The 114,736-nt window shown below is 58.4% G+C and carries 107 protein-coding genes and 3 pseudogenes (2 of these 110 only partly in view); 43 read left to right on the plus strand and 67 right to left on the minus strand.

Annotated features, from left to right (window positions below):
- Positions 1-1,128: the 5' portion of a cytochrome c oxidase subunit I gene (ctaD, locus tag KGD89_RS00280; protein ID WP_025257827.1), read on the minus strand. 456 nt of this gene lie to the left of the window's left edge; 1,128 of the gene's 1,584 nt are visible here — the first part of the coding sequence; it begins with the start codon at positions 1,126-1,128; the stop codon falls past the left edge of the window.
- A gap of 19 nt (positions 1,129-1,147) precedes the next feature.
- Positions 1,148-2,272, minus strand: a complete 1,125-nt coding sequence (gene coxB, locus KGD89_RS00285) for a cytochrome c oxidase subunit II (RefSeq protein WP_025257828.1) — start codon at positions 2,270-2,272, stop codon at positions 1,148-1,150.
- Positions 2,273-2,629: 357 nt separating this feature from the next.
- Between coxB and KGD89_RS00290 the strand changes: the two genes are divergently transcribed.
- Positions 2,630-3,280: a hypothetical protein gene (locus tag KGD89_RS00290; protein WP_025257829.1), complete on the plus strand. Its 651-nt coding sequence runs from the start codon at positions 2,630-2,632 to the stop codon at positions 3,278-3,280.
- Positions 3,281-3,375: 95 nt separating this feature from the next.
- Here the strand turns inward: KGD89_RS00290 and KGD89_RS00295 are convergent, their stop codons facing one another.
- From KGD89_RS00295 to KGD89_RS00305, 3 genes are all read right to left on the minus strand, one after another.
- Positions 3,376-4,908, minus strand: coding sequence for a SulP family inorganic anion transporter (locus KGD89_RS00295; RefSeq protein ID WP_025257830.1), 1,533 nt, complete (start codon positions 4,906-4,908; stop codon positions 3,376-3,378).
- Positions 4,909-5,021: 113 nt separating this feature from the next.
- Positions 5,022-5,753, minus strand: a complete 732-nt coding sequence (locus tag KGD89_RS00300) for a carbonic anhydrase (RefSeq protein ID WP_025257831.1) — start codon at positions 5,751-5,753, stop codon at positions 5,022-5,024.
- 191 nt (positions 5,754-5,944) lie between these two features.
- Positions 5,945-7,003, minus strand: a complete 1,059-nt coding sequence (locus tag KGD89_RS00305; RefSeq protein WP_025257832.1) for a PA0069 family radical SAM protein — start codon at positions 7,001-7,003, stop codon at positions 5,945-5,947.
- Between the two features lie 243 nt (positions 7,004-7,246).
- Here KGD89_RS00305 and KGD89_RS25885 point away from each other — a divergent pair, with 243 nt between their 5' ends.
- Positions 7,247-8,884, plus strand: a complete 1,638-nt coding sequence (locus tag KGD89_RS25885) for a PI-PLC domain-containing protein (RefSeq protein WP_025257833.1) — start codon at positions 7,247-7,249, stop codon at positions 8,882-8,884.
- Positions 8,885-8,949: 65 nt separating this feature from the next.
- Here the strand turns inward: KGD89_RS25885 and KGD89_RS00315 are convergent, their stop codons facing one another.
- Both KGD89_RS00315 and prlC read right to left on the minus strand, forming a co-directional pair.
- Positions 8,950-9,237 carry a YheV family putative zinc ribbon protein gene (locus KGD89_RS00315; protein ID WP_025257834.1) on the minus strand — a complete coding sequence of 96 codons (288 nt, stop codon included), beginning with the start codon at positions 9,235-9,237 and terminating at the stop codon, positions 8,950-8,952.
- Positions 9,234-11,285, minus strand: coding sequence for an oligopeptidase A (gene prlC, locus KGD89_RS00320; protein ID WP_025257835.1), 2,052 nt, complete (start codon positions 11,283-11,285; stop codon positions 9,234-9,236). The genes KGD89_RS00315 and prlC overlap by 4 nt, the downstream gene beginning before the upstream one ends.
- 112 nt (positions 11,286-11,397) lie before the next feature.
- On the opposite strand from prlC, the gene KGD89_RS00325 reads away from it, so the two are divergent.
- Positions 11,398-11,943: a gamma carbonic anhydrase family protein gene (locus KGD89_RS00325; RefSeq protein WP_025257836.1), complete on the plus strand. Its 546-nt coding sequence runs from the start codon at positions 11,398-11,400 to the stop codon at positions 11,941-11,943.
- Between the two features lie 40 nt (positions 11,944-11,983).
- A complete protein-coding gene (locus tag KGD89_RS00330) occupies positions 11,984-12,631 on the plus strand; it encodes an HAD family hydrolase (protein ID WP_025257837.1) in 648 nt (215 codons plus the stop codon).
- 27 nt (positions 12,632-12,658) lie between these two features.
- On the opposite strand, the gene KGD89_RS00335 is transcribed toward KGD89_RS00330, so the two are convergent.
- A complete protein-coding gene (locus tag KGD89_RS00335) occupies positions 12,659-13,723 on the minus strand; it encodes an aminopeptidase (protein WP_025257838.1) in 1,065 nt (354 codons plus the stop codon).
- A 94-nt stretch (positions 13,724-13,817) separates the two neighbouring features.
- Here KGD89_RS00335 and KGD89_RS00340 point away from each other — a divergent pair, with 94 nt between their 5' ends.
- Complete coding sequence (locus KGD89_RS00340) at positions 13,818-14,231, plus strand: PA0061/PA0062 family lipoprotein (protein ID WP_025257839.1); 414 nt, start codon at positions 13,818-13,820, stop codon at positions 14,229-14,231.
- On the opposite strand, the gene KGD89_RS00345 is transcribed toward KGD89_RS00340, so the two are convergent.
- Both KGD89_RS00345 and KGD89_RS00350 read right to left on the minus strand, forming a co-directional pair.
- On the minus strand, positions 14,232-14,465 hold the full coding sequence (locus KGD89_RS00345) for a DUF1161 domain-containing protein (protein ID WP_025257840.1): 234 nt from the start codon (positions 14,463-14,465) through the stop codon (positions 14,232-14,234).
- Positions 14,466-14,608: 143 nt separating this feature from the next.
- On the minus strand, positions 14,609-15,040 hold the full coding sequence (locus KGD89_RS00350; RefSeq protein ID WP_025257841.1) for an OsmC family protein: 432 nt from the start codon (positions 15,038-15,040) through the stop codon (positions 14,609-14,611).
- Positions 15,041-15,238: 198 nt separating this feature from the next.
- Here KGD89_RS00350 and KGD89_RS00355 point away from each other — a divergent pair, with 198 nt between their 5' ends.
- Positions 15,239-16,240, plus strand: a complete 1,002-nt coding sequence (locus tag KGD89_RS00355; protein WP_025257842.1) for an LLM class flavin-dependent oxidoreductase — start codon at positions 15,239-15,241, stop codon at positions 16,238-16,240.
- A gap of 115 nt (positions 16,241-16,355) precedes the next feature.
- Here the strand turns inward: KGD89_RS00355 and KGD89_RS00360 are convergent, their stop codons facing one another.
- Together KGD89_RS00360 and KGD89_RS00365 are read right to left on the minus strand one after the other, a co-directional pair.
- The gene (locus KGD89_RS00360) at positions 16,356-16,580 is read right to left on the minus strand and encodes a DUF1161 domain-containing protein (protein WP_025257843.1); all 225 of its coding nucleotides are present in this window, start codon (positions 16,578-16,580) and stop codon (positions 16,356-16,358) included.
- A gap of 143 nt (positions 16,581-16,723) precedes the next feature.
- The gene (locus tag KGD89_RS00365) at positions 16,724-16,939 is read right to left on the minus strand and encodes a dodecin (RefSeq protein ID WP_025257844.1); all 216 of its coding nucleotides are present in this window, start codon (positions 16,937-16,939) and stop codon (positions 16,724-16,726) included.
- Between the two features lie 166 nt (positions 16,940-17,105).
- On the opposite strand from KGD89_RS00365, the gene KGD89_RS00370 reads away from it, so the two are divergent.
- Positions 17,106-17,432 (plus strand): DUF883 family protein, encoded by a 327-nt coding sequence (locus tag KGD89_RS00370; protein ID WP_025257845.1) that lies wholly within the window; start codon positions 17,106-17,108, stop codon positions 17,430-17,432.
- Here KGD89_RS00370 and KGD89_RS00375 read toward each other — a convergent pair whose 3' ends face one another.
- A complete protein-coding gene (locus tag KGD89_RS00375; protein ID WP_038399719.1) occupies positions 17,433-18,341 on the minus strand; it encodes a LysR family transcriptional regulator in 909 nt (302 codons plus the stop codon). It abuts the gene before it with no gap.
- A 128-nt stretch (positions 18,342-18,469) separates the two neighbouring features.
- Between KGD89_RS00375 and trpB the strand changes: the two genes are divergently transcribed.
- The 6 genes from trpB to KGD89_RS00405 all read left to right on the plus strand — a co-directional run bounded on the left by trpB (position 18,470) and on the right by KGD89_RS00405 (position 22,938).
- Positions 18,470-19,699, plus strand: coding sequence for a tryptophan synthase subunit beta (gene trpB, locus KGD89_RS00380; RefSeq protein WP_025257846.1), 1,230 nt, complete (start codon positions 18,470-18,472; stop codon positions 19,697-19,699).
- Positions 19,696-20,508, plus strand: coding sequence for a tryptophan synthase subunit alpha (gene trpA, locus KGD89_RS00385; RefSeq protein ID WP_025257847.1), 813 nt, complete (start codon positions 19,696-19,698; stop codon positions 20,506-20,508). Before trpB ends, trpA begins: the two co-directional genes overlap by 4 nt.
- Positions 20,509-20,743: 235 nt before the next feature.
- Positions 20,744-21,490, plus strand: coding sequence for a 2OG-Fe dioxygenase family protein (locus tag KGD89_RS00390; RefSeq protein ID WP_025257848.1), 747 nt, complete (start codon positions 20,744-20,746; stop codon positions 21,488-21,490).
- Positions 21,491-21,551: 61 nt separating this feature from the next.
- Positions 21,552-21,929, plus strand: coding sequence for a GNAT family N-acetyltransferase (locus tag KGD89_RS00395; protein ID WP_025257849.1), 378 nt, complete (start codon positions 21,552-21,554; stop codon positions 21,927-21,929).
- 23 nt (positions 21,930-21,952) lie between these two features.
- The gene (locus tag KGD89_RS00400) at positions 21,953-22,642 is read left to right on the plus strand and encodes an AzlC family ABC transporter permease (protein ID WP_038400123.1); all 690 of its coding nucleotides are present in this window, start codon (positions 21,953-21,955) and stop codon (positions 22,640-22,642) included.
- Positions 22,621-22,938, plus strand: coding sequence for an AzlD domain-containing protein (locus KGD89_RS00405; protein ID WP_074569063.1), 318 nt, complete (start codon positions 22,621-22,623; stop codon positions 22,936-22,938). Before KGD89_RS00400 ends, KGD89_RS00405 begins: the two co-directional genes overlap by 22 nt.
- Here KGD89_RS00405 and KGD89_RS00410 read toward each other — a convergent pair.
- The 3 genes from KGD89_RS00410 to KGD89_RS00420 all read right to left on the minus strand — a co-directional run bounded on the left by KGD89_RS00410 (position 22,855) and on the right by KGD89_RS00420 (position 25,280).
- The gene (locus KGD89_RS00410) at positions 22,855-23,778 is read right to left on the minus strand and encodes a LysR family transcriptional regulator (RefSeq protein ID WP_025257852.1); all 924 of its coding nucleotides are present in this window, start codon (positions 23,776-23,778) and stop codon (positions 22,855-22,857) included. The genes KGD89_RS00405 and KGD89_RS00410 overlap by 84 nt on opposite strands.
- A gap of 167 nt (positions 23,779-23,945) precedes the next feature.
- A complete protein-coding gene (locus tag KGD89_RS00415) occupies positions 23,946-24,278 on the minus strand; it encodes a DOPA 4,5-dioxygenase family protein (RefSeq protein WP_025257853.1) in 333 nt (110 codons plus the stop codon).
- A gap of 51 nt (positions 24,279-24,329) precedes the next feature.
- Complete coding sequence (locus tag KGD89_RS00420) at positions 24,330-25,280, minus strand: choline sulfate utilization transcriptional regulator (protein WP_025257854.1); 951 nt, start codon at positions 25,278-25,280, stop codon at positions 24,330-24,332.
- A gap of 114 nt (positions 25,281-25,394) precedes the next feature.
- Here KGD89_RS00420 and betC point away from each other — a divergent pair, with 114 nt between their 5' ends.
- Entirely contained in the window at positions 25,395-26,900 is a 1,506-nt protein-coding gene (gene betC, locus KGD89_RS00425; RefSeq protein WP_025257855.1) for a choline-sulfatase, read from the plus strand.
- Between the two features lie 38 nt (positions 26,901-26,938).
- Positions 26,939-27,865 carry a choline ABC transporter substrate-binding protein gene (locus KGD89_RS00430; protein ID WP_025257856.1) on the plus strand — a complete coding sequence of 309 codons (927 nt, stop codon included), beginning with the start codon at positions 26,939-26,941 and terminating at the stop codon, positions 27,863-27,865.
- A 47-nt stretch (positions 27,866-27,912) separates the two neighbouring features.
- Here KGD89_RS00430 and KGD89_RS00435 read toward each other — a convergent pair whose 3' ends face one another.
- From KGD89_RS00435 to KGD89_RS00470, 8 genes are all read right to left on the minus strand, one after another.
- The gene (locus KGD89_RS00435; RefSeq protein WP_025257857.1) at positions 27,913-28,176 is read right to left on the minus strand and encodes a PAAR domain-containing protein; all 264 of its coding nucleotides are present in this window, start codon (positions 28,174-28,176) and stop codon (positions 27,913-27,915) included.
- A 98-nt stretch (positions 28,177-28,274) separates the two neighbouring features.
- Positions 28,275-28,790 carry a hypothetical protein gene (locus tag KGD89_RS00440; RefSeq protein WP_025257858.1) on the minus strand — a complete coding sequence of 172 codons (516 nt, stop codon included), beginning with the start codon at positions 28,788-28,790 and terminating at the stop codon, positions 28,275-28,277.
- Between the two features lie 11 nt (positions 28,791-28,801).
- Complete coding sequence (locus tag KGD89_RS26555) at positions 28,802-29,947, minus strand: RHS repeat domain-containing protein (RefSeq protein ID WP_025257859.1); 1,146 nt, start codon at positions 29,945-29,947, stop codon at positions 28,802-28,804.
- A gap of 109 nt (positions 29,948-30,056) precedes the next feature.
- A complete protein-coding gene (locus KGD89_RS00450; protein WP_025257860.1) occupies positions 30,057-30,320 on the minus strand; it encodes a PAAR domain-containing protein in 264 nt (87 codons plus the stop codon).
- Positions 30,321-30,601: 281 nt separating this feature from the next.
- Positions 30,602-31,039 (minus strand): SMI1/KNR4 family protein, encoded by a 438-nt coding sequence (locus KGD89_RS00455; protein WP_081741905.1) that lies wholly within the window; start codon positions 31,037-31,039, stop codon positions 30,602-30,604.
- 3 nt (positions 31,040-31,042) lie between these two features.
- On the minus strand, positions 31,043-35,725 hold the full coding sequence (locus KGD89_RS00460; protein ID WP_025257862.1) for an RHS repeat-associated core domain-containing protein: 4,683 nt from the start codon (positions 35,723-35,725) through the stop codon (positions 31,043-31,045).
- Complete coding sequence (locus tag KGD89_RS00465) at positions 35,722-38,706, minus strand: type VI secretion system Vgr family protein (RefSeq protein ID WP_025257863.1); 2,985 nt, start codon at positions 38,704-38,706, stop codon at positions 35,722-35,724. Before KGD89_RS00465 ends, KGD89_RS00460 begins: the two co-directional genes overlap by 4 nt.
- Before the next feature lie 81 nt (positions 38,707-38,787).
- On the minus strand, positions 38,788-39,003 hold the full coding sequence (locus KGD89_RS00470; protein WP_143008711.1) for a hypothetical protein: 216 nt from the start codon (positions 39,001-39,003) through the stop codon (positions 38,788-38,790).
- A 410-nt stretch (positions 39,004-39,413) separates the two neighbouring features.
- Here KGD89_RS00470 and gltP point away from each other — a divergent pair, with 410 nt between their 5' ends.
- Both gltP and KGD89_RS00480 read left to right on the plus strand, forming a co-directional pair.
- The gene (gltP, locus tag KGD89_RS00475) at positions 39,414-40,745 is read left to right on the plus strand and encodes a glutamate/aspartate:proton symporter GltP (protein ID WP_025257864.1); all 1,332 of its coding nucleotides are present in this window, start codon (positions 39,414-39,416) and stop codon (positions 40,743-40,745) included.
- A 101-nt stretch (positions 40,746-40,846) separates the two neighbouring features.
- Entirely contained in the window at positions 40,847-42,088 is a 1,242-nt protein-coding gene (locus KGD89_RS00480) for a nucleoside recognition domain-containing protein (protein WP_025257865.1), read from the plus strand.
- Positions 42,089-42,092: 4 nt separating this feature from the next.
- On the opposite strand, the gene KGD89_RS00485 is transcribed toward KGD89_RS00480, so the two are convergent.
- From KGD89_RS00485 to exbB, 10 genes are all read right to left on the minus strand, one after another.
- Positions 42,093-43,274, minus strand: a complete 1,182-nt coding sequence (locus tag KGD89_RS00485; RefSeq protein WP_025257866.1) for a DUF5924 family protein — start codon at positions 43,272-43,274, stop codon at positions 42,093-42,095.
- An 81-nt stretch (positions 43,275-43,355) separates the two neighbouring features.
- On the minus strand, positions 43,356-44,735 hold the full coding sequence (locus KGD89_RS00490) for a M16 family metallopeptidase (RefSeq protein WP_025257867.1): 1,380 nt from the start codon (positions 44,733-44,735) through the stop codon (positions 43,356-43,358).
- A gap of 57 nt (positions 44,736-44,792) precedes the next feature.
- Positions 44,793-46,445 carry a Na/Pi cotransporter family protein gene (locus tag KGD89_RS00495; RefSeq protein ID WP_025257868.1) on the minus strand — a complete coding sequence of 551 codons (1,653 nt, stop codon included), beginning with the start codon at positions 46,443-46,445 and terminating at the stop codon, positions 44,793-44,795.
- 267 nt (positions 46,446-46,712) lie between these two features.
- Positions 46,713-48,020 carry a CitMHS family transporter gene (locus KGD89_RS00500; RefSeq protein ID WP_025257869.1) on the minus strand — a complete coding sequence of 436 codons (1,308 nt, stop codon included), beginning with the start codon at positions 48,018-48,020 and terminating at the stop codon, positions 46,713-46,715.
- Positions 48,021-48,334: 314 nt separating this feature from the next.
- Positions 48,335-49,732: an aminoacyl-tRNA deacylase and HDOD domain-containing protein gene (locus KGD89_RS00505; RefSeq protein WP_025257870.1), complete on the minus strand. Its 1,398-nt coding sequence runs from the start codon at positions 49,730-49,732 to the stop codon at positions 48,335-48,337.
- 86 nt (positions 49,733-49,818) lie between these two features.
- A complete protein-coding gene (recG, locus tag KGD89_RS00510; RefSeq protein ID WP_025257871.1) occupies positions 49,819-51,894 on the minus strand; it encodes an ATP-dependent DNA helicase RecG in 2,076 nt (691 codons plus the stop codon).
- A gap of 9 nt (positions 51,895-51,903) precedes the next feature.
- Complete coding sequence (locus KGD89_RS00515) at positions 51,904-52,827, minus strand: hydrogen peroxide-inducible genes activator (RefSeq protein WP_025257872.1); 924 nt, start codon at positions 52,825-52,827, stop codon at positions 51,904-51,906.
- Between the two features lie 92 nt (positions 52,828-52,919).
- A complete protein-coding gene (locus KGD89_RS00520) occupies positions 52,920-53,669 on the minus strand; it encodes an energy transducer TonB (RefSeq protein WP_025257873.1) in 750 nt (249 codons plus the stop codon).
- On the minus strand, positions 53,666-54,091 hold the full coding sequence (gene exbD / locus KGD89_RS00525) for a TonB system transport protein ExbD (RefSeq protein ID WP_003377967.1): 426 nt from the start codon (positions 54,089-54,091) through the stop codon (positions 53,666-53,668). The genes KGD89_RS00520 and exbD overlap by 4 nt, the downstream gene beginning before the upstream one ends.
- 3 nt (positions 54,092-54,094) lie before the next feature.
- Positions 54,095-55,051: a tonB-system energizer ExbB gene (gene exbB / locus KGD89_RS00530; protein WP_025257874.1), complete on the minus strand. Its 957-nt coding sequence runs from the start codon at positions 55,049-55,051 to the stop codon at positions 54,095-54,097.
- Positions 55,052-55,258: 207 nt separating this feature from the next.
- On the opposite strand from exbB, the gene KGD89_RS00535 reads away from it, so the two are divergent.
- Positions 55,259-56,107 (plus strand): SDR family oxidoreductase, encoded by an 849-nt coding sequence (locus KGD89_RS00535; protein WP_025257875.1) that lies wholly within the window; start codon positions 55,259-55,261, stop codon positions 56,105-56,107.
- 51 nt (positions 56,108-56,158) lie between these two features.
- On the opposite strand, the gene KGD89_RS00540 is transcribed toward KGD89_RS00535, so the two are convergent.
- The 6 genes from KGD89_RS00540 to KGD89_RS00565 all read right to left on the minus strand — a co-directional run bounded on the left by KGD89_RS00540 (position 56,159) and on the right by KGD89_RS00565 (position 61,445).
- Entirely contained in the window at positions 56,159-56,896 is a 738-nt protein-coding gene (locus tag KGD89_RS00540) for a hypothetical protein (protein WP_025257876.1), read from the minus strand.
- A gap of 54 nt (positions 56,897-56,950) precedes the next feature.
- Entirely contained in the window at positions 56,951-57,331 is a 381-nt protein-coding gene (locus tag KGD89_RS00545) for a RidA family protein (RefSeq protein ID WP_025257877.1), read from the minus strand.
- 24 nt (positions 57,332-57,355) lie between these two features.
- Positions 57,356-59,461 carry a bifunctional GTP diphosphokinase/guanosine-3',5'-bis pyrophosphate 3'-pyrophosphohydrolase gene (spoT, locus tag KGD89_RS00550; RefSeq protein ID WP_025257878.1) on the minus strand — a complete coding sequence of 702 codons (2,106 nt, stop codon included), beginning with the start codon at positions 59,459-59,461 and terminating at the stop codon, positions 57,356-57,358.
- Between the two features lie 60 nt (positions 59,462-59,521).
- The gene (rpoZ, locus tag KGD89_RS00555) at positions 59,522-59,785 is read right to left on the minus strand and encodes a DNA-directed RNA polymerase subunit omega (protein WP_025257879.1); all 264 of its coding nucleotides are present in this window, start codon (positions 59,783-59,785) and stop codon (positions 59,522-59,524) included.
- A 147-nt stretch (positions 59,786-59,932) separates the two neighbouring features.
- Positions 59,933-60,568: a guanylate kinase gene (gene gmk, locus KGD89_RS00560; RefSeq protein ID WP_025257880.1), complete on the minus strand. Its 636-nt coding sequence runs from the start codon at positions 60,566-60,568 to the stop codon at positions 59,933-59,935.
- Between the two features lie 13 nt (positions 60,569-60,581).
- On the minus strand, positions 60,582-61,445 hold the full coding sequence (locus KGD89_RS00565; protein ID WP_025257881.1) for a YicC/YloC family endoribonuclease: 864 nt from the start codon (positions 61,443-61,445) through the stop codon (positions 60,582-60,584).
- A 293-nt stretch (positions 61,446-61,738) separates the two neighbouring features.
- Between KGD89_RS00565 and rph the strand changes: the two genes are divergently transcribed.
- Positions 61,739-62,461: a ribonuclease PH gene (rph, locus tag KGD89_RS00570; protein ID WP_025257882.1), complete on the plus strand. Its 723-nt coding sequence runs from the start codon at positions 61,739-61,741 to the stop codon at positions 62,459-62,461.
- A gap of 25 nt (positions 62,462-62,486) precedes the next feature.
- Positions 62,487-62,849, plus strand: coding sequence for a DUF4870 domain-containing protein (locus KGD89_RS00575; RefSeq protein ID WP_025257883.1), 363 nt, complete (start codon positions 62,487-62,489; stop codon positions 62,847-62,849).
- A gap of 63 nt (positions 62,850-62,912) precedes the next feature.
- Here the strand turns inward: KGD89_RS00575 and KGD89_RS00580 are convergent, their stop codons facing one another.
- On the minus strand, positions 62,913-64,793 hold the full coding sequence (locus KGD89_RS00580) for a methyl-accepting chemotaxis protein (protein ID WP_025257884.1): 1,881 nt from the start codon (positions 64,791-64,793) through the stop codon (positions 62,913-62,915).
- 516 nt (positions 64,794-65,309) lie between these two features.
- Here KGD89_RS00580 and KGD89_RS26255 point away from each other — a divergent pair.
- The 3 genes and pseudogenes from KGD89_RS26255 to KGD89_RS00590 form a co-directional block, all read left to right on the plus strand.
- Positions 65,310-66,191 (plus strand): annotated as a pseudogene (locus KGD89_RS26255) (methyl-accepting chemotaxis protein); the annotation flags it as partial.
- Positions 66,192-66,392: 201 nt separating this feature from the next.
- A complete protein-coding gene (locus KGD89_RS26260; RefSeq protein ID WP_397430453.1) occupies positions 66,393-67,097 on the plus strand; it encodes a methyl-accepting chemotaxis protein in 705 nt (234 codons plus the stop codon).
- Between the two features lie 251 nt (positions 67,098-67,348).
- The gene (locus tag KGD89_RS00590) at positions 67,349-69,271 is read left to right on the plus strand and encodes a methyl-accepting chemotaxis protein (protein WP_025257886.1); all 1,923 of its coding nucleotides are present in this window, start codon (positions 67,349-67,351) and stop codon (positions 69,269-69,271) included.
- Between the two features lie 36 nt (positions 69,272-69,307).
- Here KGD89_RS00590 and KGD89_RS00595 read toward each other — a convergent pair whose 3' ends face one another.
- Positions 69,308-69,934, minus strand: coding sequence for a hypothetical protein (locus KGD89_RS00595; RefSeq protein WP_025257887.1), 627 nt, complete (start codon positions 69,932-69,934; stop codon positions 69,308-69,310).
- Between the two features lie 231 nt (positions 69,935-70,165).
- Here KGD89_RS00595 and KGD89_RS00600 point away from each other — a divergent pair.
- A pseudogene (locus KGD89_RS00600) lies at positions 70,166-71,091 on the plus strand (glycosyltransferase family 2 protein).
- A complete protein-coding gene (locus KGD89_RS00605) occupies positions 71,060-71,203 on the plus strand; it encodes a hypothetical protein (protein WP_162883715.1) in 144 nt (47 codons plus the stop codon). The pseudogene KGD89_RS00600 and the gene KGD89_RS00605 overlap by 32 nt, the downstream one beginning before the upstream one ends.
- On the opposite strand, the gene KGD89_RS00610 is transcribed toward KGD89_RS00605, so the two are convergent.
- The 5 genes from KGD89_RS00610 to KGD89_RS00630 form a co-directional block, all read right to left on the minus strand.
- Positions 71,169-75,542 carry a glycosyltransferase gene (locus KGD89_RS00610; RefSeq protein WP_025257890.1) on the minus strand — a complete coding sequence of 1,458 codons (4,374 nt, stop codon included), beginning with the start codon at positions 75,540-75,542 and terminating at the stop codon, positions 71,169-71,171. The genes KGD89_RS00605 and KGD89_RS00610 overlap by 35 nt on opposite strands.
- On the minus strand, positions 75,539-76,888 hold the full coding sequence (locus KGD89_RS00615; protein ID WP_025257891.1) for an ABC transporter ATP-binding protein: 1,350 nt from the start codon (positions 76,886-76,888) through the stop codon (positions 75,539-75,541). The genes KGD89_RS00610 and KGD89_RS00615 overlap by 4 nt, the downstream gene beginning before the upstream one ends.
- Positions 76,878-77,708: an ABC transporter permease gene (locus KGD89_RS00620; protein ID WP_038399720.1), complete on the minus strand. Its 831-nt coding sequence runs from the start codon at positions 77,706-77,708 to the stop codon at positions 76,878-76,880. The genes KGD89_RS00615 and KGD89_RS00620 overlap by 11 nt, the downstream gene beginning before the upstream one ends.
- 82 nt (positions 77,709-77,790) lie before the next feature.
- On the minus strand, positions 77,791-78,834 hold the full coding sequence (locus KGD89_RS00625) for a glycosyltransferase (RefSeq protein WP_236249428.1): 1,044 nt from the start codon (positions 78,832-78,834) through the stop codon (positions 77,791-77,793).
- Positions 78,835-79,096: 262 nt separating this feature from the next.
- Positions 79,097-79,798: a metallophosphoesterase gene (locus KGD89_RS00630; protein WP_025257894.1), complete on the minus strand. Its 702-nt coding sequence runs from the start codon at positions 79,796-79,798 to the stop codon at positions 79,097-79,099.
- Between the two features lie 174 nt (positions 79,799-79,972).
- Between KGD89_RS00630 and KGD89_RS00635 the strand changes: the two genes are divergently transcribed.
- From KGD89_RS00635 to KGD89_RS00655, 5 genes are all read left to right on the plus strand, one after another.
- Entirely contained in the window at positions 79,973-80,800 is an 828-nt protein-coding gene (locus KGD89_RS00635; RefSeq protein ID WP_025257895.1) for an NAD-dependent epimerase/dehydratase family protein, read from the plus strand.
- Between the two features lie 45 nt (positions 80,801-80,845).
- On the plus strand, positions 80,846-81,730 hold the full coding sequence (locus tag KGD89_RS00640) for a glucurono-1,5-lactonase (protein ID WP_025257896.1): 885 nt from the start codon (positions 80,846-80,848) through the stop codon (positions 81,728-81,730).
- A 59-nt stretch (positions 81,731-81,789) separates the two neighbouring features.
- Positions 81,790-82,800, plus strand: coding sequence for a TRAP transporter substrate-binding protein (locus tag KGD89_RS00645; RefSeq protein WP_025257897.1), 1,011 nt, complete (start codon positions 81,790-81,792; stop codon positions 82,798-82,800).
- A gap of 61 nt (positions 82,801-82,861) precedes the next feature.
- A complete protein-coding gene (locus KGD89_RS00650; protein WP_025257898.1) occupies positions 82,862-83,389 on the plus strand; it encodes a TRAP transporter small permease in 528 nt (175 codons plus the stop codon).
- Positions 83,390-84,670, plus strand: a complete 1,281-nt coding sequence (locus KGD89_RS00655; RefSeq protein ID WP_025257899.1) for a TRAP transporter large permease — start codon at positions 83,390-83,392, stop codon at positions 84,668-84,670.
- Positions 84,671-84,737: 67 nt separating this feature from the next.
- Here the strand turns inward: KGD89_RS00655 and KGD89_RS00660 are convergent, their stop codons facing one another.
- Positions 84,738-85,301, minus strand: a complete 564-nt coding sequence (locus tag KGD89_RS00660) for a hypothetical protein (RefSeq protein WP_025257900.1) — start codon at positions 85,299-85,301, stop codon at positions 84,738-84,740.
- A gap of 405 nt (positions 85,302-85,706) precedes the next feature.
- Between KGD89_RS00660 and KGD89_RS00665 the strand changes: the two genes are divergently transcribed.
- Positions 85,707-86,219: a sigma-70 family RNA polymerase sigma factor gene (locus KGD89_RS00665; RefSeq protein ID WP_025257901.1), complete on the plus strand. Its 513-nt coding sequence runs from the start codon at positions 85,707-85,709 to the stop codon at positions 86,217-86,219.
- The gene (locus KGD89_RS00670) at positions 86,219-86,869 is read left to right on the plus strand and encodes a ChrR family anti-sigma-E factor (protein WP_025257902.1); all 651 of its coding nucleotides are present in this window, start codon (positions 86,219-86,221) and stop codon (positions 86,867-86,869) included. Before KGD89_RS00665 ends, KGD89_RS00670 begins: the two co-directional genes overlap by 1 nt.
- A 56-nt stretch (positions 86,870-86,925) precedes the next feature.
- Here the strand turns inward: KGD89_RS00670 and KGD89_RS00675 are convergent, their stop codons facing one another.
- The 3 genes from KGD89_RS00675 to KGD89_RS00685 form a co-directional block, all read right to left on the minus strand.
- Positions 86,926-88,182 (minus strand): 3-phosphoshikimate 1-carboxyvinyltransferase, encoded by a 1,257-nt coding sequence (locus tag KGD89_RS00675; protein ID WP_025257903.1) that lies wholly within the window; start codon positions 88,180-88,182, stop codon positions 86,926-86,928.
- A 90-nt stretch (positions 88,183-88,272) separates the two neighbouring features.
- A complete protein-coding gene (locus KGD89_RS00680; RefSeq protein ID WP_025257904.1) occupies positions 88,273-88,749 on the minus strand; it encodes a PAS domain-containing protein in 477 nt (158 codons plus the stop codon).
- Positions 88,750-88,753: 4 nt separating this feature from the next.
- The gene (locus tag KGD89_RS00685) at positions 88,754-89,752 is read right to left on the minus strand and encodes a response regulator (protein WP_025257905.1); all 999 of its coding nucleotides are present in this window, start codon (positions 89,750-89,752) and stop codon (positions 88,754-88,756) included.
- 459 nt (positions 89,753-90,211) lie between these two features.
- Between KGD89_RS00685 and parS the strand changes: the two genes are divergently transcribed.
- Both parS and KGD89_RS00695 read left to right on the plus strand, forming a co-directional pair.
- Entirely contained in the window at positions 90,212-90,661 is a 450-nt protein-coding gene (gene parS / locus KGD89_RS00690; protein ID WP_025257906.1) for a type II RES/Xre toxin-antitoxin system antitoxin, read from the plus strand.
- Positions 90,658-91,119: an RES family NAD+ phosphorylase gene (locus tag KGD89_RS00695; protein WP_025257907.1), complete on the plus strand. Its 462-nt coding sequence runs from the start codon at positions 90,658-90,660 to the stop codon at positions 91,117-91,119. Before parS ends, KGD89_RS00695 begins: the two co-directional genes overlap by 4 nt.
- A 39-nt stretch (positions 91,120-91,158) precedes the next feature.
- On the opposite strand, the gene mltA is transcribed toward KGD89_RS00695, so the two are convergent.
- The 3 genes and pseudogenes from mltA to KGD89_RS26270 form a co-directional block, all read right to left on the minus strand.
- Positions 91,159-92,334, minus strand: a complete 1,176-nt coding sequence (gene mltA, locus KGD89_RS00700) for a murein transglycosylase A (RefSeq protein WP_025257908.1) — start codon at positions 92,332-92,334, stop codon at positions 91,159-91,161.
- A 113-nt stretch (positions 92,335-92,447) separates the two neighbouring features.
- Positions 92,448-93,020 (minus strand): methyl-accepting chemotaxis protein, encoded by a 573-nt coding sequence (locus tag KGD89_RS26265; protein WP_404940699.1) that lies wholly within the window; start codon positions 93,018-93,020, stop codon positions 92,448-92,450.
- A 12-nt stretch (positions 93,021-93,032) separates the two neighbouring features.
- Positions 93,033-93,914, minus strand: a pseudogene (locus KGD89_RS26270) (PAS domain-containing protein); the annotation flags it as partial.
- Between the two features lie 97 nt (positions 93,915-94,011).
- On the opposite strand from KGD89_RS26270, the gene KGD89_RS00710 reads away from it, so the two are divergent.
- Positions 94,012-94,968 carry a GDP-mannose 4,6-dehydratase gene (locus KGD89_RS00710; protein ID WP_025257910.1) on the plus strand — a complete coding sequence of 319 codons (957 nt, stop codon included), beginning with the start codon at positions 94,012-94,014 and terminating at the stop codon, positions 94,966-94,968.
- A gap of 46 nt (positions 94,969-95,014) precedes the next feature.
- On the opposite strand, the gene gmd is transcribed toward KGD89_RS00710, so the two are convergent.
- Positions 95,015-96,061, minus strand: coding sequence for a GDP-mannose 4,6-dehydratase (gmd, locus tag KGD89_RS00715; RefSeq protein ID WP_025257911.1), 1,047 nt, complete (start codon positions 96,059-96,061; stop codon positions 95,015-95,017).
- Between the two features lie 257 nt (positions 96,062-96,318).
- A complete protein-coding gene (locus tag KGD89_RS00720; protein ID WP_025257912.1) occupies positions 96,319-97,098 on the minus strand; it encodes an exodeoxyribonuclease III in 780 nt (259 codons plus the stop codon).
- 82 nt (positions 97,099-97,180) lie between these two features.
- Between KGD89_RS00720 and pyrE the strand changes: the two genes are divergently transcribed.
- Positions 97,181-97,822: an orotate phosphoribosyltransferase gene (gene pyrE / locus KGD89_RS00725; protein ID WP_025257913.1), complete on the plus strand. Its 642-nt coding sequence runs from the start codon at positions 97,181-97,183 to the stop codon at positions 97,820-97,822.
- A 33-nt stretch (positions 97,823-97,855) separates the two neighbouring features.
- A complete protein-coding gene (locus KGD89_RS00730; RefSeq protein ID WP_081741962.1) occupies positions 97,856-98,452 on the plus strand; it encodes a DUF4124 domain-containing protein in 597 nt (198 codons plus the stop codon).
- A 140-nt stretch (positions 98,453-98,592) separates the two neighbouring features.
- On the opposite strand, the gene argB is transcribed toward KGD89_RS00730, so the two are convergent.
- Genes argB through coaBC form a run of 4 tightly spaced genes read right to left on the minus strand, consistent with a single transcriptional unit; the run spans position 98,593 to position 103,825 of the window.
- Positions 98,593-99,498, minus strand: a complete 906-nt coding sequence (gene argB / locus KGD89_RS00735) for an acetylglutamate kinase (protein ID WP_025257915.1) — start codon at positions 99,496-99,498, stop codon at positions 98,593-98,595.
- Positions 99,499-99,527: 29 nt separating this feature from the next.
- Entirely contained in the window at positions 99,528-102,098 is a 2,571-nt protein-coding gene (locus KGD89_RS26200; protein ID WP_025257916.1) for a phosphomannomutase/phosphoglucomutase, read from the minus strand.
- Positions 102,099-102,154: 56 nt separating this feature from the next.
- Positions 102,155-102,610, minus strand: a complete 456-nt coding sequence (gene dut / locus KGD89_RS00745; RefSeq protein ID WP_025257917.1) for a dUTP diphosphatase — start codon at positions 102,608-102,610, stop codon at positions 102,155-102,157.
- Between the two features lie 6 nt (positions 102,611-102,616).
- Positions 102,617-103,825 (minus strand): bifunctional phosphopantothenoylcysteine decarboxylase/phosphopantothenate--cysteine ligase CoaBC, encoded by a 1,209-nt coding sequence (gene coaBC, locus KGD89_RS00750; protein ID WP_025257918.1) that lies wholly within the window; start codon positions 103,823-103,825, stop codon positions 102,617-102,619.
- A gap of 134 nt (positions 103,826-103,959) precedes the next feature.
- Between coaBC and radC the strand changes: the two genes are divergently transcribed.
- Positions 103,960-104,634 (plus strand): RadC family protein, encoded by a 675-nt coding sequence (gene radC, locus KGD89_RS00755; protein WP_025257919.1) that lies wholly within the window; start codon positions 103,960-103,962, stop codon positions 104,632-104,634.
- 65 nt (positions 104,635-104,699) lie between these two features.
- On the opposite strand, the gene KGD89_RS00760 is transcribed toward radC, so the two are convergent.
- Complete coding sequence (locus KGD89_RS00760; protein WP_025257920.1) at positions 104,700-106,286, minus strand: ABC transporter substrate-binding protein; 1,587 nt, start codon at positions 106,284-106,286, stop codon at positions 104,700-104,702.
- Positions 106,287-106,357: 71 nt separating this feature from the next.
- Entirely contained in the window at positions 106,358-106,492 is a 135-nt protein-coding gene (locus tag KGD89_RS26115; protein WP_264302369.1) for a hypothetical protein, read from the minus strand.
- 168 nt (positions 106,493-106,660) lie between these two features.
- Between KGD89_RS26115 and rpmB the strand changes: the two genes are divergently transcribed.
- Positions 106,661-106,894, plus strand: coding sequence for a 50S ribosomal protein L28 (gene rpmB, locus KGD89_RS00765; RefSeq protein WP_025257921.1), 234 nt, complete (start codon positions 106,661-106,663; stop codon positions 106,892-106,894).
- A 10-nt stretch (positions 106,895-106,904) separates the two neighbouring features.
- Complete coding sequence (gene rpmG, locus KGD89_RS00770; RefSeq protein ID WP_007894709.1) at positions 106,905-107,060, plus strand: 50S ribosomal protein L33; 156 nt, start codon at positions 106,905-106,907, stop codon at positions 107,058-107,060.
- A gap of 184 nt (positions 107,061-107,244) precedes the next feature.
- On the opposite strand, the gene KGD89_RS00775 is transcribed toward rpmG, so the two are convergent.
- Together KGD89_RS00775 and KGD89_RS00780 are read right to left on the minus strand one after the other, a co-directional pair.
- Complete coding sequence (locus KGD89_RS00775; RefSeq protein WP_025257922.1) at positions 107,245-107,448, minus strand: hypothetical protein; 204 nt, start codon at positions 107,446-107,448, stop codon at positions 107,245-107,247.
- Positions 107,449-107,520: 72 nt separating this feature from the next.
- Positions 107,521-107,892 carry a cupin domain-containing protein gene (locus KGD89_RS00780; RefSeq protein ID WP_025257923.1) on the minus strand — a complete coding sequence of 124 codons (372 nt, stop codon included), beginning with the start codon at positions 107,890-107,892 and terminating at the stop codon, positions 107,521-107,523.
- Between the two features lie 249 nt (positions 107,893-108,141).
- Here KGD89_RS00780 and KGD89_RS00785 point away from each other — a divergent pair, with 249 nt between their 5' ends.
- Together KGD89_RS00785 and KGD89_RS00790 are read left to right on the plus strand one after the other, a co-directional pair.
- Positions 108,142-109,635 (plus strand): aldehyde dehydrogenase, encoded by a 1,494-nt coding sequence (locus KGD89_RS00785; protein ID WP_025257924.1) that lies wholly within the window; start codon positions 108,142-108,144, stop codon positions 109,633-109,635.
- Positions 109,636-109,738: 103 nt separating this feature from the next.
- Positions 109,739-110,887 carry an MFS transporter gene (locus KGD89_RS00790; RefSeq protein WP_025257925.1) on the plus strand — a complete coding sequence of 383 codons (1,149 nt, stop codon included), beginning with the start codon at positions 109,739-109,741 and terminating at the stop codon, positions 110,885-110,887.
- On the opposite strand, the gene KGD89_RS00795 is transcribed toward KGD89_RS00790, so the two are convergent.
- Positions 110,884-112,461 (minus strand): phospholipase D family protein, encoded by a 1,578-nt coding sequence (locus tag KGD89_RS00795; RefSeq protein WP_038399721.1) that lies wholly within the window; start codon positions 112,459-112,461, stop codon positions 110,884-110,886. The two genes, KGD89_RS00790 and KGD89_RS00795, sit on opposite strands and share 4 nt — an antisense overlap.
- 67 nt (positions 112,462-112,528) lie before the next feature.
- Complete coding sequence (locus tag KGD89_RS00800; protein WP_025257927.1) at positions 112,529-113,950, minus strand: aminotransferase-like domain-containing protein; 1,422 nt, start codon at positions 113,948-113,950, stop codon at positions 112,529-112,531.
- 174 nt (positions 113,951-114,124) lie between these two features.
- Here KGD89_RS00800 and KGD89_RS00805 point away from each other — a divergent pair, with 174 nt between their 5' ends.
- Positions 114,125-114,361 carry a DUF1127 domain-containing protein gene (locus KGD89_RS00805; RefSeq protein WP_025257928.1) on the plus strand — a complete coding sequence of 79 codons (237 nt, stop codon included), beginning with the start codon at positions 114,125-114,127 and terminating at the stop codon, positions 114,359-114,361.
- 1 nt (position 114,362) lies between these two features.
- On the opposite strand, the gene KGD89_RS00810 is transcribed toward KGD89_RS00805, so the two are convergent.
- Positions 114,363-114,736, minus strand: the 3' portion of a protein-coding gene (locus KGD89_RS00810; protein ID WP_025257929.1) for an NAD(P)/FAD-dependent oxidoreductase. 928 nt of this gene lie beyond the right edge of the window; 374 of the gene's 1,302 nt are visible here — the last part of the coding sequence; its start codon lies off the right edge, out of view; the stop codon is at positions 114,363-114,365.

Consider the following 114,736-nt stretch of genomic DNA (forward strand, 5'->3'; position numbering starts at 1 on the left):
GGGCGCGATGGACAGCATCAGCCCCGAAAACCCGCCAATGGAAAACAGGATCACGAACGCCACGGCGAACAGCATGGGCGTCTCGAACGTCAACGAACCCTGCCACATGGTACTGACCCAGTTGAACACCTTGACCCCCGTCGGTACGGCGATAAGCATCGTTGCGTACATGAAGAACAGTTCGCCCACCAGAGGAATGCCCACCACGAACATGTGGTGCGCCCACACGATGAACGACAGAAAGGCGATGCTCGCCACGGCGTAGACCATTGAGGTATAGCCGAATAACGGCTTGCGCGAGAACGCGGGAATGATCGAGCTGACCGCCCCGAAGGCCGGCAGGATCATGATGTACACCTCGGGATGACCGAAAAACCAGAACACATGTTGGAACAGCAACGGATCACCGCCGCCTGCAGCATTGAAGAAGCTGGTCCCGAAATGGATATCCATCAGCATCATGGTCACGCAGCCGGCCAGCACCGGCATGACCGCGATCAGCAGAAACGCCGTGATCAGCCAGGTCCAGACGAACAGCGGCATCTTCATCAGGGTCATGCCCGGTGCCCGCAGATTGAGGATGGTTGCGACGACATTGATCGCGCCCATGATTGAGCTAATGCCCATCATATGGATAGCAAGTATGAAAAATGTCACGCTTTCGGGTGCATAGGTCGTCGAAAGAGGCGCGTAGAAGGTCCAGCCAAAGTTGGGGCCGCCGCCCGGATGAAAGAGTGTTGAAACCAGGAGCAGGAAGGCAGCAGGCAGCAGCCAGAAGCTGAAGTTGTTCAGGCGCGGCAAGGCCATGTCCGGCGCGCCGATCATCAGCGGAATCATCCAGTTGGCCAGGCCGACAAAGGCCGGCATCACGGCCCCGAAGACCATGATCAGGCCATGCATGGTGGTCATCTGATTGAAAAAGGCCGGCTCGACGATCTGCAGGCCCGGCTGGAACAGTTCGGCGCGAATCACCATGGCGAACGAACCGCCCAGCAGGAACATCGTGAAACTGAACCACAGGTACATCGTGCCGATGTCCTTGTGATTGGTGGTCAGTACCCAGCGCATCAGGCCTTTGGCGGGACCATGCGCGTGGTCATGGCCATGGTCATCGATTACTGCACTCATGTTTCAGTCTCCTGCGCGCTCATTTCTGTGACTGCTTGAAGGCCAGCACATCCTTGGGGCTCAGCATGTCGCCCTTGTCGTTACCCCACGCATTGCGCTCGTAGGTCACGACCGCTGCGATATCCACTTCTGAAAGCTGTTTGCCGAAGGCTGCCATGGAGGTTCCGGGCTTGCCGTTGAACACGATGTTCAGATGCCCTTCGAGGGGACCGGTGGCGATCGGCGAACCCTTGAGCGCCGGGAACAGGGGCGGCATGCCCTGCCCTTCAGGCTGGTGACAGGCGGCACAGACGGTGTGATAGACCTTGTCGCCGTGGGCGATGAGTTCTTCCCGTGTCCAGTTCTTGTCGGTCAGTTCCTTGAGTCGGGCGCCTTCTTCCTTGCGCTCGGCCAGCCAGGCCTGGTAATCCGCCGTGGACTTGGCCTCTACCACGATGGGCATGAAGGCGTGGTCCTTGCCGCACAGTTCGGTGCATTGGCCGCGGTAGATGCCGGGCTTTTCGATGCGGGTCCAGGCTTCATTGACGAACCCTGGAATCGCGTCGCGCTTGACCGCAAAAGCAGGCACCCACCAGGAGTGGATCACGTCGGCCCCCGTCACCAGAAAGCGGATCTTCTCGCCAACCGGCAGCACCAGCGGCTGATCGACTTCCAGCAGGTAGTGTTCGCCCTTGGTATCGCGGTTCTGGATCTGGCCGGTGGAGGTCGCCAGGTTGCTGAAGAACTCCACATCCTGCCCCAGGTACTTGTAGTGCCACTTCCATTGATAGCCGGTGATCTGAATATCCACATCCGATTCGGTGGCGTCATACATGCTGATCAGGGTGCGGGTCGCCGGGATCGCCATGGCGACCAGAATCAGAAAGGGAACGAGGGTCCAGAGAATTTCGACGGTCGTGTTTTCGTGAAAGTGGGCGGCTTTCTGCCCGAGGGAGCGTCGATGCATGATCATCGACCAGAACATGGCGGCGAACACGACAAGACCGATCACGACACATATCCAGAAGATGGTCATGTGCAGATCGAACACCGCGTTGCTGACGACAGAGGCGCCAGGCGCCATATTCGTTGTCCAGGCTGCTTGCGCCTGGCCAAATATTTGCCACAACACGAGCCCCATCCAAACGTATGGACGTCGCTTCATCGCGGGGTCCCCCAGCTTGTTATCCGGCAGACGTTGTCTGCGGCCAAGGAGCGGCTTGCGAATTCACTGACATCATGCCCGGATGACCCAGGTCTACAGCGTTGCGGCCTTCAGCCAACTTCTCTCACAGCCGAGTATAGACATCGCCAGAGAGTGCGCAACGCGATGGGCGAACCATCCATATAGATGTATGGGGTTTTATTAAGATCGTAAGATAAAGGTCTAGAAAGAGTCTTTTAATAACGAATACATATAAATGTTACTTAGTTATGAAAAATGCGTCTTAGGGAGGCAGCCAATCAGGCTAACGTATGACTTCCCTAATAACTACCTGGTTTTAAGCCCTCAGGAGCCTTCATGAACACCGCCGCATTGCGCGAGCAGATTCAGCGTGCACATCAACACGAAGCCGAAACAGGCCAATTGCTACAACAACTGGAACTCCAACTCCCCCACCTGCATCCCGCCATTGATCTTCCGGATGTCGACGCAAAAGGTGTACTGACGCGCTTTGTTTCTGCCTATATCGAGTTGGTACCGGACCTGCTGGACGCTGCTCACGAAGTTGCAGTTCAGGCGGGTATAGAAGGACAGATAGAGCCTGTCCTGAAAATTGCCGAGCAGTTTTTCGTTAGTCCGCCAGCCATCATGGCCGGTCATGAAGGGCTCGACAGTCTGTTGGATGAAGCGTATCTGGCACATCGCCTTGTAGAAGAGGTGAATGACCTCTACATCAAGCATTTCGGCCGACCATTGATCCCTTCAAACACGGTTGTTGCCAGTGTGATTGCCCACCAGTTGATCGGTGAAGAGTTCGCCAATCAGCTCGATGAAGCCGTACATCATGCAGTTGACCAGTTACTCGATGATGAGAGCTTTGCACTGGAATCGGTCGAAACCTACCGTGAGCGCCTTGATAGCCCCGACACTGAAGAAGCATGGAAACGCTGGCCGTGCCTGTCACGTCAACTGGGCATCGGCCTGGAGCTGGGTCGCCCCGAGGCCTGATGCAGTCGGTCGTTGTAATAATGTCTTTGCGAGCAAAGGAAGGAGAGTCGGCAGGCGCTCCGCTGCTTCGCGAAGACGCCCACCGCTGACGCGAGCTACCTGGCAGCAGCTCCGATACCGGTTGTCGTATAGATCCGACCTTCCAGACGACGCTTCAAGCCACGCGACTCGATAAGCAGTTTCGTCCCCTGAGCGGCATTGGTCCGCCCCCACTCTTCCAGCAATTCCAGGCAAGAGTGATCGATATAGGTCAGGTTGTTCAACGGCACGTGCACGGTGCTGCCTTGAGGGATGCTGCCCAGCACTTTGGTCAGTGCCGGAACCTTGAGGAAGGTAGCCGCACCCACCAGACGCAACTCCATTTCACCCTCATCCTCCAGTTGAACCAGGCTGATCTTCAGGCGCGAAGCCTTGAGTGCCAGCTTGGCCAGAGTCAGACCGAAACCAACCAGTACACCGGTCAGCAGGTCAGTGAGGATGATCGACGAAGCCGTGGCGGCATAGATGAACATCGGCGTGCGTCCATAACGGCCCAGACCGCGAAATGCCTTGAGATCCACCAGCTTGAGGCCCGTGTATACAAGCACACCCGCCAGACTTGCCACCGGAATGCTTTGCAGTACGCTCGACAGAATCAGTACGAAAGCCAGCAGCCAGAGGCCATGGAAAATCGTCGAGAGTCGGGTCGTCGCACCTGCCTGAACGTTTGCCGAGCTGCGCACGATAACGCCGGTCATTGGCAGCGCACCCACCAGGCCGCACAGCATGTTACCTATGCCTTGTGCACTCAATTCCTTGTCGAAGTCAGAGCGCGTGCCGTTGTGCATGCGGTCGACGGCAGCGGCCGAAAGCAGCGTTTCGGCACTGGCGATGAAGGCCAGGGCGATGGCAGCAATCAGGATCGCAGGATCGGCGAGGTTCATGAGGTCCGCAGGGCGTAGCCAGTCGATGGCGTCGGCCAGATTGTCAGGGACCTCCACGCGCTTGACCTCCAGCGCCATGATGAGGCTTATGCCTGTTGCAAGACCGACACCCAGCAGTGCTCCCGGAACGAAACGCAGTGATTGTGGACGGATTTTGTCCCAGGACCACATCACTAGCATGGTTCCCAGACCCAGCAGGCCTGCCTGCATGGCCGGTCCAGTCCCGATGGCCTGGACCAGAGTTGCAGGGAATGCCAACAGATTATCCAGCCCGGACGGTTTCGGGCCGCTATCAAACATCACATGCACTTGTGAAAGGACGATCAGCACACCGATGCCGGCCAGCATGCCATACACCACAGCCGGTGCCGTTACCCGGAACCAGCAGCCGAGCTTGAAGCGTCCGGCCAGTAGTTGAAGCAGGCCGGCCAGCAGAAGAATCGGGCCAAGCATGGCCATTCCATGCTCACGTACCAGCTCGAATACCAATACGGCCAGACCTGCGGCAGGGCCACTGACCTGCAAGGGCGACCCCGCGATCCAGCCGACGATCAGGCCACCGATGATGCCAGTAATCAATCCCTTGGCCGGAGGCATGCCTGAAGCAATTGCAATCCCCATGCACAGCGGCAGGGCAACCAGGAACACCACCACGGAAGCGAGGAGCTCCCGTGGTAAGACGGATTTCAGTTCTGTAGTACCCATGATGCTTCTCCGGGATCTCTTCAGACGTAACAAAGCCTGGCGGCGCGCATCCTGCGCAACCGCCATAGGCTCAAAGAGGGGGTTTACCGCCAGTCGTGAATCAAATCATGCGACTAGAAGCGTGGCTTCGGGGTAGCCATGGGTGTCGGACCCTCGCCATCGAGTGGCAGGAATGCATCCCGGTCCGCGTCGTAAGCCAGAATTTCACTGGTTTCGATGTTGTAGACCCAGCCGTGGATGAACAACTGACCGTTGGCCAGTTTGGATGCAACCGAAGGGTGGGTACGCAGGTGCTGAAGCTGAGCGATCACGTTTTCCTGAGTCAGGACGTGCATGGTTTCCTTTTCGCTGCCGCAACTGCAATTGTTCTCGACAACCGTACGGGCAACCTCTGCATGACGCAGCCAGGCTTTGACCGTAGGCATTTTATCGAGGCTCTGTGGGTTGAGTACGGCACGCATTGCGCCGCAATCGGAGTGCCCGCAGATGATGATGTGTTGCACGCCCAGGGCTGAAACCGCGTACTCGAGGGCTGTTGAAACACCGCCGTTCATCTGGCCATAAGGCGGAACGACGTTACCGACGTTACGGGTGACGAAAAGATCGCCTGGAGAGCTCTGGGTAATGAGTTCAGGCACGATGCGCGAGTCTGCGCAGGTGATGAACATGGCGCGAGGCGATTGTGCCGTGGCCAGTTTCTTGAACAACTCTTCCTGCTGTGGGAAGACCTCATGACGAAAGTGCACGAAGCCACTCACGATTTGCTGCAGCGCTACCTCAGCACTATTCAATGCAGGCTGCTCACTGGCTGAGGTAGCCGACTGCTGTTTATCCATGTCTCTCATGTCTTCATCCCCTGACGGATTGATGTGGATTATTCATGCTTTCTCTAACCGGAATCGGACCTTAGCCCTTTTGTCTGGCATAGCGAACAAGTCCATTGAACGCTATCGCGGGCATCACTCCGATTTACAGATTAGCGACTCAAGCTTAAGTGAAACTGAATGCGACAGCTCTAGAACGCCATTTCCTGCATTTAAAGGAGTGACATCTGCCCACCCGGTGGGCAAAAAGCGTTGCAGTCCAGATGAAAACTCTCACGACGATTGAGGCCTAAACGTGCAGTTGCTATCGCGTAACGCCTTGCCAGGAGATCGGCAAAAGGCCCTTCGCCCCGCATGCGTGACCCGAACTCGCTGTTATAGACCTCACCGCCTCGGCTTTGACGTATCAGACTCATCACATGTTCCGCACGTTGCGGATAATGTGTCTTGAGCCATTCATCGAACAGTGGCGCCACCTCCAGGGGCAGGCGCAGCATTACATAGCTCGCACTTTGTGCACCGGCCGCCTTGGCCTCACTGAGCAGGGCTTCAAGCTCGCTGTCGTTGATCATTGGAATCATCGGCGCGCACAACACACCTACCGGTACGCCCGCCTGGCGCAATACCCGAATGGCTCGCAAACGAGCCTTGGGTGCAGCAGCCCTGGGCTCAAGAATGCATTTGAGTTCGTCATCCAGCGTAGTCAGGCTGATGAATACCGACACCAGATTCAGTTTTGCCATTTCGGCCAGCAAATCGAGGTCGCGCAGAATCAGCGAGCCTTTAGTGATGATGGACACGGGATGGCGATAGCGCAGCAAAACCTCAAGGGTCGCGCGGGTGATCCGGTGTTCGCGCTCGATAGGCTGATACGGATCGGTATTGGCGCCCAGCGTGATTGGCGCGCAACGGTAGCCGGGTTTGGAAAGCTGCTGCTCCAGCAAGGCTGCTGCATTGGTCTTGGCGATCAGCCTGGTCTCGAAATCCAGCCCTGGCGACATGTCCCAATAGGCATGGCTGGGTCTTGCGAAGCAATAGATGCAGCCGTGCTCACACCCGCGATAAGGGTTGATGGAGCGATCGAAGGGAATGTCCGGCGACGTGTTGCGGGTAATGATGGTCTTGGCCGTTTCGTTGATGACCTGAGTACCCTGAGTCAGCGGAACCTCCTGATACCAGCCATCGTCCTCGGCGACGGACCGGCTGGGAGCAAAGCGATTGTGCGGGTTGGTGGCGGTACCGCGGCCGCGAATCGGGGGTGTGCTGACCATGAGGAATGACTCGAATACTGTTTATGCATACAGTACATCAAAATTCACATCGCCCAGGAAAAAATGCTTCCCACCTGACCGGTGGTTCTGCCTGCCGAGAAACGCTTCTTAAAGCGTTGTAACAATAAGCCGGTTCCACTGAACATCGTATTAATTTATTAATTGTCGCCAGCCACACTCATGGATGAGTACTTGGGCCGTTCCTGTTATAGAAACTGACAACTATTGAAAAGGATTTCAATCGTGAGCACGAAATATGCATTTAATACCCTGGTTGGGGCATCGCTCCTGACACTTGCACTGACAACTGCGCAAGCGTCCGGCTTCGCGGACAAGAATAAACCCTTTGACCAGTATCACTGGGTCACCACCCATAATTCCTACGAGAAGATCAATCAGAATCTGGCGGAACTGCCCAGGCAACTGAAAGACGGTGTTCGGGGTTTCATGCTGGATCTCTATACCGACAAAAAGTCAGGCTTCAACCGTATCAAGGTCTGCCATAAAACCATTGCTTGCTACGGCCCGCTGGGCAATCAGCTAAAGAATGAGTTCATTCCTTTTCTGAAAAACAACACGTCGGAAGTGGTGACTCTGTTTTTCGAGACGTATGTCAGCCGTGACGATTTGCAGGAAGTCTTCAATGCGATACCCGAGCTTGCAGACTACTCGTTCAACCCGGCGAATTTTGAGACCTCGGGTTGGCCAACCCTGGCAGCCATGGCCCAGAAAAATAACCGCCTTATCATGATGACCGATAAGCGTGAAGTCAGTGGGCAGTACCGGGTCGGATCAAAGACCATTACCGTCTTGTTCGATAAGGACTGGTTGACGCAGAACAAGTGGGACACCTTGGGTGGTGCGGCTTCCAATCTTTATGCCGCCCACAATTTTTCCTGCCCCACACGCTGGCCAGATGTACCTCTGGATACCAGAAAAGTCGCCAGATCTACAGGCAAGCAATGGAATCGCCTGTTCCTGATGAACCAGTTTCATACCGCCACTTCTACCATTCCTGATTCTGCCAAGTACGACAATAACCTGACCTACCTGATGCGGCGTACGGCCAACTGCGGGAATGAGCCGAATTTCATCGGTATCAATAATTACCAGAACGGCGATGCCTTTTCCTACGCACGCACCTTGAGCCAGGGTGGCATTTATTTATGGGAAGGCTCTGATGCCGACAGGAAAAAAGACACCGTCTGCGCCATTCCCAGCGGTTCCCGGACTCTTCTTCTGCCGACCCAAGGCTGTGAAAACGATGAGGCTCAATCCATGTCGTTATCCGGCATTACCAAAGGCACCCGAATCACGGTATTCGACAATGGCGGTGGTAGCCGCGAAGATGATTACGCCATTATCGACGTGAAGCGAGACATCGGGATCAAAGAGCATGTTGTGGTTTCAGGTTTTGAACAGAATCGCAATAACGCAGACTATCAAATCATCCATGTTCGCAATAATGGTTTGAACGGGAAAATTTCCCGTATTGAAGTAGGTCGAACACCGGGTAACTTCTCTGATGCGGCCATTGCATTCTATGAGGGAAACAACCTCGACAAAAATCTCGACTGTACGGTTCCTTTCAACCGTGCCCATAACGTCAAGATGAAAAATAACAGTTTTGGCTGCTCAAACGATGAAATTCGTTCTGCCCGAATTCTCAAGGCCGGCGCGGGTACATCGTTTACTCTGGTCGGACATCCTTATGGCGATTTTTCACAAGGCCGAACAATCGTCACCATCAAGCGTGATATTCGATGGCCGGTCACGATTCCAAGTTTCAATGCCTCTTATGAAAACAGTGATGTAAAAGTCGAGGCCAGCCAATCGATTGATGGCAAGATCTCGTTTGGTTATTTCAAGGGTAAACAATAAGGCGGTTGTTTCTTGAGGGTATAAAAAAGGGCGCTCAGTCGAGCGCCCTTTTCATCATCAGGCATTCAACTCGGATCCACCGGCTTTTTCAGCTTCGGATTCGGGAAAAACTGCACGCCCTGAACCTTTGGATCAGCCGGTTTTGGCGTCGCCTTGTTGACCCGTGTTCCCAGCTCTTTGGGAACTGACAGGCCCTGTTCATTGAGCGTATCGCTGTAGCCGCAACCCACGCATTCACGATGGGGAACGTCGTCTTCGCTCCACATCTTCAGCTTGTCGGGCTCACTGCACGCCGGGCAGACAGCCCCGGCGATGAAGCGCTTCTTGGTAATGACTACCGGTGTATCGGTCATGCTGCCGCTTCCTCACTCAAGCCACTGTGACGCAAGAGTGCGTCAATCGAAGGCTCGCGTCCGCGGAAATCGACGAACAACACCATCGGCGCCTGGGAGCCGCCACGGGCCAGGATGGCTTCGCGGAAGGCACGGCCAGTCTCGGCGTTGAGTACACCGTCTTCCTCGAATCGGGAGAACGCATCGGCGGACAGCACTTCAGCCCACTTGTAGCTGTAGTAACCGGCTGCATAACCGCCCGCGAAGATATGCGCGAAGCTGTTCGGGAAGCGGTTATAGGCTGGCGGTCGCATGACCGAGACTTCATCGCGGATGCCTTCAAGCACGTCCAGTACGCCCCGACCGTCGCCATGGGTAGCATGCAGCTCGAAGTCGAACAGCGAGAACTCCAACTGACGGACCATCATCAGGCCTGACTGGAAGTTCTTGGCAGCGAGCATTTTTTCCAGCAGGTCCTGAGGCAGCGCTTCGCCGCTCTCGTAGTGGCCGGAAATCAGGGCCAGGCCTTCAGGCTCCCAGCACCAGTTTTCCATGAACTGGCTTGGCAGTTCGACGGCATCCCACGCCACGCCGTTGATCCCGGAAACACCGGCATGCTCGACGCGGGTCAGCAGGTGATGCAGGCCATGACCGAATTCGTGGAACAGGGTGGTGACTTCATCGTGGGTCAGCAAGGCAGGCTTGCCGCCCACGGCTGGCGTGAAGTTGCATACCAGATTCGCCACCGGGTTTTGCAGGCGGCCTTCGGCGGTGCGGCGACGGTCGCGAGCGCCATCCATCCAGGCGCCGCCACGCTTGTTGGCGCGGGCATACAGGTCGAAGAAGAAACGCCCGACGTGCTGGCCGTTTTCCTTGATCTCGAAGAGGCGAACATCCGGGTGCCAGGTGTCGAAGCCTTTCTGTTCGGCGATTTCAATGCCGTACAGGCGCTGGACGATTGCGAACAGGCCGCTCAGCACTTTATCGATAGGGAAATAGGCGCGCAGGATTTCCTGGGAAACGCTGTAGCGCTGCTCGCGCAGTTTTTCGCCGTAGAAACCGCTGTCCCAGCTTTGCAGGTCCGGGCAACCCTGTTCGGCGGCATACGCCTTGAGCTGCTTGAGGTCCTGTTCGGCAAAAGGTTTGCTGCGCTTGGCCAGATCCCGCAGGAAGCTCAGCACCTGATCGCTGGACTCGGCCATCTTGGTCGCCAGGCTCAGTTCGGAGAAGCTGGCGAAGCCCAACAGTTGTGCCAGTTCCTGACGCAGGTCGAGGATCTGCGCCATGACCGGACCGTTGTCGTTCTTGCCGGCATTCGGGCCTTGATCCGAGGCGCGTGTGCAGTAGGCCGCGTAGACTTCTTCGCGCAGGGCGCGGTCTTCGGCGTAGGTCATTACCGCGTAATAGCTCGGGAATTCCAGGGTAATCAGGAAACCTTCCAGATCCTTGGCCTTGGCGGCGGCCGCCATCTGTTGCTTGGCCGAATCGGTCAGACCCGCGAGGGCGGATTCGTCAGTGACCAGTTTGGTCCAGGCCTGGGTCGCGTCGAGCAACTGGTTGGAGAACTGGCTGCCCAGCTCCGACAGCTTGCTTTGCACTTCGGCATAACGCTTCTGCTGCTCGGGCGGCAGGTCGATACCCGAAAGGCGGAAGTCGCGCAGCGATTGCTCCAGAATAGTCTTCTGGCCGACGTCGAAGTCGGCCGCTTCCGGGCTGTTGGCCAGGGCTTCATAGGCCTGGAACAGCTCGCGGTTCTGGCCCATTTCGGTGGAGTAAGCGCTCAATGCAGGCAGGCACGACTCGTAGGCTTCGCGCAGTTCGGCGCTGTTGCAGACGGCATTCAGGTGGCTGACCGGGCTCCAGGCGGCTCCCAGGCGGTCATTCAATTCATCCATCGCCAGTATCAGACCGGCCCAGGTGGGGGTCGAACCCTGCCTGGCAAGAATGTCGGCAATCGCGGCGCGGTTATCGGCCAGGATCTGCTCGATGGCAGGTTTTACGTGCTCGGCACGGATCGCCGAGAAAGGAGGCAGGTCGTACGATTGCAGAAGAGGGTTGTTCGCGCTCACGGTTTTGCACCTTGGCTGGAAGAAACACTCACGCATCTTAATTACAATCGACGCCGACCGCAGCACTCAAACCTGCATCGCGCCTCTATCACCCGTAAAGAAGGAGTCTATCGTGGCCATTCGCAAGTTCCAGGACCACACCCCAGCCCTTGGCGAGCGAGCGTTCGTCGATCATTCGGCCGTGGTGATCGGCGATGTCGAGATCGGTGCTGACAGCTCCGTCTGGCCACTGACCGTGATTCGTGGTGACATGCATCGCATCCGCATCGGTGCCCGCACCAGCGTGCAGGACGGCAGTGTGTTGCACATTACCCATGCGGGACCGTTCAACCCTGACGGCTTTCCATTACTGATTGGTGACGAAGTGACCATCGGCCACAAGGCGATGCTGCATGGCTGCACCATCGGCAACCGTATTCTGATCGGCATGGGTACGACCATCATGGATGGTGCGGTGGTCGAGGATGAGGTCATCATCGGCGCTGGCAGCCTGGTGCCGCCCGGTAAAGTGCTGGAAAGCGGGTTTCTGTATGTGGGGCGTCCAGTCAAACAGGCCCGTCCTCTGACTGAAAAGGAAATTGCCTTTTTCCCTTATAGTGCGAGCAATTACGTGAAGCTCAAGGATCAGCATCTGGCCGAAGGTTATGACCAGCCCTGAGTTATCCACAAGCCCTTTTACGCATTACTGGCGAGACTTCATGCATTACCAGAATATTCTGTTCGACCTCGACGGCACACTGACCGACCCGCGCCTGGGGATAACCCGTTCTATCCAGTTTGCCCTGGCGAAGCTGGGGATCGACGAACCGGACATCACCCGGCTCGAACATTTCATCGGCCCTCCATTGCTGCAGGCGTTCATGCAGTTTTATGAGATGGACGAAGCCCGTGCCTGGGAAGCCGTAGGTTTCTACCGCGAGCGCTTCAAGGTGACCGGGCTTTATGAAAACCAGGTATTCGATGGCGTGCCCGAGCTGCTTGAAACCTTGGGTGGTCAAGGTCGAACGCTGTATATCGCGACGTCAAAGCCTTGGGTTTTCGCCCATGAAATCGCCCGGCACTTTGACTTTGCCAAGTATTTCAAAGTGATTTACGGCAGTGAGCTGGATGGCACCCGCACCGATAAAGTGGAACTGATCGCTCATCTGCTGGAGCAGGAGCGTCTGGACCCCAAGCAGACATTGATGATCGGCGACCGCAAGCACGACCTTATCGGCGGCCTGCGCAACGGTCTGGATGTGGCGGCTGTGGGTTATGGTTTTGGCAGTCATGAGGAACTGACAGCGCAATCACCGACCTATCATTTTGTGACGATGGCCCAGATGCATGAAGCTTTTCGCGAATGAATTCGCTTCTACGGGCGGTGTGGGAATTCATTCGCGAAAGCCGCTGAGCTGCTGCAATTTCGCCTTGCGCTGCACCACAGGCAAATCCCCCAGCTTTTCCACGGCATCGAAGAACGCCACCCAGTCACCCTTCACGTGCTTGAACAACGCCTCAAACGCTGGCACCCACTGGTCATAAAGCCCGAAGGGCAGCAGCTTGGCGTTGTTCATCGGTGAGTTGATCCACCCGTCGAAGCGTTTGTCGCCGCTCCATTGCTGGTCACGCAATTGCCGGTACTCACGGCGCAAGCGCTCGAACTCGGCGGCTTTGCGCTCACGCATCAGTTCGGCTGTCAGCGGCTGGCGATACAAGGCCTTGAGCCGCTCCCGGGTATCGAGCACCAATCGAATGAACTGATCCCGGCGTGTGGATTGTGAGACGTTTTCCGGTGACAGGCCTCGTGCAGCCCGCCATTGGCGAGTGCCTTCCTGTTCCACGAAGCTGGCGTAGGATTCGTTGAACTCGGTGTCGTCCTTCACATAAAAGCGCTGATGCGCCAGTTCGTGAAAGATCAGCGTTGCCAGTCGTTCATCGCCCCAGCCCAGCATGGAGCTGAGGATCGGATCATTGAACCAGCCAAGGGTCGAATACGCCTCGACGCCGCTCATGTACACATCCTTGCCGGCCTGACGCTGCAAGGCGGCCTCGCCACGTGCTCCGCCCTGACTGTAATAACCGCGATAGGCCACGCAGCCGGCAATCGGAAAACAGTGGGTGACGGGGTCCAGAGAGAACTCATCGGTGGCGAATACGTTCCATACCACATAAGGGCGGCCCAGATCGGCGTACAGGCGATAGCTCTTGTTGTCCGGCAGATGCAGGTGTGCGCTGGCGAAGGTGCGGGCCTGCTGGGCGTATGCCAGGCGCTGACGCAGTTTCGGGTCGCGGCCGGGGTCGGCGATGATGTCCTCGACGGGCTCTCGCGCCTGCAAGAGATGCAACTGACCACCGGCCAGCTGGCCGTAGTACGAGAGGCTGGAGCATCCACAGAGCAAAACCATCGTCGCTATCGGCAAGCTGCGCCAGAGACGTAAAACATCGAGTCGTGGCATACACGGCCTTCAATACAGGGATAGAGCGCGTTATGCAGGACAGCCAGGGTGTTACGCAACTATCATCGTCATCCGTCCATCTGCGGAGCCTGACATGCGCCCGATAGTCTTGATGCTCGCCTTCGGCACCCTTGTCGGATGCACCACGCCTTTACCCGCCGTCGATCCCGCCATGGCCTGGGTCGATATGCGCACCATGACCGGCAGGCTGGTGATGGCGGACAAGCTCGATGGCAAGAATACCGAGGATGGCCGCTACTTTCAGGTTACTCCCGGCCGTCATGAGCTACAGATCCGCTTCGACTATGAATATCGCTCCGGCGGGCTAGGCATGATCAGTGACGATTACACCGATATCACCTGTTTCATCGATATCGAGTACGACCACTTTGCCGCCGGGCAGCGTTACATGATCGAAGCACGCACCCTGGCCAACGACATTACGGCCAGGCTTTTCGACGCCGAGCGCAAAGTTGTTGCCGAGCAGGGTGATATCCACTGCATCTGATCAGCTGTCGTTTCTCTGGTAGATGATCTTCTGGGTGCCGTTGTCGCAGCTACCCACCACCATGTTCTGGTCGTGGACTTCAGCGTTGGGGACAATTTCCAGCGTGTAGGACGTGACGTTGTTGGCCTGGATCTTGGCCTCGATCTCGTCCTTGAGTTCTTCGCAGGATTTTGGCGCAGCCAGTGCGCTGGTCGTCAGCAGGATGCAGCTGATAGTCAAAGCAAAACGTTTCATGGCCGATTCCTTCGATAAGACGCACAGAACCTTGCCTGTGCTGTAGTCCTTCATACGACCTTCCGGCCCCGCATCTGGTTCTGAGGGACAAAAAAATGACCCGCACAACCGGGTTGTGCGGGCCTGCGGGGTCACGCTATCGATCAGCCGAGCAGCGTGGCATCCAGAGTGATCTTGGCATTCAGCACCTTGGAAACCGGGCAGCCTTCTTTGGCTTGCTTGGTCAACTCATCAAACTGCTGCTGGCTTGCACCTGGGACCTTGGCCTTGAGCACGAGATGAACGGCTGTGATCGAAAATCCGCCGCTGTCCTGATCCAGTGTCACTTCAGCCTGAGTATCGATGCTTTCAGCGGTGAAGCCCGCGTTCCCGAGGATCATCGACAGGGCCATGGAGAAGCAGCCAGCATGGGCTGCGCCGATCAGTTCTTCCGGGTTGGTGCCTTTGCCGCCCTCGAAGCGGGCCTTGAAACCGTAAGGCGCTTCGCGCAGTACGCCCGTTTCAGTGGAGATACTGCCAATGCCACTCTTCAGATCACCTTCCCAATGGGCTGATGCTTTCTTGACGATGCTCATGGTGCCTCCTGATTAAATCGGTAATGTTCCGGCCGTAACCAAGTTTCTGAGGATAGACGGTCTTGGAAAGTTCAACCTATAAGTCCTAGTGTTTTGGTAGGTCTTTTTTGGGGTTGCCATTGAAAAGCAGCGCTTGCGCCCGCACTGCTGTTTCATCATGGGCTCAGCCCAACACATTTCGAGGAGAAGCAGCGGCCTATGAAACGTTTGACGGATGTAAAGATTTCCACCCTTGATCTGGTGCCTGTGCGCCAGGACAAAGGTCCCGCAGAATCACTGCGTAATTCCCTGAACCTGGCTCAGCACGTCGAGAAGCTGGGTTACAACCGCTTCTGGGTGGCAGAGCACCACAACATGGATGGCATCGCGAGTTCGGCGACCTCTGTGCTGCTGGCCTATCTGGCTGGCGGTACTTCGACGATTCGCGTAGGCGCTGGTGGCGTCATGCTGCCCAATCATGCGCCATTGGTCATTGCCGAGCAGTTCGGCACCCTGGCCAGTCTTTATCCCGGTCGTATCGATCTGGGCCTGGGGCGTGCGCCGGGTTCGGACCAGATGACGGCCCGGGCACTGCGTCGCGAGCGTTCCGGCAGCGCCGATGATTTCCCTGACGATGTCACCGAGTTGATGGGCTACCTCGGGCCACGCACGCCTGATCAGAAAGTGATCGCCGTGCCGGGCTCAGGCACCAATGTGCCGATCTGGTTGCTGGGATCGAGCCTGTTCAGCGCGCAACTGGCCGGGATGCGCGGGCTGCCTTATGCCTTTGCCTCGCATTTCGCGCCGCGCTACATGCATGAGGCGATTCGCGTCTATCGCAATCATTTCCAGCCTTCCGAAGTGCTCGACAAGCCTTATGTGATGCTGGGTGTGCCGTTGTCTGCCGCCGACACCGACGAGCGTGCCGAGTACCTGGCGACGTCGGTCTACCAGCGCATTCTGGCGCTGATGCGCGGGCACAGCCTGGTGCAGCGCCCGCCGGTCGAGTCCATGGACAAACTGTGGTTGCCTCACGAGCGAGAGGCCGTTGCGAGCTTTCTGGGGCTGGCGATGGTGGGCGGTCCGGAAAAGATCCGCGCCAAGCTGGATGTGCTGCTGGAACAAACCGATGCCGATGAATTGATCTTCACCTGCGACATGTACGAGCACGAGGATCGTTTACGCTCGTATGAAATCCTGGCGCAGGTTGCGCAGGGATAAAGACACCGCACAGTGTAGGACCGGATTTATCCGGGAAGGCGGCATACCTGACGGTAAAGATCGCCAGCCTTTCGCGAATGAATTCGCCCCTACACGGCGGTGGAGGTGTGCCGGATCAGTTGCGGGTGTAGATGATCTTGTGTCTGCCCCAATCGCAGGAACCGACGATTTTCTGATCTTTCACATCGTCTGTCGGGATGATTTCCAGCGTGTAGGACGAAACCTTGAGCGACTGGAGTTTTGCGTCAATCTCCGCTTTCAGCTCTTCGCAATTCTTGCCCGCCGCCATGGTGGTTCCTGCAAAGCTCAGCAAGGCTGCTACCAATAGAAACTTCTTCATCAATGACACTCCCTCGTGTTGACAAATTCCAGGCACTCCAAAATGAAGCGCGCAATGGCAACTGCCACGCAGTGGTGCGCGGCAGCGGTTTCTATCTGTAGCGGAATTTATGGCAAACGGCCAGTTAAAAGCGTCAGAACCTGTCAGCTATCGGCAATGCGAAAGCCCACTTTGAGGGTGACCTGATAGTGCGCAACCTTTCCGTTTTCGATGTGCCCGCGGGTTTCGGTCACTTCAAACCACTCCAGGTACTGAAGGCTCTTGCTGGCTTCTGCAATCGCATTGTTGATGGCATCTTCAATACTGATGGTAGACGAGCCAACCAGCTCGATCTTCTTGTAGGTATGGTGATCACTCATGGCAGTTCTCCTTGGTAGCCTTCAGAGGCGCGGCAATGGCGGCGCTTAAAGGTTCTGTCAGGAAAAGGCAGAGAAAAGTTCAGCACTTTGCACAAATACCATCGCACTTTCCAAAAAGCCTGGAGTCGGAAACAACACACCTACTCACCACAGCAGGAGAAATACCATGGCTAGCAATTCACTTCGTAAAGCCTCGTTGCAAAGCATGGAAGCGGAGATCGAGAGCCTTCTCAAGTCTTTGGAAAGCCTCAAAGGTGATGCTTCCGAGGAATCGCGCAAGACGCTGAAAAGCCTCAAGGCCAATGCTGAAAATGCGTTGAGCCATTCGCGTCATCTGCTCAGCGATCTCTATGAGGACGTGAAGGTCAAGACTCGTGAAAACGCAATTGCCACGCGTGACTATGCCCAGGAACATCCCTGGACGACCGCGGGTGTTGCAGTCGGGGCTATCGGCCTGCTTGCTGCCTACCTGTTGATCAAACGCGGCGAATGATCATTTTCTGATCGGCTCGATGGAGCGCTCCAGCTCGTTTTTCAACCATTGAGCCAACTGCTGCGCCCGACCGTCTGCAGCGCGTCGGGGCACCCAGAGTGCAAGTCGTGCCGGGGTTTCGCTGAAACCCCAGGGTGCTGCCAGGCGCCCGGCCCGCAGGTCATCCGTGACCAGCGGCTCGGGCGCAATGGCAATGCCCAGTCCTGCCACTGCTGCCTCCAGCAAATAATACAAATGCTCGAAACCCTGACCGTAACGCAGCGCCTGCGGATCGATCCCGTTGTGCTGCGCCCAGCTTGGCCAGGCTTGCGGGCGTGATGTGGTCTGCAACAAGGTTTCGCTCGACAGCGCTTGAGCCGGAGCCTGTCGCAATGCTTCGAAGCGTGTGAAACGAGGGCTCAGCACCGGGCCGATACGCTCGCTGGCCAGCTCGAAAACCTGCATGTCTGCCGGCCATGGCGGCTCGGCAAAGACCAGCAATGCATCCAGACCGGGTCGACGCGGGTCCAGATCGCCCTCACCTGCCGAAAGGTGCAAGCGCAGGTCCGGCAACTCGGCATTCAGACGCCCCAGTCGCGGGATAAACCAGCGCGCCAGCAGGCTGCCGGAACAGCCCAGCACGAACGGAGCATCCGCGCTGCCCTGGCTCAGCTCGGCGCATACATCGCGCAGGCGGTCGAAAGCCTCACCGCTGACTTCGCGCAAACGTACACCGGCATCTGTGAGTTTCAGGCCACGCCCGTCCTTGCTGAACAGGCTGACGCCCAAGTGTTCCTCCAGCGCTTTCAACTGGCGGCTGACCGCGCCGTGGGTCACGTGCAGCTGTTCCGCTGCCTGACTGACGCTGCCCAGGCGGGCGGTGGCTTCAAAAGCGCGCAAGGCATTGAGGGGAGGAAGGTCGCGGCTCATGGTATATGTGAGTTTTCCTGACAGGTTGTGGCGATCTTATCGGTTTTCATCCTGGCGTGCGCTGGTTAAAGTGAGCTCATTGCCGATCCGGCTCAACCCATTCGCCCAAGACTGCAACTGGAGCCCCCATGACCCAGACCAACTATCGCAGCGGCCCTGATGCCAACGGCCTGTTCGGCTCATTTGGTGGCCGCTACGTGGCTGAAACCCTCATGCCGCTGGTGCTTGACCTGAACCGCGAGTACGAAGCCGCCAAGGCCGACCCTGAGTTCGCCGAGCAACTGGCCTACTTCCAGCGCGACTATGTCGGCCGCCCGAACCCGCTGTATTTCGCCGAGCGCCTGACCGAAGCCTGCGGTGGCGCCAAGATCTACTTCAAGCGTGAAGAGCTGAACCACACCGGCGCGCACAAGATCAACAACTGCATTGGCCAGATCCTGCTGGCCAAGCGCATGGGCAAGAAGCGTCTGATCGCTGAAACTGGCGCAGGCATGCACGGCGTTGCCACGGCCACAGTCGCCGCCCGCTTCGGCCTGCCTTGCGTGATCTACATGGGCGCAACCGACATCGAGCGCCAACAGGCCAACGTGTTCCGCATGAAGCTGCTGGGGGCCGAGATCGTGCCTGTCACTTCCGGCACCGGCACCCTGAAAGACGCCATGAACGAAGCCCTGCGCGACTGGGTGACCAACGTCGAAGACACTTTCTACCTGATCGGCACCGTGGCAGGTCCACACCCGTACCCGGCGATGGTCCGTGATTTCCAGTCGATCATCGGCAAGGAAACAAAGGCTCAGATGCAGGAGAAGGAAGGGCGTCTGCCGGACAGTCTGGTGGCGTGCGTGGGCGGTGGTTCCAACGCCATGGGCCTGTTCCATCCGTTCCTCGATGATGCCAGCGTACAAATCATTGGCGTCGAGGCCGGTGGTCACGGCATCGACACCGACAAGCACGCAGCCAGCCTCAACGGCGGCGTCCCTGGCGTATTGCACGGCAACCGTACTTACCTGTTGCAGAACGACGACGGCCAGATCGCTGACGCCCACTCGATTTCCGCCGGCCTGGACTACCCGGGCATCGGCCCCGAGCACGCTTACCTGCATGAAGTGAAGCGCGCCGAGTACGTCAACATCACCGACGAAGAGGCCCTGCAGGCTTTCCATCAATGCTGCCGACTCGAAGGCATCATTCCGGCACTGGAAACCGCCCACGCCCTGGCCGAAGCCATCAAGCGTGCCCCTACCCTGAGCAGTGACCATCTGATGGTCGTGTGCTTCTCCGGTCGCGGTGACAAAGACATGCAAACCGTAATGAGCCACATGGCCGCTGCTGAACAGAACCAGGAGAAGTCGGTATGAGCCGTCTTGAGCAACGTTTCGCCCAGCTGAAAACCGAAGGCCGTGCGGCACTGGTGACTTTCATCACCGCTGGCGATCCTGGCTATGACACTTCCCTGAAAGTCCTCAAAGGGCTGCCCGCGGCTGGCGCTGACGTGATCGAGCTGGGCATGCCCTTCACCGATCCGATGGCTGACGGTGTCGCGATTCAACTGGCGACCCTGCGTGCCCTGGACGCTGGCCAGACCCTGTTGAAAACCCTGCAGATGGTCAGCGAGTTCCGTGCCGAAGACCAGACCACACCTATCGTGCTGATGGGTTACTACAACCCGATTCATCGCTTTGGTGTGGACGCTTTTGTTGCGGCATCCAAGGATGCCGGTGTGGACGGGCTGATCATCGTCGACCTGCCACCTGAGCATGACGCCGAGCTGGCCACGCCTGCCCAGGCTTCTGGCATCGACTTCATTCGCCTGACCACGCCGACCACCGATGACGCACGTCTGCCACGTGTTCTGGAACGCAGTTCCGGTTTCGTCTACTACGTGTCCGTGGCCGGTGTGACCGGTGCCGGTTCGGCCACCACTGAGCACGTCACCGAGGCCATCGCCCGCCTGCGTCGCCATACGTCTCTGCCCATCAGTGTCGGTTTCGGCATTCGTACGCCTGAGCAGGCTGCCGCTATCGCGCGTCTGGCCGATGGTGTGGTGGTCGGTTCTGCGCTGGTGGACAAGATCGCTACAGCCAAATCCCCCGAAGAGGCTGTGGATGGCGTGCTGAGTCTGTGTGCCGCCCTGGCCGATGGCGTACGCAATGCCCGTAATGGCTGAAGATGAAGTTTCTGATGTACAGAGGCTCTTGATCGCAGCGGGTGCAGGCATCGTCTACGCTATCTTCGATGGCGTACTGAATTGATTCAGTATCACATGCGAAACGGGCTGCCTGCTGGTGACGGCAGCCCTTCAGGGGCATCAATCAGGGCTTGATATGCCTGAAATTCTTTTTCATGGAACTATCTGCCGTGACGTCTAAATTAGGCGCTCACCGTAGAAAAGGACCCTGAAAATGCTTGTCTTGAACAAGGAAGTTGGCCACTCGCTACAACGTGACAAGTTTGCAAATGTTCTAGGCAGCGATTTTAGTCTGTACGGTCATTTCGCCGATTTCATCCGGCTCACCAAGAGCTGGGAGAACATGGAGGAGGACAAGTACTACGGGCAGGCCGATTCAGGCATGCGGTTTCGCCGCTATAGCGACTTTGAATACAACCCAGTCACTCGCGACCTGCGCCAACTCGAACATCGAGCTTATGTCCAGTCCACTGCCCATAACCGCTACGTTGGCGGCATGGAGCGGCATTTTCAGGACTTTTCCGAAGAAGTCATCGCTTCGCCGGTCGTGCGCAGCCTTATAGACCTGGATTTTGAAGTCTATAAGCATGTGCTTCCGCCAGATCTGCACAACAAGGTCTGGCAATGCCAGATCCATCAGATCCGTATCGAGATCAAACCGGGCAAGACGCTGGAAATCACGCCCGAAGGCATCCATTGCGATGGTTACCCTTTCAGCGGCGTGCATTTCTGGGGCAAGCAGAACGTCGAGGGCGCCCAGAGCCGGCTGTACAACACCCAGGAAGAACAACTGGCGGCACTCACCTACGATGAAGTGCTGGACACTACTTTCTTCCTGGACCGGGAAATGCGCCATTACGTAACGCCTGCGAGCAATCGCGACCCGCACAAAATCGCCTATCGTCAGATCATGGCTATTTCATTTTCCTTGCCGGGGACGCCTTTTGACATTGTTCGCTGAAAATCTCGAACCCGCAGAAATAGCCCTTCTCAAGCGAGCGACTTATCAGGATGCCGCGTTGCTGGAGAGCTTCTTCCGCTCTTTCAAGGAAGTCGCGTTCTGCCAGTGGCAGGACACCAAATGCCTGCAGAGGATCCTGACTCGCGAAACCACCATCGCCTATCTGGCCAAGGATGCCAAAGGTGATGTCGTTGGTGCGGTTCTGGGTGGGGTACTGGGGACTCGCGGGACCATCAATCATCTGGCGGTCAGCCCCGAGTATCGTGGTCAGGGCGTCGGGCAGTGTCTGGTGGATGCTGCCACCGCAGATATGAAGCGCCTCAATGTGCGACGCATGTTCCTGTTCGTCGACGGCGACAATCTGGTGGGGCGCAATTTCTGGAATAGCCTGGGTTTTCATGAACCCAAAGGCGAAATCACTTGCGAGAAAGACCTTTGAGCAAGCTATCGATCGATCAAACCATGCCGGTTCCCAAGCAGAAATCCAGTGCGTTCGCCGAAGCCAGCCCGGTCGTGGCCGGCTACTTTGCCGTGGCCTTCGTGTTCGGGCTCATGGCGATCAATGCGGGCTTTCCGCTCTGGCTGCCGGTCGCGATGTGTCTGTTCGTGTATGCCGGTGCTTCGCAGTTCGCCGCCCTGGCGCTGATGAGCGCGGGAGCTTCGCTGCCGACCATCATCCTCACGACGTTCCTGATCAATGCCCGGCACATGCTGATGTCGGTGTACATGGCCAAGGCCTTGCGCGCCCTGAAGCTGAGTCGCCTGGAGCGCTTCTGCTATGGCGCGCAACTGACCGACGAGTCGTTTGCCTTCCATAGTGTGCGGCTCGGCAAGGACAAGCCGGTCACGGCCCGCTACCTGATCGGTTTCAACCTCTACTGCCACACCGCGTGGGTGGCCGGCGGCCTGATCGGTGCGCTGTGCGCGCAATATGCGGCGCATCTGGTGAGCTACAAACTCGACTACGCCCTGAGCGCCATGATGCTGTATGTGCTGGTTTCGCTGTGCGATACCCGCAAGAAGCTCATTGCGGCACTGGTTGCCGTGGTTGCCATGGGCGGGCTCAGCCTGCTGGGCGATTCTGCCTTCAACGTATTTATCGCCACACTTCTGGGTTGCGGAGCCGGACTATGCCTGAACAAACGTTCCTGATTCTGGCGGTGGCGGCGATGGTCGCTGTCACGCTGCTGCCACGCACACTGCCGTTGCAGGTCAATACCGAGCACTGGCCGGACTTTATCGCCAAGGCGCTGGAGTACCTGCCTGTGGCAATCGTTGCCGCCATTACCGTAACGCCGCTGCTGATCAAGAACCAGCAACTGCAACTGGATCGTCCCGAGTTTCTTGCCGCGATCCCGACGCTGTTATGCGCATACCTGAGCAGGAATCTGTTTCTCAGTGTGGCGCTGGGTGTGGCGGCCTACATTGCTATCAGCGCTGTCCTGTAATGCTGTGTGGACCACGTAATTCAGGGCCTGGCATGACAGGCTCGAATTGTTCACCACCAGATGCACTTCCAGCGAGTCTTCAAAGCCGGGCACGATGGTCAGGCCGCTGTGTTCGGCAACGCTCCTGGAAACCAGGCCAATGCCGTCCAGCTGCCTGATCAGGGAGAGCGTCAGCGTTTCGCTGCCCGAGTACACAATGCTGGGCGGCTTGCCTTTCTTGGGCGTGCCACCGGCAATGAAGCGCTGGAAGCTGTCGGAGTACGGGCAACTGCTGCTGGGGCGAACCTGGAGCTTTTCGTTGAGCGAAGACAGCGGCGTATCTTTCGGCCCGCAATGCACGCCCACCACCTGGACTTGCACGAAGGGCAGCAGAACGCTGGGTCTGATGGATTGCGGCCCGATCAGCACGGCCATGTCGAAGCTCTCGTGATTGAGCTTGCTCAGGTTCTCCACCGACTCGGCGTAGCTGAATTCCAGCTGGCAATCGTCGAAGGCCTCGATCATGCGCGCCACGATGCAGCGGTTGACCTCGCTCGACAAGGTGCTGTTGAGCGCAACCCGCAGGATCTGCGAGGACGACACATTGAGCGCGGCAACCTTGTTGTCCAGTTGCCGGGAAGCCTCCAGCACCTGTTCCATGTAGGGTTCAAGTTCCTGACCCGCACTGGTCAGGGTCAGGCCCTTGTTGGAGCGCTTGAAAAGCTTGAAGCCAAACTGCGCTTCGACCTTGTTCAACTGCGCGGCCAGTGCCTGGACACTGAGGCAGCAGATTTCGGACGCGGCGGTCAGGGAGCCGCACTGGGCGACTTGCATGAGATTTTTCAGAGTGCGAATGTCCATGTGATGACATCTCCACGGGATAGCGCTATTGGATTCAAACATTACCGACAAACCACTGCTGAAGCCATTTGCATGAAGTGGAAGTCACCCTTCCATGACCTGGAACATCTTCACTGCTTATAGCGGAGCAGGTTATACACAGCTCCGTGTCTCCATGAGCATGCGGTTCAGGTCTTGAATATGGAGACATCAAGAGGTCGGATTTCTCCCATCCAGATGGCGTGTTCGGTGTGATCCTTCAACTCATCGCCCGTGAGCGGGTGTACAAAGACCACCAGATCGTTTCGATTGAGCGCCAGCCACAACATTACATCGGCAAACTGCGAGTGCCCGAACCCCAGTTGGCAGCTCCAGTCCGGATGCGGGCCTACCAGTCGCTCGTGAACCCTCCCCATCTGCACATCAAACTTCGCCGTGGCGGCTTCGCACAAGGCCCGCGCCTGCCCGATGGTCCGGGCATCGAAATAAATGTGGGCGTGATAGCCCTGGACATCCTGCATTGCCAAGTCCTCCCTGATTCAAGATTGTTCCCAGTTATCCACAGATAAGGATCAAACCGCAATCGATGGTAGCGGTTTGCCAGTTAATGAGTCTCCACTAAGTGCCTGTTCACTGGCCAGCCAGTCGACAAACTGCTGCACGACCTGCAGCCGCCGCTTGCGCTGGGGCAAGACCACGTAATAGCCGCAGGCAGAAATTGCCGTGGCCGCGATGGGGCGGCACAACAGGCCCTGATCCAGCAGATCATCCACCAGATGTCGCCAGCCAATGGCAACGCCCTGCCCGGCGATGGCGGCCTGGATCAGCAGTGTGTAATTGTCGAAGCGCAGTTGGCCAGGCGCCGGTGCCTGGGGAATATTGAGTGCCCGAAACACGCCAGCCCAGTCGAACCAGTTATTGTTGCCTTCACTGCGTAAATGCAGCAGCGCAAACTCGCGCAGAGCTTCATTGGGCAAAGGGGTTGTCCGAGCGGCAAGCAGTTTCGGGCTGCACACCGGAAACACCTCTTCGCTGAACAGCCAGCGGCTTTCACCCTGCTTGAAACGCCCGTCCCCGAACAGCACCGCCACATCGATATCCGCGCTGAGCATGCTGTGGCTACGTTCGCTGGTCACCAGACTGACGTCCACATCCGGGTGGTGCTTGTGAAAACGATGCAGACGCGGCATCAGCCAATAGGCCGCAAATGCAAAGTCAGTCGCGACCTGCAGCACCTCGTTCTGATGTTGCTCGGTAATGGCAACCAGGCCGCTGTCCATGGTCTGCAACCCGCTCTGCACATGGCTGAACAGGATTTCTCCGGCCTCGGTCAGCTCGATCCCCCTATAGACCCGGTCGAACAGACGGGTCGCCAATTGTTCTTCCAGGCGCTTTATCTGCTGGCTGATCGCAGGTTGTGTCGTGCCCAGTTCCATGGCCGCTGCTGTGAAACTGCGCAGACGAGCGGCTGCCTCAAAGGCCCGCAACAGATCCAGCGACATGTCACCGAGGGTTTCAAACATAAGCTGTGCTTATCCTAGGCATTGTTTTGTGTGGGCTTTACCTTAAAACCGGAGATCTTCATCCTCGAAGACAGCACTTTCGCATAACTGCTGACAATGGGATGCCGAGATTACATGAAGCGCAAAAATATTCTGTTCATCATGGCCGATCAAATGGCCGCGCCCATGTTGCCGTTCTACGCAGCGTCTCCCGTCAAAATGCCAAACCTGAGTCGCTTGGCTGCCGAGGGCGTGGTGTTCGACTCCGCTTACTGCAACAGCCCGCTGTGTGCACCTTCGCGTTTTACTCTGGTCAGCGGCCAGCTCCCGAGTCGGATCGGTGCCTATGACAATGCCGCGGATTTTCCGGCGGACATCCCGACCTATGCCCACTACCTGCGCGGCCTGGGCTACAAGACCGCGCTGTCGGGCAAGATGCACTTCTGTGGCCCGGACCAGTTGCACGGTTACGAAGAGCGACTGACCAGCGATATCTACCCGGCCGATTATGGCTGGGCGGTGAACTGGGACGAACCGAATGTGCGCCCAAGCTGGTACCACAACATGTCGTCGGTGCTTCAGGCCGGGCCGTGCGTGCGCACCAACCAGCTGGATTTCGATGAAGAAGTGGTGTTCAAGGCTCGCCAATACCTGTTTGATCATGTCCGCCAGGATGGCGACGCGCCGTTTTGCCTGACCGTTTCCATGACCCATCCTCACGACCCGTACACCATCCCCAAGCGCTATTGGGATCTGTACCGCGACGAAGACATCCCGCTGCCGATGGCTCACGCCGATCAGGATGAACTGGACCCGCACTCGCAACGTTTGCTCAAGGTGTATGACCTGTGGGACAAGCCGTTGCCTGTGGACAAGATTCGCGATGCCCGCCGTGCCTACTTCGGTGCTTGCAGCTATATCGACGACAACGTCGGCAAACTGCTGCAAACCCTCGAAGAAACGGGCTTGGCCGAAGACACCATCATCGTGTTCTCGGGCGATCACGGCGACATGCTGGGCGAGCGTGGTCTCTGGTACAAAATGCACTGGTTCGAGATGTCGGCGCGGGTGCCGCTGCTGGTCTACGCGCCGGGCCACTTCAAGGCGGGCCGCGTGAGTGCTTCGGTGTCCACCGCCGATCTGCTGCCGACCTTCGTCGATCTGGCTGAAGGACAACTGGACAGCGGCCTGCCGCTGGATGGCCGCTCGCTGCTGCCGCACCTGCAAGGCGAAGACGGCCACGACGAGGTATTCGGCGAATACATGGCCGAAGGCACCACCAGTCCCTTGATGATGATTCGTCGGGGCGCCTACAAATTCATCTACTCGGAACAGGACCCGTGCCTATTGTTCGATGTGGACAACGATCCAAAGGAACAGGAAGAACTGAGCCAGTCGCCTGTCCATCAACAGATATTCAATGATTTTCTGGCCGAAGCCCGTGCCAGATGGGACATACCGGCGATACACCACCAGGTGCTCGCCAGCCAGCGTCGTCGGCGTTTCGTCGCCAGCACACTGGCCATCGGCAAGCTGAAGAGTTGGGATCACCAGCCACTGGTCGACGCCAGTCAGCAGTACATGCGCAACCATATTGATCTGGACGATCTGGAGCGCAAGGCACGTTATCCACAACCTTGAACCCTGCCATCACCGAGAAAACCAAAAGGGTCATATCCATGAATAAGTTATCCACAGCGCTGGCAGTCGGTGTCATGACGTTATGCAGCCTGGCGGCGCATGCCGCTGACCAGAGTTGCAGCACGGTAAGAATGGCCGATCCTGGCTGGAGCGACATTGCCGCCACCAACGCCATTACCGGGTTGCTGCTCGATGGCCTGGGTTACAAGGCCAAGGTCGACACGTTGGCAGTGCCGATTGCCTTCGGCGGCCTCAAGGACGGCCAGCTTGATGTGTTTCTGGGTAACTGGATGCCTGCGCAACAAGGCTTCTACGACAAGTTCGTGGCCACCGGCGATGTGACCCAACTGGCCAAAAACCTGCAAGGCACCGAATTCACTCTGGCTGTGCCCGATTATGTGTGGGAAGCCGGTGTGCATGACTTCGCCGATCTGAACAAATTCGCCGACAAGTTCAGCAAGAAAATATACGGCATCGGCTCCGGCGCGCCAGCCAACCTGTCGCTGCAGGAGATCATCAAGAAAAACGAATTCGAGCTGGGCGACTGGAAACTGGTGGAGTCCAGCGAACAGGCCATGCTGGCCGAAGTGAACCGCAACGTGAAGAGAAAAGCCTTCGTCGTCTTCCTGGGCTGGACGCCGCACCCCATGAACGTACAGATCAAAGGCATGCGCTACCTCAAGGGCGGCGAGAAATACTTCGGTGAAACCGGTTCGGTCTACACCCTGACCCGCAAAGGCTACGCCGAAGCCTGCCCGAATGTGGGCAAACTGCTGACCAACCTGAGCTTCACCCTGGAAATGGAAAACAGCATCATGGCCGAGGTGGCGAATAAAAAAGTCAGCAATGCCGAGGCTGCCAAAGCCTGGATCAAGGCCAACCCGGCTGTCCTCGAGAAATGGCTCGACGGCGTGAAGACCATCGACGACAAGGATGCATTGGCGGCGGTGAAGGCGAAGTTGTAAAAACGGACTTCTCTCGCAGAGTCAGACCGGGTCTGTGGGAGTCTCGCCTAACCGATCACCGCGCCCTTCGGCCCACTGGCAATCAGGCTGGCACCACAGGCGGTTTTCATGCCATCCAGGGCAACGGGCGTTCCATCCACCGCATAAGTACTGCTGCCCTCGGCGATGGGGAAAATCCCTTTGCACAGAGGGCAACTGACTTTATGGCCCACACCGGCAATGGGCTTGCCGTTGAGGCTGGTTTGAGAGAAGGCTTCGAGGACGACGCCGCCGTGAGTGGTGGAGTCGCCCAGGCGGATGATGTCTTTCACTAAGTACTCCTTTTAATACCTACTTGACGGCATCAATGCGCATCGTATTTATCCTGAATATAAAAACACCTCCACTTATGCCAACCGTGTCAGGGAATTCATCGAAACTCTAATACTCTCTCCCACTCGCCAATTTTTTCAGCAAACTCCCTATCTACTCGTAAAGCATCAAGCTCTTTCATATAAATAGGGTCGTTTTTGATTTTCCTTTCGTCATCTTCACTCAACGCCATAGCCTTTCCACCCTTTTCATTGAGTAAGAAATTTTGAGCCGCGATATAATCATAAGCATCTACAATAGAGCTTTCCGCTGCACTTAAGCTTTCCTCTCCCTCCGAGAAAAACATAAGTAAATCAGAAAGTGCGTACATGTAGAGATTTTTAAATACCTCTTCAGTACTTGCGTCCTGCTCATCTACAACAGCAGAATCGATAATTTTAACAGTGGGTTTGATATTTATTTTATTGGAGTCTGAAGCAAGACATGCCCAAAGCTTATCCAGAAACAAGATGATATCTTTCGGAATATCGACCTTCATCTCCTTAAGCAAGCCACCAAATCGATCAAATGATCTCAGCAGTACAAAAAAAGAAACCTTCTCTGAGTTATTCATTTAAAACCCCACTATCTTTTACGTTTAACAGGTGAAACTGGGTTTGCACCATGATTAAGGATTGCTCCCTCACAAGAGCAACATATAGGGCGACTTGCAGCAATATCAACGACCTTCATGTCATTCTGCGCGGCATATCGGTTGATGATATTAACTTCAGCATGCCCCTCTGGGCCTGAGACATTAGGCACTGAAATAGGTGTGACCCCCAACAGACCGGCCTTTGCCCTCTGAGCCCCTGTCATTCTTCCACGACTGGATGCAGCCACAGTCTGAGTCTCCCCATTGGGGCTAGCCAGAACAGCTACAGCAATTGTTTCACTGTTGAACGCCCTCGGCGATCCACCGGGTTTTATAGATTCGCCATGTATACTGTGAGCCATTTTCTCTAATGGATTCATATTTGAGTCATATCGGCAGCGTGGGCTGAGACCTAACCTGTCAACCCACTCCACCGGATTCGGCGCATACGCATACAGGTTCAACCCACCCGCATACCCAATCGGATCCTTACTAATAAACCGCCCCACCCTCGGATCATAGTACCGATACCGGTTGTAATGCAGCCCAGTCTCGTGATCGTGGTACTGGCCCTGGAAGCGGATCGGGTTGGTCAGGCCGAGCTGTTGGGCTGAGGCCGAGCGTTGTTCCTTGATTTCTCCCCATGCCTTGTATTGCGCGCTCCAGGCGATGTTGCCGTCCTGGTCGGTGAGTTCCTGTGGCGTGCCCAGGTGGTCGCACTGGTACCAGGCCAGGGCGTCGAAGGGTTGGGCTTTTGGCCTGTGGTGCCACAGTGGGTCTTCGTCGAAGTTGTAGGGGCCGCTGTAGTCGGGCTGGTCGAGCAGGTTGATCGGGCTTTGGCGCAGGGCCTGGGCCACGGGCACGAAGCTGCCGGGTTCGTACAGGTAGTGCACGGTGCGGCCGGTGCCGCTTTCGTGCTGTGCCGGGCTGCTTTCCCAGGCGAGGGTGTCGCCGTCCCAGCCGTAGAGGGTGAAACCGCAGCCCAGTTCGCGTTGCTTGCGGGCGTGTTCGTTGCGGTTCCATTGCGAGCCCGCTTCGGGGCGGTGTTGGGTGTGCGCAGTCGAGTGCTTGTACAGACGGCGACCCAGGGCGTCGTAGGCGTAGTCCACTGCCAGGCGCGCATCGTCGAAATGCACCAGCCGGTCGAACAGGTCCCAGGTCAGGCGGCTGTCGGGGGTTATCGGCGAGGATCAGGTTGCCGTTGCCATCGTAGGCAAAGGTTTCGGTCTGGGTCTTTTCGCCCAGTTAACTGGCTACAGCCCCCTTCGGCCCGCTGGCAATCAAACTGGCCCCGCAGGCGGTTTTCATACCGTCGAGGGCCACGGGCGTTCCATCCACCGCATAAGTACTGCTGCCCTCGGCGATGGGGAAAATTCCTTTGCACAGAGGGCAACTGACTTTATGGCCAACACCGGCGATGGGCTTGCCGTTGAGGTCGGTTTGGGAGAAGGCTTCGAGGACGACGCCTCCATGGGTGGTGGAGTCACCCAGGCGGATGATGTCTTTCATAACGTATCTGTCCTCCCTCAACCTATTCCTACTTCAGAGCTTCCCTAAACCATTTAGGTGCCACATTGCCGCCAGCGCAGGTGGCTCGTAACCCAATTCGGTGTAGCGAAATCACAACCCGTGCTCCACCCTGTGGCAGCAACACTCATGAATCTCCAGTTGATGAACTCTCATTCTGAGTGTTATGTCAAATACTTCGGTTTTTCTTGGATCGAACTGTCGGCAAGCAAAGCCTTTTGCGCATCAATCCAATTTTGAAAAACGCAATCCCATGAAAGCGTTTAAAGATCATCACCTACTATTTTCCCCAAAATCGCTAACTCGATCGCCGCCTCGAATGAGGGTGCAATCTCTTTAATTTCCTCAGGGTCAAGATCACCGAAATTCACACAAGAAAATCTTGGCTCCTTTGAAAAGCGATAATCTAATAAAAAGCAAATTGGTCCTCCATCAGACCCAATAGCAAGGACCTCACCACCTAAATAACTATTAATTTTATAACTATCATTCAATTCCAGAATCTGTATTGACGGCCACATCGACAAATAAACACTTTTAATCTTACCCTCGCCACCATCAGACCACTTCATAAACTCTTTATAGTCAGCAGGCAAAGCCAGCCCCACTTTACTTTCTATACCACGTAAAACCGATTCAGAAGCTCCTGTACGAACATGCCAACTAGGAGCAAGAGAAGAAATACATTGAAAAATATTCATTTTTTATCCATAAAAATGTTTGTATGCCTGTTTAATTGCCTTCCGTTTACATTTCTCACTCACTCCGGCAGCCCCAAGATCTCTATAGGAATTTCTAAACTCTTCCTGCATTGATGTCCCCCATTTAGATTGCCCGTTAGCAAGTCGCTCATCTCTTCGAGCATTTTGCAATGCCGTAACGGTTGAGTGCTGTGGAGAGGCGGGCAGCAAAATTGCAGGTGCGCTTCCTCGTGAGTAATCTGAAACATTAGTCTTAGCCCATGCATCCTGGATTATATGATGCGATTGCATTCCCGAAGGTCTTGGAGAAGGCTGCTCAGCATGGGCTGCAATACCACAAGGATCACAACTGCACTTTGCCAGCCCAAGCGGATCCATCCAGCCAACAGGATTCGGCGCATACGCATACAGGTTCAACCCACCCGCATACCCAATCGGATCCTTACTAACAAACCGCCCTACCCTCGGATCATAGTACCGGTATCGGTTGTAATGCAGCCCCGTCTCATGATCGTGGTACTGGCCCTGGAAGCGGATCGGGTTGGTCAGGCCGAGCTGTTGGGCTGAGGCCGAGCGTTGTTCCTTGATTTCACCCCATGCCTTGTACTGTGCGCTCCAGGCGATGTTGCCGTTCTGGTCGGTCAGCTCCTGTGGCGTGCCCAGGTGGTCGCACTGGTACCAGGCCAGGGCGTCGAAGGGTTGGGCTTTTGGCCTGTGGTGCCACAGTGGGTCTTCGTCGAAGTTGTAGGGGCCGCTGTAGTCGGGCTGGTCGAGCAGGTTGATCGGGCTTTGGCGCAGGGCCTGGGCCACGGGCACGAAGCTGCCGGGTTCGTACAGGTAGTGCACGGTGCGGCCGGTGCCGCTTTCGTGCTGTGCCGGGCTGCTTTCCCAGGCGAGGGTGTCGCCGTCCCAGCCGTAGAGGGTGAAACCGCAGCCCAGTTCGCGTTGCTTGCGGGCGTGTTCGTTGCAGTTCCATTGCGAGCCCGCTTCGGGGCGGTGTTGGGTGTGCGCAGTCGAGTGCTTGTACAGACGGCGACCCAGGGCGTCGTAGGCGTAGTCCACTGCCAGGCGCGCATCGTCGAAATGCACCAGCCGGTCGAACAGGTCCCAGGTCAGGCGGCTGTAGGCACCGTTGTGCCAGCGCAGTACCTGATTGCCGCGCTCGTCGTAGTCGTAATGAGTGCCGGCGTATTCGCGCAGCAGGTTATCCAGCAACTGGCTGCGCTTGGGGTCCTGGTCCAGCGGGCGGCGGATTTCGTTGACGGTGTCGTCCAGCAGGTTGCCTGCCGGGTCGAAGGCAAAGGTTTCCACGCCCAACCGGCTGGTGGCGCTGAGCAGACGGCCTACCGGGTCGTAACGATAGGCCAGCGGGCCACGGCGGCTGTCGTTGATATCGGTCAACTGGCCGGCGGCGTCGTATTGATACTCGCGCTTGAGCAGGGTGGATTTGTCGTCGGGACGGCCCAGCAGTTGTTCCTGCAAGCGTCCGGCCGGGTCCCAGCTCTGGGTTTGCAGCAGGCGGTTGCCTTGGTGACGGGCGATCTCGCGGTGCAGGTCGTCGCGTTCGTAGCCGATCAGGTCATGGTCGTCCAGACGCATTCCCAGCAAGTGACCGCTGCCATAGGTCAGCCAACTGACGCGATGCCCATCCGGGCGGGTGGTGGCGATGCGTTGGTTGAGCACATCGTATTCATGCTGCCAGACCGCGACCTGAGGTTTATCCAGGCCCAGATAGTGCTGATGCTCGCGCAGCAGGTTGCCCGCCGGGTCGTGGAACCATTGCAGGCGGCTGTCGGGGTTATCGGCGAGGATCAGGTTGCCGTTGCCGTCGTAGGCAAAGGTTTCGGTCTGGGTCTTTTCGCCTAGGCGCGCCGTGCGTTCGATCAGGCGGCCTACGGGGTCGAAGCTCAGGTCGATGGCCCGTTCGCCATTGACGGTGCGAGCCAGACGGCCGGTGTCCGTGTCGTACTGATAGCGGGTGACCCGGCCATCGAAACCGGACTCGTCCAGCAAACGGCCTACAGGGTCGTAGTGGAAGTGGGCGCGGCGCTCGTTTTCGTTTTCCAGGGTGGTCAGGCGACCCAGCAGGTCCCAGCGGTAGCGCAGGGTCTGTTCGGCAGCATCGATGCGTTCGGCAATCAGGCCCGCTGCGCTGTAACTCCAGGTGGTGCAGCGTTCCAGGGCATCGGTGTGGGCCAGCAGTCTGCCTTCGGCATCGCGCTCGAAACGCTCTTCGGTCTTGTCCGGGTGAATGATCAGCGCCAGGTGTCCGGCCTTGTACTGGTACTCGGTGGTGTTACCCGCGGCATCGGTGAAGCTGACCATCTGCCCCAGGTCGTTGTATTTCCAGGCGCTGCTCTTGCCGGAGCAGTCGGTGTATTCGACGAGTTGCCCGGCGTCGTTGTAGGCCAGAACCTTTTCATTGCCGTGGGCGTCCTTGATGGCCGTGGGCAGACCTGCGTCGTTGTAGGCGTACTCGGTGGTGTTGCCCAGCGGGTCGATGGCTTCGACCAGATTGCCGTGATCATCGTAACCGCGCTGCCATTGCCCGCCTTCGGCGTCGCTGATCTTGATCAACTGGTCCTGATCGTCGTAGGCGTAATGCACCACGGTGTCGTCGGCGCGGATATGTTGCAGCAGGTTGCTGCGCTCGTCGTAGCGATAGCGGTCGGTGCTGCCGTCAGCGTGCACATGGCGCACGACGTTCTTGGCCTCGTCACGGAACAGCCATTCCGAGCGCCCGTCGGCGTGGCGGATGCGGTAGGTGTAGCCCTTGATGTCGTAGTAGTGCCAGGTTTCATGGCCCAAGGCATCGGTGACGTAGGTCAGGCGGATGTTTTCGTCCCACTCCAGGCGGGTGTCGAAACTGCCGTCGTCGGCCCATTCGCGCACGGCTCGGGCGTCGGCACCGCTGCCGTCCCATTGCAGGTTCATGCCGCGGCCGGTGCGGTCGGTGTAGCGGATGATCAGGTGCGATTGGTAGTGATACTGCCAGGCGGCACCGTTTTCATCCTGCGCCTGAACCAGATCGCCATCAGCGTCGTACTGGTAGCGACACAGCTGGCGCAGCGGCGTGCCGTCCTTGATTTCCCACAACCCGATCAGGCGGCCATGCTCGTCGAGCATTGTGCCGACGTGCAAGTGCACCTTGCTGATGTCACCACCCTGATAGGTCAGGATGTCGGACAGCACGCTGGAGTCGCCATGGCGATGCTCGTAATGCAGCATCACCCCGGCACCGTTGCGCAACTCGATACCGGTCAGGCGATAGTGCTGGCCGTGGCGCAGGTAGGTTTCCTTGCGTTCCAAGCCGCGACACAGCACCAGTTGCTCTTCACTGGCGCGCACCAGGGTGACGTTTTCGATGGCGTCGTAATGGAACAAGCCCACCGCAGGCAGCGGGCAGGCATGGCTGCGGCCATCGGCGTCGTGGAACATCAGCCCGTCATCGACCCGGTCGAAGCGGGTGGTGAGTTCGCTGATCCAGCGTGCGCCCATGACGCCTTGATCGTAGGCCGACAAACGCGAGTTATAGAGACGCGCCCAGTGAATAGGGAAAGGACCGGGCAGGCTGAAGTCGGTGTGGCTGAAGGTTTCGGAGCCGAGGGCGAAGCTGATGCTGTTGCCTGTAACGGCGCAGACCCCGTTTTTCGGGCACTGGGGATCGCCGGTGGCGGGTGCCTGTTTTTCCTGCGCCCCCATCTCCCCTTCGCCCGCTTGCTTTGTTGCCTGGCTGGTGGTGCCCGATTTGACGCTGGCGCTCTGGCCACGCAACTGACGCTTGCGCCAGGAAGCAACCGAGGTCGCCAGCATTTGCAGCAGCCAGCCAATGGAGTGCAAGGCTCGGGGATCGCTCAGGCGGCTTAGTTGGGCGCTCAGCTCCGGGCCCATGGCTTTGAGGCCGGCGGTTTCGGTCAGTACCCGTTTCTTCGCTTCGTCGGGCAGCAGGTTTTTTGCCGCACTGTTGGCGACACCCTTGCCTGCCGCCTTGTAGGCACTGAACAGCCCGCCGAAGATATTGCCGATGGCGGCCTTGGGGTCATTGAGCAGTTGGTCGCCTGCCTTGCTGAGCTGGGCGTTGGCAGCCTTGAGGTCGCCCTTGGCATCAAGGGTGCCGTTGGCCACGGCTTCCAGGCCCTTGGCGATTTCGCTGATCACGTCTTCGCCCAGCTTGCCTGCGTCCTTGAGGATCGCTGCCAGCTTGGGTTCTGCCTGTTTGACGAAGTCATCGATGGTGCCGACGATGGTGGCGTTCAGGTGCCCGATCAGAATCTCGATCAGGGCATCGCCCATCACCAGCTTGGCGCTGTGGCGCAGTTCCTGGCGCACCAGAAACAGTGTCGGGCGCAGGCTCATGCGCGCCGCAGCCATGGTGGGTGGCGCTGGCAACACGCCGATCAGGTTGATGCCCAGGCTCACCCAGTCGAGCATTTCGCGTTTCTGGCTCTTGGTCAGAGTGACGATATCGCTCAGCGCATCGACCAGCGCCATGATGTTGCCCACCACCGGCAAGGCCCCGGCGGTGTTCTTGATCCGCTCCAGGGTCACGATGCCGCCGCTGACTTCCTGCAACCAGGCATCGAAGACCGCTGCCCCGCGTCCCACGTCTTGCAGGTCGAGGGTATTGAGCGGCGCGACTGCCACCTGTGCTTCACGTTTTGCTACCGCAGTAGTCTCAGTCGTCATGACAGCATCTCACCCGCCAGAAGATCGGGCGTTTTCAGGGGAATCGAGGGAGGCGTGAGGGGCGGCAGGCTCGGCAGCTTGGGCATGCTCGGTAGTGTGGGCAATTGCGCCAACTTGCTCGCGTTGCCCAGTACCGACGCCGCACTCGGCACGACGGTGCCGGCCAGGTTGGCCAGTTGCGGAAGGCCTGATGCGCCAGCCTGCAATGCACTTTTGGCTTGCTGGGCGGTCTGCACGGCTCCTTGTGCGGATTGCACCACGCCCATGCCTTTCTGGACGGCGGCCATTCCGTTACTGGCCATCTCCATCCCGCCCTTGGCCAGCGCCTTGCCGCTGTCCAGCAGCTCGGCAGCCTTGCCTTCGCTCGGCAGTACACTGGCTACCATCGCCTCGATGGACGACGGCGCGCTGTCACTCTCCGGCTGTTCCGCTGGCCACTCAGGTTTGCCGATGTAGCTGCCGTCGCTCCAGGTATCCGCCGGGTCTGGCCCGAACTTCACCTGCGCGGGTCCTGGTGCTGCGCCCGAAACCGTGGCAAAGCCCTTGGCATCAAGGCTGCCCTTGAGGCTCTTGCCCAACGCATCGATAACCTCGAAGTCTCCCCCTTTGATGCCCTGTAATCCCGCGTACTGGTTGAACAGCTCCAGCGTGCCTTGGCCCGGTTTTGGCGGTTCGGGGAAGACGCCCGCCAGACTCTTGGCCCCGGTGTAGGCAAAGTTCGCTGCGTGTGCGGTGTAGGGGCCGGGTGTGGCGTGGGTAATGCCGCCCGCGTTGTAGGTGGTAGCGCTGCCGCCGCCCTGTATCACCAGTTCGGTCTTGGCGGTGATGGTGATGCGGTCGGCATTGGCGGTGATATTGAGCTTGGCCAGCAGGTTGATGCTGTCCTTGAGGGCTTTGACGTCGATGTCGCCGGAGACGGCCACCAGCCGCCAGCCCAGGTTCTGCACGAACAGCCGCATGCCCTGACTGGCGCTGGCCAGCAGGCGTTTGCCGATGGACAGGCTGGTGTGCCCGGTGCTGCTCAGGGCCAGGTGTTCGCCGGTGGCGATATGGCTGGAGCGCGGTGTGGACAAGGCGATGCCGGCCGGGCTCGCCAGCACCAGATGCGGTTCGGTGAATTCCGGAAACTCATTGGCGCTCATGTTTGCCGGACCGCTGCCCAGAATGCCCTGATGCTGGGCGTGCAGCGCTTTGGCCACATCGTCCTGATCGCCAGTTTCCTGAGCCTGCACTTCGCGAGCCTGGGCGCCCAGGCCGTCCTGTTGCTCGCTGGCGGTGGCCAGTCGTTCGGCCGTTTCGGGCAGGTCCTTGTGGTGTTTCGATTCGTTGGGGCGTGGTTCGGTTGTGATCAGCAACCCTGCCGCCGCCCGCACCGCGCCATGGCGGTCGGTGCGCAGCTCGAAGCCTTCACCGCGGGGTTTGCCGCCGGAAGGGCGTGGATGGGTCAGGTAGCCGAGGTTGATCGCACTGGCACCATGGTCGCTGCGCAGCGCGATGCTGATCTCGCTGGTGGTGTCGTCGATGCGCAGTTCGTTGGCGCGGCTGCCCTTGTATTCCTTGCTCTTGACCGTGGCCAGGGTCTTGAAGTCCGGCAGTTTGTAGGGCGGCAGGTTGACGCCGTGGTACAGGCAGCCGGTGAGCAGCGGCTGATCGGGGTCGCCTTCCAGAAAGCTGATCAGCACTTCCATGCCGATGCGAGGCAGGTTGATCGAGCCGAAGTTCTGGCTGGCCCAGTTTGACGCCACGCGCATCCAGCAACTGGTCTTGTCGTCGTGCTCGCCTTCGCGATCCCAGAAGAACTGCACCTTCACCCGACCGTACTGGTCGCAGAAAATCTCCTCGCCTTCGGGGCCGGTGACCACCGCCCGCTGAGTGCCCAGCACCTGTGGCTTGGGGTGATCCAGTGGCGGGCGGTATGGCACGTCCCATGGGGTGGCCGTGAAGCGGTTGCGGTAGCCCTGGTGAAAATCGTCCTTGAGGTCTGTGGTGTCGCTGGTCACCGACTCTTCCAGAACCTGCGGCTGCTTGCCCTCATGGAAAATCTCGGTGAGCAGCCACAGATCGTTCCAGGCCGCGTTGGTATGTTCGGTCAGCGACAGGAAGTGTCCACTCACCAGCAACGGCTGGTCACTGCGGCCTTCTGCCAGGCGGTAATCACTGCGATGGCGCTCCAGCGCCCGGTTGGCCAGGTGTTTGCCGCGCTGGCGATCGGTGAAACGGCCTGGGTAGTCGTAATCCTCCAGGTCTGGCTGGGCTTCGCTTTTGGCGTCGCTTTCCAGCTCGATACGCGGCTTGGTGAAGTCGTAGTCGCGCCGTGTCGTGCGGCTGGTGCGGGTCGTCAGGCGCAACTCGAAGCGCTTGATGACCGGCGTGTCGGCGACCAGGCCGTTGTCCTGCTGGTAAGCCACCGGGGCCAGCTTGGGGAACACTGTCTGGTCGTCGCCGAACACCAGCGTGTGGGCACTGCTGCTGTGCTGGAAGTGGTAGTGAATCCCCTCTTCTTCGCACAAGCGCTGGATGAATTGCAGGTCGGACTCGTCGTATTGCACGCAGTACACCCGCTCGGGGTATTCCGTACTCAGATGAAACTGGTGATCGCTGGCCAGAATGCCGTGCTCTTCCAGTACCTGGGTGATGATCTGTGGCACCGTCATTTGCTGGAAGATGCGCTGATTGATGCGGTGCGCCAGATAAGCCAGCTTCGGGCGCAGACTGATCCGGTAGCGGGTCAGGCGCTTGCCGGCCTCGCCCTGAGCGATGCTGTACACCAGGCCATGAATGCCGGTGCCCGAGGGCGACAGTTGCAGGAACGCGAGCTTGTGCAGCAGCCCTTCGAGGTCCAGCGAGGCTTTTTCGCTGACCAGTTCCAGTTCAAAGGCGAAGGGTGTGTTGAGCGCTTCACGGCCTTCAAAGGCCAGAACCTGAAAGTCTGCGCCTTCAAGGGTCAGCGTGAAATGGGGCTGGTTGGCCGATGAGAACATCCCTTGTTCCTCGTGCATGGCTGCACGGGCACGAATTGCTTTTCTGGCTATCCATGCCCGCAAAAGTAGTCGGTGTATCTCCTATTCCCGGTAGGGCAAAAAACCGGCCGGGATGAATGGCGCAAAAAGTTGCTCACGGCTGTGCAATTTCTTGCGCAGTCGTCTGTAAGAGTTGAAGTAAAAAGTCTGCATTAAAATATGCACAGGATTATCAATAATCAAGTGTGCAACTTCTTGCGCACTTTTCCCCGTTGCCAAATATGTTGCTGAATGTATGCCGCCAAGCGGTGGATTCATGGGGCAAATCAGCCTGTTCCACCGCGCCAGAATGACCGTCGATCCAATATTTCTTCGTAAGGGTACTGGCCGGTTGGCTCTCTGCCACGCAGCCGTTGCCAATTTCTCTTGCCAGGCTGGAGGCGACGTTCTAGCCACTTTGGGAGGCAATAGGGACAACTTTTTTGTGTCGCTATTAGATACGAAATTTCATTTTGTTATGCCGATTCGGCATGAGGTAGTCGTTTATGGCATTAGACGTGCCTGTGTGCCATGGGAATAGTTGCGCCTTTTTTCACCTGCAATAGAGCATGAACGCTCGTTTGCAGGGGCCTTTTCTGGGTGTTTCCGGTTTCGACACTGCCTCTGTAAAAGCAGTTTCAGCATGTCGGTTATGGATATGTCCAGCCACTAAAAACAAGGGTAAATGAATGAAGAAGGCAAAGCTGAGTCTGGCCTGGCAGATTCTGATTGGACTGGTACTGGGGATTGCCCTCGGTGCGTTGCTCAACCACTTCAGTGCCGAGAAGGCCTGGTGGATCAGTAATATCCTGCAACCAGCAGGCGATATCTTCATTCGTCTTATCAAAATGATCGTGATCCCGATCGTGATTGCCTCGCTGATCGTCGGTATTGCCGGTGTGGGCGACGCGAAGAAGCTGGGTCGCATCGGTCTCAAGACCATCATTTACTTTGAAGTCGTCACCACCATCGCGATCCTTGTCGGTCTGGTTCTGGCCAACGTGTTCCAGCCGGGCGCGGGCATCGACATGAGCACCCTGGGCACGGTCGATATCTCGAAGTATCAGCAGACCACTGCCGAGGTTCAGCACGATCACGCCTTTATCGCGACGATCCTCAACCTGATCCCTTCCAATATCTTCGCTGCCATGGCGCGTGGCGAAATGTTGCCGATCATCTTCTTCTCGGTGCTGTTCGGTCTGGGCCTTTCCAGCCTGCAAGCCGAAGTGCGTGATCCGCTGGTGAAGATGTTCCAGGGCGTCTCGGAAACCATGTTCAAAGTCACCCACATGATCATGAACTACGCCCCGATCGGCGTATTCGCGCTGATCTCGGTGACAGTCGCCAACTTCGGTTTCGCTTCCCTGCTGCCGCTGGCCAAGCTGGTGATCCTGGTCTACGTGGCCATCGCTTTCTTTGCCTTCGTGGTGCTGGGCCTGATCGCCCGCATGTTCGGCTTCTCGATCATGAAGCTGATCCGCATCTTCAAGGACGAGCTGATCCTGGCTTACTCCACCGCCAGCTCCGAAACGGTCCTGCCGCGTGTGATCCAGAAGATGGAAGCCTACGGCGCGCCGAAAGCCATTTGCAGCTTCGTGGTACCGACCGGCTACTCGTTCAACCTCGACGGTTCGACCCTGTACCAGAGCATCGCGGCCATCTTCATTGCCCAGTTGTACGGCATCGATCTGTCGGTCGGCGCGCAGATGATGCTGGTGCTGACCCTGATGGTCACCTCCAAAGGCATCGCGGGCGTTCCGGGCGTTTCCTTCGTGGTACTGCTGGCCACTCTGGGCAGCGCGGGTATCCCGCTGGAAGGCCTGGCATTCATCGCCGGTGTCGACCGCATCATGGACATGGCGCGTACCGCACTGAACGTGATCGGCAACGCCCTGGCGGTATTGGTTATCGCTCGTTGGGAAGGCATGTACGACGAGGCCAAGGGCCAGCGCTACTGGAATTCCCTGCCGCACTGGCGCAGCAAGGACCCGGTTCCTGCTGCCACTCCGCTCGCTGACTGATCGCTGATCGGTTGCACCGACAAACCCCGGACTTTCCGGGGTTTGTCGTATCTGCTGCTCCCGATTGTTATCATCGCCGCATCTTGTGAGGGACATATCCGATGCTCAATGGCTTGTGGCTTGGTTTTTTTGTCGTTGCGTGCGTATCTGCCATGGGGCAATGGCTGATTGGGGGCAACGCCGGTATTTTTGCCGCGATGGTCGAAAGCATCTTTGCGATGGCCAAGCTGTCGGTCGAAGTGATGGTGCTGCTGTTCGGCACGCTCACGCTCTGGCTGGGCTTTCTGCGCATTGCCGAAAAGGCCGGGATTGTCGACTGGCTGGCCAAAGTGCTCGGCCCGCTGTTTCTGCGCTTGATGCCCGAAGTGCCGCCGGGCCACCCCGCGCTTGGCCTGATTACCCTTAACTTCGCCGCCAATGCTCTGGGCCTGGATAACGCCGCTACGCCTATCGGGCTCAAGGCGATGCGTTCTCTACAGGAGTTGAACCCCAGCCAGACGGCTGCCAGCAACGCGCAGATCCTGTTTCTGGTGCTTAACGCCTCGTCCCTGACGCTGCTGCCGGTGACGATTTTCATGTACCGCGCCCAGCAAGGCGCGCCTGACCCGACGCTGGTATTCCTGCCGATCCTGCTGGCCACCAGCGTATCGACCATCGTGGGCCTGCTGTCGGTGGCGTTCATGCAGCGCCTGCGGTTGTGGGACCCGGTGGTGCTGGCCTATCTGATTCCGGGCGCGCTGCTGCTCGGTGGCTTCATGGCCTTTCTGGGAACGCTGTCGGCGGCGGCACTGGCCGGCCTCTCTTCCATTCTCGGCAACCTCACGCTGTTCGGCCTGATCATGCTGTTCATGATCATTGGTGCGCTGCGCAAGGTGCAGGTCTATGAGGCCTTTGTCGAAGGCGCCAAGGAAGGGTTCGATGTTGCCAAGAATCTGCTGCCCTATCTGGTGGCGATGCTGTGTGCGGTGGGTGTGCTGCGGGCTTCCGGTGCGCTGGACTTCGGTCTTGAAGGCATCCGCCATCTGGTGGAATGGCTGGGCTGGGACACGCGTTTCGTCGATGCCCTGCCGACCGCCATGGTCAAGCCGTTCTCCGGTAGCGCCGCACGGGCGCTATTGATCGAAACCATGCAGACCCAGGGCGTGGACAGCTTTGCCGCGCTGGCTGCCGCCACGATTCAGGGCAGTACTGAAACCACCTTCTACGTGCTGGCGGTGTATTTCGGTGCAGTGGGCATCCAGCGGGTTCGGCATGCGGTGGGCTGCGCCCTGCTGGCCGAGTTCTCGGGTGTCGTCGCTGCCATTCTGGTCTGCTACTGGTTCTTCGGCGCGACCGCGACCTGATTCGTCATTGCGCAGCCGGCGCTTCGGGCGCTGGCTGAGACGCAGGTTTTTCCTGCTCCTGTTCCGGTTCGCTCTTCTGCTCTGGAGCCGGTTGCGGCTCAGGCTTTTCATCATCGCCGCCCGGTTTGAGCTTGATCAGCCGACCTGTTGGCCGGGTGACGGCCGGTTGATCGGTATCGGTGACTTCAAAGCGCAGCACACCGATCATTTGCCCGTCTTCGGTAAGCACCCTGATCTGCCAGCGCCCGACCACGTCTTTCGGGAAGTTCTGCTTGTGGGTCCAGGCACGATAGCCTTCCTTGCGGCCGCCATGGATATCCAGCGCGATGCGCTCCACTTCCTGGCCGTCACGTCGCCAGACATGGTAGATGCGTTCTTCAAGACCTCGCGGGGCATTGATGGCGGTGTAGGCGTACAAGCCGTCGCGGCGTAGCTGCGTGGCGCTTATCTGCTTGATGCTCTCGCCCGGTGTGCGGTTCTTGTTGTCGAAGTCGGTGCTGATGGCGACTTCGGTCAGCCACAAGGTTGCTGGCGGCACCCAGGAGCGCAGCAGCCAGCCCGCGCTGCCCACCGCCAGCGTCACGGCGATGACCGCTACGCCGCGTCGCCAGGTATTGATCGGAAAGCTGGAGGCCAGACTGGGAAAGGACAGCAGCATGGCGGTGCCCAGTGCCAGTTTGTAACTTTGCGAAGTGGTCAGGTTGAGAATGATGGGCAGCGCCGTGAGCAGTGCCGCGAACAGCGTCAGGGTATGCAGGGCCATGAACAGCCAGCGGCGTGGCGCCAGCCATTTGTAGTACAGCGGATCGATGATCGAGATCAGGCCTGCGGCCCCCAGCAAGGCCGTGAACACCAGTTGCCCGCTGTTCCAGGTCGTGGTGACGAAAAAGAACGGCAGCACGAAAAACAGGCTTTCCTGGTGGATCAGTTGCGTACCGTAACGCAGCAGGCCCTGAGGTATTTCCCGACCGAACGTCTTGCTGAACAGCCGTACCACGCTGTTTTCGATCATCAGCCACAGCCAGCTGATCAGCATGACAATCGCGATCCAGGTCGCCAGACCCGCCTGACGGTCCACCAGAATGAAACTGGCGATCCCGGAGATGAAACCCCCTGCCGCAATCACCCCCGGATAGCGTCGTATCAATCCCAGGGTGCGGGTTACGTAGGAGTTCCAGTCAGGCATCTTGGCAATTCACTTTCATCGGCTTTAAAACCCCGGCAGCATATCAATGCCTGTTTCTGTGTAAATACCGTGCTGCCTCGATCACTTGCGAAGACGCTTGCGCACTCGCCAGAACACCAGCAGCCCGATCAGGCCGACAACCAGTGCAGCCAGCCCATACAAGTCGTCGTAGCTCAGCAATGATTTTTCGACCCGCCAGTAACCGGGCTTGGCCAGCAACTGGCGCATGGCGTGATTGGCGGTGTCCAGGCTCACGGCCTTGATGCGTTTGACCGGGTCGACAAAGCGCCCGTTTTCATAGTCATTGAGCGCCCCCCAGTAATAATCGGCCAGCGCACTGTTGCCTTGCACGGCCCAGGCCTGTCTGGCAATGGCGGCCTGTTGCAGGCGGGCAAAGGTGGCCGGTTGCATGCCTTCCTTGCTCAGGCGCTTGAGCAGAGTGCGAATGCTTTGCTCGGCTTCATGGATGTCATCGCGCTCAAGGTCGGCATTCAGGCTCATGAAGCCGACTTCCCCGAAGACCTCACGATCAGCCGATGGTCCATAAGACAAACCGTGCTTGAGGCGCAGCTCTGTGTAGAGCGCCCAGTCCAGATAGGCCTCGACCAGTTCCCAGGTTTCGTCGTGCTGTTTTTCGAGCTGCGGCTCGGCGAAGGTCAGGTGCAAACGTGCGCCCTCGCCCAGCATGCCGCGTATCAGAGTGCTGGAAGCCTGGGCCGTGCCATTGCTTTCGGCCAGCGGCGGATGCTCGATAGGATCGATCGGGTTGAGCTGCCCGTAAGTCCGCTCCAGATAGCTGGGCAGCAACCGGTCGAGGTCGCCGACCACGATCAGCGTCATGTTGTTGGGGGCGTACCAGCTCGCGAAAACATCCTCGACCTGCTTGAGGGTGATGTCATCCACCTGCGGCCGCTCGGCACATTTGAGGCCCAGTTCCATCGCCAGCTGATTGCTGGCACCGGTGCCGGACTCGCGACGATCGAGCAGGCGTTGCAGATGGGAAAAGTGGCCGCCGTCTTCGCGCTCGACGATGCGCTTGACCTCATCGAAGCGGCTTTGCAGCAGTTCCGTATTGGTCAGGATCTCCAGTAAGAGATCGAGAATCTTGCGCTGATTGCTGGCCGGTGCCTCGATCACGAATGTGGTGTCGGTGTTGCTGGTGAACGCATTCCACTCGCCACCCAAGGCTTGCATGCGCTCTTCAAGGCCGCCTTCGCCGCTGTCGTCGGTGCCGCTGAACAGCAAGTGCTCCAGCAGATGCGGCAGTTCCTTGTCCTGGCAGGCGAAGTCATCGAAGCCGATGCCGACCACCAGCCGAATCGCGACATGACCCTTTTCATAACCCGGTTTGAGCAGCACTTGCAGGCCGTTAGGCAACAGATAGCCCTCGACCTGAAGACGATCAAGGGCCAGCGAAGGGAGAGAACTCAGAAGCAGACAAGCGAACAGCAGGCAACGCATAAAGCAGCTTTCCTTGCGGGCCGGTATGTTTAACAGACTTCGCGCTGCCTGGGACGTTCACACCGATTGCTCTTGAATGCTCTCGCTCGACAAGGCTCCGGTATCGGCGGCTCCCAGCACGGCATAGGCGCTGCTGCAGAATAGCGAGTTCAAGCGTTTCATGTCAGCGATGAGCTCAAGATGCAGCGAGCTGGTTTCGATACTCTGCACGACCTTGCGTTGCAGGCGGCTGACGTGAGCATGGGCAAGACGCCGTTCCAGTGCCCTGAAGCGGCGCTTTTCCCTGAGCAACTGGCGGGCGCTCTCTTCATCCGAACTGAGAAAGACCGACAGGCCAAGACGCAGGTTGGACTGCAACTGGACATGCAGGTCGGCCAGTTCTTCCAGGCCGACTTCCGAGAACGAGCGGCGCTGGGAGGTCTTCTGCTGCTGGATCTTGCGCAGCATGCGCTCGATCAGGTCGCTGGCCAGTTCCAGGTTGATGGTCAGCTCGATGATTTCTGCCCAGCGACGGTTATCGTGCTCGCCCAGTTCCTCGCGAGGCATCTGGGCCAGATACAGCTTGATCGCGCTATAGAGTGCTTCCACATCATCGTTCAGTCGGCGAACTTCCTGGGTGACGGCCGTTTGCGTGCCGCGCAGTACCGCGAGCATCGAGCCCAGCATGCTTTCGATCAGGTCGCCCATGCGCAAGGTTTCACGCACGGCATTGGCCAATGCCAGGCTGGGTGTCGACAAGGCGGCGAGGTCCAGATGCCTGGCTTTGGCCGGGCCGTTGGCTTCGGCCTGATAGGGCAGCAATGCGGCGCACAGGCGCGCCATCGGGCCAACGGTGGGCAGCATCAGCAGGCAACGTGCGGTGTTGTAGATCAGGTGAAAACCGATCACCAGTTCCTGAGGGCTGAAGCCCAGGGAAGAAAGCCAGTGCACCAGCGGGTCGAGCACCGGAATGATCAGCAACAGGCCCAGCAGCTTGTAAAGCAGGCTGCCCAGCGCCACTTGCCGACCGGCGACGTTTTGCATGCTGGTGCTGAGAAAGGCCAGCAGCCCGCTGCCGATGTTGGCGCCGATCACCAGACCGATTGCGACAGGCAGGCCAATCACATCGGCTCCTGCCAGCGTGGCGGTCAGCAATACCGCCGCCAGACTGGAATAGGAAAGCAGCGCGAACAGGGCGCCGACCAGGGCATCGAGCATCAGGTCGCCGGTCAGTGAGGCGAACAGCACTTTTACCCCGGAGGCCTGGGTGATGGGCGTGGTCGCGCTAACGATCAGTTGCAATGCCAGTACGATCAGACCCAGTCCGATAGCGACCCGGCCCAATTGCCCTGCCCGTGTCTGTTTGCGCGACAGAAAGAAAATCACCCCGAGGAAAATCAGCAGCGGTGAAAGCCACGACAGGTCCAGGGTCAGCACGCGGGACATCAGCGCCGTTCCCACATCGGCCCCGAGCATGATCGCCAGCGCGGGAGTCAGGGTCATCAGGCCCTGGCCCACGAACGACGTCACCAGCATGGCGGTGGCGTTGCTGCTCTGCACCAATGCGGTGACCAGAATGCCCGCGATAAACGCGAGAGGTCGTTTGGACATGTTCTGGCTGAGGACGCGGCGCAACTGGGCGCCATACACGCGAAGGATTCCGGTGCGCACGATATGCGTGCCCCAGATCAGCAGGGCCACGGCGGATAACAAATCGAGCAGGGTCAGCATACTGAGAGCCCCCTGAGACGTGCCCCATTCAGGGCAAAGGATTGAAGGTGCAGCGTGTAGCGAGCGGAAATATTTTATGACGCTCTACTAAAGCTTTTAGTCGGCCTTTGGCCTTGGCGCCAGCATCGCACAGGCACTGGTCTATTGAAATAAAACTGTCATAAATCAGTGTATTGACGTCGCTATCAGGACAGCGACAAGGAATATGTCTTTTCTGACTGGTGCCCGCCGCCAACGGTCAGGTTGGCGGCGGGGAGAACGGCTTGATTAAACGCTGCTGACCAGCGGGAAGATACCCATCAGCAGTGCAGCGATCAGGATGCAGATACAGACCAGGATCGCCCATTTCAGGGTGAAGCGCTGGTGATCACCGAAGTCGATACCGGCCAGTGCTACCAGCAGATAGGTCGATGGAACCAGCGGGCTGAGCAGGTGAACCGGCTGGCCGACGATCGAGGCGCGAGCCATTTCCACCGGCGTGATGCCGTAATGGGCAGCCGCTTCCGCGAGTACCGGCAATACGCCGAAGTAGAACGCATCGTTGGACATGAAGAAGGTGAACGGCATGCTCGCCAGTGCAGTGATGACCGCCAGGTAAGGCCCCATCGCTTCCGGGATCACAGCCAGCAGGCTTTTCGACATGGCGTCGACCATGCCGGTGCCGGTCAGGATGCCGGTGAAGATACCGGCGGCGAAGATCAGGCCGACTACCGACAGAACGCTACCGGCGTGTGCCGCAACACGGTCTTTCTGGTCCTGAAGTTTCGGGTAGTTGATGATCATCGCGATACTGAACGCGATCATGAACAGCACGGGCAGAGGCAGCAGGCTCATCATCAGGGCGACCATCAGCGCCAGCGTCAGGGCACCGTTGAACCAGATCATCTTCGGACGACGGGCATCCGGGAACTGCGAAACACTGATTTCGCTGTGGTCGATTTCATCGCCTTGCAGATGCAGTTCACCCAGACGGGCACGTTCACGTTTGCCGTAGAAGTAGGCAATGACCAGGATCGCGACCACACCGGCCAGCATGGCAGGGATCATCGGTACGAAAATATCCGAGGCATCCACATGCAGGGCGCTGGCTGCGCGAGCGGTCGGGCCGCCCCATGGTGTCATGTTCATCACGCCGCCAGCCAGAATGATCAGGCCAGCCATGATGCGCGGGCTCATGCCGACACGGCTGTAGAGCGGCAGCATGGCTGCGACGCAGATCATGTAAGTGGTCGCGCCGTCACCGTCCAGGGAAACCACCAGCGCCAGCACGGCAGTGCCGACCGAAATGCGCATCGGGTCGCCTTTCACCATTTTCAGGATCTTGCGCACGGCCGGGTCGAACAGGCCCGAGTCGATCATCAGAGCGAAGTAGAGAATTGCGAACATCAGCATGACGCCGGTTGGCGCCAGCTTGGTGATGCCAGCCAGCATCATCGGGCCAATCTGCGGGCCGAAGCCGCCGAACAGGGCAAAAATGATCGGTACGATAATCAGGGCAATAAGCGCGGTCATGCGTTTGCTCATGATCAGGTACATGAACGCAATAACCATGGCGAAGCCAAGGAAAGTCAACATAGGAATACTCCAGACGTAATACGGCTACAGAACGGTGAAACGAACGAGTCAGCTCAGCAGAGGCAATACGTGGAGGGGAGACGCAAGAAGGGTATGAATCGGGGTAGGAACAAGCATCGCAATCACCATTTATTGTTGTTAATTGGGCCGCAGGGTGTGTTGAACACGCTTGCTGGCTAGCCGGTCTTTTGCCGGTGGTGAGGTGATCCTAATTGCAGAAGCTTTCACTTACCTTTCAATGGTGAAAGGGATTCGCGAATAAATTCGTTCTCACAGACGGGATGTGGGAGCGAATTCATTCGCGAAAAAGCCGATTACTGGGAGAACTGAGACGCCAGTTCACGCAGCATGACTTCGGCTTCCAGAACCTTTCTGACAGATTCGTTGGCTTTTTCACGACTCAGGCCCAGGCGCTCGAACAACTCGTCCGGGATTTCCTGCTGAGGGCCCGAACCGACGCCGTTGGCGCTCAGCAGGCGGACCGCCAGAAAGATCAGGTTGGCGTATTCGCAATGCTTGCCCGCGTAGTACGGGTCATGCTGGAAGCGCAGCGCAGTGGACAGTTCGTCCGGCATGTCCCAGTAACGCATCAGCCAGGCACCGATCTGTTCGCGGCTGATGCCCAGCAAGTGATGCTCGACATAGCTGTGATGCAGATGCGGGTTGACCTCCAGTTGACGGCAGATCAGCGAGAAATGCGGCGGGAACACGTGTGCCAGCAGCAGGTAGCCGAAGTTGTGCAGCAGGCCGGCCAGATAGGTCAGGCCGCCTTCCGGGCGCTTGGCGCGCGGAATGGCACGGGTCAGGCCCTCAATGACCGCAGCGGTGTAGATCGACTGTTGCCAGTAAGGCGTTGTCTGCTGTGGATGGTCCTTGGGCAGGCTCAGGGTCTTGCCAAGTGCCAGACCCAGCGCCAGGTTGATGACCAGATCGAAACCCAGCACGCGGACGATGGCGTCTTCGACCGAGCGAATCTTGCCTGTCGAGGCGTAGTAGGGCGAAGCGGCCCAACTCACGACCTGAGCGGCCAGCGCAGGGTCGGTTTCAACCACGCCGGTAATGTCATCGATGGTTGCGTCAGGGTCGACACGCAGCTTGATGATCTTCTGCGCAGTACCGGCCAGCGGTGGAATTTCCAGCGTCGCTTCCAGGCGTTGCTGGATGCGCCGTGCCGTGAAGGCATGCATGGCCTGGGTGATTTCTTCGCGGTCGTCATCGGGACGATCGAGGTTTGGATGAATACCGCTCAGCAGTTCGCCAAAATGCGCTGCACTGGCCTTGCTCAGCATGCCCCTGAAGTCTTCGCTGTTGATTTCCAGCAGAACGCCCGGCTCTCCGGAGCCAATCAGTAACGCAGGTTCCTGCAGCAGACGATCGTCATACAGGCAGGGAGAACTGGTCAGGGCTGGCAAGCCCGGCAGGGCATGCAGGTTGTGCTTGGCGAGCATGCGCAGGAGGCGATCATGGGGAACGGCTGCCAACTGGCGACCGGTCAACTCGGTGATCCGGTTGAGGTCCAGCAACTGGCTCTGCGGGAACAGGATCAGTAGCGCGCCAACAGCGTCTTCGACCAGCACGGCCTGGACTTTACGCGATGCCGGCAGGCTCGTGTCATCCACGACTTCGTTACAGGAGATGGCCAGTTTTTCAAGCAGTTGCCGGATTACCGACGGGGCTTGGTGAGAGTCATCGACGTGGGCAACTTCTGTCATGGTCTTTGTCCGTTTTCCTACAATGTCGGCAGTATAACCAGCTTATTTGTTTTGGGCCGCATGCGCTTCCCAAAGCGTTGCCTGCGTCACACCTGACCGTATTGTTGACCGTGTCTCAACCAGCGCTCAAGCAAGGGGCTGACATGCTGTGGCCAGCGCTCCAAAAGCGCGTGGGCCGCATCTCGCACGGCAGGTAGCAAATCGGCATCACGCATCAGATCAGCCACCTTGAACTGCAGGAGGCCCGTTTGTCGGGTTCCCAGCATTTCACCCGGACCACGCAGTTCCAGATCCTTTTCGGCGATGACGAACCCGTCATTGGTTTCACGCATGATGCCCAGGCGTTGACGGCCGACTTGTGAAAGCGGCGGATGGTAGAGCAGCACGCAATGGCTGACGGCACTGCCGCGTCCGACACGCCCGCGCAACTGGTGCAACTGGGCAAGCCCGAGGCGCTCGGGGTTTTCGATGATCATCAGGCTGGCGTTGGGCACATCGACGCCGACTTCGATGACTGTGGTCGCTACCAGCAATTGCAGTGCACCCTGTTTGAACTCGGCCATGATCGCGGCCTTTTCCGCAGGCTTCATGCGCCCGTGAATCAGCCCGACCCGCAACTCTCCCAGCGCACTGCTCAGTTCTTCGAACGAAGTCTCGGCGGCCTTGCAGGTCAGTTCTTCGGATTCTTCGATCAGTGTGCAGACCCAATAGGCCTGGCGACCTTCTGCACAGGCAGCGCGCACTCGCTCGATGACTTCGATGCGACGGCTGTCGGCTACCAGCACGGTATTGACCGGTGTTCGCCCAGGCGGCAGTTCATCGAGGATCGAGGTATCCAGGTCGGCGTAGGCGCTCATGGCCAGGGTTCGCGGAATGGGGGTCGCGGTCATGATCAACTGATGCGGACACATCATGCCGCCCACGCCTTTCTTGCGCAGAGCCAGACGTTGCTGGACGCCGAAGCGGTGCTGTTCGTCGATGATGACCAGCGCCAGACTCTTGAACTGCACTTCATCCTGGAACAGTGCATGAGTACCCACCACCATGGGCGTGCCGCTGGCGATCTGTTCCAGTGACGTGGCGCGGGCCTTGCCCTTGAGCTTGCCCGCCAGCCAGGCTACGCCCACGCCCAGCGGTTCAAGCCAGCGCTGGAAGTTGATGTAGTGCTGTTCGGCGAGGATCTCGGTCGGCGCCATCAAGGCAACCTGATAACCGGCTTCCAGTGCCTGGAGTGCTGCCAGTGCAGCGACGACGGTCTTGCCCGCGCCCACATCGCCCTGAATCAGGCGCAGCATGGGCTCTGGCTGGCTGAGGTCGTAAGCCACTTCCTTGCCGACCCGCTGCTGTGCGCCGGTGGGTGGAAAGCCCAGGTTGGCCAGGAACTGCCTGGGCAGTTTCTTCGCCAGGGGCAAGGCCGGTGCATGCTGCGCACGCAGGCTTTCACGCAGCCGTTGCTGGGAAAGCTGATGGGTCAGCAATTCTTCAAACGCCAGACGGTGTTGCGCCCAGTGATGGCCCAGGGCGAGTTCTTCGATGTCGGCATCGGCGGGCGGATGATGCAGATAGCGAATCGCATCGTCCAGCGGAGCCAACTGGTAGTCACGTGCCAGCTCTTCGGGCAGCCAGTCCGGCAGACTTTTGGGGCCGAGCATCGCCAGGCTTTGCTGGCAGAGCTGACGCAGGCGTTGCTGGGTCAGGCCTTCGGTGGTCGGATAGATCGGTGTGAGGGTCTGCTCGACAGGCGCGGGTTCGTCGCCGGTCAGCGCCCGGTATTCGGGGTGGTAGATTTCCAGGCCCGAAGCGCCGGGTCTGGCTTCGCCAAAGCAGCGCAGATGAGTCCCGCGCTTCATGCTTTCCTTCTGGGCGTTGCTGAAGTGGTAAAAGCGCAGGCTGACAACGCCTGTGCCGTCACCCAGTCGCACCAGCAGGCTGCGGCGCTTGCCCATGACCACATCGGCGCCGCTGACCACGCCTTCGATCACCGCATCCTGGCCAGGACGCAACGCGCCGATAGGGACGATGCGAGTCCGGTCCTGATAACGCAGCGGCAGGTGAAACAGCACATCCTGCAGGTTTTCCAGGCCCACCTTTGCCAGCTTTTCAGCCATGGCCTCGCCGACGCCCTTGAGCGCCGTGACCGAGACTTTGGAAAGCTCGCTCATTTTCTCTGCCTAGCTTGCTTCTGTTTTTGGACGAGCCACTGAACACAGGCGTACGGAGTCAGCAAGAATCTCGATTGCCTTGGGCCTTGGGAAACTGGCGCGCCATGCGATGGCGACCGTACGGAAAGGTACGGGGGCCGTCAGCGGGCGAACTTCGATGACGCCAGGAGCGTAATGGTGGCTGTCCACTGCCGACAGCGGCAGGATCGAGATACCCAGTCCTGAGGCGACCATATGGCGAATGGTTTCCAGCGAGCTGGATTCCACGGTCGTATGCCGGGCGCCTTCGCCGCCTTTGGTCAGCGTCGGGCAGGCTTCCAGGACCTGATCCCGGAAGCAGTGACCTTCGCCCAGCAGCAACAGGCTCTTGTCGTTGAGTGCCGAGGCATCGATGGACGTTTTCTGGGTCCATGGATGGTTGGCCGGCATCAGAACCGAGAAGGGCTCGTCGTAGAGTGGCAGGGTCAGCACATCGGCTTCGTTGAAAGGCAAGGCGATGATGACCGCGTCCAGCTCACCGTTGCGCAGCTTGTCGCGCAGGACGTGAGTGAAGTTTTCTTCGATGTACAACGGCATCTGCGGGGCGACCCGGTGCAGTTGTGGAATCAGATGCGGAAACAGATACGGGCCGACGGTGTAGATAGCGCCGACTTTCAGCGGCGCCGTCAGTTGGTTCTTGCCCGCCTGGGCCAGCTCGCGGATGCCTTGTGCCTGCTCCAGCACCTTTTGGGCCTGGGCAACGATGCCTTCACCGACAGGCGTCAGACGTACAGCACTCTTGCTGCGCTCGAAAATCAGCACACCCAGTTCATCTTCGAGCTTTTTAACGCCCACCGAGAGTGTGGGCTGGCTGACGTGGCAGCGTTCGGCGGCGTGGCCGAAATGCTGCTCTTGAGCAAGCGTGACGATATAGCGCAATTCTGTAAGGGTCATAACGTGCGTCCATGAAGTTGCGGCCCCAGCATAGCGGGTGCAATCGATAGACGCACGTTATCAGAAGCACTCATGAGTAACAAAAGTGTTATTCAGCGTTTATCCAGGGAATAAACGAAAGGTGCCAGGATCTCGATCGTGCCGTTGTTCAGGGTTTCCGCTGGCGGTTTTGGCAAGGGTTGAGCACGACGGATCATCTCCATGGTGGCTCGGTCCAGCGCCGGACTGCCTGAAGTGCTGGCAATCGAGTAGGACAGGACATTACCTTCCGCATCGACCACGAAGCGCAGACGGGCTACCCCTTGCATGCCGCGACGGCGGGCATCTTCGGGATACTTCTTGTACTTGCTCAGGTGCCGTAGCAGGTCGCTCTGCCAGCTTGGCAGTGCCGTGCTGGGTGGAGACGGCGGGCTGGGCGGTGCCTGTGGTGCAGCCGATTTCTCGGGCGGAGCCGTTGTCGGCGGGGTGTCCACCGGTTTTTCGGCAGCAGGTTTCTCCTGTGGAGGCTCAGGCTTCTTCTGCGGCTTTGGCGGCTGCGGTTTTGGCTTGGGCTTTTCCACTTTCTTGGGAACTGCGATTTCCGGCTTTGGCGCCTCGACCAGATCCGGCAACGGGACTTCTTCTTCCGGTGCTGGCGGTTGCGGCGGCTGAACGACCTGCGGCGGTGGTGGCGGTGCGAGTTCGGGCAAAGGTGCCAGTTCGACCATCATGGCGGCCGGCGGCAGCTCGATGGCCTGCGATGCCGGCCAGCGGAGTGCGACGATCACCGCGATGGCATGCACAGCCAGCACCAACAACAGACTACCGCTATAGCGCGTCAGTGTTTGGCGCGTACTGATCATTTTTTACCAACCGTCTCAAGGCCAACCAAACCGACTTTCAGGTAGCCGGCACCGCGCAGGGTGTTCATGACTTCCATCAGATCGCCGTAATCCACGCCCTTGTCGGCCTGGAAGAAGATGGTGGTGTCTTTCTTGCCCTTGGTCCTGGCATCCAGTACCTGGCCAATCTGCTCGCGAGCGACTTTCTCTTCGCCCAGGTACAGGCTCTTGTCAGTCTTGACGCTGAGGAAGATCGGCTTTTCGGGCCGAGGTTGCGGTGTTGCGGTGGACGCTGGCAGATCGACCTTGATGTCCACGGTCGCCAGAGGTGCCGCGACCATGAAGATGATCAGCAGTACCAGCATGACGTCGATGAACGGCGTCACGTTGATTTCATGGTTCTCGGCGAGATCGTCGCCGCCTTCGTTAAGATGCAGGCCCACGTCTTAGCCCACCTTTACCATGTGCGGTTGCTGTTGGTTGCGGTCGGCTTCCGGCAGGTGGTCCAGGTCGCGGCTGACCAGCAGCAGAACCTGAGCGGATGCGTCGGAAACCTGAGCCTTGTAGCCAGCGATGGAGCGGGCGAAGACGTTGTAGATCACCACCGCAGGAATGGCTGCAACCAGACCCAGTGCAGTTGCCAGCAGGGCTTCTGCGATGCCGGGTGCAACCACGGCCAGGTTGGTGGTCTGGGTCTTGGCGATGCCGATAAAGCTGTTCATGATGCCCCACACGGTGCCGAACAGACCGACGAAGGGTGCGGTCGAACCGATGGTGGCGAGCATGCCGGTGCCGTTGCTCATGTTGCGGCCACAGGCAGCGACCAGACGTTCCAGACGGAAGCTGACACGTTCCTTGATACCTTCGCGCTCGCGGCTGTTGGCTGAAAGACGCATTTCTTCCAGGGCGTCATGGACCAGCAAGTGAGCCAGCGTGCCCTCCTTGTTGGCGCTCTGGCTGGCGTCGCTCAGGGAACGGGCCTTTTTCAGGCCGGCGATTTCAACCCGCAGACGACGCTTGGCGCCCAGCAGTTCGAAGCCTTTGGCGATCCAGATGGTCCAAGTGATGATCGAAGCGATGACCAGGCCGATCATCACGGCTTTTACGACGATATCGGCGTTCTGGTACATGCCCCATGGCGACAGGTCGTGAGCCATGCCCAGGCCGGCTTCTTCGGCGACAGGTTCCAGAGTATCGGCAGGCGCAACGGCTTCAGGCTGGGCAGCAGGTGCGGTGGCTGGAGCTGCGGCAGCCGCTTGTGGTGCCGGAGTGGCCGGGGCCGACTGGTCAGCGAGAGCGACAGGTGCGAGCATCAGGCTCAACACAAGGGCAGCCACACCACGCCATGCACGTGGCAGGCGAGGTAGCTTGGTTGGCGAAGCGGGTGATTGAATACGTGTCATGCTGGCCTGACCTGAAATGGAAATAATGATTGTCCCGGGACGTCGTTCTAGCGGCTCGACGAAAGTGCGTGGACAAATGGACGGGTATTATTGCAAATCGTTCTTGTTAGCAGAAGTAATAATGTATCTTTTTTTCAATAAATAACATCAGGCGCTCTTATTCCTGATTATTTTTCGGATTCATCCGTCGTTATGTGGAGGTACAAGGTGTCCGCTCCTTCTCTTCTGATCGCTGGTTGTGGCGATATAGGTTGTCGTCTTGCCACCCGGTTGCTGCCTCTCCAGTGGCGGATCCATGGCTTGCGACGTGATACGTCACAGTTGCCCGAAGGCGTGATTCCGGTGAAAGGCGACTTGTTCGACTGGCTGGAGCCACAGGACTGGCCGACAGAGTCCATCGATTATCTGGTGTATTGCGCCACACCCACGCAAAGGGACGAATACGGTTATCGACGTGCCTACGTCGAAGGTCTTTCCCATGTCTTGAGCTGGATGAAGCAGCACGGCCAGCAACCCAGGCGGGTGTTCTTTGTCTCCAGCAGCGGTGTCTACGGGCAGCAACAGGGTGAGTGGGTCGATGAAACCTCCGCAACCGAGCCGTCAGGCTATACCGGCACGGTGATGCTGGAAGCCGAACAGGTTGCCCTCGGCAGCGGTTGGCCCGCTACGGTGGTGCGCCTGACGGGGATTTACGGACCTGGTCGCAACGACCTCTCCAATCGCGTGCGTCAGGGCCATAGCGTGCGTGTCGATCCGCCGGTCTATGCCAACCGTATTCATGCGGACGATGCGGCGGGGTTGCTGGCTTTTCTGCTTGAAGCCGATGCAAAAGGTGTGGCGCTGGAGGATTGCTACCTGGGTGTCGATGACGACCCGGCGGCGCTTGGCGATGTGGTGGCCTGGATCCGCGAATACCTGGGCGTGACCGAATGGTCCGAAGATGTGAGTGTGCAGCGGGTAGGCAGCAAGCGATGCAGTAATGCCAGGGCGCGGGCGCTGGGTTGGGCGCCGGAGTATGCGGATTATCGTGCGGGGTATGCAGCGTTGCTGGGGTAGTGAGAAGCAGGCCCGGCCATCCTGATGGTCGGGCCTGTCTTCACGGATGCATCACTGCTGCTCAAGCAGCCAGCGACGCTCGCCTGGACGCAGTTGAGGCATCTCGCCTGCGCCAGCCGCGTTGAGGGCCTGGAAGATTTCCAGTTGCTTGCCTTTGCGGGCAAATATCCACGGGCTGCCCTGCTCGTTCTTTTCCAGCCACATGCTGTCGTATTCGCCGCTCATGGCTGCACAATCGCCCGCCAGGCACAGGGCGTAACGATCGTTTTCCGGAAGGCCCTGCACGCTGCCGTCCGGCATGAACTGCACGACGCTGCCCTGACCGTCGCCGCTGACGATGGTCCATTTGCCGCCCATGTAGGCACCATACAGAGCTCTTTCAAAGCTGCTACCTGATGGCGCGCCTTCCGGAGCCGGGTTTTTCGGCTTCTCGAAATGTTGTTCCGGGCCGGATTCGCTGGCGGCCTGAACAAGGTGGTCGCCCTTGATGCTCAGGTTTTCAGAGAAGCTGCCGTAGAAATTGACGTTCAGCTTGCCGTCGGCTGCGCTGGAGATCTTGCCTTCGCCGAGCTCGAAACCGTTGGAATAGATGGCCTGATTGGCCTGGGTGTTGACCTGCCATTCCAGGTTTGGACCGTTGGCAAGCAGGGCTTCGCGCAGGTTGCCGCCTTTTACGGCAGCGTCGATGGCGCTCTGGTTGATCCAGGTACCGTCGGGGTTGCGGTCGGCATGGCTGGCGCAGCCAGTCAGGAGGGCGGCCAGCAGTGAGATGGCGAGCGCGGAGCGCATAGCGGAGTCCTTCCTTTGCAGGGAGCGGAGCGGCTGGCGCTCCGCCGGGATGATTTATTCGATGACGAGAATCGCGTCCATTTCTACCTGGGCGCCACGTGGCAGTGCGGCAACGCCAATGGCGGCGCGGGCCGGATAAGGCTGCTCGAAGTATTTGCCCATGATCTCGTTGACCTTGGCGAAGTTGCCCAGGTCGGTCAGGAAGATGTTCAGCTTGACGATGTCCTTGAAGGAGCCACCGGCTGCTTCAGCGACAGACTTGAGGTTCTCGAAGACCTGAACGATCTGGGCTTCGATGCCTTCGACCAGTTCCATGCTCTTGGGGTCCAGAGGGATTTGCCCGGACATGTAGACGGTATTGCCAGCCTTGATTGCCTGGGAGTAAGGGCCGATGGCTGCAGGGGCCTTGTCGCTGGTGATGACAGTCTTGGTCATGAAGAACTCCTGATGATGGGGTGGCTAGGCGCGCATGCGGGTGATGCGTGTCACTCCTGCCAGGGCGCGCAGTTTCTTGATCACGCGGGCCAGATGCACGCGGTCGTGAACGCTGACGACCAGTTGGACAACGCTGATGCGACCATCGCGCTCGTCCATGCTGATCTTTTCGATATTGCCGTCGGCGGCGTTGACGCTGCTGGCCAGCAGGGCAATCAGGCCGCGCTGGTGTTCCAGCTCCACGCGCAGCTCGACATTGAACTCGCCAGTGACATCCTTGGCCCAGGACAGCTGGATGCATTTTTCCGCGTTGTGGCGGATTTCGCTGATATTGCGGCAGTTGTCCAGGTGCACGACCATGCCCTTGCCTGCGGACAGGTGGCCGACAATCGGGTCGCCGGGGATTGGTGTGCAGCACTTGGCGTAACTGAGTACCAGGCCTTCGGTGCCGCGAATCGCCAGCGGGCCTTCAGGGCTTGGCAACTGTTCGCCTTCGCCCAGCAGGCGGCGGGCGACCACATAAGCCATGCGATTGCCCAGGCCGATGTCTTCGAGCAGGTCTTCCAGCACTTCGACGCGGTATTCGTTCAGCGCCAGCTGGATGCGCTCGGGAGCGATCTTGTCCAGGGTGCTCTCGAAGCCGTTGAGCACCTTGTTCAGCAGGCGTTCGCCCAGGCTGATGGACTCGGAGCGGCGTTGCAGTTTCAGCGCATGGCGGATATGGGTGCGGGCCTTGCCGGTGACCACGAAGTTCAGCCATGCCGGATTCGGGCGTGCGCCCGGTGCGCTGACGATTTCGACGGTCGAGCCGCTTTGCAGCGGTTCGGAAAGCGGCGCCAGCCGACGGTTGATCCGGCAGGCGATGCAACTGTTGCCGACATCGGTGTGGACCGCATAGGCGAAGTCCACTGCCGTGGAGCCTTTGGGCAGCTCCATGATCCGGCCTTTTGGCGTGAAGACGTAGACTTCGTCCGGGAACAGGTCGATCTTCACGCTTTCGATGAATTCCAGGGAGTTGCCAGCGCGTTGCTGCATCTCCAGTACACCCTTGACCCACTGACGGGCGCGGGCGTGGGTGCCCTTTGGCTGCTCGTCGTCGGTGGATTTGTACAGCCAGTGCGCGGCAATCCCGTTGTTGGCCATCTCTTCCATTTCGCGGGTGCGGATCTGGATTTCGATGGGCACGCCATGCATGCCGAACAGAGTGGTGTGCAACGACTGATAGCCGTTGGCCTTGGGGATCGCGATGTAATCCTTGAAGCGACCGGGCAGCGGCTTGTACAGATTGTGTACAGCGCCCAGCACGCGATAGCAGGTGTCTACCTTGTCGACGATGATGCGGAAGGCGTAGACATCCATGATCTCGTTGAAGGCGCGACGCTTGCCGCGCATCTTCTTGTAGATGCCATAGAGGTGTTTCTGCCGTCCGCTGACTTCGCCTTCGATTCCGTCCACGGCCAGGCAATGGCTCAGGGACTCTTCGATCTTGTTGACCAGTTCCTTGCGATTGCCACGGGCGCGCTTGACCGCCTGATGGATGCGCGAAGAACGCATGGGGTACATGGCCTTGAAACCCAGGTCCTCGAATTCGATGCGAACGCTGTGCATGCCCAACCGGTTGGCGATGGGCGCATAGATTTCGAGGGTTTCCTTGGCGATGCGGCGGCGCTTCTCACCGGACAGGACTTCCAGCGTGCGCATGTTGTGCAGACGATCGGCGAGCTTGACCAGGATCACGCGAATATCGCGTGCCATGGCCATGGCCATTTTCTGGAAGTTTTCAGCCTGGGCTTCGGCCTTGGTCTCGAAGTTCATCTGGGTCAGCTTGCTGACCCCGTCGACGAGTTCGGCCACGGTTTCGCCAAACTGGAGGCTGAGTGCTTCCTTGGCGATACCGGTGTCTTCGATCACGTCATGCAGCATCGCAGCCATCAGGCTCTGATGGTCCATGTGCATGTCGGCGAGAATGCTTGCGACCGCAAGCGGGTGCGTTACATAAGCTTCGCCACTGCGACGGCGCTGGCCGTCGTGGGCTTGTTCGGCGTAGTAATACGCTCGGCGGACCAGATTGACCTGGTCCTTGCCAAGATAGGCCGAAAGGCGGTCGGCGAGTGCGTCTATGCTCGGCAAGGCGTTACTCCTTGCGCGTGGCTTTTACACTGCGTCGAACCACATCGCCCCGGCATAGGCTTAGACGGCCTCGCTGGACTCGTCCTCGAACGCTGCGAACAATGGTTCATCTTCAACGATTTCGGCTTCTGCGATGACAGCGTAATCCATCAGGCCAGCTGCGATTTCACGCAGGGCAACGACGGTAGGCTTGTCGTTTTCCCAAGCCAGCTTGGGTTCCTTGCCGCCAGTAGCGAGCTGACGCGAACGCTTGGTAGCGAGCATGACCAGCTCGAAGCGGTTATCGACGTGTTCCAGGCAGTCTTCAACAGTCACGCGGGCCATGGGTATTCCTCGTAGCAAATGCGTATGCGCGGTGCCCGGATGGGCGAGCGGACTCGGTAGTTTACAAGCGGTTAGCCACAAGCTTCAAGCGGCACGCCGAAGGGTGAGCGTTGCGGGCAGGCGTCAGAGCTTGCCCGCAAGGGCGGTTCAGGCCAGTAACTCATTGAATAACTGACTGTATTTCTCTTCCTGATGCTCCAGGCTGAGCCGGTTGGCGCGGAAAATGGCTTTCAGGTCTTCCAGTGCATGGGCGAAGTCATCGTTGATCACGATCGACTCATATTCCTTGTAATGGCTCATTTCGCTGACCGCTTCGCGCATGCGGGCGTCGATGATCTCGTCGCTGTCCTGGCCTCGGTTGGTCAGGCGCTGGCGCAAGGCCTGCTGGGTTGGCGGCAGAATGAAGATCGAACGCGCATGGGGCATCTGCTTGCGAACCTGTTGGGCGCCCTGCCAGTCGATTTCCAGAATCAGGTCGTGGCCTTCGTCCAGGGTCTGCTGCAGATGGCTTTGCGACGTACCGTAGAGGTTGCCGAAAACTTCTGCCTGCTCAAGGAAGTCACCGTGTTCGATCATGCGCTGGAATTCGGCGCGATCGACGAAGTGGTAGTTCACGCCATCGACTTCACCGGGGCGCATGGCGCGGGTGGTGTGGGACACCGAAACGCGGATCTGTTGCCCGGAGTTTTTTTCCGAGTCGTCGATCAGTGCCTTGACCAGGCTGGTCTTGCCTGCGCCGGACGGGGCGGAAACGATGTACAGGGTACCGGTACTGTGGGTCATGTCAGGTTCAGCCTTACTCAATGTTCTGCACTTGTTCACGCATCTGCTCGATCAAAACCTTGAGGTTGACGGCGGCTTGGGTACTGCGTGGGTCGAAGGCCTTGGAGCCTAGTGTGTTGGCTTCGCGGTTGAGCTCCTGCATCAGGAAGTCCAGGCGACGGCCTGCCTGTCCGCCGGTCTTGAGCACGCGACGCACTTCCGTGACGTGTGTGCTCAGGCGATCGAGCTCTTCCGCGACATCGCTTTTCTGCGCCAGCAGAACCATTTCCTGTTCCAGGCGCTGAGGGTCCAGCTCGGCCTTCATGTCGGCAAAGCGGTCCGTGATTTTCTGCCGCTGGGTGGCCAGCATCTGTGGCACCAGCGTGCGCAGGGTGGCGACTTCCTGAGTGATGGACGTCAGGCGCTCATCGAGCAGTCTGGCCAGATCCGCGCCTTCGCGACCGCGACCGTTCTTCAGTTCGGTCAGGGCTTCGTTGAACAGCTCAAGGGCTGCGCTGTTGAGGGCCTGCGGGTCAGTGGCATCGGCCACGAGCACGCCGGGCCAGGCCAGGACTTCCAGAGGATTCAGGGCGGCGGGCTGCTTGATCAGGCCCGCGACGGCTTCAGCGGCGGCAATCAGTTGTTTTGCACGCTCGCGATCCACCTGCAGCGGTTTGCCGGCGGTTTCCTCGACGAAGCGCAGGGTGCACTCGACCTTGCCACGGGACAGACCCTGGCGCAGCGCTTCGCGAATCGCGCCCTCCAGGTCCCGGAAGGATTCCGGCAGACGCAGATGAGGCTCGAGGTAGCGATGATTGACCGAGCGTAGTTCCCAACTCAATGTGCCTTGAGTGCCTGCCTGTTCGACGCGGGCAAAGGCCGTCATGCTGTGCACCATGGAAGTACCTCTTGTATTCGGTCCATGAACGCGGCCGCGCTGCAGTCATGGAAGTCGTGAAAGCCGACAGGTTGCAAAGGCGCAGGATTGTAGCGCAGTGCGGCGCAGGCTCCCAATCCGCGAGTGTGACAAGCATTGCAAGGCATTATCCTTTTCGTCGCTTCGTGCTGGAGAACCCGGTTCCAGAGCCTTTGAACCATTCGGTATCGGTATTGCGACTTTTAGATGTGCCCAGCCTTGGTTGTGACCTCTATAATGCTCGGCAGTTTTCCGTCCCAGTACAGGTATTCCAGATGAAACGTCCAAGTGGTCGCTCTGCCGATCAGCTCCGTCAGGTCCGCATCACCCGCAATTACACGAAGCACGCCGAAGGTTCTGTGCTGGTGGAGTTCGGTGACACCAAGGTGATCTGCACGGTCAGCGTCGAAAATGGCGTACCACGCTTTCTGAAAGGTCAGGGCCAGGGTTGGCTGACTGCCGAGTACGGCATGCTGCCGCGTGCAACCGGTGAGCGTAACCAGCGCGAAGCCAGCCGCGGCAAACAAGGCGGCCGCACTCTGGAAATCCAGCGTCTGATCGGTCGTTCGCTGCGTGCTGCTCTGGACATGTCCAAGCTGGGCGACGTGACCCTCTACGTCGACTGTGACGTGATCCAGGCCGATGGCGGTACGCGCACTGCCTCCATCACCGGCTCCATGGTTGCCTTGGCCGATGCCCTGAAAGTGATCAAGAAGCGCGGCGGCCTCAAGGGCGGTGATCCGCTCAAGCAGATGATCGCTGCCGTTTCCGTTGGTATGTATCAAGGCGAGCCAGTGCTCGACCTGGATTACCTGGAAGATTCCGCTGCCGAGACTGACCTCAATGTGGTCATGACCAGCGCCGGTGGTTTCATCGAAGTGCAGGGTACTGCCGAAGGCGCGCCATTCCAGCCAGAAGAGTTGAATGCAATGCTGGCGCTGGCTCAGAAAGGCATGACAGAGTTGTTTGAATTGCAGCGTGCCGCACTGGCCGACTGAATCGTGCAGTAACGAGGAGCCGCAAATGAGTGACAGCCAGTTTTCCAAACCTGCTCGTGAAGTGCGTCAATGGGCGATGTTCTGTCATCTGTCGGCTTTCTTCGGGTTGATCTTCCCGTTCGGCAATCTGCTCGGGCCGCTGATTATCTGGCAGCTCAAGAAGGACGCTGATTCGTTTCTGGATTCTCAGGGCAAGGAAGCGCTGAACTTCCAGATCACGGTTTCGATTGCCTCCATTGTCAGCATGCTGCTGTTCGTGGTGGTCATCGGGATTCCGCTGCTGGCACTGGTCTGTATCGGTGCGATGGTGTTGACGGTCATTGCGGGGATCAAGGCCAATGACGGCCGGGACTACCGCTATCCGTTCACCTGGCGTGCGCTGAAGTAACGATCCTGCACGAAACCCGTCAGCCGTTTCCTGCGCAGGAAACGGCTGACGTGGCTGGCTTCATCAGATCTTGAAGCTGTCCACCAGTTGCTTCAAACGTCCTGCCTGTTGCGACAGCGCCGCACAGTCCTTGAGGGTTTCATTGAGGTTGGCAACGCCCTGTTGATTGAGGCTGTTGATCTGGTTGATATCTACGTTCAAGGTTTCCACCACGGCGGTCTGCTCTTCAGTGGCCGCAGCGACTGACTGGTTCATGCCGTCGATTTCGCCAATGCGCCGGGTAACGTCGCGCAGACGGTTGCCTGCCTGATTCGCCACTTCCACGCTGTCCTGGCTGGAGGTCTGGCTCTCGTTCATGTTCACGACCGCCTGCTGCGAACCGCTTTGCAGCTCGCCGATCATTTTGTGGATTTCATCGGCAGACACCTGGGTGCGATGCGCCAGGTTGCGCACCTCATCGGCTACCACGGCAAAGCCGCGGCCCGCATCGCCGGCACGTGCTGCCTCGATGGCTGCGTTGAGCGCCAGCAGGTTGGTCTGCTGCGAGATGCCTTTGATGACGTCCAGAATGTGCCCGATGTTGTCGGTGCTTGCATTGAGGGTTTCGATCCTGGAGCAGGAGTCGCTGATCTTGCTCGACAGCTCGCTCATGGAGCTTATGGTCTTTTCTACCACGATGCGGCCGTCTTCGGCCTGCTCACGGGCTTCGCTGGCCTGGATAGAGGCGTCGGAGGCGTTACGGGCAATTTCCTGGGTGGCAGCACCCAGTTCGTTGATCGCGGCGGCAACGCTGTTGGTACGGGCGCTTTGTTCGTCGAAGCCTGTGATCGAGGCGTTGGAGGATTCCACCACACGTCGCGACAGGTCGTGCACCTGAACCGTTGCCGACGACACTTCGGCAATCGAGGCATGGACGCGCTCGACAAACTGGTTGAAGGCGCCGCCAAGCTGGGCGAATTCATCCTGGCCCTGAATGTTCAGGCGACGGGTCAGGTCGCCTTCACCCTGGGCGATATCTTCCATTGCACGACCCATGTCGGTCAGTGGACGCATCAACGCACTGATCAGCAGGCTCAGCAGCAAGGCAATCACGGCCACGGCAATCAGCACGGCGACCAGCGCAGAACTGCGGAACTGGCTCAGGGGGGCATAGGCCTTGTTTCTGTCGATGCTCAAGCCGATATACCAGTCGGCCGACGGCAGGCCGGTGATCGGGGTGAAGGACAGGATGCGCTCTTGCCCATTGAGGGTCACTTCACGCAGGCGCTTGTCCAGGGTCAGGGTCTGGCCTGGATAAATGTCCTTGAGGTTCTTGAGGACCTGATCCTTGTCCGGGCTGACGATGACCTGACCGTCGCCGCTCACCAGGAAGGCGTAGCCGATACCGCCGAACTCAACGGAGTTGATGATCTTGACCAGTGTATCGAGGCTCAAGTCGCCACCGGCCACGCCGGAAACCTGACCGCCTGACTTGATCGGACTGGCGATAGTCACCACCAGGCCGCCTACCGAAGCGAGGTACGGCGCGCTCAGGATGCTTTTGCCAGCGTCGATGGTGGATTTGTACCAGGGCCGTTGACGTGGGTCGTAGCCGGCCGGCATTTCGACATTTGGACGCTGGGTAAACGCGCCCTTGCTGTCACCGACGTACGTGAACTGGAAAGTGGAGACCAGCGAGGACTGGGACACCAGACCACTCAGGTCTGTCCCTACACCCTGGAAGGCAACGTCCTGAGCGAGGTTTTCCAGAACAAGAATGCGTCCGCTCAGCCAGTTCTGAACACTGCTGGCGGTCAATTCCCCGGCCTGTCCTACCGACGTCTCGAGATTCTGACGAATAGTCGTGCGTTGCAGGTAATCGTTATAAAGCGTGAACAATGCGAATGCCAATACCACGACACCCGATGCTGCTAACAGAATTTTATGACGGAACTTCAAGCTCATTACTATAAATCTCGGCAGAAACAATAGGTTGGATGTTCGGGTCGTTTATTTTTATAGAGGCGTTCTATATCGCTATGCCTAAAGTACTATATATGCACGTGCTAATGGTGGACTTTTTGGATCCATTATACGCAGATTTTTGACGTCTTTTTTATGACAGGGTATGACGAGCGCCATACTCTGGATGCCTTTATAACCGTGGTCTTGAGCGAATGAAAGCTTCGTGAAAGCCTGGCGAATATTTTTCAACTTTTATCGACTTTTTATTTCAGTCGGGCTGTGATCTGCCGATAGTGTCATTACGTATTTCCCTTGCTGCGGCCTAAAAGAACAACCTACCAGCGGCCATAATTTAAAACATGACGATCCCGGAGAAAGTCGATGAATAGCTGGTTTGCCAACATCAGCGTAAATATGAAACTGGCCCTCGGGTTCGGTCTGGTACTTGTTTTTACTGCCATTCTTGCCTTGACGGGCTGGACCAGCCTCAGCGGGCTGATCGCGCGCAGCAACTGGATGAGCGACATCACTTCGCTCAATTCCCAGCTGACCAAGCTGCGTGTGACGCGCCTGCAATACATGGTGGCTAACGGTGACGAAAAGGTCGCCGAAACCGTTCAGGTTTCCCTGGATGGTTTCAAGAACTATCAGGAAAAACTGCTCAAGAGCTTCAAGAGCCCTGAAAACGTCAGGCTGCTCGAAAAGCTGGGTGCCGTGATCAGCGATTATCAGAAATCCCTGAACAACATGCGCAATGGTTACAGGACCAGCATCGCCATGCGTACGGAAATGGGCGTGCATGCGGTCAAGGGCGCGGCCCTGATCGAGCAGATCCTGGCGGATGTCAAAAATCTGGATCCTGCTGATGAAACCCGTTTCAGCCAGTATGAAAGCGTCGTCACGACCAAGGAAGACATGATGCAGGTGCGGTACGAAGTCCGTGGCTATGCCGCCGACATCACACCTGAAAACGAACAGAAAGCCGTCGCCCAGCTGGACGACGCCATCAAGGGCCTGAATGCGCTCAAAGCCACTTTCAGCGACACACACGGCGATATTCTGAAGCAGCTGGAAACGGCACTGGGCAACTATCGCACCGCGCTTCAGGGCTTCAAGACGGCCAATGTCGATATCGCTCAAGCCCGTAAGGAAATGACCGTACAAGGCCAGGACATCGTCAAGATCAGCGAAGACATGTATCAGATTCAGCTGGATCGTCGTGATATGGAGAGTGAACAGGCTCGCAACATGCAGATTGGCTGCACGGTGCTGGCGCTGTTGCTGGGCATTCTGGCTGCGGTGCTTATTACCCGTCAGATCACCCGTCCTCTGCAGGAAACCATGGCCGTTGTAGACCGCATCGCTTCGGGCGATCTGTCGCAGACCATCGTGGTGACCCGCCAAGACGAGCTGGGCGTGCTGCAACAAGGCATCCAGCGCATGGGTACGACTCTGCGCACACTGATTACCGGGATTCGCGACGGTGTGGCCCAAATTGCCAGCGCTGCCGAAGAGCTGTCGGCTGTGACCGAACAGACCAGCGCCGGGGTCAACAGCCAGAAAGTGGAGACCGATCAGGTGGCTACTGCCATGCATGAAATGTCGGCCACTGTTCAGGAAGTTGCCCGCAACGCCGAACAGGCTTCGCAAGCGGCTTCCAATGCCGACCGCGAAGCTCGCGACGGCGACAAGGTGGTAGGCGAGGCCATTGCGCAGATCGAGCGTCTGGCCACTGAAGTGGGTCGTTCGGCTGATGCCATGAGCGAGCTGGAGCAGGAAAGCGACAAGATCGGCAAGGTCATGGACGTGATCAAGGCCGTGGCCGAGCAGACTAACCTGCTGGCCCTCAACGCGGCCATTGAGGCGGCACGTGCGGGTGAAGCCGGTCGTGGTTTTGCGGTGGTGGCCGACGAGGTGCGTGGCCTGGCGCAACGTACCCAGCAATCCACCGAGGAAATCGAGACGCTGGTGGCCGGTCTGCAGAACGGCACCCGTCAGGTGTCGAACATCATGCTCAGCAGCCGCGAGCTGACAGCCAACAGCGTTACCCTCAGCCGCAAGGCGGGCGCATCGCTGGGCAATATCACCCAGACTGTCTCCAACATTCAGGCCATGAACCAGCAGATCGCCGCTGCTGCCGAAGAGCAAAGCGCTGTGGCCGAGGAAATCAGCCGCAGCATCATCAACGTGCGTGACGTTTCCGAGCAGACCGCTTCGGCCAGTGAAGAAACCGCTGCTTCCAGCGTCGAGCTGGCCCGTCTGGGTGGCCAGTTGCAGATGATGGTCAGCCACTTCCGCGTCTGATACATCCCGCCTCACTCTTGAGCCCGGCCTTTGCCGGGCTCAGTTCTTTCTGGCGCCAGCCTCTCTATCTCAAGCTTTTGCGCCCGCCTGTGTGAATGAAAATTTGCGCACTTATAAATGGCCTGTAGCCATCCTTTCTGTTATTCATGTAATCATCTGTATCAATTTGCTGGTTCGATCCGCCCACTCACTGGACAACAGGTCGCGGTTCAAAGCGCCCGTGCGAGCGTTCAGGAAATCGAAGGAATGTCATGAATACATGGTTTGCGAATATCAGTGTGAAATTGAAACTGGCATTGGGCTTTGGTGCGGTGCTCGTCTTGACGTGCCTCATGGCTCTGACGGGCTGGAGTGGCCTGGGTAGCCTGATCGAGCGTAGCGATCGTGTTGCCGACATCATGGGCCTCAACGCCGACATGAGTGAGCTACGCCTGAGGCGTTTGCAATACGTGACCGAGAACGGCGATGAAAAGATGGGTGATGTCGCTCAGGGCCTTCTCAACCATCTCAAGGAAAAGCACAACACACTGCTGGGGCTTTTTACCTATCCGGGTAATCAGGAAAAGCTCCAGGAGATGGGCAAACTTACCGCCGACTACCAGCAGTCGTATGACCGGATGCGTGAGGCTTACCGCTCCGATGCTGCGTTACGTAAAACCATGGGTGTCCACGCCGTCAAAGGTGCAGAAATCATCGGCAGGATCATCGACGACGTGCTCGCCATGTCGCCGGATGACGAGCGACGTTTCGGGCGCTATCAAGCGATTATGAAAGCCAAGGAAAACCTGGCCCTGATTCGCTATGAAGTGCGTGGCTACACCGGCAACCCCAACGAAACCACGGAAAAGAACGCCTACCGCCAGCTCGAGACGGCCCTGCAAGGCATGGAGCCTCTCAGGGCTGCTTTCAATGGCAGCTATGGTGACGAATTCAAGCAACTGGAAAGCTCAATTGTCAGCTATCGCCAGGCTGTGGATAACTTCAAGGCGGCGAATACGGCGATCGGAACGGCTCGCAAGGAAAACACCGCACAAGGTGTGGAGATGGCCAAGGTCAGCGAAGCGCTGTATCAACTCCAGGCTGTTCGTGGTGCTGAAGACAGCGCCCATGCCCGCAACATGCAGATCGGCGGCACCGTGCTGGCTCTGGTTCTGGGCATTCTGGCGGCGCTGATTATCACCCGCCAGATCACCAGTCCCTTGCAGGACACGCTGGTTGAAGTGGAGCGTATCGCGTCGGGCGATCTGTCACGCAACATTGCTGTGACGCGCCGCGATGAGCTGGGTGTTCTGCAACAGGGCGTACAACGCATGAGCGCAACCCTGCGCGACCTGATTGTCGGGATCCGTGATGGCGTGACTCAGATTGCCAGTGCTGCCGAGCAGTTGTCGGCAGTGACCGAGCAGACCAGTGCCGGGGTCAACAATCAGAAGGTCGAAACCGATCAGGTGGCCACGGCCATGAATGAAATGTCGGCCACCGTCCAGGAAGTGGCGCAAAACGCCGAACAGGCTTCCCAGGCTGCATCCAGTGCCGACCGCGAAGCCCTCGATGGTGACCGGGTCGTGGGTGAAGCGATTGCTCAGATCGAACGCTTGGCTTTGGAAGTGGGACGCTCGGCTGAAGCGATGAGCGAGCTGGAGCAGGAAAGCAACAAGATCGGCAAGGTCATGGACGTGATCAAGGCTGTGGCCGAACAGACCAACCTGCTGGCCCTCAACGCGGCCATCGAGGCGGCGCGGGCCGGTGAAGCAGGCCGTGGGTTTGCGGTAGTGGCTGATGAAGTACGCGGTCTTGCACAACGTACCCAGCAGTCCACCGAGGAAATCGAGAGCCTGGTGGCCGGCCTGCAGAACGGTACTCGTCAGGTGTCTAGCATCATGCTCAACAGCCGCGAGCTGACGGCCAACAGCGTCACGCTCAGCCGCAAGGCGGGTGCATCATTGGGTAGCATTACCCAGACCGTCTCCACGATCCAGGCCATGAACCAGCAGATTGCGGCGGCCGCCGAACAGCAGAATGCCGTGGCCGAGGAAATCACCCGCAGCATCATCAATGTGCGCGATGTGTCCGAGCAGACGGCTTCCGCCAGTGAGGAAACCGCCGCTTCCAGTGTCGAGCTGGCGCGTCTGGGCGTTCAGTTGCAGACGATGGTCAGCCGCTTCCGGGTCTGACAGGCAGAGCCCGGGACTTACGGGTCCCGGGGCTTTTCAGTTGAGCCGGTTGATGGTTTCAACGTACTGGTTGACGGCTATCTGGTCGGCCTTGCGTCTTCCGGCTTCGAGAAAGGCCTGGAATTTCTCGCTCTCGAATAACTGATCGACTTCCTGACGAATCTTTTTCTGAGCGGAATAAGGTATGACGGCAACGCCCTCTTCCACTTCATAGGCATTTTCCAGCACTTCGACCAGCTTGGAGCGAAGTTTCCCCATGCCCCGGCCACTGGCAACCCGCTTGTAAGTGGACAGGAAAAAGGTTTCGCCACGGCCCGGCCCCTTTTTCGGAACATAGGCGACGGCACACAGGCCGGCCCCACTTCGCTTGCGCCAATGCGCCGTAGCACTTTCGCTCAGTTGCAGGACGTCGTCCCGCATCCAGGCATAGCCACTGTGGATCAGGTGAATGATTGCAGCATCCAGGGCACGCCGTGTTCCGCCAAACCGCAAATCGGTGAAGCGTGCCGAGACCAGTATCTTTTTATTTTTCAGGACGCGAACGATCCAGACCCGACCTCGTGTTTCACGAGTGATACCGCGTGGAACGCTATAGGTCACATCATCGACGATCTTGTCGTAACACCTGAGTCCTGAAATGTCGATTTCAGCGGGTGTATTCATGGGTGTGATCAGCTGTACCAGTGGGAAGTTAAATACCGAGAAGTAGATAAAAGCATGCGTCAGTAACACGTTCGTTACTGTCAGTAAAGTTAACAGTATTTCATGAAACTGTTAATTAACCCTGCAACTTTCATGGCGCAGTCATTGAGATGGAATTCTTCGGGCTGCTGAACTTTACTGTAGCGCATCAGCCGTGTCCGATAACCCTTCTGCGACGCTCAGGCAAACTTCATGACGACTCACGATCTCATTACTCCTGTGCTCAGGACTGCTGTCGTTATCCCAAGCTTCAAGGTAAAAGACCACATACTGGATGTTATCGCCGGAGTGGGTGAAAGCGTCAGCCGGATTTATGCAGTGGATGATTGTTGCCCCCAGAGCTCCGGCCATGAAGTCGAACAGCACTGTACGGATCGGCGGGTCAGGGTGATATTCAACCCCGTCAATCTGGGCGTCGGAGGCACGGTCAAGGTGGACGGCGACGGGCATATGGATCCGGCGTTGATTCCCGGCTTCATCGCGCCGATACAGAGTGGCGAGGCGGACTATACCAAGGGCAATCGCTTCTTCAATCTGGAAGAAATATCCCGCCTGCCCGGCCTGCGTATTTTTGGTAACACCACACTGTCCCTGATGAATAAACTTTCATCGGGATATTGGGAATTTTTCGATCAGACCAACGGGTATACCGCTATTCACAGTGATGTTGCCCGGCACTTTCCGATGAACAAGATCAGCCCGCGTTACTTCGTCAAAACCGACATCCTGTTTCGTCTTGGCACTCTGCGCGCCGTGGTGGTGGATATTCCAATGAGTGCCCGATATGGTGATGAAGTCAGTAACCTCAAGGTCTCGCGATTCTGGGCGAGTTCATTGGCAAACACCTGTGCAATATGTTCAAGCGCCTGTTCTACAACTACTACTTGCGGGATATGTCACTGGCGTCCTTTAAACTTCCCCTCGGTTTGCTTCTGCTGATATTCGGTACTGTCTTCGGGATCTTTCATTGGGGGCTTTCCCTGCGCACCGGTATTGCGACCTCGCCCGGGAGCTCTAGCATGGCGATCTATCTCGCGGCGCTGGCCTGTGTGCTGGGAATCTCCATCGGCCAGGTACCTCTTCAAGATGACGGCGCAGACGTTTCGTCAGAACGGTGACCTGCTCGACCCGGTCATGCTCGGCTGGTTTTTTCTGTCGCTGTTCCTGTACAGCATTCGTCCGGGATTTGTACTGATCACTCTTCCTGGCGTGGAGGCCAGGCCAGGCTGAAGTCCAGTTGCTCCAGTGTCAGGTTCGGGTTGTAGGCAGGATCGGTTTCTATCTCCGGCCAGCGTGTGTGCATGTAAGCCACTTCCTGGCTGAAACGCGCCTGCTTTTGCGGGGAGTCTTCAAAGCCACGGGTTGCCGATTCGTGATGGTACAGCTCGGCAAAAGGGGTCCACAGGTTCATGTACCCGGCCTCTTTGACCCGCAGGCAGAAATCGACGTCGTTGAAGGCTACCTTCAGGTTCGTCTCATCAAGGCCGTTGACCTGCTCGAAGATGGATTTGCGAATAACCAGGCAGGCCGCCGTCACCGCCGAGAATTCCTGAATCAATACGGCACGCCCGAAATAACCATGTTCACCTCGGGGCAGGAATTTATGCGAGTGATTGGCTATACCGCCAATGCCCAGAATGACGCCGCCATGCTGCAGCCGGTCATCGGGAAACCATAACCGCGCGCCCACTGCTCCGACCTCCGGCTGCAAGGCCAGGGCGACCATTTCATCCAGCCATTCGGGGCTGATGACTTCGATATCGTTATTGATCAAACCCACCAGTTCACCGCGTGCCAGCCTGACGGCCTGATTGTTCAGCGCGGAATAATTGAAAGGGCCGTCATCCCTGAGCACCATGATGTTCGGCTGTTCGCTGAGGTGCTCGAAATACGCCAGGGATTCGCTGTCGTCGGAGCCGTTATCCACCACGATGATTTCATACGGGCCGTAGTGGGTCAGGTTCTGGATGCTGTCGATGCATTGTTTGACCAGTGAGCCAGCGTTGCGGGTCGGAATGATCAGGCTGACCAGAGGGTTGTGCTTCGGCAACCGGTAATGCACGCGGTACATCCCGATGGGCAGCAACTCGGTCCAGCCAGCGCGCCCGGTACGTTGCAGGTGTTCGTCCAGGGCTTTTACGCCAGCCAGGGCGGCATAGGGTTTTTCATCGGTCGCCATGGCGGTGCTGCCGGCGTGAATGCGCCAGTGATAGAGCACGCGGCTGATATGAATGATCTGTTCTCGGGAAAGCTTTTCGCTGCAGCGCAAAGCCAGGTCGTAATCCTGCGAGCCCTCGAACTTCACCCGGAAGCGACCCACCTGCTCGACCAGATCGCGCCGATAGACGCCAAGGTGGGAAATCATGTTCTGCGAGCGGAACAGGAATTCGTTCCAGTCAGACTTGAAGTAAGGCGCACTGCGTTGTCCCTTTCGGTCGATCTTGTCTTCGTCCGAATAAAGGATGCCGACATCCGGGTGCTCGATGATTTTGCGGGCCACCCAATACAGCGCGTGCTCGGGCAGCAGATCATCGTTGTCCATCAGCGCGATGTATTGCCCCCGGGCGATATCGAGAGCCGAATTGCTGGCCTCTGAAATATGCCCGTTGGTGCTGCGCAATATGACCTTGATCCTAGGGTTCTGCCGTTCTGCCTGCTTCAGGAACTCCTGCACCGCCGGGTTACTGGAAGCATCGTCGGCAATGCACAGCTCCCAATGGGGATACAGCTGGTTTCTGATGCTGTCGAGGGCTTCGCGCAGCAGGTCCAGCGGTGGGTCGAAGACCGGCATGATGACCGAAATCAGTGGCGGACTTTTCCAGGTGTCGATGTGCCGGGCGATTTCCTGGCGGTCATCGTCATCGAGTGTGTCGTACTGCCTGATCCAGGCTGCATAGTCATGGCGGTCCGGTGTCGGCTCGACCTCAACCCTTTCAGGCCCTGTGCTCGTGTCATTCAGGAACCAGCGCATCCGCGCCAGCAATCCCAGCAGACCATGCTCCTGCAAGACGCGGGCGGCCCGATTGGCGGTTTTCCTGAAACCGCCGCCCCGACGCACCAGTGCTGGCAGATGCCTGGAAAGCTTTGTCAGGCGACGGGCCGCAATGACCGAGTGGCGCAGCGGCGCTGCCAGCCTGCGGCTATAGGAACCTTCCAGCGCGCGGATACGCAGGTTCAAGGTATGGATGCGGGTGTCTTTTTCAATCTGCTGATTGAGCAGTGCGCTTTCCAGATCCGCTATGAGTGCCTCGCGGCCGTTGGTCAGGTGCGCATGGTCATTGAGCAGGCGCTCGACGGTCTGGACAGTGTGTTGTTTGCCATCGGAGACATTCTGCTGGATCAGGTAAGTGGTGCTCTCCAGCTCATTGATGCGCAGGGCCAGGGTCTGCATCTGCTCATGCAGAGGCTCGAAGGCTGTTCGCAGCGAAGACTCCTGCTGAACGGCCCAGTTACGATTCTGGTTGATGCGCCGGGCGATCACTTCATCGGTGTAGAGCACCAGATCCAGTCTCAACACCAGGCCGCGCAGGTCGGTCAGTTGCGACAGGTCTACCGGCAGCTCCAGATAAGGATCATCGTCCAGGCAGACAAACAGCACGGACAAGCCTGACTTTTCGATTTCCATGAGGCCCGACACCGAAGGCAGCGAAGCAATATCGCCATCCCAGGACCAGATTTCGGTCTGCGCCTTGAGGATCCGCAAGTTATCCACAGAGAAGGAAATATGGCGGTCCACAGGATCAAGCCTGAGCCTCTTGGGCGGTGTTTTCAGGTTTTTCAGGGAAAACTGCAACTGTTGATGGCCGGGCAGGACCTCGATGTCCAGGGCATGATCTTCCCGAAAGTTGCCAGCCTCATCGCTGTAGTACAGCTTGGCCAGAACCTTGGATTGCACGGGCTCGGCCCGTGGATTGATGATCTGCTCGGGCTCCCAGTTCAGGAAGTGGTCGGCTCTGATGCCGGTTACAAAGGCCTGGAATTCTGCCTCTTTTTCGATGAAGGCTTCCAGCTCCGGCAACGGCATTTCCAGACCCGCATGGCGCAGACTGTGAATGATGAACTGACGTCGGGTCAGTGGCATGACGCCTGGGCAGAACGGCATGGCGCTGGCGATCAGCAGCAACAGGGCGCGAATCAGCAGATGCCCGAGCAGCACGCCCTCCTGGACATCCCATTCGATATCGATCAGGGCCGGGCGGTTTTCAGCGTCGAGCAGAATGTTGTGCGGCACCGCATCGATAAACAGTCCGGGCAAGCGTTCGTCGAGAGTGTTCAGAGTGGCTGTATGGCCTCGTTCTTCAAGCAGGGTTTCGAGTGCCTTCAGATAACGCGAGATGAACGCCCCGAAGTCCTTGAGCGTCCAGTCGGGTGCGCTGGCGATATTGAGGAATTGCTGGCTGAGCGCCTGTCCGCGTCGATATCGGTCGACACGGGAAAGCACATGTCGGTAAGCGCCCTCTTCGTCGATGGCTGTTTCTGCGCGCAAGGGTTCATGTCGCACCTCGATGCCGTCGTCCGTTTCGATAAACAGCGTTTGCTTGCAGTAGCCGGGTTTTCTGCTGACGTTGTAATGGCCTGCAAGCATGTCGGGTGGCACAACGTTGGACGTCGAGGATGAGGCGGCGACCAGAAAGGAATTGGCCAGCTCCATGCCCAGGCCGTTGCTGACGATCACCGGCCAGGCCCGCTCCAGGTTGAACAAGGGCGCGCTGGGTAACTGGGGGTCTTTTCTGGCGTTCTGCCAGGCCAGTGCTGCGGCATCGAAGCTGCCCAGCTCAAACCCGCGCTGGGTGACGATGGAGTTGGGCAATTTGTAATCAGGCATCGGAAACAGGAATTGCGAGCGACTGAAGCCCGCCTCTTCAAGAAGCGCCATCAGGCTCTTGCGGCCGAACGTTTCGGGATCATGGTCGCTGTAGCGACCTTCGATGCCATACATCGGGCGATTGAGATGATCTTCCGGTGCGCCGGCGAAGTACTTGAGCCCCAATTGGTTTTCAATGGCGAGCAGCAGCACACCATCGGGTTCCAGCAGGTCTTTGACCCGTTTGAGCATGTTCAGGGCTGCATCGGGTTGCTGGCTGAACATGCTGGCGTATTCGAGAACGCCGATCAGGGTGACGACATCGAAACGATGGAGCGGATTGAACTGGTCGAAGCGCTCGGCGACTACGGTGACGTTGTCCAGATCCCGTGTGCGGCTTGCAGCTATTGTGGCCCGGCGCACACTGCCTTCCAGGCTCAGCACGCTGGCGCCGCATTCCCCCAGATAACGGCTGATGGCGCCACAGCCTGCGCCGATTTCCAGTACTCGTCCTGACAGAAGGTGGCTAAAGGGCCGCAGGATATTTCCACGCGCCCGGCCCAGGTGGTACAGCGACGGCCAGTCCGTGCAATGCCTGCTCAGTTCGCTGGACAGCACCGACAAGTCCACGGCGTCACGGATGATCTGCGCCAGGCGCTCTTCGCTTTCGTCACCGTCGTTGTAGGCAAGCCCCTGATAGTCGGGGCGCGCCCATACCCGGGTGGTTTTGTCCTGGCGATAACCGCGTTGTTCTAGATCGATCATGGGTGGTTTACCTGGTCGAAATCCATCGTGACGGCAAGATCGACCAGGCCGAACAATGTGCTGGTCGGGGCGACAACGAAGTGAATGGAGTCATAGCGGCGGTCATGGGGAACGATGTCTTCCCCTTCGCGGGAGGCGACACCTATCGAGATGAAGTAGTCGCCACTGGCCAGGCGGTTGGTGAATTTCATACAGGCCTTGAGCCGTGATCCGCCGTTGTACAGGTCCTGGCTGGAGGCACAGCCCAGCAGGTAAGAGTTGGTGCCGTAGACGGTGACGCCTTCCTTGGTCTTTATCGTGAAACCCAATACGGGGTTGCTGATCGTGCGGTTGAAGCAGATGGCCAGGTGCAGCACCACCTCGTCACCCGGCTCGATGCTGGTGGGGAATTCGCGACCATTGGCCGCCAGGTGAAAGTCCTGGAGGCTGGCGGCACCATCGCCCCAGCGATATTCATGGGGGTTGAAACCGGCACGCGAGCTGTAGGCGTCGTGCTCGAAGCTCAGGACGGGGTCGTGATCATTTCGGGGTGTCTGGAGTGAAGCCTGTTGTTTCGGCAGCTCAGGCTCGACGCGCCGGTCGCGACCGAACAGCAGGTCCATGTAGCGATTGATGACCGGTCGCGAGGCGCCGATCATTTCCACATGGCCCCGATCCAGCAGGATCGCCCGGTTGCAGTGGGTCACCACCTGTTCGCTGGCATGGGTCACCAGCAGAATGCTGGTGCCGTTCTGCTTCAATTGCCGCAGCCGCTCGAAGCACTTGGCTTGGAACTTCGCATCGCCCACCGACAGGGCTTCATCGACAATCAGCACCTGCGGATCGACCTGGGCCTGGACCGCAAACGCCAGGCGCACCGCCATGCCGCTGGAGTAGGTCTTGACCTGCTGATCGATGAATTCGCCGATATCGGCAAAGTCGGCAATGGCACTGAAGCGCCGGTCGACTTCTTCGCGATCCAGGCCCAGCACCGAGGCATTCAGATAGACGTTTTCCCGGCCCGTGAACTCAGGGTTGAAGCCCGACCCCAGCTCCAGCAACGCCGCCACCCGACCCTGGGTCTGGACCGTGCCGCCCGTGGGTATCAGGGTGCCGCAGATAATCTGCAGCAAGGTCGACTTTCCGGATCCGTTGCGCCCGACCACCGCGACCGTTTCGCCTTTTGCGACTTCAAAATCGATATTGCGCAGCGCCCAGAACTCCCGGCCATAGGTTCTGGCAGGCAGCCCCAGCATCGACTGCACTCTGGGGACCAGCGAATGCAGCAGCCGGTCCACGGGTTTGTCGTAGGAATAAAAGCACTTGGAGACATCGCGCACGCTGATGGCGATTTCATCAGAGGACATCGGCAAACCCTTTGCGAGTTTTTTGAAAGAACCCGAAGCCCAGCGCCGCGAACCCGAAGCCGATCAGCATCGCCAGTGCCAGGCTGTCCCATTGCGGCCAGAGCCCGAACAGCAGGACGTTGCGGCTTTCTTCGATGATGTAGGTCAGCGGGTTGAGCTTCAGCCAGGGTTGATAAACCTCCGGCAAGGCAGCCACGGGATAAAGCACGGGCGACAGGAACAGCAGCACGGTGGTCAGTACGCCAATGAATTGCCCGACATCGCGCAGGTACACGCCCAGCGCAGCCAATAGCCAACTGAACCCGAGGGTTGCGATCAACAGCGGGAGCAGGACCAGCGGAAAGGTAATGGCAGTCGCATACAACGTATGAGTGAGAAGGAATTGCGCCAGCAGCAGAACGGTCAGGCTGATCAGCGTATGAAAGACGGCTGAGCCCAATGTCACCATCGGCAGGATTTCCAGCGGGAACAGGACCTTCTTCACGTAGTTGCTGTTGGAAATAATCAGCGAAGTGGACCGGTTCGCGCATTCGGCAAACAAGCCATGAACAATCATTCCCACGAACAGCAGAATGGCAAAGTTTCCCTTGCCGGTTTCCTGCCCTGCCCAGCGGGCCTGGAATATTTCGGAGAACACGAAGGTGTAGACCGCCAACATGAGCACGGGATTAAAGAACGACCAGGCAATCCCCATGACCGAACCACGGTAACGCCCGATAACATCGCGTCGGGTCATCGTGAGAATGAGCTGGCGGTGATTCCACAGGCTGCGAACGAGCGCCACAGGACTTGCGGCGGGGACCAGATGGGGGTTGAGCATTTTTGCTCCGATGCCCCTTTTCGCGAATGAATTCGCTCCTATCCCTTCACCGTAGGAGCGAATTCATTCGCGAAGAGACAATTCACATCACATTAATGAGGACGGCTATCAGCAATCCCAGATTGCCCAGCCTTGTCTGTCGGTAAAGATCGGTATGTCTGAAACTTGCCAGGCGTACGGCAATCGAGGGAGAACGCAGGTTCTTGAGCTGTTCCAGCAAGTCGCGGCTATCGTCGGTCAGATACAGGGTGACCGCTTCCAGTGCGGCGATATGGGTGGTGTTCCAGTCCCTGAAGCGTCCTTTGAACAACTGACGGATGCGCACGATCCGTGCTTTCCAGCCCGCGTTCGAGCCCACCAGATTGCTGTCGTGCTGGCGATAACGCACGTAAGGGGTCGGGTCGTAGCGCACCTGCCCGCCGACGCCGGTGACCAGCAGATAGGCCCACCAGTCATGGGACACGATATCCAGTGACAACAGCGTCAGATGCTCAGTGGCATCCTGGAGCAGGCAGCGTGTCGCGTGGTTGAAGACCATGGTGTTGCCGCCGCCGATGTTCTGCACCAGTGCATTGGCGAAGGACGGCGGTCGCTGAAACAGCGGTGAGCAGCCAAGCACTTCGCCCTGTTCGCTGATCAGTCTGGTGCGCCCCAGATAAATCGCCGGCTCGTCATGGGGAACGCTTTGCAGCCAGTCGACGGCCACCTGCAACTTGTTTTCGTCCCAGATATCGTCCTGATCACACCAGGCATAGAAGTCGGCCTGCAATGTGCGATTGTGGGTAAAGGACAGAAAATTGTGAGCGAACCCACAGCCAGGCCCACGCCACACTTTTATTTTCTCTGCTCCCCACAAGTCCTGATAATGATTCGCTATATCCAGGGTTCCATCACTGGAACCATCGTCCGATATCGCAATGAACCAGGACGTCCAGCGCTGGTTTTTTATGGAGTCCAACTGTTGGGGTAAAAAACGCTGGCCATTGAACGTGCACAGCAGAATGGCGACTTGTGGAGAATCATGGTGTTGCGGTGTGCCGGATAACGGTGATCCTGAACTTTCTTCAAAGATGGCTACCGCCTCTGAAATCGCTTCAGCGGCATTCAGTGTTGTGGGAGGCGTCAAACCTTCAGTGACAAGCGAACTACCATGAATATGATTTGAGCGTCCTTTTGCAGGATCGTCGATCATTTTCAGGGCCTGGGAATCGGGTGGCCGTTTACTGCTGTAAGCCAGTGTGGCAGGCCGTTGGATACAGGGCCTTTTGAGGCGATGGGTGGTTGATATTTTTATTATTCAATCAATAAAAACAGTCGTGCTGTTTCATGCCTGAAACATGAACTCTTGTTTGCACTACGCCCCCATGAGAAATATTGCGTGGCGTGGCTTATTTTCTTTCATGCATGTACAGCGTAGCGAGTTCCAGGATGGTGAAATATCCGCTGCCGTCAGCCTGCCAGCCGCCAGTATCGATATGAAATACATTGCCCAGAACTTCTGGTTGCCGCACCAGCGTATGGCCCACGATCAGTGCCCGCAGATCCGGTATGCCGCTGGTGTCTCCCGAGCGCAAGCGCATATGTGACCACAGGCATGACTTGCGCAGTTGCAAGAGTCCTGGCAACTCCTCGCGCGCTACCGCGCTCATCAGATCCCAGGTGGGTAGTGGACAACAGGCATGCACGATGCCGATCAGGCCCTCGGCGGTATCCACTTCCAGTGCCAGCGGCATCCGGAAGAAGCGTTTTGCGAAGTGCAGTTGTTTTTCATCGGACAGTTCCAGAAACCAGCTCGCGCCATTGGCGACATACTTTTGATAGTCCAGCCGCTGGCCTTCCACATACTCGATGGCCAGGGCTTCAGTGCTGCCCTGTACGGAGAAGAACCAGGGCTGGTCCAGCCATTCGACAGACAAGTGACTTTGTGGACCGCGATCGATCAGGTTGCCTGTGCAGAACAGGCGGTCGATGACTTTATCGAAGCCAATTTCATCCAGAACCCCCAGCAATCGGGCGAAATGTCCATGGATATCGCCAACCGCGAAATCGCGTCCGACAACGTTGATATCGAAATGCTGGAAGCTGTTCATCACTGGCCTGTAGGTAGGTGATGTGGCGGGTGTCAGTGGCGCTGACATGAATTGATCGAATTGCTCCTTCCATCGGTCTGGCTATCCTTTGCCGATGCGTTGACAAAGCGGGCTATGCTGTAAATACTCCATGTTGTACGACAACATATAACAATAACAAGCAAGGAATCTCTCATGACCACAGCTCGTCATACTCAAAATCCCTTCAACCGCCTCCTGCTCACAGGTGCGGCAGGAGGCCTGGGCAAGGTGTTGCGCAAGACACTGAAGCCTTATGCGAAAACGCTCAGACTCTCCGATATCGCGGAACTCGAGCCTCCTGTTGATAGTAGTGAAGAAGTCCAGAGATGTGATCTCTCCGACAAACAGGCCGTACATCAGCTGGTGGAAGGCGTCGATGCGATCCTGCATTTCGGCGGTGTTTCAGTCGAACGTCCCTTCGAGGAAATCCTCGGCGCCAATATCGCCGGCGTGTTCCATATCTACGAAGCCGCCCGCCGCCACGGCGTCAAACGGGTGATCTTCGCCAGCTCCAACCATGTCATCGGCTTCTACAAGCAAGACCAGGTCATCGATGCCCATGCCCCTCGTCGCCCGGACGGTTACTACGGTCTTTCAAAGTCCTATGGCGAAGACATGGCCAGTTTCTACTTTGATCGTTACGGTATAGAAACTGTGAGTATCCGCATCGGCTCTTCGTTCAGTGAACCTCAAAACCGTCGGATGATGAGCACCTGGCTCAGCTACGACGACCTGACCCAACTCCTGGAACGTGCCCTGTATACGCTGGATGTCGGCCATACCGTGGTGTACGGGATGTCAGACAACAAGACCGTGTGGTGGGATAACCGGCTGGCCAGCCATCTGGAGTATTCCCCCAAGGACAGCTCCGAAGTTTTCCGCGCCAAGGTCGAAGCCCAGCCGATGCCTGCCGCCGACGATCCGGCCCGGATCTATCAAGGTGGCGCCTTTGTCGCAGCAGGGCCTTTCGGCGACGAATAACCGTCGTACTTTCAATCGGAAGACTTCATAGAGATCCGAATTGCCATGGATGCTGAACTGATCTTCGATGCCCGCAACGCCACGGGTGAAAGCCCTGTCTGGAGTGTTCGCGAGCAAGCGCTTTACTGGGTCGACATTCCTGCCGGGCGTTTGTACCGCTGGAATGCTGCCGATAACCGTATCCACAGCTGGAAAGCCCCGCAGATGTTGGCCTGCATCGCTGCTCACAGCAGTGGCGGCTGGATCGCCGGGATGGAAAGCGGCCTGTTTCACCTGCTGCCCGGCGAAGGCGAAAACCTGACCGGCACCCTGCTGGCGGGCGTCGGGCATGGACAACCCGGCATGCGCTTCAATGACGGTCGCTGCGACCGTCAGGGGCGTTTCTGGGCGGGCACCATGCTCCTGGACATGGCCGCAGGCGTGCCTGCCGGGGCCTTGTATCGCTACAGCGCGGGACAGCAGCAACTGAATGCGCAATTACAGGGCTACATCGTTCCCAATGGTCTAGGGTTCAGCCCTGACGGCAAAACGATGTACCTGTCCGACTCCCACCCCAGCGTGCAGAAAATCTGGGCGTTCGATTACGACACGGACAGCGGCACCCCTCATGACCGCCGTCTGTTCGTGGACATGAACGACTATCCGGGCCGTCCCGATGGCGCGGCAGTAGACAGCGATGGCTGTTACTGGATCTGCGGCAACGATGCCGGGTTGATCCATCGGTTCACGCCAAAGGGCAGGCTCGACCGCTCCGTGGCCGTCCCGGTGAAAAAACCAACCATGTGCGCTTTTGGTGGTTCAGGGCTGGATACCCTGTACATCACGTCCATTCGCCCGGGGGGCGATATCGGCGACCAACCTCTGGCTGGCGGCGTGTTTGCCTTCAGACCCGGCGTGACCGGGCTTGAGGAGCCGATATTCCAGGGCTGACCTGTCGACACTGAAAATCCCCGTAGCACCGACCAAAAACAACAAAATCGGAGAACTCCATGGATTTCAAACGCAAGCTCCTCCTCACCGTATTGCCGTTGGCCTTTTGCTTCTCGAACGCCGCCCTGGCGGAAATAAAGATCAAATTCGCCGAAGTACACCCTACCGGTTACCCGCCGGTGGTCGCCGAACAGAACATGGGCAAGAAACTGCAGGAACAAAGCAACGGCGATATCAGCTTCAAGATGTTCGCGGGCGGTGTGCTGGGCTCGGAGAAAGAAGTGATCGAGCAGGTCCAGGCCAATGCCATCCAGATGACCCGGGTCAGCCTGGGTATCGTGGGCCCGGTGGTACCGGACGTGAACGTGTTCAACCTGCCGTTTGTGTTCCGTGACCATGAACACATGCGCGCCATCATCGACGGTGAGATCGGTCAGGAAATCCTCGACAAGATCACCCACTCGAACTTCAACCTGGTGGCCCTTGCCTGGATGGATGGCGGTACTCGCAACCTGTACACCAAGAAGCCGGTACGGCAGATATCCGACCTCAAGGGCATGAAGATCCGGGTACAAGGCAATCCGGTATTCATCGACACCATCAATGGCATGGGCGGCAACGGCATCGCCATGGCCACGGGCGAAATCTTCAGTGCCTTGCAGACCGGCGTGATCGACGGCGCGGAAAACAACCCGCCGACCCTGCTGGAACACAACCACTACCAGAACGCCAAGTTCTACACCCTGACCGAGCACCTGATCCTGCCCGAGCCGGTGGTGATCTCCAAGGCAACCTGGGAAAAGCTCAGCCCCGACCAGCAGGCGCTGGTGAAGAAGCTGGCTCGCGAAGCCCAGATGGAAGAGCGCGTGCTGTGGGACAAGAAGTCGTCCGAAGCCGAAGCGAAACTCAAGGCCAGCGGCGTGGAATTCATCACCCTCACGCCTGAGCAGAAGAAGGCTTTCTACGATGCCACGCAGCCTGTGCGCGACAAATACGGTGCGCCTTACAAGGAACTGATCAGCCGTATCGAAGCCGTCAAGACCGATGCCACCAAGGTCGGCGCCAACTAAGCCCATTCGATAATGCCGCGCAGCGGGCGCAAGCCCGCTCGCCTCGGTTGTGGTGAGCCCAATGAAAAATACGCTACTGCGCATTAACGACGTGCTTTACCGGATCTGCATCGCGATTGCCGGCCTGTCGGTGCTGACGATGAGCCTGATCATCCCCTGGGGCATCTTTGCCCGTTACGTACTGGGCAGTGGCTCCAGTTGGCCGGAGCCCACCGCGATCCTGCTGATGGTGGTGTTCACCTTCTTCGGCGCAGCCGCCAGTTACCGTGCCGGTGCGCACATGGCGGTAGCGATGGCGACTGAACGCATGTCGCCACAACTGCGCCAGGCCGCTGCGGTCCTGGTGCAAATCCTCATGGCGGTGGTGTGTGTGTTCATGACCACCAAGGGGTTCAAGCTCTGCGCGACGACCTGGAATCAATTTCTCGGTGATATGCCTTTCCTGCGCGTGGGGATTTCCTACCTGCCGATTCCCATTGGCGGAATTCTGACCCTGATCTTCGTGCTGGAAAAACTGTTTCTGGGTGATCAAAGCCACCGCCGTGCCGTGCGCTTCGATCTGTTGGAAGAAAGCGAAGAGGCCGCATGAATGGACGCTTTTATATTGCTGGGAAGCTTCATCGCGCTGATTCTCCTGGGCATGCCGGTCGCTTATGCACTGGGCCTTTCGGCGCTTATTGGAGCCTGGTGGATTGAGATTCCTTTCGATGCACTGATGATTCAGGTGGCAGGCGGCGTGAACAAGTTTTCGCTGCTGGCGATTCCGTTCTTCGTGCTGGCTGGCGCAATCATGGCCGAAGGCGGAATGTCCCGACGACTGGTGGCGTTTGCCGGTGTGCTGGTGGGGTTCGTGCGGGGCGGCCTGTCCTTGGTGAATATCGTCGCGTCGACCTTCTTTGGTGCCATCTCGGGTTCGTCCGTGGCCGATACCGCCTCGGTCGGTTCGGTGCTGATTCCGGAAATGGAGCGCAAAGGCTACCCGCGGGACTTCTCCACCGCCGTGACGGTCAGTGGTTCGGTACAAGCCCTGTTGACGCCGCCCAGCCATAACTCGGTACTGTACTCGCTGGCGGCAGGCGGCACGGTGTCCATCGCTTCGCTGTTCATGGCCGGAATCATGCCGGGCTTGCTGCTCAGCGCGGTATTGATGGTGTTGTGCATGATCTTTGCGCGCAAACGCAATTACCCCAAGGGTGAAGTCATTCCACTGCGCCAGGCACTGAAAATTGCCGCCGATGCACTCTGGGGCCTGATGGCCATGGTCATTATCCTCGGCGGGATCCTGACCGGCGTGTTCACCGCGACCGAGTCGGCGGCTGTCGCCGTGGTCTGGTCGTTCTTCGTCACCATGTTCATCTACCGCGACTACAAGTGGCGCGACTTGCCCAAGCTGATGCACCGGGCGGTACGGACCATTTCCATCGTCATGATCCTGATCGGTTTTGCTGCCAGCTTCGGTTACATCCTGACGCTGATGGAAATCCCCATGAAGATCACCACGGCCTTCCTGACCTTGTCGGATAACCGTTACGTGATCCTGATGTGCATCAACGTCATGCTGCTGTTGCTGGGTACGGTGATGGACATGGCACCGTTGATCCTGATTCTGACTCCGATCCTGCTGCCCGTGATTACCGGCATCGGCGTCGATCCGGTTCACTTCGGCATGATCATGCTGGTCAATCTGGGAATCGGCCTGATTACACCGCCGGTGGGCGCGGTGCTGTTCGTCGGGGCGGCGGTGGGCAAAGTCTCCATCGAAGCCACCGTCAAGGCACTGCTGCCGTTCTATCTGGCGTTGTTCATGGTGCTGATGATGGTGACCTACATTCCTGCCATTTCGCTGTGGTTGCCCAGCGTGGTGCTTTAAGGCGGGGAAGTGATGCAGGGAAGGTTGTGCGGGATCGGCCACACAACCTTCTTGTGCATGGGTTCACTTATAAAGGTGAAATGACCAGTTTTGAAATACCGCTCACCTTGGTAACGCCCGAAGGCTGGTTGCAGTCGTTGTTCAAGATGGACTTAAGGTTCACAAGCGTGAAAAGGGTTTGAGCTTTGGCCCCCTTGTAACGCCCGTCGGTGATCGTGCCATCTCCGATGATCGTAGTATTCAAGTTGCCGGAGTTTTCTATCTGTGCGGTGAATGCGTAGGTGCTGGTGGTTCCATCGCTCCAGTTGATGACCCATGTGATAGTGGGGGTTTTCAGAAAAAACGACTGGCAGGAAAAGGTCGCCTGAAAGCTCTGCGCAGATGCTGCGCTGACGCCTAATGGAAGTACACAGACGGACCAGTTGCTGTTCGTCGAAACATTGATGGTTTGTGACGTGTTGGTCAGGCCAGGCGACCACTCTGCCGTGTGGGTGCCTGTGCATTCGGCCAGATTGGCTGCCTCTGCACGACCTGGCGCAACAAGCAGACTCGCGCCGACGATGAGCATCAGCAAAAGTGCCAGCCTGATCAGCGCGTTTGTCATTGGGTGGTGGGAAAGGTCGATGTCCATGAGAGCCCCCGCAGGGATGAGTTGAAGTAACGTCGTCCTCCTAGGTTAATGAATAGGTCGTTATCGGCCACTGTCAGAAATCATAGTGGCTTAGACAGGTTTGAAATAAACTCCCCGTCTTTGATCAGATTCAGTCTTTGCTTACTTTTCGCCACTGCGGGCTGCACCAGTCCGTGGCAGACGGCTATCATGGCAATCAGATAAAAATACTTTTTCCCGGCAGTTCATCTTTGTGATCCGTTCTGGCCCAGGTTGCGTAACACACAGGCAACCCGACCCATTCCAGACAACGGCGACCAGAAGGTGATCATGAGCAGCATTGCCCGCATCAGGACCTTCCGCCACGTGTCACCCTCGTACAGCGACTCGCCAATCACCCGACTTTGGATCGATGAAGTCACCGCTGTGGCCCGCAGTCAGGACCGCGACAGCTTCATGCGCATCTACGATCACTTCGCGCCCCGTCTGTTGCGCTATCTGACGGGGTTGAAAGTGCCTGACGGGCAGGCCGAAGAGCTGATGCAGGAAGTGCTGCTCAAACTGTGGCACAAGGCTGAATCCTTTGATCCGGCCAAGGCCAGTCTCGGAACCTGGTTGTTCCGGATCGCGCGCAACCTGTATATCGACAGCGTGCGCAAGGACAGTGGCTGGGTCGTGGTGCAGAATTCGCTGGAACAACTCGAGCTTCTGGAGGCGCCTGCCGACAGCTCCCTCGATTACAGCCAGCGCCAGGAAAAACAACTGAACATGGCCATCCAGAACCTGCCGGCCGATCAGGCCAGGGTTTTACGGATGTCCTACTTTGAAGCGCTCAGCCATCGAGAGATCGCCCAGCGCCTTGGCATGCCTTTAGGAACTGTGAAGTCGTGCCTGCGCCTGGCCTTTCAAAAGCTGCGCTCCAAGGTCGAGGAGTCATGATGAGCCCGGTCCATCATCCCGATGAAGCCACCCTGGTCAGCTACGCCTCGGGTGCGCTGGCACAGACAATTTCTCTGGTTACCGCCGCTCATTTTGAACAGTGTGCTGAGTGTCGTGATCGCCTGCGCCATGCAGAACGCATCGGCGGTTTGCTGATCCAGCAATACAGCGCAGCCGTGGAGCCCGCCAAGGGACGCGATGCCATGCTTGCCCGCCTGGGTGAGCCGCCTCGTGCCGATGTACAGGCCGAGCCTGTCGTTAAGAGTCCGGACTTGTTACCCGTTGCCCTGCACGCCCATTTTGGCCGCTACCTGAGCGAGCAGCCCTGGAAAACCCTGCTTCCCGGTGTGCAGCGGGTTCGTGCCAAGGGCTTTGAACAAGGCAACCTCATGCTGCTGAGAATCGCTCCCGGTGTCAGCATGCCGCTGCACAGCCATGAGGGCAGCGAAATGACACTCGTGCTCCAGGGTTCCTATCACGATGAACTGGGCGAATACCGGCCCGGAGACCTCGCCGATCTGGATAGCGATACGCAGCACCAGCCTACGGCCAACGGCGATGAATATTGCATCTGTGTAATGGGCACCGATTCCCCGCTGCGCTTCCAGGGCCTGGTTGCCCGGATGCTGCAGCCGATTTTCGGGATCTGAATATTCGCGAATGAATTCGCTCCCACTGTAGGAGCGACTTCAGTCGCGAAGGGACCCTAGCGCCTGATCTGCACGCCCAGCGATTCCAGCGCCGCCCAGTAGCCGGGATAGGTCTTGCCGACGCAATCGGGGTCGAGAATCCGGATGCCTGCGATCTTCAGGCCCGCCAGGGCGAAGCACATGGCGATTCGGTGGTCGGAATGGGTGTCGATCAAGGCATCGACGGTCTGACCGCTCAGTGCCGGGTTGGCATGAACCAGTAGATCGTCACCCTCTTCTACCGCCAGCCCCGGCGCGATGGCGCACAGGCCGTGTGACAGCGCGGAAATGCGGTCGCATTCCTTGACCCGCAGGTTGGCCAGGCCGACGAAGCGCACTGGATGGTTGTTGAACGCCGCCAGCACCGCCAGCGTCGGGATCGCGTCCTGCATCTGCGAACCGTCGATCACGGCCGGCATGTTCGGAAAGCTATCGATGATCTGGCTGGCCAGTGCATCGGGCTGGGTGAATTCTTCAGTGGCGACACCCAGGTCGATCTTGCCTTCGGTCAGCACTTGGGCGGCCCACAGGTAAGTGGCCGCCGAAGCGTCAGGTTCGATATGGAAATCCGTGGCCTGATAACCGGTGGCCGAGACTTTCCAGGCCGCATCGCCAATCGCTTCGACTTCAGCGCCAAAGGCTTTCATTGCCGCCAGGGTCAGGTCCACATAGCCGCGTGCGCCGATTTCGCTGCCGGTCAGGGTCACTTCGATCGGACCTTGCCCGCAGGCGCCGGCCATCAGCAAGGCCGAGACGTACTGGCTGGAAAGATTGCCGTCGATTTCGATACGCCCGGCGGCCAGGCCGCCCAGGCCCTTGATCGTGACGGGCGGGCAACCGGTCGGCGCGCTGACCTGTACGCCCATGCGCTGCAAGGCATCGACCAGCGGGCCGATAGGACGCTTGCGCATGTACTCATCGCCATCGACGATGAATTCACCTTCGAAGTTGGCCAGTGCAGCGGTCAGGAAGCGGGTCGCGGTGCCGGCATTGCCCAGGAACAGCGCCTGTTGCGGAGCTTGCCAGTGACCGGAACTGGTGACGACGAAGGTGCTGTCATCCGGTTCATCGACCTGGACGCCCATCAGGCGCAGGGCTTCGGACATGACGCGGGTATCGTCACTCTTCAAGGCACCTGTCAGGCGACTCGTCCCTTTTGCCAGGCCAGCCAGCAGCAACGCACGGTTGGTGATCGATTTGGAGCCCGGCGGGCTGACGCGCCCGACCAGAGGGTGCTCGACAGGCAAAACAGTGAGTGTGGATTGAGGTCGCATGATGTCCCTGAACGTCACCGGAAAAATCGCGATCCTAGCACGAGCAGGAGCCGGGCCGCAGCCTGATGGCGGCCCTTGTTCCTGTGGCGATTAACCGTTGGCAGGCTGGCTGTCGGAGAGCTGCTTGAGCGCTGCCTGCAATTGATGCCGGTTGGTGGCCACGTCCGTCACGTCGTAGATCACCAGACAGATCTGGTTGATCTCGTTGTTGGTCGCCCGCAGCGGAAACATCGTGGTGTTCTGGTACATGAACTCTTCCTGCCCGGTGATGGGCTGGTAGTTCTTGAAACGCACCAGATAAGGTCGCTGCTCCCAGATCGTGAAAGCAGGCGTGCCGAGGGTCACGACATTCTCGACCTTCTTGCTGAACCACTGCTGGTTGACCTCGGGAAACAGCTCGAAGAACGTCTTGCTGGTCGCCTCGTACGGCGTCACGCCAGAGCGGTTCTCCATGAAGGTATTCCAGACCATCACCCGGTAATCCCGGTCCAGGACCACGATGCCGACGTCGATGTTCTGGGTGACGGCCAACAGCCAGTGCAGCTCGTTGATATCGATATGGCTCATGGGGTCAGCTCATCATGTAGGCAAGTTTGCGCGTCAGCAGTTCGACCGAGTCTTCGGTGAACAACATCAACAGATCGAAGTGAATGTTGTGGCCTTCGATGTTGTAACTGATCTCCACCGCGAGAGTCTTCTTCCAGCGCTTGCTGTTGACGCGAATCAGGTCATCGATCCCGCCCTGAGCGCCCAGAATCTGCGGGTGTCCCTGGGAGAAAGCGATATCGATCTGCTCGGCAATCCCGCTCAGGCAGGCGCCAATCAGGACCGTGGACAGGTCCAGCAGCATTTCCATGTCGGTGTAGTCAGGCGAGTCGCGCTGCATCAGCTGAGACATGTCGGAGAGTTCCGAGTCATGGAAAATCAGCAGTGCTTCGCCGGAAATGCCGCCGCCGATATAGCCCTGGCACACCGCCGTGAGACGCTGGTCGCGATGGGCATCGGCAAGGGCCATATGCAGCTCACCGACTTCGAGCATGTTGACGTTGGGGACCGGCAATTGCACGAATACGCCCAGCACCTTGGCCAGCAAGGCCGCGGCACGGCCCATGGCGACGTTGATGGTTTCCCGGAAGGCATCCTGGAAACTGATGGCGCCATCCTTGAGCGGCACAACGGCGGTTGGCACCTTGGTCGGCTCGCCCATCAGGCCCAGCCGCACAAGGGTCTGCTTGAGTTCGTCGGGGTCGGCGGGCTTTTTCAGGAAGGCCAGTGCGCCAAGTTCCATGACACGCCGGACCGCTTCATCCTGAACGTCGCCGGAAACCACGATCACCTTGGCTTCAAGGTTTTCTGCACGAATGGCAGCCAGCGCCTGATAGCCATCCATCACGGGCATGGTCAGGTCCAGCAGTACGACCTCACCCAATCCATTGCGAACGGCACCCAGCCCTTCGAGTCCATTGGTTGCCATCGTGACCGATACACCCCAGTCCTCAGGCAAGGCTCGCAATAGTTGCTTGCGAGCCATGTTGGAGTCATCGCAAATCAGCAGCGGAATCATGGACATTCATTGTTTCTCACTACAAAAGTTTCAGGCTGACGGCAGCAGAGTATCAATACGTCCGATTGCCTTCACGAAAAAACGGGCCGGAGCGTAACCTGTAAAAACCCCTTTGATACTTCGACACAGAACCTGTTAGTCCCTTCTTGCCCTGCTGTAACGACTTTCATGCAATAACTGTGCGCGTGGAAGCCTGATGGATCGGCGCCTGTTCAATGCAGCAGGCCTTGCAGCACCTGAGATTGCGCTAGAGCACAGGTTCAATATAGCAGGGCAGGCAAACTGATATATACCTCAATGACATAATGATTTATCGACGCTTTTTCCTGAATATTGAGCCCATAAAAAGAGCATGAACTTTCCTGTTGAGTGTGTCGTTTCTCAACCGTCTGTCAGCGTTATGTATGACAGAGCGATGATCAAGTGATATAGCTAGTCACTATCAGTAGATGGAAGGATTCTGTCATGCCTCTGGCTATTCGCGACTATTACCCAACCCCCGCTCAGGAGGAAGACTTCTGGCAAAGACTGGGCGTGCCTCCCCGTGGCGCGCAGTTGTACAACGCCTTGCGTGCCGGGTTGCCCTACGAAGTGTTCGAGCGACTGGCCAGCTACACCGACCTGAATCGCTCGACTCTGGCCGAACACTTGGGGATTGCGCCCGCAACACTGCAACGGCGCCTCAAGGTGCGTCAGTTCAATGCCGAGGAAAGCGACCGGCTGTTTCGCCTGGCGGCCATCTACAAGGCCGCAATGGACCTGTTCGAAGACGACACCGAAGCCACCCGCCGCTGGCTGACCAAGCCGGTCTACGGGCTGGGTCAGCGCAGGCCGCTGGAAATGCTCACCACCTCGGCAGAAGCCCAGGCCGTGCTGGACCTGATCGGTCGTCTTGAGCACGGGGTCGTTGCGTGATCCATGTCTATCGTCTTGTAAAACGCAAATGGCTGGCTCAGGCTTTCGACGGCGAAGGTGCAAAGCTCTACGGTGGACGCTGGAACAGCAAGGGCCAGGCCTGCGTGTATTGCGCCGGCAGCGAATCGCTGGCGTTGCTGGAGGTGCTGGTCCATCTGGATAACTCCAGCATGATCCAGCACTACGTCATGCTGGAACTGCTGATTCCCAAGGACCGCATTCTCAAGGTTCGTCCCGATACCCTGCCTGCAGACTGGCGCGAAGAGCCCGCTCCGGCCTCTACCTCGTCTTTCGGGGATGCATGGCTGGAGTCGGGTCAGAGTCTGGCGCTGGCGGTGCCCAGCGTGATCGTGCCGCGGGAGTTCAACTACCTGCTGAATGTGCGCCATTCGTCCTTCAAGACCATCGTGGCCAAGGCCATGGAGCTGGATTTCGAGGTAGATAGCCGACTGGCTTAGCCCGAAACCTTCACCCCACGGCCTGTACTGCGCAGAAGCCTACTTCTGCGCAGGCTCGCCATCCTGAGGCAAGGGCTTGTCCTTGGGCCACAGGAGCCAGATATTGCCCTTTTGCTTCATGTCCCCGGCCAGATGCCCGGCTGCTTCCCCCGTGCCCCAGAACAGATCGGCGCGCACTTCCCCGGCAATGGCTCCACCGGTGTCCTGAGCCGCCACTGGCCGAACCAGGCTGCTGCCGTCAGGGCGTGTGGTCGACAGCCAGAGCAGACTGCCCAGTGGAATCACTTTGCGGTCGATGGCCACGCTGTAACCGGCGGTCAGCGGCACGTTCAGTGAACCCCTTGGTCCTTCGTTGCTGTCCGGGTTGCGGGTGAAGAACACATAACTGGGGTTGCTGGCCAGCAGCTCGGGAACCCGCAGCGGGTTGGCCTTGGCCCAGGCGGTAATGGTGCCCATGGTTACGTCTTCTTTCTTCAACTCGCCCTGCTCCACCAGCCAGCGGCCAATGGCGCGGTAAGGACGACCGTTCTGATCGGCGTATGCCAGGCGCGCTTGCGTACCGTCTGGCAGGTTCACCCGTCCGGAGCCCTGGATCTGCAGGAATTGCAGATCCATCGGGTCGGTCAGCCAGGCGATCACGGGCGCATTCAGTCCTTTATCGTTGATGGTCGCGGCGTCGTCATAAGGCTTGAGCACTCGTCCTTCAAGCCGTCCACGCAGGCGCTTGCCCTTGAGCTCGGGATAGATACTGTCCAGATTGACCACGATCAGATCATCGGGAATGCCATAGACCGGGACCGAAGCCTGAGCGGTCTGTTTCAGGCTGCCTTGATAGATGGGTTCGTAGTAGCCGGTAATCAGGCCGTCGGCGCTGCCGCTGTCGTTGCGCAGGCTGTAGACCTGCAGATTGGCATGCAGAAAGGCGCGGATATCCGTCGCGCTGGCATCTGCGGCCAGACTGGCTGCTGCGCTGCAGGTGCCGCCCCAGACCGGATCGGCCTTGAGTCGGGTGCACGCGCTGCGCCATGAGCCGAAGCCTGCCTGCAAGTCACTGTCAGTAACGGCTGGCAGAGCTTCCCATGTGGCCTTGTTGTAAGAGGTATGAGGTGGAGTGGTCTTGGTCGGCTTCTCGGAGACATCACATGCAGTAAGCAGCAAGGCCAGCGGTGCAACCAGCGCCAGACCTTTGCGCCATTGTCTGGAAAACAGAGTCATCGGGGGACTTTCCTTCGGGCTGCCCGATGCTTCGGCATGCGGGCAGCGTCATGATCTAAAGGAAGCCATTGTGGCTCAAGTCCGTTTCTGTATCGAGTTACTCTGTTATTACCTTATTTCAATTGATTTGCGAACTGCCCGACTGCTCCGACCACCTGCTTGGCACCTTCCTGAATCTCGACAATCACCGAGCCTGCTTCGTTGGCCAGCGCCAGGCCCTGTTCTGCCTGCCCTCGACTGTTGGCCATACCGCGCACGGCTTCATCAGCCAGTGTCTGGTTCTGCTGCACCACGCTGACAATCTCTTCGGTCGCCGCACTGGTTCGGCCTGCCAGTTGCCGGACCTCATCGGCCACGACCGCAAACCCGCGGCCCTGCTCTCCTGCCCTTGCGGCTTCGATGGCGGCGTTGAGTGCCAGCAGGTTGGTTTGTTGGGCGATACCGCCGATGGTCTGCACGATGGAGCTGATCAGCAGCGATTGCTTGCCCAGCGCCTCAATGCCCGAGGATGCCGATTGCAGTTCATCGGAGATCCGGTGCATGGTCTGAACGGTGTTCTGAACCACCGTTGCTCCTCGCTGGGCGCTGACGTCGGTTTGTTGAGAGATCTCAAAGGCGATACTGGCTGCCTTGCTGACCTCTTCTTCACGCAGAACCTGATCCGTCACCACCGTGGCGAACTTCACGACCTTGTAGAGCTTGCCCTGGGCATCGTGAACCGGGTTATAGGTCGCTTCCAGCCATACCACCCGGCCACTGCTGTCGATGCGTTTGAAGCGGTTGGCGACGAACTCGCCACGGTTCAGGGTTGCCCAGAACTCTTTGTACTGGCTCGACGAACTCTCTTGCGGGTCGCAAAACATGCTGTGATGTTTGCCCTTGATCTGCCCCAGGTTGTAACCCATGCCTTTCATGAACTGGTCATTGGCGACCAGTACGTGACCGCCCAGATCGAACTCGATCACGGCAGTAGAGCGCAGCAATGCCTGAATGAAGGCTGAGTTTTCGGCGGCCGTTTCGATGGTCTGGGTGATGTCCGAGCCGTAGCACTTGATCTCCATCAGCTTGCCGCTGTCATCCAGAATCGGCTGCCACATGGCGCGCAACCATGCCAGGCTGCCGTCCGCCCGCAGAAAGCGATAGTTATCGAAGACCGATTCACCTTTTTGTACCGCCGTCACAAGGTTGCGATAGCAGTCGAGTTGCTTGACGTAGGCCGGTATCAACTGGTCCATGTTGCGCCCCACCAATTGCTCGGTGGAATAGCCCAGCATCTTGAGGAAGTTGGTGTTGGTGTGAGTAATGCGATAGTTGGCATCCACCGTGATGGACACCATCTGGGCGTCCATGCCCCTTTGCATCTGTCGGTACATCGATAACTCGGCTTGTTGCGCCTGTAATTCCTTTTTCAAGCTGGTATTGAACATGGGCGACACCAGAGTAGTGGATTTCAGTGCTATCGAATCCAAGCGTAGAAGGCTTAATGCCCTTCGTCTAATGAGCGGACGGCGGTATGGGAAAAATGCATGTGCTGAACTTAGATAGCGAAAAAACCTCTGATACTGACCCGCGAAGCCCATTGCAGGACAAAGCTGGAGACTCGGGCTAGCCTGCTGGCAGCAAAGTCTGTCTTTCACACTCCATTACTTGCCAAAAGTCTCTGAGGAAGCCCCCAAGATGCAGCGCATCCTGATTACCGGCGCCAACGGTTTCGTTGGGAAGATTTTATGCGAGACCCTGCAAGACGCCGGGCATCATGTCATTGCCCTGGTGGGAAACACCTCGCCCGCACCCTCCCATGCCGATCAGCTCCTGCAATGCGATATTCGCAATGTCGAGGCTCTGGAACAGGCAATTGCCGAAGCCGATCCTACCCATGTGGTGCATTTGGCGGCCATTACCCATGTGCCGACCAGCTTCAAGGAGCCTCTGCTGACCTGGCAAACCAACGTCATGGGCAGCGTCAACCTGCTCCAGGCCTTGCAGAACAAGGCACCCAGGGCGTTCGTGCTGTTCGTCAGCTCTTCGGAGGTCTACGGCGGCAGCTTCAAACAGGCGATTCCCCTGAAGGAAAGCAGCCCTTGCCAGCCGCTCAACCCTTACGCCGCCAGCAAACTGGCTGCCGAAGCGGCAGTGCATGAATACTTCCGGCAAGGCCAGCCGGGTATCGTCGTGCGTCCTTTCAATCATATTGGCGCACAGCAATCGCCCGACTTTGCTACAGCGTCCTTTGCCCGGCAGATTGCACTTGTCGAGGCTGGCGAACAGCCGCCGTTATTGAAGGTGGGAAATCTGCAGGCCGAGCGCGACTTTCTTGATGTGCGTGATGTCTGCAATGCCTACGTCGCGTTACTGCAATTGGCCGACAGGGACGGTGACTATCCGCGCTGTTTCAATATTTGCAGCGGCCAACCGCGCAAGATCCAGACGATGCTCGACATGCTCCTGGCAATGAGCTCGAAAGTTATCGAAGTGGGTGAAGACCCGCAGCGGATGCGTCCTTCGGATATTCCCAGCGCCGTCGGCGATAACTCTGCGATCCTCAATGCCATCGGTTGGCAACCCGGTATCGACCTGAAGGAAACCCTCGCCGCGCTGCTGGATTACTGGCGTGCCGAGGTAAAGGTTCGCTGAGGAGTCAGCCCCCGAATGCCAAGGCACTCAGGGGCGTCAGGATCGATCAGAACGAAGTGCCGTTCTTGTTGCGCTTCAGATCGGTTTCCACCATCAACTGGCAGAGTTGCTCCAGGTTGGTACTGGCTTGCCAGCCCAGCACTCGTTTGGCTTTTTCAGGGTTGCCGATCAGCAGTTCGACTTCTGCCGGGCGATAGAACTTCGGGTTGACCCGGATCACGGTCTTGCCGGTGCGCGTGTCGATGCCGTGCTCGTTATCGGCGCTGCCTTTCCAGTCCAGATGGATATCGACGGCCTTGAAAGCCATGGATACGAAGTCGCGAACGGTTTCAGTGCGATTGGTGGCCAGCACGAAAGTGTCCGGCTCGTCGGCCTGCAACATGCGCCACATGCCTTCGACATATTCCTTGGCGAAGCCCCAGTCACGCTTGGCGTCCATGTTCCCCAGCTCAAGCACGTCCTGCATGCCCAGGGAAATACGCGCCACGGCATCGGTTATCTTGCGGGTCACGAACTCTTTGCCGCGCAGCGGCGATTCGTGGTTGAACAGAATGCCGCTCGCACCAAAGATGCCATAGGACTCGCGATAGTTGATGGTCATCCAGTGCGCATACAGCTTGGCCACACCATAAGGGCTGCGCGGGTAGAACGATGTTTCTTCGACTTGCGGAACTTGCTGCACCTTGCCGAACATCTCCGAGGTCGAGGCCTGGTAGAAGCGGATCTTCGGGTTGACGATACGGATGGCTTCCAGCAGGTTGACTGCGCCAAGCCCGGTAATTTCGGCGGTGGTCAGCGGCTGGTCGAAAGAAACCCCCACAAAGCTCTGGGCTGCGAGGTTGTAGACTTGTGTCGGTTCGGCTTTTTGCAGGAGGCGAATGCTTGCGCTCAGATCCGTAAGGTCATGCTCGACCAGATGCAGATTGGGGTGGTTAGTGACTCCAAGCTCCTCAAGCCGCCAGAAGGTGACTGAGCTGGTGCGACGATAGGTACCGTAGACCTTGTAGCCTTTTTCCAACAGCAATTGAGTCAGATAGGCGCCATCCTGGCCCGTGATGCCTGTGATGATGACGGATTCTTTCGGTGCATTCATGTCTGGTTTCCGGTCTGGGAGGCTGGTCCTGCTGTGTTGCATAGCCATGTGTTCATGCTCTCGGCGATACCTGCCATTCCTGCACAACAGGTTTTAGCCAAACTGAAGTCACTACTATAGATCGGAATTGGAACTGCACGCGGGCGCAGTGGAGTATCCAGTTATTACGCACAAGAAAAATGCCCGTACCTTGCGATACGGGCATTTTCTCTATCGACCTGCAACGGCCCGGTTTTCATGGGGACCGGGTGGCCGGATCAGATCGTCAGGGTCCAGTCGTAGTCCACGATCAGCGGCGCATGCTGCGAGAAGCGTGGCTGACGCGGCAAGCGGGCACTGCGCACGAAACGACGCAGGCCCGGTGTCAGGATCTGATAGTCGAAGCGCCAGCCCAGATTCAGCATCTCGGCCTGTTCGCTGTCGGGCCACCAGCTGTACTGATCGCCTTCGCGGTTGACTTCGCGCAGGGCATCGACATAACCCATGGTGCCGACAATCTCGTCCATCCAGGCGCGTTCCGGCGCCAGGAAACCAGGAGATTGCTGGCTGTCACGCCAGTTCTTGATGTCGAGCTTCTGCTGCGCCACATAGAACGAGCCACAGTAGATGTATTCGCGACGCTTGCGGCGTTGCTTGTCCATGTACTTGGCGAAGTCGTCCATGAGCTTGAATTTCTGATTCAAGTCTTCGTCCCCGTTCATTCCCGACGGGAAAAGCAGGGTTGCAATACTGACTTTATCGAAATCTGCTTGCAGGTAACGCCCGTAGCGGTCGGCTGTTTCAAAGCCCAGGCCGCTGATTACCGCCTTCGGTTGCAACCGCGAATACAGCGCCACGCCACCCTGGGCAGGAACTTCGGCTTCGCAGGCATAGAGGAAGTAGCCATCCAGCTGAAAAGCCGGATCATCCAGTTCAAAGGTGGAGGCGCGGGTGTCCTGTAGACAGATGACGTCGGCATTCTGCGCTTGCAGCCAACTGAGCAAACCACGCTCGACTGCCGCCTGAATGCCATTTACGTTCACACTGATGATCCGCATAAATGGCCCCAAAAATCACGTGCGTGTATGATACCCGAGCTCTACCTATTTAGCTAAATCCGTGGTATTCGGGGCTTTTTTCATGCAGGCGTATCAACGCGATTTCATTCGTTTTGCCATCGATCGCGGCGTTTTGCGCTTCGGTGAGTTCACTCTCAAGTCCGGGCGCACCAGTCCGTATTTCTTCAATGCCGGTCTGTTCAACAGCGGTTCGGCCCTGTCTCAGCTGGGGCGTTTCTACGCTGCGGCGGTGGTCGACAGTGGCATTTCCTTCGATGTCCTGTTCGGGCCAGCCTACAAGGGGATTCCCCTGGCAGCCGCGACAGCCGTGGCTTTGGCTGAACATCATGGGCTGGATCTGCCATGGTGCTTCAACCGCAAAGAGGCCAAGGCGCATGGCGAAGGCGGCAGTCTGGTGGGCGCTCCGTTGACCGGCAATGTGCTGATCATCGACGACGTCATCACCGCCGGCACCGCGATTCGCGAGGTCATGCAGATCATCAAGGGCCAGGACGCGACAGCGGCCGGTGTCCTGATCGCGCTCAACCGCCAGGAACGCGGCAATGGCGAGCTTTCGGCCATTCAGGAAGTCGAGCGTGACTTTGGAATTCCGGTGGTGAGCATCGTGTCCCTGAATCAGGTTCTACAATTCCTTGCAGACGATCCTCAACTCAAGCAGCACTTGCCTGCAGTTGAAGCCTACAGGGCGCAATACGGGATCTGACAAGGGGAGTGTATGGCTGTCGCTCGCATCGACATGCGTCTGCTGAATGTTCTGGCGCTGTGGCTGTCACTGGGTGTTTTTGCGCCCGTGACGGCTCATGCTGCCGATCCTGACGCACTGTTCTATCGCTACATCGACAGCCGTGGTGTGACCGTCCTGGATCGCCAGGGCGTACCGCCGGAATATGTCGCCAAGGGTTACGAAGTGCTCAATGCCCGAGGGCGGGTGGTACAGACCGTACCTCCCGCGCCGACTGCCGAAGAAGTCCGCAAGGCGGCAGCCGACAAGCTCCAGGCCAATGCCGATGCGCAGTTGCTGAGTCTCTACAGCAGCGTCGAAGAGGTGGATCGCGTCAAGGCTCGCAGGCTGGCCGAGCTGGATGCCTTGATCGGCGTGGCCCAGGGCAACATCCAAGGGCTTAACGCCCAGCAACGCAACATGCAAAGCCAGGCCGCTGACCTGGAGCGCGCCGGCCGTCCGATTCCCCAGGCCCTCATCGATCAGTTGAACGACGTGCAGGACCAGCAACAGCGAATCCAGGCCGATATCACCCGCTACCAGACCTCCCGCGTACAGGCCGAGGCAAGCTTTGCCGAAGACCGGGCGAGGGTGGAGAAGTTGCTCAGGTAATGTGGCGTCTTCGCGAATGAATTCGCTTACGGCTGTGGGAGGCGGCTTGCCGGCGCAGGGACCACGAAGCACCGAATTCATGACACCTCTAAAAAAGCCCCGCCAACACAAGCTGGCAGGGCTTTGGGCGCTTATCGCAATCAGTGACGCTTGCGATTGGTGATCAGTGTACCTACGCCGCTGTCGGTGAAGATTTCCAGCAGGACGGCGTTGGGTACGCGACCATCGATGATGTGCGAGCTGTGAACGCCGCCCTGGACTGCTTCCAGCGCGCAACGGATCTTGGGCAGCATGCCGCCGTAGATGGTGCCGTCGGCGATCAGGCTGTCTACCTGCTCGGTGGTCAGGCCGGTGAGGACTTCACCTTGCTTGTCCATCAGGCCGGCGATGTTGGTCAGCAGCATCAGTTTTTCGGCCTTGAGGGCTTCTGCAACCTTGCCTGCCACCAGGTCGGCGTTGATGTTGTAGGACTCGCCATCCGGGCCGACACCGATAGGTGCGATGACCGGGATGAAGTCGCCCTTGACCAGCATGTTCAGCAGTTCGGTGTTGACGCCCACGACTTCGCCTACATGGCCGATGTCGATGATTTCAGGCTTGGTCATTTCCGGTGTCTGGCGGCTGACGGTGAGCTTGCGCGCACGAATCAGTTCAGCGTCCTTACCGGTCAGGCCAATCGCGCTGCCGCCATGACGGTTGATCAGGTTGACGATGTCCTTGTTGACCTGGCCGCCCAGGACCATTTCTACCACGTCCATGGTCTGGGCATCGGTGACGCGCATGCCATCGATGAAGTGACTCTCGATGGACAGGCGCTTGAGCAGATCACCGATCTGAGGACCGCCGCCGTGAACGACCACCGGGTTGATGCCTACCGCTTTCATCAGCACGATGTCGCGCGCGAAGCCGGTTTTCAGCTCCTCGCTCTCCATGGCGTTGCCGCCGTACTTGATTACCAGCGTCTTGCCGACGAAGCGGCGAATGTAAGGCAGCGCTTCGGATAGAACCTTGGCTACATTAGAGGCGGCATCACGGTCGAGGGTCATTCAGGGCTCCAGTCAACAGGAAAAAACAATCAGAACGGAAGTTTGAGATCCGGTGCAACTTTATTGATCTCGGCGTGGAAAACATCCTTGATACGCTGCAATTCGGCTTCGGTTTCAGCCTCGAAGCGCAATACCAGCACTGGCGTAGTATTGGAAGCACGTACCAGGCCCCAGCCGTTCGGATAGTCCACGCGCACACCGTCGATGCTGGTCAGTTTAGCGTCGCCCCACTGGGCGTCTTTCTCAAGGGCCTCAATGATGCTGAACTTGGTGACATCGGTCACCTTAATGTTGATCTCAGGCGTCGAAATGTCGTTCGGGAAGGTCTCGAACAGGTCTTCGGCGCTCTGGGATTCCTGGCTGAGGATTTCCAGCAGGCGCGCAGCGCTGTAGATACCGTCGTCGAAACCGAACCAGCGTTCCTTGAAGAAGATATGGCCGCTCATCTCGCCGGCGAGCAGCGCACCGCTCTTTTTCATCTCTTTCTTGATCAGGGAGTGGCCGGTTTTCCACATGACCGGACGACCACCGTGCTCGCTGATCAGCGGTGTCAGGCGGCGGGTGCATTTCACGTCGAAAATGATATCGGCACCCGGATTACGCTTCAGCACGTCCAGGGCAAAGAGCATCAGCAGGCGGTCGGGGTAGACCACATTGCCTTTGTTGGTCACCACGCCGACGCGGTCACCGTCGCCATCGAAGGCCAGGCCCAGGTCTGCGCCGGTTTCCTTGACCTTGGCGATGAGGTCTTCGAGGTTTTCCAGCTTGCCCGGATCCGGGTGGTGGTTGGGGAAGTTGCCGTCGACTTCCTCGAACAGGGAAATCACTTCACAACCCAGGGCTTCGATCAGTTGCGGGGCGATGACACCTGCAGCGCCGTTGCCGCAGTCGACCACGACTTTCAGCTTGCGGGCCATCACGATGTCGTTCTTGATCTGCTGGAAGTAGCGATCAAGGATGTCGACCTTGGTGATGCTGCCTTTCTGGGAAGTCAGGTTGTTGGTCTTGATGCGCTCATGCAGCGCCTGGATCTGCTCGTTGGCCAGGGTGTCGCCAGCGATGACGATCTTGAAACCGTTGTAGTCCTTGGGGTTGTGGCTACCGGTCAGCATGACGCCGGTCTTGCCAGCCAGCACATTGGCCGCATAGTAAAGCGCAGGGGTCGGCACGAGGCCTACATCGCTGACGTGGCAGCCGCTGTCGTGCAGGCCTTGAATCAGCTGTTGCACCAGTTCAGGACCGGAAAGGCGTCCGTCGCGCCCAACGCTGACGTTCGGTTCGTTCTGGGCCAGGCTTTCAGAGCCGATGGCCCGGCCGATCCAGTAAGCCGTTTCAGCATTGAGGGTATCCCCGACCACGCCGCGGATGTCATAGGCGCGGAAGATGTTGTCGGGAAGAGTTGGTGCCGTGGATTCTTGACTGCTCATAACTGGGGGATGCTCCGATCTCAGGAAGTCCTGGTTTTCGTCGAGAAGGTCGATATCAAGAATATCGGTATCTTGAAACAGCGGATCGGTCCATTGGGTGTCAGGTGCCGCGAATGGGGTCGAAACACTGTTTCTCGCACTGTTTGCGGTGTCCGCTTCCTCGCTCGCGACCAGATGTTGTGGGCCGCGAGGCGAAAAGCGTGCAAGGGTCTGAGCCAGGCTGTTGAGTGCTTCAAGGCTCAAACCGAAGGGTTTGACGGCTTTTCCGTCAGAGAGTTCTTGAAGCAACTGATTCAGTTGCCGGGCATCCTCGCCAATGCGCCGTTGCAGAGCCCTTTCATTAAAGTGCAGACCCAGTAATGCGCCAGTCAGAGCAATGATCGCCGCCAGTAGCAGGAGCAGCAGGGAAGGTGAAGCCGTCAGTGATGAGCCAGGGGTGAATTCGAGTTTCCAGTTGGCATGGCCGGTATCGAAACTTGTTGCCTTGCCGCCACCGGCGTCCCCGCGTTGCAGGAAGACCTGCTCCTGGCCGGTGCCGAATTGCTGGCTCAGGACGACTTTTCCGGCATCGGTAGGCATGGCGGGCAATGCGTTGATCAGGCGTTGCGGGTCGAACGCCAGCAGCAGGGTGCCAAGGACCGGTTGCGTCGGATCGGCCCGCACCGGCGCGGCGCTATAGATCACCCAGCGTTCGCCGAGTTTGCGGGCTTCGGGCGGTGCGACCTGGCCCTGGGCGGCGTCGTTCAGCATGTCCAGGGTCGCAAAGCTTACTGGCAGTGAGCCTTGCGGATCCACGTCATTCAGGCCCTTCGGGTCGATTCGGGCACCGATCAGGCCATCCCACTTGAGTTGCTGTTGCAGTGCCGCCAGTGCAGCGGTGTCCTTGTTTTGCAAGGCTTGTACGAGTGCGGCACCGGAGGCGGCGGCCTGGGTGTCGGCGCTCATCTGCTTGAGAGCCTGATCCACGGCCGAGGCCTGGCTGCTTCCCCAGGCTTGGGTAAGCGGGCTCTGCTGCTGGGGATTGCTCGACAGCGCCAGCCCTACCAGCACCGTTGCGCACAGCAGGCCGACGAGGGCAGGGATGAGGCCGGGAAGCAGGCCTTGCAGGCTGGCAGCCGGAAGCGGGTTGGCGGCGGTTACCGATTGCTTTGACACGTTTTGACTGCCTTTCACCCGACCTCTCCTGCGATTCGTCCTGAAACGGGATGATCTTCCTGAACAGCGAGCGATCAGTGGCTGCCGGAGTGACCGAAGCCACCAGCGCCACGCTGGCTTTCATCGAACTCTTCGACCAGCTCGAAGCGGGCCTGAACCACCGGTACCAGCACCAGTTGAGCGATGCGTTCGCCGATGGAGATCTTGAATGCCGTCTGCCCGCGGTTCCAGCAGGAGACCATCAGTTCGCCCTGGTAATCGGAGTCGATCAGGCCGACCAGATTGCCCAGCACGATGCCGTGTTTGTGACCCAGGCCCGAGCGCGGCAGGATCATGGCTGCCAGGCCCGGATCACCGATGTAGATCGACAGGCCGGTAGGGATCAGCAGCGTCTGGCCTGGTTCCAGAAGGGTGTCTTCCTTGAGCATGGCGCGCAGGTCAAGGCCGGCCGAGCCTTCTGTGGCGTAGGCTGGGAGCGGGAATTCGTTGCCGATGCGAGGGTCGAGGATCTTGGCTTGTAGAGCGTGCATTCGTAGTTAAACCTGATTCATGCGTTCTGCGATAAAAGTGATCAGCTGGCGGGCAATCTTGGCCTTGCTGGTCTGGGCGAAAAGCGTTGCGTGCAACGCCCGGTCGATCACGCTGCAGGCGTTTTCCTCGCTGTTGAAGCCGATGCTGGGGTTGGCCACATCGTTGGCGACGATCAGGTCGAGGTTCTTGTCCTTGAGCTTGCGTGCAGCATAGTCGAGCAGATGTTCGGTCTCGGCGGCGAAGCCGACACTGAAAGGGCGATCCGGGCGTGTGGCGATGGTGGCCAGGATGTCCGGGTTGCGGACCATCTGGAGCAGCAGGCCGTCGCCGTTGGCAGGATCTTTCTTGAGTTTGTGGGGCGCGATGACTTCCGGGCGGTAGTCGGCCACGGCTGCGGAGGCGATGAACAGGTCGCAGGGGATCGCGGCTTCACAGGCGGCCAGCATGTCGCGGGCGCTGACCACATCGATACGCGATACGCGATCCGGCGTTTGCAGGTTGACCGGGCCGGTAATCAGCGTGACACGGGCACCCGCTTCCACGGCGGCCTCGGCCAGGGCAAAGCCCATCTTGCCGGAGCTGTGGTTGGTGATGTAGCGCACCGGGTCGATGTTTTCCTGGGTCGGACCGGCGGTGATCAGCACATGCTTGCCGGTCAGGGTCAGGCGCTGGAAGCAGTCGGCAGCGCACTGGGCCAGGTCGTTGGCTTCGAGCATGCGTCCGAAACCCACGTCGCCACAGGCCTGGCTGCCGGACGCCGGGCCGAAGACGCGGAAACCGCGGTCTTCGAGCAGGCGGGTATTGGCCTGCACCGACTCGTCGCGCCACATGGCCTGGTTCATGGCCGGGGCAATGGCGACCGTTGCGTCGGTGGCCAGGACGATGGTGGTCAGCAGGTCATTGGCAATGCCTTGTGACAGACGAGCGATCAGGTCGGCCGTGGCCGGTGCCACGAGTATCAGATCCGCCCACTTGGCCAGCTCGATATGGCCCATCGCGGCCTCGGCAGCGGGGTCCAGCAGGTCCAGGTGTACGGGGTGCCCGGAAAGGGCCTGCATGGTCAGAGGAGTGATGAACTCGGCGCCACCCTTGGTCATGACGACACGCACTTCTGCGCCGTGATCGCGCAACCGGCGAACCAGTTCGGCGCTCTTGTAGGCTGCGATGCCGCCGCCGACGCCCAGAACGATGCGTTTTCGATACAGCCGCTGCATAGACCTGCCTTTTTGGTCGAGTGAGTACGCGACAGCGATGACGCCTCCCCAGGCCAGGTCGCTGCGCAAAAAAGATGGGCTAAGATAGCACAGCGACCGCACCGGAACAGCGGCGCCACACACATGGAGGTGCTATGAGTATTCGCAATTGGCCTGCGTCCGAACGCCCGCGTGAGCGTTTGCTGGAGTCGGGGGCGCAAAGCCTCTCCGACGCCGAGTTGTTAGCCATCTTTTTACGGACCGGCGTGGCCGGAAAAAGCGCTGTAGACCTGGCGCGTCATCTGTTGATTCAATTTGGCAGCCTGAGAGCGCTGCTGGAAAGCGATCTGGGCAGGTTCAGCTCGCATCTTGGGCTCGGGCCTGCGAAGTTTGCCCAGTTGCAGGCGGTCATGGAGATGTCGCGTCGGCACATGGCTGAAACATTGCGTCGCGATTCAATTCTCGAAAGCCCGACACAGGTGCGCAGGTATCTCAAGGCAATACTTCGCCAGGAACAGCATGAAGTGTTCGGCTGCCTGTTTCTCGACAGCAAGAATCGCGTCCTGACGTTCGAGATCCTGTTTCACGGGACGATCAACGCCGCGTATGTGCATCCGCGACAGGTCGTCAAACGCGCCATGGTCCACAATGCCGCCAGCGTCATCCTGTGCCATAACCACCCTTCGGGCGTCACCGATCCCAGCCATTCCGACATCGAGCTGACCAAACACCTGAAACAGACGCTGGCGTTGATCGATGTGCGGGTGCTGGACCATGTGATCATCGGCGATGGAGAACCGCTGTCGATGGTGGAGATGGGGCTGGTGTAGGGTTTGTTCGCGAATGAATTGGCACTCTGTGAGAGCGAATTCATTCGCGAAGCTTCATAAAACCCTTACTTCACCTTCACCTTGTAGAAGTCCTGGCGCCCGAACGGGCTGACTTCATAGCCTGTCACGTCCTTGCGGGTCAGGGTGGCGGCGGTCGGATGGGCCAGTGGCAGCCAGAGGGCCTGCTGCTGGATCTGTGCCTGCGCCTGCTGATACAACTTGCTGCGCTGCGCCTGATCGCTGGTGGATTTGCCGTCGCTGATCAGCTTGTCCAGGGCTTTGTCGCAATAGCGGGCAAAGTTGGTGCCCGACTGCACGGCGGCGCAGGAGAACTGCGGTGTCAGGAAATTATCCGGGTCGCCGTTGTCGCCTGCCCAGCCCATGAACAGCAAGTCATGCTCGCCCGCCTTGGCGCGACGAATCAGCTCGCCCCACTCGATAACCTTGATCTCGGCGTCGATGCCGACTTTCTTCAAATCTGCTTGCAGCAACTGCGCGCCCAGGCTCGGGTTGGGGTTCAGCAGGCTGCTGGAAGGGCGAGTCCAGAGGGTGGTCTTGAAGCCGTCCTTCAGTCCGGCTTTGGCCAGCAACTCCTTGGCCTTGGCGACATCGTGTGGATAACCCGGCAGCTCTTTTGCGTAGCTCCAGGTGTTGGGCGGGTAAGGGCCGTTGGCGATTTCTGCGGTGTCTTCAAAAACGGCTTTCAGGTAGTTCGCCTTGTCGAAGGCCAGATTTACAGCCTGGCGCACTTCCGGTTTGTCGAACGGTGCGTGCTGGCTGTTGATCGCCACGAACGCGGTCATGAAGGCTTCGTTCTTTTCCACCTTGAGCGCCGGGTCTTTGCTGGCTTCCTGGATATCCAGTGGCTTGGGCGAAAGCGCGATCTGGCATTCATCACGACGGATCTTTTGCAGACGCACATTCGCATCCGGCGTGATGGCGTAAATCAGCGTGTCGCTTCCAGGCTTGCCTGCGAAGTAATTTTCGTTGGCTTCGTAACGCACCACGGCATCTTTCTGGAAGCGTTTGAAGACGAAAGGCCCGGTGCCGATTGGCTGGCTGTTGAGCTTTTCCGGGGTGCCGGCTTTCAGCAACTGGGCGGTGTATTCAGCTGAGTAGATCGACGCGAACCCCATGCTCAGGGTGGCGAGGAAGGTCGAGTCTGCATGGTTCAGGACAAAGCGCACGGTGTGCTCGTCCGGCGCTTCGATCGTCTTGATGAGGGCTGGCAACTGCATGGACTGCGCGTGCGGGAACCCGCTCTGGGCAATCTTGTGCCAAGGGTTTTGCGGGTCGAGCATGCGCTTGAAGCTGAACACCACATCCTCGGCGCTGAATTCGCGGCTCGGAGTGAAATAAGGAGTGGTGTGGAATTTAACCCCGGAGCGCAGTTTGAAATCGTAGGTCAGGCCGTCGCTGGAGACAGTCCACTCCCGGGCAAGGCTTGGGACCAGTTTGCCGCTATTGGCATCGAAATCCACCAGGCGGTTCATCAGCACATCGGCCGAAGCGTTGGTGGTGGTCAGCGAGTTGTATTGCACGACATCGAAGCCTTCGGGGCTGGCTTCGGTGCAGACCACCAGGTTCGATGCCTGGGAAATGGCCGGCAATAGTAGTGGGGCCAGTAAAAAGGGTATTGCAGCAAGACGCATGGCGAAATTCCTGTCAGTTCAGAAAGTGTCCATCTGCCGGCGCAGTCTGGTGAGAGGCTTGATTCGCCACACTAGACCATGTGCTTGCCCAGAACAATCGCCATGGTGCGACGAGCGGTCAATTTGCCGGCGTGCCCGTATGGCTTGAGTGCGCGGCTTGAGCGTTGGCATTCCTGAGGCTTAAAGTGGATTGCTTGTTGTTGCATCAAAGGCTTTCTGGTATAAAGCAGCGCTCTTTTCTAGGGGCCCGGTTCCTTCACTGTAGGTGTAGCCGGTAAGACCCTTAAAGAAACGCGGCGCCTGGCGCCAAATGACTGAGAGATTAAGCGGCCAACCCATGCCGGGTTGGGCATGTGGTTTTAGAGGGCTGAGGCATGTCGAGAGTCTGTCAAGTTACTGGTAAGGGTCCAGTAACCGGGAATAACATTTCCCACGCAAACAACAAAACCCGTCGTCGTTTCCTGCCAAACCTGCAGCATCATCGCTTCTGGGTTGAAGGCGAGAAGCGTTTTGTTCGTCTGCGCGTATCTGCCAAAGGCATGCGTATCATCGACAAGCGTGGCATCGAAGCTGTGCTTGCTGATCTGCGCCGCGACGGCAAAATCTAAGGAGATAATCATGCGTGAATTGATTCGTTTGATCTCGAGCGCCGGTACTGGTCACTTCTACACTACCGACAAGAACAAGCGCACGACTCCGGACAAAATCGAAATCAAAAAATTCGATCCGGTTGTACGCAAGCACGTGATCTACAAAGAAGGCAAAATCAAGTAATTGATTCTGTCTCCTGCAAAAAAGCCCGCAGCAATGCGGGCTTTTTTGTGCCTGTCATTTGGTGCTTGCCTGGGGGCACCCTTGCAAGGCGCTTAAACGCAAAACGCCCGGTGCATTGCACCAGGCGCTTTAGACCCGACAGCAGTGCCCCCGGCACAAGGCCGATCAGGCACTTGCTTGGTGTTTAGCCAAAGGTGAAGCCCGAAATCAGGCCCGCGTCATCGGTACCGACATGAACGCGATTCAAATCGAATTCCTTGGTGCTGATGTCGCCTGCGCCAAGAACGCGAGTGCGGCTGGTCAGTTCGCTTATGTAGGGTTTAACGCTCGGTACATAGCGGGTGCTGATCAGATATTGAAGTGCCTGGGTAATTTGTTCGTTAGTCATTTTCATAGTCCTTTATGAGTAATGTCCGGCTTGGACACCCCTAGAATCTCGAATCCGAGAGCCCCCCATGCGTTACTTACTTATATCTTTTTCTTCAAATACCACATAAATCTTGCGGCATGTTTCCAGGACCTCCCAGGTCCCCTTGAAGCCTGCCGGAATCACGAACCGGTCTCCCGCCCGCAAGGTCTTGGCGCGGCCTTCCTCGTCGCGCAGCACTGAAACACCCTGCACGATCTCGCAATATTCATGTTCGGTGTAATTGACCCGCCATTGCCCCGGCGTACCTTCCCACACACCTGCATTCATTTGCCCGCACGGGCTGTTGTAATGGTTGTAGATCGTCTGTTGCGGATCGCCCTTGAAGACTTTTTCGGCTGCGGGACGATAGTGCTCGGCGGTCGTCGTGGCTTCGCTGAAATCGACAATGCTCTCGATGCTCATGTGTTCACCTGGCGCTGAAAAGTGATGCTGGTTGGATAGCCTACAGCCCTGATAAGTGCCGCGCCGCTAAAAATCATCGTTGAATAAAATCAACATATGCGGCCAAAAATGGCAATTTTTGTCAAATATATTGGAATTGAGAAACTGCTGGTTTAGGGTGGCGGATGCTTCAGGCTGAACTCGCAGGCTCGGGATCGAGTCCTTGATGTTCCATAGCCGCGCAACGACCATCAAAAGGAGGACATGCGTATGACGACCCTGACTCATGCTGACTGGGAAAAACGTGCCCAGGATTTGAAGATAGAAGGCCGCGCCTTCATCCATGGCGAATACACCGCCGCCGCTTCAGACGCCACTTTTGATTGCCTGAGCCCGGTCGATGGCCGCTTGCTGGCCAAAGTCGCCAGTTGCGATGCCGCCGACGCCCAGCGCGCCGTAGACAGTGCGCGCAGCGTATTCAACTCAGGCGCATGGTCGCGTCTGGCGCCAACCAAGCGCAAGGCCACGATGATCCGCTTTGCGGGCCTGCTGAAAAAACACGTTGAAGAACTCGCTCTGCTTGAAACTCTGGACATGGGCAAGCCGATCAGCGACTCCTTCAATATCGACATTCCCGGTGCCGCCCAGGCGCTGAGCTGGAGTGGCGAGGCCATCGACAAGTTGTACGACGAAGTTGCCGCCACGCCTCACGACCAATTGGGCCTGGTAACCCGCGAGCCTGTGGGCGTCGTAGCCGCCATTGTGCCGTGGAACTTCCCGCTGCTGATGGCCTGCTGGAAGCTGGGGCCTGCGCTGTCCACCGGCAACTCAGTGATCCTCAAGCCTTCGGAAAAGTCGCCGCTGACCGCCATCCGCATCGCGCAACTGGCGATTGAAGCCGGCATTCCGGCGGGTGTGCTCAACGTGCTGCCAGGCCATGGTCATACCGTGGGCAAGGCTCTGGCCCTGCATATGGATGTGGATACCGTGGTGTTCACCGGTTCGACCAAGATCGCCAGGCAATTGATGGTCTATGCGGGCGAGTCGAACATGAAGCGTGTCTGGCTTGAGGCAGGCGGCAAGAGCCCTAACATCGTCTTTGCCGACGCACCGGATCTGCAGGCCGCAGCCGAAGCGGCAGCCAGTGCCATTGCCTTCAACCAGGGCGAGGTCTGCACGGCCGGTTCGCGACTGTTGGTCGAGCGTTCCATCAAGGATCGCTTCCTGCCGCTGGTGATCGAAGCCCTCAAGGCCTGGAAGCCAGGCAATCCGCTGGACCCGGCGACGACTGTCGGTGCCTTGGTCGATATCCAGCAGATGAAAACGGTGCTGTCGTATATCGAGGCCGGTCACGCCGATGGCGCCAAGCTGGTTGCGGGCGGCAAGCGCATCCTGGAAGAAACGGGCGGCACTTATGTCGAGCCAACCATTTTCGATGGCGTGAACAACGCCATGAGAATTGCCCAGGAAGAAATCTTCGGGCCGGTACTGTCTGTCCTGACCTTTGACAGCGCTGAAGAAGCGATCCAGATCGCCAACGACACGCAATATGGCCTGGCTGCAGCGGTATGGACCTCGAATCTGTCCAAGGCGCACCTGACAGCCAAGGCATTGCGGGCCGGTAGCGTGTGGGTCAACCAGTATGACGGCGGCGACATGACCGCTCCGTTCGGTGGTTTCAAGCAATCGGGCAATGGCCGCGACAAGTCGCTGCATGCGTTCGATAAATACACCGAACTGAAATCGACCTGGATCAAGCTGTAAACACGGTTTTGTAAGGCTTCAGTGCGTGGGAGCGAATTCATTCGCTCCCAGATCCAGGTTTGCCGGTTGTATTGAACACTTCTTGACCCGTCGGAGCAGGGAAATGCGTTGGGGTACTTATTTCGCTGTGCTGGCCTCGGTCCTGAGTGTCGGCCTGGCGGTGGGCGTCAGCATGCCGCTGGTGTCATTGCGGCTGGAAAGCTGGGGCTATGGCACGTTTGCCATCGGGGTCATGGCGGCGATGCCTGCCATCGGGGTGCTGCTGGGCGCGGGGCTTGCGAGCCGACTGGCCTCACACTTTGGCACGGCGAACCTGATGCGTCTGTGTCTGTGGGCCGGTGCGTTCTCGGTCGGTCTGCTGGCGCTGTTGCCCTATTACGGGGTCTGGCTGGTCTTGCGCCTGATGCTGGGCGTGATCCTGACCATCGTCTTCATTCTGGGTGAGAGCTGGATCAACCAGTTGGTGATCGAGCGTTTGCGTGGGCGTCTGGTCGCGCTGTATGGCAGTTGTTATGCCTTGAGCCAACTGGCCGGGCCGCTGTTGCTGGGCGTGATCGGCACCCAGGCCGATTATGGTTTCTGGATCGGCGTGGCATTGCTGGTCAGTTCGCCCTTGCTGTTGCTGGGGCGCAGCGGGGCACCGAATACCGAAGCCTGCTCGGTGACGTTCCGGGATTTGCTCGGCTTCTGCCGTGGGATGCCTGCCATCGCCTGGGCGGTTTCACTGTTTGCCGCATTCGAGGCGCTGATCCTGACGCTCTTGCCGGTCTACAGTCTGCGTCAGGGCTTCACGCCGGAAATCGCCTTGATGATGGTCAGCACCGTGGTCGTCGGTGATGCACTGCTGCAATTGCCCATCGGCCTGCTGGCTGACCGTGTCTCGCGTCGAACCCTGTTCTCGGGGTGTGCCGTTGCTCTGCTGGCTTCCAGTCTGATGATCCCGTTGCTGATCGATACGGTTATGATCTGGCCGCTGTGGGTACTGTTTGGCGCCAGTGCGGGAGGTCTGTTCACCTTGTCGCTGATTCTGATCGGCGAACGCTATCGCGATGATGCACTGGTGCGCGCCAATGCCCATGTGGCCCAGCTCTGGGGGATCGGCTGCCTGGTCGGGCCGCTGGTGGCGGGTGCTGGCAGCCAGTGGGTCAGTGGCCATGCCTTGCCGTTGATGATGGCGGCCGGGGCATTGGGGCTGGTGATTCTGTCGTTGCGAAACAATGCCTTTGGCGGCACGCAAAAGGTTGTCGCTTAAAGCATCTTTTCCAGGCCAATGGCCTTGCTGACCCAGGCGTTCATGCGGCGCCACCAGCCGCCTGGTTCCTTGTGCAGGGTGTGCATCTGGCCATTGTCTTCGGTGACCCACACCACCTGGCCATTCTCCAGTTTCACTTCATAACTCAGGTTCGGGGCCATGCCTTGGAGGGTCAGTTCGCGCAGTTCCTCGGCCAGTTGCGGGCTGTCCACCAGCACGCCGACTTCGGTGTTCCACAGCACTGAGCGCGGGTCGAAATTGAACGAGCCGACAAAGATTTTCTGTCGGTCGAAAATCATCGCCTTGCTGTGCAGGCTTGAGTCGGAGCTGGTGAGGAACGAGCTTTTCTTGAACAGATGCGGACCGCTGCCGGTGCTTCCCGTATCGCCGGGCTGGCGGCGCAGTTCAAAGAGTTTCACGTCGTGCTCCAGCAGCGCCTTGCGATAAGGCGCATAGCCGCCATGTACCGCAGGCACGTCGGTGGCCTCGAGTGAGTTGGTCAGCAGGCTCACGGACACACCGGCGTCTGCACGGTTGGTGAGGTACAGCAAGCCTGCCTCGCCCGGCACGAAGTACGCCGAAATCAGCATCAGTTCCTGATGCGCCTTCAGCAGTTCGGGAGCCAGTTGCGTCGTGAGCAGCAGATGCGGATCGGGTTCCCCTCGCGCCAGGACCTTGGTCGGCGCGTCCCACAAGGCCTGGTTATGGGCCCAGGTCAGTTCGTTGAGCCAGGTGTTCAGGCTGGGCCGGGTCTTGTAGCTCATCAGGCGCTCATACAGGGCCTTGTGCTGCTGATGGGCCTCTTCCAGGGATTTGGCCAGCCGTTTGCGAGCCTTCGCCAGGTCTTTGGTGGTGGGCAGGATGTACATGAACTCATCGATGGGTTTGCTGAGCGTGCTGTTCCAGTACTGATCGAAACTGTGCCCCAGTTGCTCGGCCACCGGCCCGACGCTGAGCATGTCGATATCGGTGAAATTCATATTGGGTTCGGCATCGAAATACTCATCGCCCAGATTGCGCCCGCCGACGATGGCCACGCTGCTGTCGGCCAGCCACAGCTTGTTGTGCATACGGCGATGCTGCTGCGAGAGGTTCATCAGGCGCCCGACACTGCGGGTTACGCCGGTTTCACGACCCAGGTTCTGCGGATTGAACAGGCGGATCTGGATGTTAGGGTGAGCGGCGAGGGTGGCGATGGGCTGATCGAGGCCATCGCTGGTGGTGTCATCCAGCAGGATCCGCACACGAACCCCGCGATCTGCGGCCTTGAGCAGCTCATCGATCAGGGCGCGGGTGCTCAGGCCGTCATGCACGATGTAGTACTGCAGATCCAGGCTGCTTTTGGCACTGCGGATCAGCTCGGCACGGGCCATGAACGCATCGGTGCTTTCGGGCAGCAGGCGAAATCCCGAGCGCCCTTCATGGGGCATTGCCAGGGCCTGGATCGAGCGCCCGAACTCGGACGTTGAAGGCGCCAGGGCCTGACTCGGCTCGTTGGGAACGCTGAGGTGAGTGCAGCCACTGACGCTCAGCGCAACCAGCAGGCAAAGGGGCAAGGCCCATGATGTCTTCAAATTTTTTGTCCGTCAGGCAGGTTTCGCATGCGATATGACCCTGAAATGACGGAAAGATTTTCAGGTTTCAGTCGGTTTGTGCACTCATTTTCTCAATCATCATGCCGATCTTGCGCACCGCGTTCTCGATTTCCGGTGTCGACTTGGGGGCGAAGTTCATGCGCAGGCAGTTTCGGTATTTCCCGGAGGCCGAGAAAATACTGCCTACAGCGATCTGCACATCGTATTCCAGCAAGGCGCGATTCAGACGCAATGTGTCGAAGTCTTCCGCCAGTTCCACCCACAACATGAACCCGCCCTGAGGTCGGCTGACCCGTGTGCCTTCAGGGAAATAACGCATGACCCAATCGATCATCTGGTCGCGGCTGCGCTGGTATTGCGTACGCATGCGCCGCAGATGCGGCTCGAAGTGGCCGCTCTGGAGGAATTCGGCAATCGCCAGTTGCGGCTGGGGTGCCGTGGAGCCGGTGCCGATGTATTTCATGTGCAGCACACGTTCCAGATAACGCCCCGGCGCGACCCAGCCGACACGCAGCCCTGGGGCAAGGCTCTTGGAGAACGAACTGCACAGCAGGACGCGACCGTCTTCATCGAAGGACTTGATGGTGCGCGGGCGAGGGTAGTTGAAAGCCAGGTCGCCATACACGTCGTCTTCGATGATTGCCACGTCGAAACGCTGGGCCAGTGTCAGCAAGGCCCGTTTGCGTGATTCGGGCATCACGTAGCCCAGTGGGTTATTGCAGCTGGGCGTCAGCTGTATGGCCTTGATGGGCCACTGCTCCAGCGCCAGTTCCAGGGCTTCGAGGCTGATGCCGGTGATCGGGTCGGTGGGGATTTCCAGCGCCTTCATGCCCAGCCCCTTGAGGGTCTGCATGGCGCCGAAGAAGCTGGGCGAGTCCACGGCCACGATATCGCCCGGTGAGCAGAGGGCGCGAATGCTCGCCGACAGGGCTTCGTGGCAGCCGGTGGTGATGATCAGGTCGTTGGCGGTGAGGTTACAGCCTGAGTCCAGAAGCAGTCGCGCAATCTGTTCGCGAAGTGTATGGACACCGTGGATATTGTCGTAATACAGACCGGGCATGCTCTGTTTGCGGCTCAACTGGCTGAGCGAGCGCATCAGTGGCTTGAGCGTCGGGCTGCTGATATCCGGCATGCCGCGGCCTAGCTGGGTGATCGCATGGGCAGGCGAGACGCGAATCAGGTCCAGCACCTGTTCCCACTGGGAGATATCCACCGGCCGTTGAACCGGGCGCCCCACCGCCGGGAGTGCCGGCGCCTTTCTGCTGGCAGGCACGAAATAGCCGGACTTGGGTTTTGGAGCTGCCAGCCCGCTGTCCTCAAGCACCCGATACGCCTGTTGCACGGTACTCAGGCTGACGCCGTGTTCAAGGCTCAGGGCCCGTACCGACGGCAAGCGGTCGCCCGGGCGATAGAAGCCGTTTTCAATGCGCGAGCCAAGCAGTTCGGCGAGGTTGACGTAGAGCGTCATGGCGTACTCTGGAATGTTATGGGCCGGGGAAGCGATACAGATTCGGCAAAAATATAGCATTCAGTGCTGATTCTGGCTTGTCTGTATTGAAATAAATAATTGTTTTTGAATCTGTAATGGTTTTTCGGGACGCGCCATCATGGCATCACACCAAAACATGATGGAGGGTTGAAAATGAACGGGCTCAGCGATGTGCGTCTAGCGCTTCACAGCCATGAACTGCAGGAGAAGAGTCTGGCGGCCAACGCCAGTGCGAACTCACAGCCCTGCATGAGCCGCTGGGCGCTGTACCGTCATCGCTGGACCACCCGTCATGCGCTGCTGAAGCTGACCGAGGATCAGCTTCGCGACATCGGGCTCGATGCCGGGCAGGCCATGGCCGAAGCCATGAAACCCTTCTGGAGAATGTGAGTCAGCGCAGTTCCTTGAGCCGATGCCAGAGCATTCCCAGCGCCAGCAATGGCGAGCGCAGGTACTTGCCGCCGGGGAAAGTCATGTGCGGCACCTTGGCAAACAACTCGAAGCCATCGCTGTGCTGACCGGCGATGGCTTCGGCCAGTAACCTGCCTGCCAGGTGAGTGGCATTGAGGCCATGGCCCGCATAGGCCTGGGCATAGAACACGTTCGGCTTGTCTTTGAGCTGGCCTATCTGCGGCAGGCGGTTGGCGCCGATGCCGATCATCCCGCCCCATTGATAATCGATTTTCACCCCGGCCAGTTGCGGGAAGACCTCAAGCATCTTGGGCCGCATGTAGGCGGCGATGTCCTGTGGGTCGCGCCCCGAGT

Source organism: Pseudomonas cichorii (genome assembly GCF_018343775.1).
Taxonomy (GTDB): domain Bacteria; phylum Pseudomonadota; class Gammaproteobacteria; order Pseudomonadales; family Pseudomonadaceae; genus Aquipseudomonas; species Aquipseudomonas cichorii.

Coding starts and splice junctions, on each gene's coding strand:
- KGD89_RS00335 (WP_025257838.1), bottom strand. CDS start 13,723: ATGCCACGACTCGATGTTTTACGTCTCTGGCGCAGCTTGCCGATAGCG.
- KGD89_RS00295 (WP_025257830.1), bottom strand. CDS start 4,908: ATGGGTACTACAGAACTGAAATCCGTCTTACCACGGGAGCTCCTCGCT.
- KGD89_RS00465 (WP_025257863.1), bottom strand. CDS start 38,706: ATGTTCTCATCGGCCAACCAGCCCCATTTCACGCTGACCCTTGAAGGC.
- KGD89_RS00545 (WP_025257877.1), bottom strand. CDS start 57,331: ATGACCAAGACTGTCATCACCAGCGACAAGGCCCCTGCAGCCATCGGC.
- KGD89_RS00350 (WP_025257841.1), bottom strand. CDS start 15,040: ATGAGCATCGTCAAGAAAGCATCAGCCCATTGGGAAGGTGATCTGAAG.
- KGD89_RS00565 (WP_025257881.1), bottom strand. CDS start 61,445: ATGGTGCACAGCATGACGGCCTTTGCCCGCGTCGAACAGGCAGGCACT.
- betC (WP_025257855.1), top strand. CDS start 25,395: ATGAAGCGCAAAAATATTCTGTTCATCATGGCCGATCAAATGGCCGCG.
- KGD89_RS00300 (WP_025257831.1), bottom strand. CDS start 5,753: ATGAGAGACATGGATAAACAGCAGTCGGCTACCTCAGCCAGTGAGCAG.
- gmk (WP_025257880.1), bottom strand. CDS start 60,568: ATGACCCACAGTACCGGTACCCTGTACATCGTTTCCGCCCCGTCCGGC.
- KGD89_RS00415 (WP_025257853.1), bottom strand. CDS start 24,278: ATGCAGGATGTCCAGGGCTATCACGCCCACATTTATTTCGATGCCCGG.
- KGD89_RS00635 (WP_025257895.1), top strand. CDS start 79,973: ATGACCACAGCTCGTCATACTCAAAATCCCTTCAACCGCCTCCTGCTC.
- trpA (WP_025257847.1), top strand. CDS start 19,696: ATGAGCCGTCTTGAGCAACGTTTCGCCCAGCTGAAAACCGAAGGCCGT.
- KGD89_RS00620 (WP_038399720.1), bottom strand. CDS start 77,708: ATGCTCAACCCCCATCTGGTCCCCGCCGCAAGTCCTGTGGCGCTCGTT.
- KGD89_RS00495 (WP_025257868.1), bottom strand. CDS start 46,445: ATGCTGACCCTGCTCGATTTGTTATCCGCCGTGGCCCTGCTGATCTGG.
- KGD89_RS00645 (WP_025257897.1), top strand. CDS start 81,790: ATGGATTTCAAACGCAAGCTCCTCCTCACCGTATTGCCGTTGGCCTTT.
- dut (WP_025257917.1), bottom strand. CDS start 102,610: ATGCACGCTCTACAAGCCAAGATCCTCGACCCTCGCATCGGCAACGAA.
- KGD89_RS00775 (WP_025257922.1), bottom strand. CDS start 107,448: ATGACTAACGAACAAATTACCCAGGCACTTCAATATCTGATCAGCACC.
- gmd (WP_025257911.1), bottom strand. CDS start 96,061: ATGAATGCACCGAAAGAATCCGTCATCATCACAGGCATCACGGGCCAG.
- gltP (WP_025257864.1), top strand. CDS start 39,414: ATGAAGAAGGCAAAGCTGAGTCTGGCCTGGCAGATTCTGATTGGACTG.
- KGD89_RS00485 (WP_025257866.1), bottom strand. CDS start 43,274: ATGCCTGACTGGAACTCCTACGTAACCCGCACCCTGGGATTGATACGA.
- KGD89_RS00650 (WP_025257898.1), top strand. CDS start 82,862: ATGAAAAATACGCTACTGCGCATTAACGACGTGCTTTACCGGATCTGC.
- KGD89_RS00630 (WP_025257894.1), bottom strand. CDS start 79,798: ATGAACAGCTTCCAGCATTTCGATATCAACGTTGTCGGACGCGATTTC.
- KGD89_RS00330 (WP_025257837.1), top strand. CDS start 11,984: ATGCATTACCAGAATATTCTGTTCGACCTCGACGGCACACTGACCGAC.
- KGD89_RS00660 (WP_025257900.1), bottom strand. CDS start 85,301: ATGGACATCGACCTTTCCCACCACCCAATGACAAACGCGCTGATCAGG.
- KGD89_RS00345 (WP_025257840.1), bottom strand. CDS start 14,465: ATGAAACGTTTTGCTTTGACTATCAGCTGCATCCTGCTGACGACCAGC.
- KGD89_RS00615 (WP_025257891.1), bottom strand. CDS start 76,888: ATGTCCTCTGATGAAATCGCCATCAGCGTGCGCGATGTCTCCAAGTGC.
- KGD89_RS00710 (WP_025257910.1), top strand. CDS start 94,012: ATGCAGCGCATCCTGATTACCGGCGCCAACGGTTTCGTTGGGAAGATT.
- KGD89_RS00680 (WP_025257904.1), bottom strand. CDS start 88,749: ATGAGCCATATCGATATCAACGAGCTGCACTGGCTGTTGGCCGTCACC.
- KGD89_RS00450 (WP_025257860.1), bottom strand. CDS start 30,320: ATGAAAGACATCATCCGCCTGGGTGACTCCACCACCCATGGAGGCGTC.
- KGD89_RS00305 (WP_025257832.1), bottom strand. CDS start 7,003: ATGGTCAGCACACCCCCGATTCGCGGCCGCGGTACCGCCACCAACCCG.
- KGD89_RS00440 (WP_025257858.1), bottom strand. CDS start 28,790: ATGAATAACTCAGAGAAGGTTTCTTTTTTTGTACTGCTGAGATCATTT.
- KGD89_RS00685 (WP_025257905.1), bottom strand. CDS start 89,752: ATGTCCATGATTCCGCTGCTGATTTGCGATGACTCCAACATGGCTCGC.
- KGD89_RS00800 (WP_025257927.1), bottom strand. CDS start 113,950: ATGACGCTCTACGTCAACCTCGCCGAACTGCTTGGCTCGCGCATTGAA.
- KGD89_RS00375 (WP_038399719.1), bottom strand. CDS start 18,341: ATGAGCCGCGACCTTCCTCCCCTCAATGCCTTGCGCGCTTTTGAAGCC.
- KGD89_RS00655 (WP_025257899.1), top strand. CDS start 83,390: ATGGACGCTTTTATATTGCTGGGAAGCTTCATCGCGCTGATTCTCCTG.
- KGD89_RS00520 (WP_025257873.1), bottom strand. CDS start 53,669: ATGATCAGTACGCGCCAAACACTGACGCGCTATAGCGGTAGTCTGTTG.
- KGD89_RS00805 (WP_025257928.1), top strand. CDS start 114,125: ATGAACGGGCTCAGCGATGTGCGTCTAGCGCTTCACAGCCATGAACTG.
- KGD89_RS00785 (WP_025257924.1), top strand. CDS start 108,142: ATGACGACCCTGACTCATGCTGACTGGGAAAAACGTGCCCAGGATTTG.
- coxB (WP_025257828.1), bottom strand. CDS start 2,272: ATGAAGCGACGTCCATACGTTTGGATGGGGCTCGTGTTGTGGCAAATA.
- KGD89_RS00340 (WP_025257839.1), top strand. CDS start 13,818: ATGCGCCCGATAGTCTTGATGCTCGCCTTCGGCACCCTTGTCGGATGC.
- KGD89_RS00515 (WP_025257872.1), bottom strand. CDS start 52,827: ATGACCCTTACAGAATTGCGCTATATCGTCACGCTTGCTCAAGAGCAG.
- KGD89_RS00460 (WP_025257862.1), bottom strand. CDS start 35,725: ATGACGACTGAGACTACTGCGGTAGCAAAACGTGAAGCACAGGTGGCA.
- KGD89_RS00590 (WP_025257886.1), top strand. CDS start 67,349: ATGAATACATGGTTTGCGAATATCAGTGTGAAATTGAAACTGGCATTG.
- KGD89_RS00420 (WP_025257854.1), bottom strand. CDS start 25,280: ATGTTTGAAACCCTCGGTGACATGTCGCTGGATCTGTTGCGGGCCTTT.
- KGD89_RS00390 (WP_025257848.1), top strand. CDS start 20,744: ATGCTTGTCTTGAACAAGGAAGTTGGCCACTCGCTACAACGTGACAAG.
- KGD89_RS00500 (WP_025257869.1), bottom strand. CDS start 48,020: ATGTTGACTTTCCTTGGCTTCGCCATGGTTATTGCGTTCATGTACCTG.
- KGD89_RS26115 (WP_264302369.1), bottom strand. CDS start 106,492: ATGCAACAACAAGCAATCCACTTTAAGCCTCAGGAATGCCAACGCTCA.
- KGD89_RS00610 (WP_025257890.1), bottom strand. CDS start 75,542: ATGATCGATCTAGAACAACGCGGTTATCGCCAGGACAAAACCACCCGG.
- KGD89_RS00720 (WP_025257912.1), bottom strand. CDS start 97,098: ATGCGGATCATCAGTGTGAACGTAAATGGCATTCAGGCGGCAGTCGAG.
- KGD89_RS00410 (WP_025257852.1), bottom strand. CDS start 23,778: ATGGACATTCGCACTCTGAAAAATCTCATGCAAGTCGCCCAGTGCGGC.
- KGD89_RS00370 (WP_025257845.1), top strand. CDS start 17,106: ATGGCTAGCAATTCACTTCGTAAAGCCTCGTTGCAAAGCATGGAAGCG.
- mltA (WP_025257908.1), bottom strand. CDS start 92,334: ATGACTCTGTTTTCCAGACAATGGCGCAAAGGTCTGGCGCTGGTTGCA.
- KGD89_RS00505 (WP_025257870.1), bottom strand. CDS start 49,732: ATGACAGAAGTTGCCCACGTCGATGACTCTCACCAAGCCCCGTCGGTA.
- pyrE (WP_025257913.1), top strand. CDS start 97,181: ATGCAGGCGTATCAACGCGATTTCATTCGTTTTGCCATCGATCGCGGC.
- radC (WP_025257919.1), top strand. CDS start 103,960: ATGAGTATTCGCAATTGGCCTGCGTCCGAACGCCCGCGTGAGCGTTTG.
- trpB (WP_025257846.1), top strand. CDS start 18,470: ATGACCCAGACCAACTATCGCAGCGGCCCTGATGCCAACGGCCTGTTC.
- rpmB (WP_025257921.1), top strand. CDS start 106,661: ATGTCGAGAGTCTGTCAAGTTACTGGTAAGGGTCCAGTAACCGGGAAT.
- KGD89_RS00355 (WP_025257842.1), top strand. CDS start 15,239: ATGAAACGTTTGACGGATGTAAAGATTTCCACCCTTGATCTGGTGCCT.
- KGD89_RS00540 (WP_025257876.1), bottom strand. CDS start 56,896: ATGCGCTCCGCGCTCGCCATCTCACTGCTGGCCGCCCTCCTGACTGGC.
- argB (WP_025257915.1), bottom strand. CDS start 99,498: ATGACCCTCGACCGTGATGCCGCCTCTAATGTAGCCAAGGTTCTATCC.
- KGD89_RS00675 (WP_025257903.1), bottom strand. CDS start 88,182: ATGCGACCTCAATCCACACTCACTGTTTTGCCTGTCGAGCACCCTCTG.
- KGD89_RS00400 (WP_038400123.1), top strand. CDS start 21,953: ATGCCGGTTCCCAAGCAGAAATCCAGTGCGTTCGCCGAAGCCAGCCCG.
- KGD89_RS00405 (WP_074569063.1), top strand. CDS start 22,621: ATGCCTGAACAAACGTTCCTGATTCTGGCGGTGGCGGCGATGGTCGCT.
- rph (WP_025257882.1), top strand. CDS start 61,739: ATGAAACGTCCAAGTGGTCGCTCTGCCGATCAGCTCCGTCAGGTCCGC.
- exbB (WP_025257874.1), bottom strand. CDS start 55,051: ATGACACGTATTCAATCACCCGCTTCGCCAACCAAGCTACCTCGCCTG.
- KGD89_RS00605 (WP_162883715.1), top strand. CDS start 71,060: ATGACGGCGCAGACGTTTCGTCAGAACGGTGACCTGCTCGACCCGGTC.
- KGD89_RS00640 (WP_025257896.1), top strand. CDS start 80,846: ATGGATGCTGAACTGATCTTCGATGCCCGCAACGCCACGGGTGAAAGC.
- KGD89_RS00480 (WP_025257865.1), top strand. CDS start 40,847: ATGCTCAATGGCTTGTGGCTTGGTTTTTTTGTCGTTGCGTGCGTATCT.
- coaBC (WP_025257918.1), bottom strand. CDS start 103,825: ATGCAGCGGCTGTATCGAAAACGCATCGTTCTGGGCGTCGGCGGCGGC.
- recG (WP_025257871.1), bottom strand. CDS start 51,894: ATGAGCGAGCTTTCCAAAGTCTCGGTCACGGCGCTCAAGGGCGTCGGC.
- KGD89_RS26260 (WP_397430453.1), top strand. CDS start 66,393: ATGTCGGCCACTGTTCAGGAAGTTGCCCGCAACGCCGAACAGGCTTCG.
- KGD89_RS00760 (WP_025257920.1), bottom strand. CDS start 106,286: ATGCGTCTTGCTGCAATACCCTTTTTACTGGCCCCACTACTATTGCCG.
- KGD89_RS00730 (WP_081741962.1), top strand. CDS start 97,856: ATGCGTCTGCTGAATGTTCTGGCGCTGTGGCTGTCACTGGGTGTTTTT.
- KGD89_RS00360 (WP_025257843.1), bottom strand. CDS start 16,580: ATGAAGAAGTTTCTATTGGTAGCAGCCTTGCTGAGCTTTGCAGGAACC.
- KGD89_RS00575 (WP_025257883.1), top strand. CDS start 62,487: ATGAGTGACAGCCAGTTTTCCAAACCTGCTCGTGAAGTGCGTCAATGG.
- KGD89_RS00490 (WP_025257867.1), bottom strand. CDS start 44,735: ATGCGTTGCCTGCTGTTCGCTTGTCTGCTTCTGAGTTCTCTCCCTTCG.
- KGD89_RS00595 (WP_025257887.1), bottom strand. CDS start 69,934: ATGAATACACCCGCTGAAATCGACATTTCAGGACTCAGGTGTTACGAC.
- KGD89_RS00470 (WP_143008711.1), bottom strand. CDS start 39,003: ATGAATCCACCGCTTGGCGGCATACATTCAGCAACATATTTGGCAACG.
- rpoZ (WP_025257879.1), bottom strand. CDS start 59,785: ATGGCCCGCGTGACTGTTGAAGACTGCCTGGAACACGTCGATAACCGC.
- KGD89_RS00670 (WP_025257902.1), top strand. CDS start 86,219: ATGAGCCCGGTCCATCATCCCGATGAAGCCACCCTGGTCAGCTACGCC.
- KGD89_RS00580 (WP_025257884.1), bottom strand. CDS start 64,793: ATGAGCTTGAAGTTCCGTCATAAAATTCTGTTAGCAGCATCGGGTGTC.
- KGD89_RS00365 (WP_025257844.1), bottom strand. CDS start 16,939: ATGAGTGATCACCATACCTACAAGAAGATCGAGCTGGTTGGCTCGTCT.
- parS (WP_025257906.1), top strand. CDS start 90,212: ATGCCTCTGGCTATTCGCGACTATTACCCAACCCCCGCTCAGGAGGAA.
- KGD89_RS00290 (WP_025257829.1), top strand. CDS start 2,630: ATGAACACCGCCGCATTGCGCGAGCAGATTCAGCGTGCACATCAACAC.
- KGD89_RS00430 (WP_025257856.1), top strand. CDS start 26,939: ATGAATAAGTTATCCACAGCGCTGGCAGTCGGTGTCATGACGTTATGC.
- KGD89_RS00455 (WP_081741905.1), bottom strand. CDS start 31,039: ATGAATATTTTTCAATGTATTTCTTCTCTTGCTCCTAGTTGGCATGTT.
- KGD89_RS00315 (WP_025257834.1), bottom strand. CDS start 9,237: ATGACCGATACACCGGTAGTCATTACCAAGAAGCGCTTCATCGCCGGG.
- KGD89_RS00790 (WP_025257925.1), top strand. CDS start 109,739: ATGCGTTGGGGTACTTATTTCGCTGTGCTGGCCTCGGTCCTGAGTGTC.
- KGD89_RS00780 (WP_025257923.1), bottom strand. CDS start 107,892: ATGAGCATCGAGAGCATTGTCGATTTCAGCGAAGCCACGACGACCGCC.
- rpmG (WP_007894709.1), top strand. CDS start 106,905: ATGCGTGAATTGATTCGTTTGATCTCGAGCGCCGGTACTGGTCACTTC.